Genomic DNA, 115343 nt, shown 5'->3' with positions numbered 1-115343 from the left:
AGCCGGATCAAAAGCATTGCGCGCATGCAGCGTACGACGGTTGTCGAAGCACCACAGCTCGCCCGGGTTCAGGCGTTGCACTACCCGAAAACGCTCTTCGCGCGTCATCGCAATAAACCGCCGATAGGCCCGGTACAGCAACGGCATCTGCTCCACCGGCGCCTCGAAAGGCCCGCGCAGGAAGTTGGCCATGCGAATCTCCGCCACTTCGCCCAAGGCATCCAGCGCGATGATCGGCGCCAGCCGGCGATAGTCGCTGTGGCGGTCCTTGTTGCGAAACTCCACGGGGATTTCACACAGGGCGCGAAACGCTTGGGGATCTTCCGTGCGCAGGGCATGGGCGATGGCAAACCCATCGACAAAAATACTCTCGCCACCATTGGCATCATTCACCAGGCAATGCAGGAATTGCAGCCCTGGTTGCAGCTCGCGCGTGGGCAAATCACTGTGTAGCGGCAGGTTGAAAGCGGTGTAGGCATTGCTGTCGGCATCGGCCTTGGACTGCACGTTGAACAGCACGCCGAAGTTGCTCTCGCGGATAAACGAAATGCGCTTGGCGATCAGCGCCAAGGAGCCGGGCTCGGTGGGCACGCGATGGATCTGTGTGAGGCCGCAATCCCGTAACGCCAGCAACCATTGCAGCAGCGCCTTGGGGTCTTCCATGACGGCTGCGTAGTCGAATACCGGCACTTGGAAGCGGCTGTCCCACAGCTGGGATTTCGGCTTGGCCGCGCGGCGTTCGGCGCGGGACTCGTCGTCGTAGGCATGCGCCCGCAGCCAGCCCGGGTCGTACTGGCTGTGATGGCCGCCATGCCATTGCACACTGAGCAAACCCTGCTTAATGCGTGCGTCGAGGGCGCTGAGATCGTCCTCCACATCGACGATTTCCAGCACCTGCTCACGGGTCACGCTGTACACGCATTCCCCACACGGGCAGTTGTCGCGCAGCCACTGATGATGAAACGGGCTGATCCGGCCATCGGTCCAGTGCACGTCGACGCGATCCGCCAACAGCTGCACCTCGGCGAGGTCGCTGATCAACGTGTAGGTACGAAAATCGGCAACACTTTGCATGGCGGCTCCTTGTTATCTTTTGGCGGGCAATCCAATCACGCGGCCGAGCAGGGCAGGGCGGGGCAGCTCGGCCTGCTGCGCGCTGAGGGTGGTGAGTTTTTCCAGGATCGCCTCGGTGAACGGCGCCGAATGCGGGCCGGCGAGGTCGACATGCAGCAGCATCTGTTCGTTGCCGGCCAGTTCCTTCTGCTCGCCCACCAAGTGCAGACCGTGATAGAGGTGCAGGCGCTTGGCGTCGTGGGCGATCAGTTGGGTGTGCACCTCAACTTCGGCGCCCAGCTTCACTTCGTGCAGGTAATTGAGGTGCAACTCCAGGGTGAACAGCGAGTGACCGCTGGCTTCGCGGTTGTCGCTATCGAGGCCCAAGACGTCCATCAGCGCGTCGGTGGCGTAGCTGAAGATCAGCAGGTAGAACGCGTCGCGCAGGTGGCCGTTGTAGTCGACCCATTCAGGTTGGATTTTTGTGGTGTAGGTGGTCAATGCAGGCATGAGTCCGTACTCGGTCAAAGGTGGGAGGGAGCAAGCCCCCTCCCACAGGGTTATTCGGCGAAGCTCATACCGTGCTTGGCCTTGGTGGTTTTCACCGCTTCCAACACCGCCAGCAAGCAATCATCACGATAGCGTTCCAGCGCCGAAATGCTGCGGCTACCCAACTGGTCGCTGGTCCCCTCGACCACATCATCGATCAGTTTGTCGGTCAGTTCCGGCGCCGGCAAATAGGTCCACGGCAACTGCAACGCCGGGCCGAACTGCGCCATGAAGTGCCGCATGCCGGCATCGCCCCCCGCCAGGGTGTAGGTCAGGAAGGTGCCCATGAACGACCAGCGCAACCCGGCACCGAAGCGAATTGCGTCATCGATTTCGCCGGTGGTGGCTACGCCGTCATTGACCAGGTGCAGCGCCTCGCGCCACAGCGCTTCGAGCAGGCGGTCGGCGATAAATCCAGGGACTTCCTTGCGCACATGCAGCGGGCGCATGCCGAGGCTTTCGTACACCTTGATCGCCGCCTGGATCGCCTCCGGCGCGGTGTGCTTGCCGCCGACGACTTCCACCAACGGCAGCAGGTACACCGGGTTGAACGGGTGCCCGACCACACAGCGTTCCGGATGGGTTGAGCCCTCGTAGAACTCACTCGGCAACAGGCCCGACGTGCTTGAACCGATCAATGCATTCGGCTTGGCCGCTGCGCTGATCTTGCCGTGCAATTCCAGCTTCAATTCCAGGCGTTCCGGGGCGCTTTCCTGGATGAAGTCGGCGTCTTTCACGCAGGCTTCGATGGTGGTGACAAAGCGCAGGCGGTCCTGGGACGCGCCGGGCGCCAGACCTTGTTTCTCCAGGGCGCCCCAGGCATTGGCGACGCGTTTGCGCAACGCGGCTTCGGCGCCTGGCGCCGGGTCCCAGGCCACTACATCGAGGCCGTGGGCGAGGGCGCGGGATACCCAGCCGCTGCCGATGACACCGCTGCCGAGGGCGGCGAAGATTTTGATGTCAGTGATAAAGCTCATTGGCAAATTCCTAAGGCGTTCGGTGTTCCCTTGTGGGAGGGGCGGTGTTTAGCTGCGCTTTGTCAGGCCCATCTTGATTCGGCCCTCGGCCGGGCTCAGCACCCGCGCGCCCAGACGGGTAAGGATTTCACTGGCGCGTTCCACCAGTTGACCATTGGTTGCCAGCACGCCCTTGTCCAGCCACAGGTTGTCTTCCAGGCCGACCCGCACGTTGCCGCCCAGCAGCACGGCTTGCGCCGCCATCGGCATTTGCATGCGGCCGATGCCGAAGCCGGCCCACACTGCGTCGGCGGGCAGGTTGTCGACCATGGCTTTCATGGTGGTGGTGTCGGCCGGCGCGCCCCATGGAATGCCCAGGCACAACTGGAACAGCGGGTTATCCAGCAGGCCTTCCTTGATCATCTGCTTGGCGAACCACAGGTGGCCGGTGTCGAAAATCTCCAGTTCGGCCTTGACGCCCAATGCCTGGATGCGTTTGGCCCCGGCACGCAGTTGTGCCGGGGTGGACACATAAATGGTGTCGCCATCGCCGAAGTTGAGGGTGCCGCAATCCAGGGTGCAGATTTCCGGCAGCAGCTCCTCGACATGGGCCAGGCGGGTCAACGGGCCGACCAGATCGGTGTTGGGGCCGAACTCCATCGGGCTCTCGCCGCCGCCGATCTCCAGGTCGCCGCCCATGCCGGCGGTGAGGTTGACGATGATGTCGACGTCGGCCTCGCGGATGCGCTCCATCACTTCGCGGTACAGCGCCACGTCGCGGCTGAACTTGCCGGTCTCGGGGTCTCGCACATGGCAATGCACCACGGTGGCGCCGGCCTTGGCCGCTTCAACCGCCGCTGCGGCGATCTGTTTGGGGGTGATCGGCACGTGTGGACTTCTGGCGGTCGTGTCGCCAGCACCGGTGAGTGCGCAGGTGATGATGACGTCGTGGTTCATGAGGCGATTCCTTACAGGCGTGGTGGTGCCGTTCGCGGTCGGTAATGACCGCGAAACGGTGATTCGAAAAAGGTTATTTGCCGGTCAATTGCAGGTTGGCCGCGGCCGGTTTGCCGTCAAAGGTGGTCACGCCTTCCAGCCAGCGGGCCTGGTCCTGGGGGTGATCCTTGAGCCATTGCCTGGCGGACTCCAGAGCGTCCTTGTGATCCAGCAGCGGCTGCATCATCCGGCTCTCGTCGGCGGCGGTGAAGGTCAGGTTGGCCAGCAGTTTGTGCACGTTGGGGCATTGTTCGGCGTAGGTGGGCGTCGTCACGGTCCAGACGGTGGCCATGCCTTCGTTCGGACCCAGGGCGTCTTCGCTGCCGCTGAGGTAGGTCATGGCGATGTTGACGTTCATCGGGTGCGGCGCCCAGCCGAAGAACACCACGGCTTCCTTGCGGCGCACGGCGCGGTCCACGGCAGCAAGCATGCCGGCCTCGCTGGACTCCACCAGCTGGAACTTGCCCAGGCCGAACTGGTTCTTGGCGATCATCGCCTTGATCTGCGTGTTGGCGCCTGAGCCGGGCTCGATGCCGTAGATCTTACCCCCCAGTTCTTTCTCGAACCTGGCGATGTCGGCGAAGGTTTTCAGGCCCTTGTCCGCCAGATAAGTCGGTACCGCCAAGGTGGCACGGGCGTCTTCCAGGCTGGGTTTGTCGAGAACCTTGACCTGTTTGGCATCGACGAAAGGACTGATGGTCTGGGTCATCAGCGGGTTCCAGTAGCCCAGGAACAGGTCCAGACGCTGGTCGCGGATGCCGGCGAAGATGATTTGCTGGGAGGCGCTGGTCTGTTTGGTCTTGTAGCCGAGGCCGTCGAGCAACACCTGGGTCATGGCGCTGGTGGCGATCACGTCGGTCCAGTTCACCACGCCCATGCGCACGTTCCGGCAGGATTCGGCGTCGGCCGCGAATACGCTGGTGCTCAAGATGGCGCTGACGGTGAGTGCGAGCACGCAGCGGCGGATCAGTCGGTTCATGGTGGGTCCCTCGGCAGGTCGTTATTGTGGGGTCCGGCGTCTTTGTGCGCCGTGAGGCCAAGTTACGTACCTTCGCAACCGACAAAACGCACGGCGGCGACCGGCTCTTGCACTGTAGCGACCTGTCCCCTTGAATCCGCCGGTGAACGGGAGTATCACAGTGCCACGCTGCCCGTATGACGAGAGCGCCACCATGTCCCAGGATTTCTACTTTCTACTGATGCCGGGGTTTTCGGCCATTGGCTTTATTTCCGCGCTGGAACCGCTGCGGGTGGCCAACCGCTTTCGTGGCGAGCTGTACCGCTGGCATGTGTTGAGCGCCGACGGCGGCGCGGTATTGGCGAGCAATGGCATGTCGGTCAATGCCGACGCGGCGTTGGAGCCGCTGAAAAAAGGCGCGACCTTACTGGTGGTGGCGGGTTTCGAACCGCTGCAGTTCGCCACCCCTGCGCTGGAACATTGGCTGCGCCGCCTCGACCATGACGGTGTGACCCTCGGCGCCATCGACACCGGCGCCTGCGTGCTCGCCGAAGCGGGCCTGCTCGACGGCCATCGGCTGACCCTGCACTGGGAAGCCATCGATGCGTTCAAGGAATCTTATCCACAGCTGACGGTGACCCAGGAGCTGTTCGAGATCGACCGTCGTCGCATCACCTGCGCCGGCGGCACCGCGTCCATCGACCTGATGCTCGACCTGATCGCCCAGGCCCACGGTCCGGAGCTGGCCATTCAGGTGTCCGAGCAATTCGTGCTCGGCCGCATACGTCCGCGCAAAGACCACCAGCGCATGCAGATCGCCACGCGCTACGGCATCAACAACAAGAAACTGGTGCAGGTGATCGGCGAGATGGAACAACACACCGAGCCGCCCCTGAGCACCTTGGCGTTGGCCGACGCGATCAAAGTCACCCGGCGTCAGTTGGAGCGCCTGTTTCGTCTGCACCTGAACGACACACCCAGCAACTTCTACCTCGGCCTGCGCCTGGAAAAAGCCCGGCAATTGCTGCGTCAGAGCGACCTGAGTGTGCTGGAAGTGAGCATTGCCTGTGGGTTTGAATCGCCGTCGTATTTCACTCGCAGTTATCGGGCGAGGTTTACGAAGTGTCCGCGGGAGGATCGGCGACGGGAGGTGGTTTGACGGGCAATTATAGTTAATTATACTGCTCACTATAATTTATAGTCCGTTGCATAATTGAGTATAAAATCATGTCCAAGCACAGCGGCTTCGTGTTCCGCCGCCCCACGCTGGCAAGCAGCATTGCCGACGGCCTGGTGGGGGCTGGTATTCAGGATTTCACCTCTGGCCTGTTTCTCGCGGCACCGCGTCGCACCGGCAAAAGTACATTTTTGCGTGAAGATTTGATCCCGGAGTGTCAGCTTCGGGGTTGGCTTGCCGTGTATGTCGACCTGTGGGCTGACAAAGACAAAGATCCGGCGGAGTTGATCGCCAGTGCTATTGCCGCTGCTCTGGTTCCCTATGAAAAAGGCATTCGCAAGCTGGCCAAGAACATTGGAATCGAGAAACTGAGCTTTCTGCGTACCTTGTCCTGGGACTTCAGCAAGCCCCAATTGCCCGTTGGCGCGACGTTGACCCAGGCCTTGGAGTTGCTCCACAGCGCTGCCGAAAAACCCGTAGTGCTGGTGATTGACGAAGCGCAGCACGCATTAAGCAGCGATTCCGGTATCAACGCGATGTTCGCGCTGAAGGCCGCCCGGGATCAGCTCAACCAAGGCCGTGACGAGGACGGCAGTGGCTTGCACCTGGTGTTCACCGGTTCCAACCGCGACAAGCTGGCCCATCTGGTCCTGGGCAAGAGCCAGCCGTTCTTCGGCTCCAGCATCACGCCGTTTCCACTGCTGGGCAAAGAGTTCACCCAGGCCTACACGGCGCACCTGAATGCCCACCTGGCCAAGACCAACCAGTTCAAGGCGGCGGATATCGACGCCGCCTTCGAGCTGGTCGGCCGTCGCCCCGAGATGCTGCGCACCATCATCGGTGAAGTCGCATTGGAGCTGGGTGAGGCGAGCAATCTGGGCCAATTGCTGCACAGCCGTGCCGAATTGCTGCGCGCGGGAGTGTGGACCGAATTCGAAAGCGCCTGGAACGCCCTGACCATCCCGCAACGTGCGGTGCTGCAGGTGATGGTGGAACGCTTGCACAGCAATGAACCCTTTGCGCCGTTTACCGACAGCACAATCACCGCGGTCAGCAAAGCGCTGGAGGATATGGGCAGCGATGTGGTGCCGGGTACCCAGACCATTCAGGCCTGTATCGATGCCTTGCGTGACAAGGAGTTGGTATGGAAGTCGAGCCGGGGCGGGTATGCGCTGGAAGACAAGGCGTTTGGAGATTGGCTGCTGCACAAGCACCGCACTAAAAACAACCAGAATCCACTGTGAGCTGGGTCTGAATGTGGGGGGCTTATTTTTTTAGCAGAGCCGAACACGCCGCCTTGTAGGCTTCATGCTGATACTTGTTCAGCGTCGCCGGCAGTTCAAAATTGTGCTTCTTGTTCTGCGCATTAATGGTCTGCGGCGACAGCAAGGTCACCTCAACCCCGTCCAGCAGTTGGAACACCCCTTCAATCTTGAACGTGGTCGGGCCGCCGGCGAATTCGCCTTTCTTGCTGCGCTTCTTGATCGCGATGCGAGTGATGGCGTTGGCCTGCACAAAGGCCTTCACCTGGGCGGCAAAGGCTTTGACGTTGGCCGCTTCATCGTCATCTTCCAGCGCGATTTTCTTGGTGGCCAGGGCGACATGGGTCAGCGCCTGGTTGTCCAGCGAGGCGACGGCGATGATGGCTTCGCTGCCTTTGATTTCGATACCGCAGATGCTCATGAATGGCCTTGGTTCAGATTAAAAGTGGCAGGGATTGTCGCTTATTCCTGCCCAATCGACTCCAAAAACTCCGACCGCTCATCGCTCATGCGCGCCAGGCAATCATTTTGCGCAATCGCATACGCCTTGGTGCCGGTCACCGCCGGGAAGGTGTCCACGGCGCAATCGGCGTCACGCAGCTTTTCCCATTTCTGTTGGGCGTCCTTCAGACGAGCGGTAATGTCCGCCAGCTTGGTCTTGTCGTGGCCGTAGGTCGATCCCATGCGTTCCAGCAGGGCCTGGTAGTTGTCTTTCAACAATTGTTCAGCGGTGGTTTTGTTATAGGAGGCGCATTCCAGGGTTTGTTTGTCGTTTTCGATGCCGTCGCACGGTGTGCTGTCGGTGTCTTCGGCGGCGTGGACGCCGGTTGCGATGAGTGCCAAAGCCAGGAAAATCGATTTCATTGCGCCGTCTCATATCAGTTGATGCGGGAATTCTGGCTCAAGCGTAAGACAAATAACAGCCACCAGTCAGACACCTCTTAACGCCCTTTGTCGCGGATTGACGCTTTCGGCAATTCCCCTGTCGTTTTTGCACCCGGCTCTGTCGGCCCCTGGGCATATGCTGGCCCCAAAGCGCCGGCAGACGATTCGGCGCATGAATCGCCAAAAAGGGGACAGCCTGATGAGCCCAGCCGAACTTCACGCCGACAGCATCGTTATCGACGGGCTGATTATTGCCAAGTGGAATCGCGACCTGTTCGAGGACATGCGCAAAGGTGGCCTCACCGCCGCCAACTGCACCGTGTCGGTGTGGGAAGGCTTCCAGGCCACGATCAACAACATCGTGGCCAGCCAGACCTTGATCCGTGAGAACAGCGACCTGGTGATCCCGGTGAAAACCACCGCCGACATCCGTCGCGCCAAGGAACTGGGCAAGACCGGCATCATCTTCGGTTTCCAGAATGCCCACGCGTTTGAAGACCAGCTCGGCTATGTCGAGATCTTCAAGCAGCTCGGCGTGGGTGTGGTGCAGATGTGCTACAACACCCAGAACCTGGTCGGCACCGGTTGCTACGAGCGCGATGGCGGCCTGTCGGGCTTCGGACGTGAGATCGTCGGCGAGATGAACCGCGTCGGCATCATGTGCGACCTGTCCCACGTCGGCTCCAAGACCAGCGAAGAAGTCATCCTCGAATCGAAAAAACCGGTGTGCTACTCCCACTGCCTGCCGTCGGGCCTTAAAGAGCACCCGCGCAACAAGTCCGATGAAGAACTAAAGTTCATCGCTGACCACGGCGGGTTTGTCGGCGTGACCATGTTCGCGCCGTTCCTGGCCAAGGGCATCGATTCGACCATCGACGACTACGCCGAAGCCATCGAGTACACCATGAACATCGTCGGTGAAGACGCCATCGGCATCGGCACCGATTTCACCCAGGGCCATGGCCAGGATTTCTTTGAAATGCTGACCCATGACAAGGGCTACGCCCGCCGCCTGACCAGCTTCGGCAAGATCATCAACCCGCTGGGCATCCGCACCGTGGGCGAGTTCCCCAACCTCACCGAGACCCTGCTCAAACGCGGCCATTCCGAGCGTGTGGTACGCAAAATCATGGGCGAGAACTGGGTCAATGTATTGAAAGACGTCTGGGGCGAATAAGCCACCGCTCGCTTAATCCTTCACCCGCCGCCATTCGCGCGGCGGGCATTAAAACGAATTTTCTGGAGTTAAGTTTCCATGGCCAAGATCGCCCCGCAATTGCCAATCGAAGTCGACAGCGAAACCGGTGTCTGGACCTCCGACGCCCTGCCGATGCTGTACGTGCCGCGCCATTTCTTCGTCAACAACCACATGGGCATCGAAGAAGTGCTGGGCGCCGACGCCTACGCCGAGATCCTCTACAAGGCCGGCTACAAATCCGCCTGGCACTGGTGTGAAAAAGAAGCCGAGTGCCACGGCCTGGAAGGCGTCGCGGTGTTCGAACACTACATGAAGCGCCTGTCGCAACGCGGCTGGGGCCTGTTCAAGATCCAGGACATCGACCTCGACAAAGGCACTGCCAGCGTCAAGCTCGAACACTCGGCATTCGTCTACGTGTACGGCAAGGTCGGGCGCAAGGTGGACTACATGTTCACCGGCTGGTTTGCCGGTGCCATGGACCAGATCCTGCAAGCGCGTGGCAGCAACATCCGCACCGTCGCCGAACAAGTCTACGGAGGCTCCGAAGAGGGCTTTGATTCTGGTTTGTTCACCGTCAAGCCGCTGTAAGCCGAGGACCGTGCCATGGCTTTCGAAGCAATGTTCCAGCCGATCCAGATCGGCAAACTGACCATCCGCAACCGCGTGCTCAGTACCGCGCACGCCGAGGTGTATGCCACCGACGGCGGCATGACGACCGACCGCTACGTGAAGTATTACGAAGAGAAAGCCAAGGGCGGTATCGGCCTGGCGATCTGCGGCGGCTCCTCGGTGGTGGCCATCGACAGCCCCCAGGAATGGTGGAGTTCGGTGAACCTGTCCACCGACCGCATCATCCCGCACTTCCAGAACCTGGCCGACGCCATGCACAAGCATGGCGCCAAGATCATGATCCAGATTACCCACATGGGCCGTCGCTCGCGTTGGGACGGCTTCAACTGGCCGACCCTGATGTCGCCGTCCGGCGTGCGTGAGCCGGTGCACCGTGCCACTTGCAAGACCATCGAGCCGGAAGAGATCTGGCGCGTGATCGGCAACTATGCCAGCGCCGCCAAGCGCGCCAAGGCCGGTGGCCTGGACGGTGTGGAACTGTCCGCCGTGCACCAGCACATGATCGACCAGTTCTGGAGCCCACGGGTCAACAAGCGTACCGACGAATGGGGCGGCACCTTCGAAGGTCGCATGAAATTCGGCCTGGAAGTGCTCAAGGCCGTGCGCGCCGAAGTGGGTGATGACTTCTGCGTGGGCATGCGTCTGTGCGGCGACGAGTTCCACCCGGACGGCCTGTCCCACGAGGACATGAAGCAGATCGCCAAGTACTACGACGACACCGGCATGCTCGATTTCATCGGCGTGGTGGGCTCGGGTTGCGACACCCACAACACCCTGGCCAACGTGATCCCGAACATGAGCTACCCGCCGGAGCCGTTCCTGCACCTGGCGGCCGGCATCAAGGAAGTGGTCAAGGTCCCGGTGCTGCACGCGCAGAACATCAAGGACCCGAACCAGGCCACGCGGATTCTGGAAGGCGGCTATGTGGACATGGTCGGCATGACCCGTGCGCACATCGCCGACCCGCACCTGATCGCCAAGATCAAGATGGGTCAGATCGACCAGATCAAGCAGTGCGTCGGCGCCAACTACTGCATCGACCGTCAGTACCAGGGCCTGGATGTGCTGTGTATCCAGAACGCCGCCACCTCCCGTGAATACATGGGCGTGCCGCACATCATCGAGAAATCCACCGGGCCCAAGCGCAAAGTCGTGGTGGTTGGTGCCGGCCCGGCCGGGATGGAAGCGGCGCGCGTAGCGGCCGAACGTGGGCACGATGTGACCCTGCTGGAGAAAAAAGAATTTATCGGCGGGCAAATCACCACCGCCTCCAAGGCCCCGCAACGCGACCAGATCGCCGGCATCACCCGCTGGTTCCAACTGGAGCTGGCACGCTTGAAAGTCGACCTGCGCCTGGGCGTGGCGGCGGATGCCGAAACCATCCTGGACCTGCGTCCGGACGTGGTGGTACTGGCGGTGGGCGGGCATCCGTTTATCGAGCAGAACGAACACTGGGGCGCGGCCGAAGGTTTGGTCGTCAGCAGCTGGGATGTACTCGACGGCAAGGTGGCACCGGGCAAGAACGTGCTGGTGTACGACACCATTTGTGAGTTCACCGGCATGTCGGTGGCTGACTTTTTGGCGGACAAGGGCAGCCAGGTGGAGATCGTCACCGATGACATCAAGCCGGGCGTTGCGATTGGCGGTACGTCGTTCCCGACTTACTACCGCAGCATGTACCCCAAGGAAGTGATCATGACCGGCGACATGATGCTGGAAAAGGTCTACCGCGAGGGCGACAAGCTGGTGGCGGTGCTGGAGAACGAATACACCGGCGCCAAGGAAGAACGGGTGGTCGACCAGGTGGTGGTGGAGAACGGCGTGCGTCCGGACGAAGCGATTTACTACGGACTCAAGGAAGGGTCGCGCAACAAGGGCCAGATCGACGTCGAAGCCCTGTTCGCGATCAAGCCGCAGCCGTGCCTGAGCGAAGCGGGCGAGGGGTACTTGCTGTTTCGCATCGGTGACTGTGTGGCGCAGCGTAATACCCATGCCGCCATCTATGACGCCCTGCGCCTGTGCAAGGATTTCTAAGCCGACTGGGTTCAAATGTGGGAGGGGCTTGCCCCCGATGGCGGAGTGTCAGTTGATACAGCTGTAGCTGACCCACCGCTATCGGGGGCAAGCCCCCTCCCACATTAGTTTTGTGTGGTCTGTGGGAGCTTCACCATGTTGAACACCTTGCTGCCTATTCTCCTGTTTGCCGCCCTGGGCCTCGCCGTCCTCGGCGCCCTGCGCCGCGTGAACATGTGGCGCCGTGGCCGAGCCTCCAAGGTCGACCTGCTGGGCGGCCTGCTGGCCATGCCCAAGCGCTACATGGTCGACCTGCACCACGTGGTCGCCCGCGACAAATACATCGCCAATACCCACGTCGCCACGGCGCTGGGTTTTGTGCTGTCGGCTTTGCTGGCGATTCTGGTACACGGCTTTGGCCTGCAGAACCGTATCCTCGGGTATGCCTTGCTGCTGGCCTCGGTGTTGATGTTTGTCGGCGCCATCTTCATGTACCTGCGCCGCCGCAACCCACCCGCGCGCCTGTCCAAGGGCCCATGGATGCGCCTGCCGAAGAGCCTGATGGCGTTCTCGGTGAGCTTCTTCCTGGTGACCTTGCCGGTGGCCGGGATTCTGCCGGCGAACTTTGGCGGCTGGTTGCTGGCGGCGCTGCTGGGCGTCGGTGTGCTGTGGGGCGTGTCCGAGATGTTCTTCGGCATGACCTGGGGCGGGCCGATGAAGCACGCCTTCGCCGGTGCCCTGCACCTGGCCTGGCACCGCCGTGCCGAACGCTTCGGCGGCGGGCGCTCCACCGGTTTGAAACCGCTGGACCTGAGCGACAAAACCGCGCCCCTGGGAGTGGAAAAACCCAAAGACTTCACCTGGAACCAACTGCTCGGCTTCGACGCCTGCGTGCAGTGTGGCAAGTGCGAAGCGGCGTGCCCGGCATTCGCCGCCGGCCAGCCGCTGAACCCGAAAAAACTCATCCAGGACATGGTGGTCGGCCTGGCCGGTGGCACTGATGCCAAGTTCGCCGGCAGCCCGTATCCAGGCAAACCGATCGGCGAACACGGCGGCAACCCGCACCAGCCGATCGTCAACGGCCTGGTGGACGCCGAGACCTTGTGGTCGTGCACCACCTGCCGTGCCTGCGTGGAAGAGTGCCCGATGATGATCGAGCACGTGGACGCCATCATCGACATGCGCCGCCACCTCACCCTGGAAAAAGGCGCCACGCCGAACAAGGGTGCCGAAGTCCTGGAAAACCTGATCGCCACCGACAACCCCGGCGGGTTCGCGCCGGGCGGGCGCCTGAACTGGGCGGCGGATTTGAACTTGCCATTGCTCAGCGAAAAAGGCAGTGCCGACGTGTTGTTCTGGGTCGGCGACGGTGCCTTCGACATGCGCAACCAGCGCACCCTGCGTGCTTTCGTCAAGGTCCTGAAGGCGGCCAAGGTCGACTTCGCCGTACTCGGCCTGGAAGAACGCGACAGCGGCGACGTGGCGCGACGCCTGGGCGATGAAGCGACGTTCCAACTGCTGGCCTCGCGCAATATCCAGACCCTGGCCAAGTACAGTTTCAAGCGCATCGTCACCTGCGACCCGCACAGCTTCCATGTGCTGAAAAACGAGTACGGCGCCTTCAACGGCAACTACCTCGTGCAGCACCACAGCACCTTCATGGCCGAGCTGATCGGCGACGGCGCGCTGAACCTGGGCCAGCACAAAGGCAACAGCGTGACCTATCACGACCCATGCTACCTGGGCCGCTACAACGGTGAGTACGAGGCCCCGCGCCAAGTGCTGCGTGCGTTGGGCATCGAGGTCAAGGAGATGCAACGTTCGGGCTTCCGTTCGCGCTGCTGCGGCGGTGGCGGCGGGGCGCCGATCACCGACATCCCCGGCAAGCAACGGATCCCGGACATGCGCATGGAAGACATCCGCGAAACCGGCGCCGAACTGGTGGCCGTGGGTTGCCCGCAATGCACCGCGATGCTCGAAGGTGTGGTCGAACCACGCCCGTTGATCAAAGACATTGCCGAGCTGGTGGCCGACGCGTTGCTTGAAGACTCTGCGCCGGCGAAAGCGCCTAAACGTGAACCTGCGGAGGTGCACTGATGAGCGACATTATCCGCCGCGACCCACGGGCCGAATGGATTGCCCGTAACCGTCTGCACCCGCTGCACGCGGCGATGCAGCCTGTGCAACACAGCTGGATGGGGCCTCACGGCGTTATCCGCAAAAACGTGCATGGTGTCGGTTTTATCGGCCCCAACGGCATCAAGCGCATTGACCGCAGCGGCGCCCAGCAGGGCGGCGCGGCCAAACGCACCGCTGCGGTGGAGGTGCAATTGCCGCTGCATCAGGTGCCTGCGCCTGCGTTCTACATCAACGTAGTGCCGGACATGGTCGGCGGTCGCCTGAGCAGCCACGACCGCGACCTGCTTGGCCTGGCGCGGCAACTCGCCGGCAGCGATGGCGCGGTGTTGGCGGTGGTGTTTGGCGAACACAAGGAAAGCGCGTTTGCCACCGCCGGTGTCGACCGCCTGCTGGTGCTGGACGGCCACGAATTCGACGGTTATTCACCGGAGCAACGCGTGCAGGGTCTGCGCGCTGTGGATAACCAGTTCAACCCGCGCCACTGGCTGCTGCCCGACAGCCGCAGCGGTGGCGGCGAGTTGGGTCGGCGTTTTGCCGCCAGCCTCAAGGAACGCCCGGCCACGCGGGTGTGGCAGATCAAGGGCGAGGAGTGCATCGGCCGTGCCGGCGCGGGTCAGGAAGACCTGGTGCGGCCATTGCCGCGCTTGATCCTTGCCGCCGTGGAATGTGCCGATCCGGTCAGCGACACCCGCCACGAGGTATTGCCCGTGGAGTTATCCACAACCCTGGCGCGCAGCCTGCCGCGTATCGAAGACCTCGGTGCGGTGGCGGTGGACCCGGCGGCGATTCCGATGGCCGAAGCGGAATTCATTTTCTCCGGCGGCAACGGCGTGAAGGACTGGGACCTGTTCCACCAGACCGCCGCCGCCCTCGGCGCCACCGAAGGCGCCTCGCGGGTCGCGGTGGACGATGGCTTCATGGCGCGTGATCGTCAGGTCGGCGCCAGCGGCACCTGGGTCACGGCGCGGGTGTATGTGGCCGTGGGGATTTCCGGGGCGATCCAGCACCTGCAAGGCATCGGTGCCTGCGACAAGGTGGTGGCGATCAACCTCGACCCCGGTTGCGACATGATCAAGCGTGCCGACTTGTCGGTGATCGGCGAAAGCGCCGCAATACTGCAAGCCTTGATCGATGCGGTCGAGGCCTACCGCAACGGCGCCAAGCGCGATGCGGCTTAAGGATATGGCCATGACGACGAATGTAATCAGCCTGGTTTCTATCGGTGCCCACCCCACGTCGGGTCGCCCACGGCGTGCGGAGCAAGATGCCCGCGCCGTCGAACTGGGCCTGCAAATGGCTGGGGATAAGTTGCAGGTGCTGCACGCCGGCAACATTGCCGAGCCGACCTTGCGCAGCTACCTGGGCATGGGGCTGCCACAACTGCATGTACTCGAACAACCGGCCGACGCCGACGCGTTGCCGGTGCTCAGCGACTATTTGCGCGACGCTGGCGCGCAGGTGGTGCTCACCGGCAGCCAGGCGGAAACCGGTGAAGGTTCGGGCATGCTGCCGTTCCTGCTGGCCGAGCAATTGGGTTGGCCGTTGATTGTAGGGCTGGCTCAGGTCGAGTCGATTGAAGGCGGTGTGGCCCATGTGCTGCAGGCCTTGCCGCGCGGTCAGCGGCGTCGGCTGAAAGTGCGTCTGCCGTTTTTGGCGACGGTGGATAACGCCGCGCCCAAGCCTCGGCAAAGCGCGTACGGCCCGGCGCAGCGCGGTGAGCTGGCGGCCCATGAGGTGGAAGTCGAAGAAGACGAGCTGTTCACCGGCGCGGTGCTGCAACCGGCCAAGCCTCGGCCCAAGCGCCTCAAGGTGATCAAGGCCAAGAGCGGCGCCGACCGCATGAAAGCCGCCACGGCCAAGGCCAGTGGTGGCGGGGGGCAGGTGCTAAAAGGCGTGAGTGCCGAAGAAGGTGCGCAGGCGATTCTCAAGTTGTTGGTGGAAGAGGGCGTAGTCCGCTAAGCCCCAAGCACTGCAAAAACAAGTGTGGGAGGGGGCTTGCTCCCGATAGCGGTAGATCAGTCACCCAATGCAGTGACTGACAGTCAGCTATCGGGAGCAAGCCCCCTCCCACATTTTGATCTCCATCAGGTTCTGAAGTTAAGGCAACGGCGGCAATGCCTGCCAGTTCGAGTTTCCGGTCACGTTTACCCGTCAGCGGATAAGCAACTGTCGAAAGAGTGTGGATGAACTTTAAATCCGAGCGTTTTTGTACAGCAAACTGACAAACGGTGGGTTACCCACAATCGCTGTGCACGGGGCTGTGGATAAGGTGTTTGCGGTTGTCCACAAGGCGCGCAGATAAAGGGCTGCAGGCGGCTGTATGAAAAACAACCAGTCTAAGTGACGGTTTTTATGGAAGTTTTCGTGTGGATAAGGGGAGCGGCGATGTTCAACTTGCCCCCAAAGTCTGTTGGCGGATCTGTGGATAAGATGTTCGCTGTACCCTGCGGACCACGAAATACGTGGCTTACAAAGAATTGGTTAAAATCCAACCAAAACTGTCTCTTGAGCCTTGAAAACCGCCGGAAGCCCGCGTTAATCGTGGTTTGAAGCGGTTTTCCACAGCGTTCGCGAAGTTGCCCCCAAAGTCTGTTGGCGGTTCTGTGGATAAGGTGTTTGCGTACCGCTACAGGCCACGTATTACTTGGCTTACGCGGGTTTGGTCATAAATTGATCAATGCTGGGCAGGAAACGCCGAGTTGAATAAGTCACGGATTTTCTTCGATTAATTTCAGCAGAACCGGGCAGTTGCCCACAATTGCTGTGGGTGGCTCTGTGGATAAGTTGTTGGGCGAACGCTGAAGGGCAGGGCGATAAAGGGCTTCAAGAGAGTTGATCAATTCTTGAGCATTGGAGATTAAAAGTGGGGGAGCGGCTCACCACAGCAAGCCCGCTCCCACCGTCAGTTACTCGTGAGCCGCCACACCCTTGAGATAAGGCGCCGGCGCCGCGCCCAGGTTGCTCAGCATGCGCTCGCTGTACCAATCCACGAAATTCACCACGCCGAACTCGTAAGTCTTGGAGTACGGGCCAGGCTGGTAGGCGGTGGAGTTGATGCCACGCTGGTTCTCTTCGGCCAGGCGACGGTCCTGGTCGTTGGTGGCGTCCCACACCTGGCGCATGCGCTCCACGTCGTAGTCCACGCCCTCAACGGCGTCCTTGTGCACCAGCCACTTGGTGGTGACCATGGTTTCCTGGGCGCTGATCGGCCACACGGTGAACACGATGATGTGGTCGCCCATGCAGTGGTTCCACGAATGCGGCAGGTGCAGGATGCGCATCGAGCCCAGGTCCGGGTTCTTGATGCGGCCCATCAGTTTGGCGCAGCCCTGTTTGCCGTCCAGGGTCATCGACACGGTGCCCTTGAGCAGCGGCATGCGCACGATACGGTTGCGCAGGCCGAAGCTGGCGTGGGCGTAAGGGATCTTTTCGGCGTCCCAGGCGGCGGCAGAGGCGGCCACATGGTCCTTGAACGCCTGGTCGGCGCGCGGGTCGGTGACGTCATCCCATTCCAGCAGGGTTTTCAGCAGTTCCGGGTGCGACGCGTTGCAGTGGTAGCACTCGCGGTTGTTTTCCAGCACCAGTTTCCAGTTGGCTTTCTCGAACAAGGTGGTCTGGATCGCCACCTTGGTGTTCTCCATGTCGTAAGGTTCCATGTAATGGTTCAGTGTCGACAGGAAATCATCGATGGCCGGCGGGTTTTCGGCCAGGCTGATGAAGATGTAGCCGCCGGCGGTCTTCACGTTCACCGGTTTGAGGCCGTACTGCTTCATGTCGAAGTCGGCGCCCATCTCGGTGCCGGCGAACAACAGGCGGCCGTCGAGCTCGTAGGTCCACTGGTGGTAGTGGCAAACGAGCTTGGCGACCTTGCCCTTGTCGCTGGTGCACAAGCGCGAACCACGGTGGCGGCACACGTTGTGGAACGCATGCACCACGCCGTCGGCGCCACGGATCACGATGATCGGGTTCTTGCCCACTTGCAGGGTCAGGTAGTTGCCCTTGGTGGGGATCTCGCAGGTCATGCCGGCGATCAACCACTCTTTCTGGAAGATCTCCTGCATGTCGATATCAAACAGCCGCTCATCAGAGTAAAACGGCTGTGGCAGCGAAAAAGTGCGCTCGCGCTCTTGCAGCATCTGCGCGGTGGCCTTGCGTGCGGGTTCCAGCGGATCGCCCAAGCTTAAGGTTGCGGTGACGTCCATCATGTGTGTCCTCATGGCCATTCTGTGTGGCCGGCGAATAGTGGCTACGGTTGGTGCTATGCAAGGCGTAAAAAAAGCGTCTTCGTATGGAGTGAGTGTGGGGCCGGCGTTGCGACGAACCTTATCCATGGGCGACATGGCCCAATCTGATCCCGACGCGCAACCCCCTGTCGTTGGGGGCTGGTCGCGGTAAGTATGTGAATGTCGCAGATAGGTAAGTGGGCGGTTCGCGTGTTACGCAGAATCGCCACCATAAGGCCGAGCCTCGGCGGTGGAGAACAGTATGTCCAGTAACTTCCTGAATCCGGTAACGACCCAGACCTGGGCCAATGGTCGGCACATCGTCCGTTGCGTCAAAGTCATCCAGGAAACCTGGGACGTGCGCACCTTCTGCTTTATGGCCGACCAGCCGATCCTGTTTTTCTTCAAGCCGGGGCAATTCGTCACCCTGGAGCTGGAAATCGAAGGCCAGCCGATCATGCGCTCGTACACCATTTCCAGCTCGCCGTCGGTGCCTTACAGCTTCTCGGTGACCATCAAGCGCGTACCGGGCGGCAAGGTCTCCAATTGGCTGCACGACACGCTGCATGAAGGCCAGGAGCTGGCGGTGCACGGCCCGGTCGGGCTGTTCAATGCCATCGACTTCCCAAGCCCGAAGGTGCTGTACCTCAGCGGCGGCGTGGGCATCACCCCGGTGATGTCCATGGCGCGTTGGTTCTACGACACCAACGCCAACGTCGACATGACGTTCGTTCACAGCGCCCGTTCACCCAAAGACATCATCTACCACCGCGAGCTGGAGCATATGGCCTCGCGGATCGACAACTTCAGCCTGCACCTGATCTGCGAAAAACATGGTCTGGGCGAGCCCTGGGCCGGTTATCGCGGTTACCTGAACCACAAGATGCTCGAACTGATGGTGCCCGACTTCCTTGAGCGCGAAGTATTCTGCTGCGGCCCCACGCCGTACATGAGCGCGGTCAAGCGCTTGTTGGAAGCCGCTGGTTTCGACATGGCGCGTTACCACGAGGAGTCGTTTGGCGCGACCCCACCGGAAGCCCGTGCTGACGCGGTGGAGCAAGCCGAACAAGCGGCGGACGCGCCGGAAGTCGACCTGGCGGACCTGCACCAAGTGGAATTCATCGCATCGGGCAAGAGCATCCGCGTGGCGCCAGGCGAAACCGTGCATGCGGCGGCGGCCAAGCTTGGGTTGTTGATCCCGAAAGCCTGCGGCATGGGGATTTGCGGTACCTGCAAGGTGATGAAGCTCGGCGGCGAAGTGGAGATGGAGCACAACGGCGGGATCACCGAGGAAGACGAAGCCGAGGGTTATATCCTGTCGTGCTGCAGCGTGCCGAAGGGGGATGTGCGTATCGAGTTCTGACCACCGCTCGTTCCCACGCTCCGCGTGGGAATGCCTCTTGGGACGCTCCGCGTCCCGCCTCGGTGCAAGCGCTCTTCAGAACCAGCGCTGAATCTCTGGGCTCTGTGGTGGCGTAGCGGCTTCTGCCCATGGGTGGGGCCCTGAGTCGGGGGAGGCTTGGGCGCGGAGCGTCCGGGGAGGCATTCCCACGCAAAGCGTGGGAACGATCGGCGTCGGAGGTCATGAGTCTCCGACGCGAGTGTTAACGGTTACTGGGCGTAGATGTGGACCACAAAGTGCTGGCCTGATGCTGTCAATTCATAGGCTTTGTCGTAGATTCGCAGCGTCCTCGATGACTCGCGAATGGTATCCCCGACTTTGGCATGCTTGCGGAACTCATCCCAATCAATGACGGTGGTGCTGACAGTGTCGTCGCTTTGCAGGGTGGTGTTGTTGCTTTGATATTCCATGGGTTTGGCTCTCTTCTGGATTTCCGTTTCCAGCCGATTGTTCGGCGCGTGGTTAACCCCAAAAGGAGGCCGCTGCAGCTAATGCCAGTCAGTTAAGGCTTTGAAGGGGTAAAAAGTGACCTGTGGCGAGGGAGCTTGCTCCCGTTGGACTGCGCAGCAGTCCCATTCTGTGTAAACAAAGAGAGGGGCCGCTTCGCGGCCCAACGGGAGCAAGCTCCCTCGCCACAGATACAGTGTTGTCCCTTAACTGACTGGCATTAGCCGCTGCAGCGGCCTTTTCTTCTCGGGTTCCAAGAGGCTAGTCAATGAAAACGCAGCGCGCTGCTGTCAGAAATATCAAATGACAGACTCGGCAATCCGCCAGTATTCGTCAGGTTCAAGCGCCCATCACTTCCCGAATATCAGCCGCCAATTCCCTTACACGTTCTTCCTCGGTATCCCACGCACACATAAAGCGCGCGCCGCCTTTGCCGATGAAGGTGTAGAACCGCCAGCCCTTGGCGGTCAGCGCTGCAATAGCCGGTTCCGAGAGTTGCAGGAACACGCCGTTGGCCTGCACCGGGAACATCAGTTCCACGCCGGGAATATCCGCCACCAGGCTGCTCAGCAACTGTGCGCAGTGGTTGGCGTGGCGGGCGTGTTTGAGCCAGGCGTCGTTTTCCAGCAGGCCCACCCAGGGGGCCGACAAGAAGCGCATTTTCGACGCGAGCTGACCCGCCTGTTTGCAGCGGTAGTCGAAGTCTTCGGCCAGTTTATGGTTGAAGAACAGGATCGCTTCACCCACGGCCATGCCGTTCTTGGTGCCGCCAAAACACAGCACGTCCACGCCCGCTTTCCAGGTCAGGTCGGCCGGTGAGCAGCCGAGGAACGCGCAGGCGTTGGAGAAGCGCGCGCCGTCCATGTGCAGGTTCAGGCCCAATTCCTTGCAGGTGGCGCTGATGGCGCGGATTTCTTCCGGGGTGTAGACGCTGCCGACTTCGGTGGCCTGGGTCAGCGTCACGACGCGCGGCTTGGGGTAGTGGATGTCCTGGCGCTTGAGGGCGATCTCGCGGATCGACTCCGGGGTCAGCTTGCCGTTTTCGGTACGCGCGGTGAGCAGCTTGGAGCCGTTGGAGAAAAATTCCGGCGCGCCGCATTCGTCGGTTTCGACGTGGGCGGTTTCCGAGCAAATCACGCTATGGTAGCTCTGGCACAGCGACGACAGTGCCAGGGAGTTGGCGGCGGTGCCGTTGAAGGCGAAGAACACTTCGCAGTCGGTTTCGAACAGGTTGCGGAAACCGTCAGCGGCGCGGTGGGTCCATTCATCATCGCCATAGGCGCGCTGATGGCCGTGGTTGGCTTGTTCCATGGCGGCCCAGGCTTCCGGGCAGATGCCGGAATAGTTGTCGCTGGCGAATTGTTGGCTCTTGTCGGTCATGGCCCATTCCTGTGGTCGATGTTGGTGCGCACTTTAACCAAGATAGGCAGGGGTGCGCACGCGCTGTAAATGCAAAGTCGTTGGGGAATTATGCACGGTACTGCAATGATGCCTGTCGGACGTGTCCGCGATGGAGCGCTGGATTTACTCAAGTGGCTGGCGCTGCTGAGCATGGTGCTCGATCACCTGCGCTATGTGGGGTTGAGTCTGGATGGGCTGTATGTGCCTGGGCGCCTGGCGTTCCCGTGGTTTTGCCTGGCGATTGCGGCCAATTTACACAGGGCCCGCAACGCACCGGTGACCGGCCATTGGCGCTATTTGGGTTGGTTGTTGCTGTTCAGCGTGATCAGCGAAGTGCCGTATCGAATGTTCATCGAAGATGCCGATACCTTAAACGTGTTACCGACCCTGGCGCTGGGCTTGCTCATTGCCCGAGGTTGGCAGAAGAAGACGTTGTTTGATCGAGGATTGGCGCTGATCGCCGTCTCAATAGCGGCGATTTTTTCAGCCCAGTTGATGTTCGGTTTCTTTGGTATATTGCTGCCGCTGGCAATGCTGCTGGTATTTCGTCGGCCTTGGTATTTCAGCATATTGCCGGGATTGGTCTGTGTGGCGGCTAATCAGTGGCAGGTTTTGCTCAATAGCGGCACGGTTGTGGCGTTGTTGGGCTTGGCGACATGCCTGATTGCGCCAGTGGTGGGTTTGGTCTTATTACGACACGCCAAAAATGTCTCGCCACCGCCTATGCGCCGCTGGGCGTATGCGCTCTACCCCATGCATTTCCTGCTGCTGCTACTGGTCCGCCAGATCATCGCCTAACCCCCTGTGGGAGGGGCGGTGCGACGATTCGACTTGCTCCCGATAGCGGCGGGTCATCTATAGATAAGCTGACTGACAAACCGCCATCGGGAGCAAGCCCCGTCTCACATTTATTTCGCGTCGCTCCTCTAATGTCGTAAACGCACCTTTGCGTGGCGTGCGCAGGCATTTGGCCTGCCTGCGCCAGTCCTACCATCGCATCAAAGGGCCCTGCACGGGCCTCAACAATACGAAAGGCTGGGAGAGACGCGATGTTCAGCAAGAAAGACCAGATCCAGGGTTATGACGATGCACTGCTGGCGGCGATGAATGCCGAGGAGCAGCGTCAGGAAGATCATATCGAGCTGATCGCGTCAGAGAACTACACCAGCAAACGTGTGATGGAAGCGCAAGGCAGCGGCCTCACCAACAAATACGCCGAAGGCTACCCAGGCAAGCGCTACTACGGCGGCTGCGAGCACGTGGACAAGGTCGAGGCCCTGGCTATCGAGCGCGCCAAGCAGCTGTTCGGCGCCGATTACGCCAACGTGCAACCGCACTCCGGTTCGTCCGCCAACAGCGCCGTGTACCTGGCGCTGATCAACGCGGGCGACACTATCCTGGGCATGAGCCTGGCCCACGGCGGTCACTTGACCCACGGCGCCAAAGTGTCGTCCTCGGGCAAGCTGTACAACGCGGTGCAATACGGCATCAACACTGACACCGGCCTGATCGACTACGACGAAGTCGAGCGTCTGGCCGTCGAGTGCCAGCCGAAAATGATCGTGGCCGGTTTCTCCGCCTACTCCAAGACCCTGGACTTCCCACGCTTTCGCGCCATCGCCGACAAGGTAGGCGCGCTGCTGTTCGTCGACATGGCCCACGTCGCCGGCCTGGTCGCCGCTGGCCTGTACCCGAACCCGCTGCCGTACGCCGACGTGGTCACCACCACCACCCACAAGACCCTGCGCGGTCCACGGGGTGGCCTGATTTTGGCCAAGGCCAACGAAGCGATTGAAAAGAAACTCAACGCTGCCGTGTTCCCCGGAGCCCAGGGCGGCCCGTTGATGCACGTCATCGCCGGCAAGGCCGTGTGCTTCAAGGAAGCGCTGGAGCCAGGTTTCAAGGCCTACCAGCAACAAGTGATCGACAACGCCCAGGCGATGGCGAGCGTATTCATCAAACGCGGCTACGATGTAGTGTCCGGCGGCACCGATAACCACCTGTTCCTGGTCAGCCTGATCCGTCAGGGCCTCACCGGTAAGGACGCGGATGCAGCCCTCGGTCGCGCTCACATCACCGTCAACAAGAACGCGGTGCCGAATGACCCGCAGTCGCCGTTCGTGACTTCTGGCCTGCGCATCGGCACCCCGGCGGTGACTACGCGTGGTTTCAAAGTGCCGCAGTGCATCGAACTGGCCGGCTGGATCTGCGACATCCTCGACAACCTCGGCGACGCCGATGTCGAGGCCAACGTGGCCAAGCACGTGTCTGCCCTGTGCGCTGATTTCCCGGTTTATCGCTGAGCGCGGTTTTGGAGTAATGACTATGCAACGCTACTCGGGCTTCGGCCTCTTCAAGCACTCCCTCAGCCATCACGAAAACTGGCAGAAGATGTGGCGCACGCCGACCCCGAAAAAGGTCTACGACGTGGTCATCGTCGGCGGTGGCGGGCATGGTCTGGCGACCGCTTACTACCTGGCCAAAGAACACGGCATCACCAACGTCGCGGTGGTCGAGAAAGGCTGGTTGGGCGGCGGTAACACCGCGCGCAACACCACCATCGTGCGTTCCAACTACCTGTGGGACGAGTCGGCGCACCTGTACGAACACGCGATGAAACTGTGGGAAGGCCTGTCCCAGGACCTGAACTACAACGTGATGTTCTCCCAGCGTGGCGTGTACAACCTGTGCCACACCCTGCAGGACATCCGTGATTCCGAGCGCCGCGTGAGCGCCAACCGCCTCAACGGCGTGGACGGCGAACTGCTCAACGCCCAGCAAGTGGCCGATGAGATTCCGTACCTGGACTGCTCGAAGAACACCCGCTACCCGGTGCTCGGCGCCACTGTGCAACGGCGCGGCGGCGTGGCCCGTCACGATGCCGTGGCCTGGGGCTTTGCCCGCGCCGCTGACGCACTCGGCGTGGACTTGATCCAGCAGACCGAAGTGATCGGCTTCCGTAAGGAAAACGGCGTGTGCATCGGTGTGGAAACCAACAAGGGCTTTATCGGCGCCAAGCGCGTCGGTGTGGTGACCGCCGGTAACTCCGGGCACATGGCTTCGCTGGCGGGCTTTCGCCTGCCGATCGAATCCCACCCGCTGCAAGCGTTGGTGTCGGAGCCGATCAAGCCGATCATCGACAGCGTGATCATGTCCAACGCCGTGCACGGCTACATCAGCCAGTCCGACAAGGGCGACCTGGTGATCGGTGCCGGTATCGACGGCTACAACGGCTACGGCCAGCGTGGCTCGTATCCGGTGATCGAACACACCATCCAGGCCATCGTCGAGATGTTCCCGGTGTTGTCGCGGGTGCGCATGAACCGCCAGTGGGGCGGCATCGTCGACACCACGCCGGACGCCTGCCCGATCATCTCCAAGACGCCGGTACCGAACATGTTCTTTAACTGCGGTTGGGGCACCGGTGGCTTCAAGGCCACCCCAGGCTCAGGCAACGTGTTTGCCGCCAGCCTCGCCAAGGGTGAAATGCACCCATTGGCCGCACCTTTCTCCATCGACCGTTTCCACAACGGTGCGTTGATCGATGAACATGGCGCTGCGGCTGTCGCCCACTAACAGGAGAAATACCTCATGTTGCATATCTTCTGTCCTCACTGTGGCGAACTGCGCTCCGAAGAGGAATTCCACGCGTCCGGCCAAGCGCATATCCCGCGCCCGATGGACCCGAATGCCTGCACCGACGAGCAGTGGGGCGACTACATGTTTTTTCGCGATAACCCGCGCGGCCTGCACCACGAGCTGTGGATTCACGCCGCCGGTTGCCGCCAGTACTTCAACGCGACACGCGACACCGTGACCTACGAAATTCTTGAAACCTACAAGATCGGTGAGAAGCCTCAGTTCACCGCCAAGGCCTCTGGAGACAAGGTATGAGCCAGATCAATCGCCTGTCCAACGGTGGCCGGATCGACCGTAATAAAGTGCTGACTTTCAGCTTCAACGGCCAGAGCTACAAAGGCTTTGAAGGCGATACCCTGGCCGCAGCCCTGCTGGCCAACGGCGTCGACATCATCGGTCGCAGCTTCAAATACTCGCGCCCACGTGGCATCTTCGCCGCCGGCGCCGAAGAGCCGAACGCCGTGCTGCAGATCGGCGCTACCGAAGCCACGCAAATCCCTAACGTGCGCGCCACCCAACAGGCGCTGTACCAAGGCCTGGTCGCCACCAGCACCAACGGCTGGCCGAGCGTCAACAACGACATGATGGGGATTCTCGGCAAGGTTGGCGGCAAGCTGATGCCGCCCGGTTTCTACTACAAAACCTTCATGTACCCGCAATCGTTCTGGATGACCTACGAGAAGTACATCCGCAAGGCGGCGGGCCTTGGCCGTTCGCCGACCGAGAATGACCCGGACACCTACGACAACTTCAACCGTCACTGCGACGTGCTCATTGTCGGCGCAGGCCCTGCCGGCCTGGCCGCTGCACTGGCCGCTGCGCGCAGCGGTGCCCGCGTGATCCTGGCCGATGAGCAGGAAGAATTCGGCGGTTCCTTGCTCGATTCGCGCGAAAGCCTCGACGGCAAACCGGCCACCGAATGGGTTGCCGGCGTTATCGCCGAGCTCAAAGCCCTGCCGGACGTGGTGCTGCTGCCCCGCGCCACCGTCAACGGCTACCACGACCATAACTTCCTGACCATTCACGAGCGCCTCACCGATCACCTCGGTGACCGTGCGCCGATCGGCGTGGTGCGTCAGCGCATCCACCGTGTGCGCGCCAAACGCGTGGTGCTGGCCACCGGTGCGTGCGAACGTCCGCTGGTGTACGGCAACAACGACGTGCCGGGCAACATGCTGGCCGGTGCGGTCTCGACTTACGTGCGTCGCTACGGCGTGGCGCCGGGTAAAAAACTGGTGCTGTCGACCAACAACGACCACGCCTACCGCGTTGCGCTGGACTGGCTGGATGCCGGCCTGCAAGTGGTGGCCGTGGCCGATGTGCGCCACAACCCACGCGGCGCGCTGGTGGAAGAAGCCCGTGCCAAAGGTATTCGCATCCTCACCGGCAGCGCTGTGGTCGAGGCCCGTGGCACCAAGCGTGTGACCGCTGCGCGTATCGCCGCGATTGACGTCAAAGCGCATAAAGTCACCAGCCCCGGCGAGTGGCTGGACTGCGACCTGGTCGCCAGCTCCGGCGGCTACAGCCCGGTGGTCCACTTGGCCTCGCACCTGGGCGGCAAGCCGACCTGGCGTGAAGACATCCTCGGTTTCGTACCGGGTGAAGCGCCGCAGAAACGCGTGTGCGTCGGTGGTATCAATGGCGTCTACGGCCTTGGCGATTCCCTGGCCGATGGTTTTGAAGGCGGCGTGCGCGCGGCCAGCGAAGCCGGTTTTACCCCGGTGGAAGGCACCCTGCCAAAGGCCTTGAGCCGTCTGGAAGAGCCGACACTGGCCATTTACCAAGTGCCGCACGACAAGCCGACTGCGCGGGCGCCGAAGCAATTCGTCGACCTGCAGAACGACGTCACCGCTGCCGCCATCGAACTGGCGACCCGCGAAGGTTTCGAGTCGGTCGAGCACGTCAAACGCTACACCGCGCTGGGCTTCGGTACCGACCAGGGCAAGCTGGGCAACGTCAACGGCCTGGCGATTGCCGCCCGTTCGCTGAACGTGACCATCCCGCAGATGGGCACCACCATGTTCCGTCCCAACTACACGCCGGTGACCTTCGGCGCGGTAGCGGGCCGTCACTGTGGGCACATCTTCGAACCGGTACGCTACACCGCGCTGCAAGCCTGGCACGTGAAGAACGGCGCCGAGTTTGAAGACGTCGGCCAGTGGAAACGCCCGTGGTACTTCCCACGCAACGGTGAAGACCTGCACGCCGCGGTCAAACGCGAATGCCTGGCGGTGCGCGACAGCGTCGGCCTGCTGGATGCGTCGACCCTCGGCAAGATCGACATTCAGGGCCCGGATGCCCGTGAGTTCCTAAACCGCATCTACACCAACGCCTGGACCAAGCTCGATGTGGGCAAGGCGCGCTACGGCCTGATGTGCAAGGAAGACGGCATGGTCTTCGACGACGGCGTCACCGCCTGCCTCGCCGACAACCACTTCCTGATGACCACCACCACCGGCGGCGCCGCCCGTGTGCTGCAGTGGCTGGAAATCTACCAACAGACCGAATGGCCGGACCTCAAGGTGTACTTCACCTCGGTCACCGACCACTGGGCGACCATGACCCTGTCCGGCCCCAACAGCCGCAAGCTGCTGAGTGAGGTCACCGACATCGACCTGGACAAGGACGGCTTCCCGTTCATGACCTGGAAAGAAGGCTTGGTGGGCGGTGTTCCGGCGCGGGTGTTCCGTATCTCGTTTACCGGTGAGCTGTCGTATGAGGTCAACGTGCAGGCCGACTACGCCATGGGCGTGCTGGAAAAAATCGTCGAGGCCGGCAAGAAATACAACCTGACCCCGTACGGCACCGAAACCATGCACGTACTGCGGGCCGAGAAGGGCTTCATCATCGTCGGCCAGGACACCGACGGCTCGATGACCCCGGACGACCTGAACATGGGGTGGTGCGTTGGCCGTACCAAACCGTTCTCGTGGATCGGCTGGCGCGGGATGAACCGTGAAGACTGCGTGCGTGAAGAGCGTAAGCAACTGGTGGGCTTGAAGCCGATCGATCCAACCGTGTGGCTGCCGGAAGGCGCGCAGCTGGTGTTCGATCCGAAGCAGAGCATTCCGATGAAGATGGTCGGCCACGTCACTTCCAGCTATGCGCACAACTCCCTGGGCTATTCGTTTGCCATGGGCGTGGTGAAGGGCGGCTTGAAGCGTATCGGCGAGCGGGTGTTCTCGCCCCAGGCGGATGGCAGCGTGATCGAGGCGGAGATTGTGTCTTCGGTGTTCTTTGACCCGAAAGGTGATCGGCAGAACATCTGATAGACCGAGTTGCCTGCATCGGGGGCAAGCCCCCTCCCACATTTTGAAATGCATTCCCCTGTGGGAGGGGGCTTGCCCCCGATGAGGCCATCAGCCTCAAAACAGAATTCAAAACAGGTGCTTTATGACAGCAGCCAATGTTTACCAACAACGCCCCACCACCGGCGCCAAGGCCGAGTCGTCGCTGCACCATGCCGACCTCGCCAGCCTGGTCGGCAAGGGCCGCAAGAACGCCGGCGTGACCGTGCGGGAAAAGAAACTCCTCGGCCACCTGACCATTCGTGGCGATGGCCACGATGCCGCGTTCGCCGCCGGTGTGCACAAGGCCCTGGGCATCGAACTGCCTGGCGCCCTGAGCGTGATCGTCAAAGGTGAAACCAGCCTGCAATGGCTCGGCCCGGACGAGTGGCTGCTCATCGTCCCAAGCGGTGAAGAATTCGCCGCCGAGCAGAACCTGCGTGCCGCGCTGGGCGATTTGCATATCCAGATCGTCAATGTCAGCGGCGGCCAGCAGATCCTCGAACTGAGCGGCCCGAACGTGCGCGACGTGCTGATGAAGTCCACCAGCTACGACGTGCACCCCAACAACTTCCCGGTGGGCAAGGCGGTGGGCACGGTGTTCGCCAAGTCGCAACTGGTGATCCGCCACACCGCCGAAGACACCTGGGAACTGCTGATCCGTCGCAGCTTCTCGGATTACTGGTGGTTGTGGTTGCAAGACGCCTCGGCCGAGTTCGGCCTGAGCGTTCAAGCCTGAGGAATCGCCGATGAGCCGCGCACCCGATACATGGATTTTGACCGCCGACTGCCCCAGCGTGCTCGGCACGGTGGACGCGGTTACCCGCTACCTGTTCGAGCAGGGTTGCTACGTCACCGAACACCACTCGTTCGATGACCGCCTCTCGGGCCGGTTTTTCATTCGCGTGGAGTTTCGTCAGCCCGACGGCTTCGACGAGCAGGCATTCCGCGCTGGCCTGGCCGCGCGCGGTGAAGCCTTTGGCATGATCTTCGAGCTGACGGCGCCGAACTACCGGCCAAAAGTGGTGATCATGGTCTCCAAGGCTGATCACTGCCTCAACGACCTGCTGTACCGCCAGCGCATCGGCCAGCTGTCGATGGACGTGGTCGCGGTGGTGTCCAACCACCCCGATCTGAAGCCGTTGGCCGACTGGCACCAGATTCCCTACTACCATTTCCCGCTGGACCCCAACGACAAGCCGTCCCAGGAGCGTCAAGTGTGGCAAGTGGTGGAAGACACCGGCGCTGAACTGGTGATCCTTGCGCGCTACATGCAAGTGCTGTCGCCTGAGTTGTGCCGCAAGCTCGACGGCAAGGCCATCAACATCCATCACTCGTTGCTGCCGGGGTTCAAGGGCGCCAAGCCGTATCACCAGGCGTACAACAAGGGCGTGAAACTGGTGGGCGCCACGGCGCATTACATCAACAACGATCTGGACGAAGGCCCGATCATCGCCCAGGGCGTGGAAGTGGTGGATCACAGCCACTATCCCGAGGATCTGATTGCCAAGGGGCGCGATATTGAAGGGCTGACCTTGGCGCGGGCGGTGGGGTATCACATTGAGCGGCGGGTGTTTTTGAATGCCAACAGGACGGTGGTGCTCTGACTGACGCCATCGGGAGCAAGTCCCCTCCCACAGTTGATTGGGTTCACACAGTCAAAATGTGGGAGGGGGCTTGCTCCCGATGAGGCCCTCACAATCAACACAGAAAACAGCATCTGTACCCGAGCACTTAAATGCGCTGCCCACCCAAAGGGGGCAACGCAGTTCCATAAAAACAACAGCGAGGTGAAAGCATGTCTGGTAATCGTGGTGTCGTGTATCTCGGCAACGGCAAGGTCGAAGTACAGAAAATCGACTATCCCAAAATGCAGGACCCCCGTGGCAGGAAGATCGAGCACGGCGTCATCCTGCGCGTGGTCTCCACCAACATCTGCGGCTCCGACCAACACATGGTGCGCGGCCGTACCACTGCCCAGACCGGCCTGGTGCTCGGTCACGAGATCACCGGTGAAGTGATCGAGAAGGGCAGCGACGTCGAAAACCTGAAAATCGGCGACCTGGTTTCGGTACCGTTCAACGTGGCGTGCGGCCGCTGCCGTTCGTGCAAAGAGCAACACACCGGCGTATGCCTCACCGTCAACCCGGCCCGTGCCGGTGGTGCCTACGGCTATGTCGACATGGGCGACTGGACCGGCGGCCAGGCCGAATACGTGCTGGTGCCGTATGCCGACTTCAACCTGCTCAAGCTGCCGGACCGCGACAAGGCCATGGAAAAAATCCGTGACCTGACCTGCCTCTCCGACATTCTCCCCACCGGCTACCACGGCGCCGTGACGGCCGGCGTCGGTCCAGGCAGCACCGTGTACATCGCCGGCGCCGGCCCGGTCGGCCTGGCCGCTGCCGCATCCGCGCGCCTGCTCGGCGCGGCGGTGGTGATCATCGGCGACGTCAACCCGATCCGCCTGGCCCACGCCAAGGCCCAGGGTTTCGAAATTGCCGACCTGTCCACCGACACCCCGCTGCACGAACAGATCGCCGCATTGCTCGGCGAGCCGGAAGTGGACTGCGCCGTCGACTGCGTAGGCTTTGAAGCACGCGGCCACGGTCACGACGGCGTCAAGGCCGAAGCCCCGGCCACCGTGCTCAACTCGCTGATGGGCGTGGTGCGCGTGGCGGGCAAGATCGGTATCCCCGGCCTGTACGTCACCGAAGATCCAGGTGCCGTCGACGCCGCCGCCAAAATGGGCAGCCTGAGCATCCGCTTTGGCTTGGGTTGGGCTAAATCCCACAGCTTCCACACCGGGCAGACGCCAGTGATGAAGTACAACCGCCAACTGATGCAGGCGATCATGTGGGACCGTATCAACATTGCCGAAATCGTCGGTGTGCAGGTGATCAGCCTGGATGACGCGCCGCGTGGGTATGGCGAGTTCGATGCGGGTGTGCCGAAGAAGTTTGTGATTGATCCGCACAAACTGTTCAGCGCGGCGTAACGCGCTGGGTGTCAATGAAAGGGGCGGCCTGCGGGTCGCCCTTTTTGCGTCGGGTGTTTAAGCCTGCAAGCACGATAGCTGCATCTGTCCGCCCTGAGCAAACCCCCTCCCACATAGGTTTTGTAGTGTTTGGAGAGGCCCGGAACAATGTGCCGGCTATCCAGTCCAACGCCTGCTTTCGCCCTATACCCAGAGGTTGTCCCCATGAAGATTTCTCGCGGTTTCGCCCTTTCCTGCCTGATGAGCCTGGCTGCCACTCCGGTGTTTGCCGCAGGGTTCAGCCTTGGCGATGCGGCCAATGCCATTTCCGGCATGCAAGGGGGTAATAACAAGGCCGCTGCCGCCGCACCGTCGTCCGAGACGGCCGACCTGCTGACCGCACTGACCTCGCAACTGAATGTCACGCCCGAACAAGCCATCGGCGGTACCGGTGCCATGCTGGGGCTGGCCAAGAACCAACTGGGCGGTAACGACTATTCGCAGCTGGCCAAGAGCGTGCCGGGGTTGGACAAGCTGTCCGGCGACAACGCCCTGGGCAGCCTCGGCGCCTTGAGTGGCTTACTTGGCCAGACCGGCGGCAGCAAGACCAGCGGTCTGGATGGCTTGCTGGGTAACGTGAAGAACACCAACGATCTGAACACCGCATTCAGCGCCCTGGGCATGGACAGCGGCATGATCAGCCAGTTTGCCCCGGTGATTCTCAAGTACCTGGGCGAGCAGGGCGTGGGGGGATCGCTGTTGCAGAGTCTGGGCGGTATTTGGGGCGCCTGATTTTTTAAATGCCCGGCTCCGGCTATGAGGCCGAACTGGTTGGGTCGTAAACAGCGGTAGCATCTTTGCGGGAATCATCTGTTCGCGTTCGCCACAAAGTGGAAGGCCCTGACCGACAGCGTCGGGGGTATTCCTTACTTAATAAACGGAAGCGCTTATATGAACATTCTCGGTAATTCTGGTTTCTCCATTTATGCGAACCCGCACGGTCCGGCTACCTTGGGAAAGGAAATTGCATTGGAGTCCAAGAATTGGCTTCCAGAGCTTGCTCTTCCTATGCGTCCGGAAGATCAGTCACCGAAACAGATGCACTCTGAGGACTTTGCCCGGATGCGTCGCGTTCTAACACCGCTATCGCAAGATCAGTCACTGAATCAGATGCGCTCCAAGCACTTCACACCGATGCTGGGTGCTCCAATTCGGCCGGATAACGGCTCGCACACAGCGCTGCGCAACGAGCATCGTCTGCTGGCACCGACCGCTCCTGTTCGGCTTAATAGCCTGTTGGCCTAAGTTACTCATCAAATAGCCTCGTCATCCCCGGCAATCTTCTGCCGGGGAATCGAGGTCAAGCAGTTGCTCGATGCGCGCATCTTTCTCCTTCCAGAGCTGGTTCACCCAGTTCTGGACGGTCTGGCGAAACGCCGGATCATTTTCGTAATCCCCTTGCCATAACGCCGGGTCCAGCTCGCGGGTGCGGATATCGATGATCACCTTCGGCACCGCGCCGCTGATCAAGTCCCAGAACCCCGGAATTTTCTGCTGCGGATAAACCACGGTGACGTCGAGGATCGCGTCCAGCTGTTCACCCATTGCCGCCAGCACGAACGCTACGCCGCCAGCCTTGGGCTTGAGCAATCGTGTGAACGGTGAATCCTGCTGTTTGCGCTTGGCCTCGCTGAACCGTGTGCCTTCCAGGTAATTGACCACCGTGGCCGGCTGGCGCTTGAACAGCTCGCAGGCTTGTTGGGTGATCTTCAAATCCTGGCCCGCCAGCTCCGGGTGCTTGGCCAGGAACGCCTTGGTGTAGCGCTTCATGAACGGGTAATCCAGCGCCCACCAGGCCAGCCCCAGGAAGGGCACCCAGATCAGCTCTTTTTTCAGGAAGAATTTGAAGAAGGGCGTGCGTCGGTTCAGCGCCTGGATCAGCGCCGGGATATCCACCCACGACTGGTGATTGCTGATCACCAGGTAACTCGTGTCGCCGCGCAGGTCTTCGCCGCCGCGAATATCCCACCGGGTGGGGATGCACAGGGCGAAGATCAGTTTGTCGATCTCGGCCCAGGTTTCGGCGATCCACATCACCGCCCATGACATGTAGTCGCGAGAACGACCCGGCGCCACCAGCTTGAGCAGGGCGAACACCATCAGGGGGCCGATCAGGACCAGCGTATTGAGCAACAGCAGCAGGGTAACCAGACAGCCGGTGAGCAGGCGGCGCATAAGGAACTCTTGGAAGGGTGTGGGCGGGTCATGATAAGAGAGCGGAGTCCAGAGGCCAAATCGCAAAACGCCGAACGATCTAACTAAGTGCTGCCTTTGCGGTCTAGAATCCGCCTACTTCTTTCCGAGGAAATCACTTCGTGAAACTGCTATTTGCCTCGCTCGCCCTTGCCGCCTTGCCCGTCATGGCCGCCGAACCGACCCTCTACGGTCGCTACGAATACATCCAACTGCCGGAAATCGGCGAAACCTTCAAGGCCAAGATGGACACCGGCGCGCTGACCGCTTCGCTGTCGGCCCGCGACATCGAGACCTTCACCCGTGACGGCGACGACTGGGTGCGCTTCCGCCTCGGCGGCAAGGACGCTTCCAACAAGGTCTACGAACACAAGGTGTCGCGCATCAGCAAGATCAAGAGCCGCGCCGACGAAGACGACGAAAAAGACGAAGCCTCTGTGACCAAGCGCCCGGTGATCGACCTGGAAATGTGCCTGGGCGACGTCAAGCGCACCGTCGAGGTCAACCTCACCGACCGCAGCAGCTTCAACTACCCGCTGCTGATCGGCGCCAAGGCCCTGCGTGAATTTGGCGCAGCGGTGAACCCGGCGCGTCGCTACACTGCCGACAAACCGGACTGCTGACGGACCCCCATGCCCCACATCCTGATTGTCGAAGACGAAGCGGCGATAGCCGACACGCTGCTGTTCGCCCTGCAAGGCGAGGGTTTCACCACCACCTGGCTGACGCTCGGCCAGGCGGCGCTGGAACATCAGCGCCAGACCCCGGCCGACCTGGTCATCCTCGACATCGGCCTGCCGGACATCAGCGGCTTTGAAACCTGCAAGCAATTGCGCCGCTTCAGTGATGTGCCGGTGATGTTCCTCAGTGCGCGGGACGCTGAGATCGACCGCGTGGTGGGGCTGGAGATCGGCGCCGACGACTATGTGATCAAGCCGTTCAGCCCGCGGGAAGTGGCGGCGCGGGTGCGGGCGATCCTCAAGCGGGTTGGCCCTGGTATGGCGCCGGCGCTGTTCCAGGTGGACCTGGAGCGCATGCAGATCAGCTATCGCGGCCAGCCCTTGAGCCTCACGCGCCATGAATTCCGCCTGCTGCAAAGCCTGCTGGAACAACCCGAGCGTGTGTTCAGCCGCGAACAACTGCTGGACGCGGTGGGCGTGCCGGCCGATGCCGGCTACGAGCGCAATATCGACAGCCATATCAAAAGCCTGCGCAGCAAGTTACGTAGCGTGGCGGCGCAGGCCGAACCGATCCAGACCCATCGCGGCCTGGGCTACAGCTACAGCCCGAGCAACAGCTGATGCGCCTGGGGCTGCGAATTTTCCTGGTGTATGCGCTGTTTATCGGCCTGACCGGTTACTTTGTGCTCAGCACGGTGATGAAGGAAATCCGCCCCGGCGTGCGCCAGTCCACCGAAGAAACCCTGGTGGACACCGCCAACCTGCTGGCCGAAATCCTGCGCGATGACGTAAAAAACCGCACCCTCGGCCAAAGCCACTGGCCGCAGTTGCTCAAGGCCTACGGCAATCGCCAGCCGGGCGCGACCATCTGGGGCCTGCCGAAAAACCAGGTCAACCACCGTATCTACGTGACCGACGCCAAGGGCACGGTGCTGCTCGATTCCAGCGGCGAAGCGGTGGGCCAGGACTACTCCAAATGGAACGACGTGTACCTGACCCTGCGCGGCGAATACGGTGCGCGCTCGACCCGCAGCAACGCGGAGGATGCCACCTCGTCGGTGATGCACGTGGGCGCGCCGATTCGCGACAACGGCCAGATCATCGGCGTGGTCACCGTGGCCAAGCCGAACAGCTCGTTGCAGCCTTACGTCGACCGCACCGAGCGGCGCCTGCTGTGGTACGGCGCCGGGTTGGTGATCCTCGGCTTGCTGCTGGGCGCGTTGCTGTCGTGGTGGTTGAGCGTGGCCTTGAGACGCCTGACAGCCTACGCCGAAGCGGTCAGCGAAGGCCGGCGTGCCGAGTTGCCGCATTACCGTGGCGGTGAGTTGAAGCAGTTATCCACAGCGGTGGAGCACATGCGCACGCAGCTGGAGGGCAAGGCCTACGTCGAACATTACGTGCACACCCTGACCCACGAATTGAAAAGCCCATTGGCGGCGATCCGTGGCGCGGCGGAGCTGTTGCAGGGCGATATGACCCGCGAACAGCAGCAGCGCTTTGTCGGCAATATCGACAGTGAGAGTGCGCGCCTGCAGCAGTTGATCGAGCGCCTGTTGAACCTGGCGCAGGTGGAACAACGCCAGGGGCTGGAAGAACAGACGAGTCTCGCGCTGGGCGCATTGGTCGATGAAGTGCTCAACGCCCAATGCGCACGCATCGAAGGCGCCGGCCTGCGTGTGGAGCAGGCGATTGCTGCGGATGTGAAGGTGTTCGGCGAACCCTTCCTGCTGCGTCAGGCCTTGGGTAATCTGCTGGACAACGCCTTGGACTTCACACCCCCCGGCGGGCTGTTGAAGTTCAGTGCACAGACGCTGCACAACGATGTGCAGGTGAGCCTGTTCAACCAGGCGGCGCCGATTCCCGACTACGCCTTGCCGCGTCTGAGTGAACGCTTTTATTCGTTGCCACGCCCGGCCAGCGGGCGCAAAAGCACGGGCCTGGGCCTCAACTTTGTCGAGGAAGTGATGAAGCTGCACGGTGGCGCGTTGCAGATCGGCAACGTGCCGGGTGGCGTGCAGGTGGTGCTGCATCTCCACACAGTCTCCACATTGCCCACATAAAACGCCCACATGCCCGCCTCACTCTCTGTCCATCAAAACAGGGAGAGACCCATGAACCGCAGCCTGCTTTTCAAACTTGGCGCGATTGCGCTGCTGATTTTGCTGTTGCTGATTCCGTTGCTGATGATCAACGGCATCATCAGCGACCGTCAGCAACTGCGCGACGGCGTACTGATGGACATCGCCCGCAGCGCAAGTTTCGCCCAGCGCCTGACCGGGCCGGTGATGGTGGTGCCGTATCGCAAGACCGTGCGTGAGTGGAAGCTCAATGAAAAGCTCAACAAGCGCTACGAGGTCACGCGTGAAGAACGCGGTCGCCTGTACTTCCTGCCGGACCGTTTTGAACTCGACGGCAAGGTGCAGACCGAACTGCGTGCACGGGGCATTTACCAGGCGCGGTTGTTTCATGCCGATAACCGCATCACGGGGCGTTTCGAACTGCCGGCGCAGTTGGGGATCACCGAAGACTTTGCCGACTACCGTTTTGAGCCGGCCTTTCTGGCGGTGGGCATCAGCGATATTCGCGGCATTGAAAACTCACTGAAACTCGAGCTGGGCAGCCAGCGGCTGGAGTTCTCGCCGGGCTCTCAAGTGGATTGGCTGGGCGAGGGCGTGCACGTGGCGCTGCCCGAGCAGGACAGCAAAAAACCGGCCGTGGTGGACTTCGCCTTCGACCTGCGCCTGCAAGGGACCGAGCAACTGCAAGTGGTGCCGGTGGGCAAGACCAGCCAGGTGTCACTGGCCTCCAACTGGCCGCACCCCAGCTTTATCGGCAACTTCCTGCCGACGCAACGTGAGATCACCGACAAGGGGTTTACGGCCAGCTGGCAGACCTCGTTCTTCTCCACCAACCTCGAACAAGCCCTGCAGACCTGCCTGGACGCGCAAGGCTGTGATGACTTCAACAACCGCAGCTTTGGCGTGAACTTCATCGACCCGGTGGACCAGTACCTCAAGAGCGACCGCGCGATCAAATACGCGCTGCTGTTTATCGCCCTGACCTTTGCCGGTTTCTTCCTGTTCGAGGTGCTCAAGAGCCTGGCGGTGCACCCGATTCAATATGCACTGGTGGGGGTGGCCCTGGCGTTTTTCTACCTGTTGCTGTTGTCGTTGTCCGAGCACCTGGGGTTTGCCTTGGCATACCTGATCTCGGCGAGTGCCTGTGTGTTGCTGATTGGTTTCTACGTGTGCCATGTGCTGCGCAGCGTGGCCCACGGCCTGGGTTTCTCGGCGGGGTTGGCGGCGTTGTATGGCTTGTTGTACGGGCTATTGAGCGCCGAGGACTACGCGTTGCTGATGGGCTCGCTGCTGCTGTTCGGCCTGCTGGGCACGGTGATGGTGCTGACGCGCAAACTGGACTGGTATGGCGTGGGCAAGCGCAAGGTAGCTGAGCCGTTGGTGTTCGATCTGGAGGCGGTGCAATGATTGGGTTGCGTGAGGATCAGCAGATGAAGGCGAGGATGGTCAATTTTCTCAATCACACCGCGTTCTACGGTGGGAGGGGGCTTGCCCGCGATAGCGGTGGGTCAGACACAGCTGTGGTGAATGATACGCCGCAATCGCGGGCAAGCCCCCTCCCACAGGGGAGTCGGGTGAATGTCAGATCGGCGGCTGGGTCTGCTGCATCGAAGGCCGCTGGCTGACCTCGGCGTACCAGGCGGCAAGCTGTGGGTTGGCCAACCGCCAGTGCATCTCCGGATGACGGAAGTCCAGGTAGCCCAAGGCACACGCCACGCTGATGGCGGCGATGTCGAAGTGGCTGGTCAGTTCGGCGATGGCGTCCTGTTCCAGCTCGGCGAGGGCGCGGTTGATCTTGTTGCGCTGCTCGTCGAGCCACTGACCCCAGTGTTTCTCCACCGGGCGCAGGGCGGTTTCGTAACGCACCAGCACGGCGGCGTCCATGATGCCGTCGGCCATCGAGGCCAGGGTCAGGCGCCGCCAGCGCGCCGAGCCGTCGCGGGGGATCAGCGGGTTGCCGACGTGCTGGTGGTCGAAGTAATCGAGGATCACCCGGCTGTCATGCAGCACCGTGCCGTCGGCCAGGCGCAGGGCGGGGATCTTGCCCACGGGGTTGCCTTGCACCACCTGGGCGTCCGGCGTCACCGGGGTCGGCATGCAGGCGTGCAGGGCCACGCGGTCCTGCTGGCCGGTTTCGAGCAGCAGCACGCGGACTTTGCGAACGAACGGTGACGCGGGGTTGTGGAGCAGGGTCATGCTGGGCGCGGACATGGGCATTTCTCAAAAGTGGGCTGTGGCTAGCCTAGAGGGTTGCCGGGTGGCTGGCGAGGGGGTATTGAGGTTGTTTTTGAGGGCCTCATCGGGAGCAAGCCCCCTCCCACACTGACCGCGTGTTACCTGACTGAATGCGGTCAACTGTGGGAGGGGGCTTGCTCCCGATAGCGCCCTCAAGCGCGCCGCTTGAACAACGCCCACGTACCAATGGCAGCAGGCACGCCCAACCCCATCCAGCTCAACGAATCCCACAGCCCATCCCCCAGCAACGCCGCAAACAACCCGGCGGCACTCAGCACGCCAATCCCCAGCGGGATGCCAAACACCCTCCAGAAACTCGACTGGCGCGGCTTCATGCCTTGCCCGCCTTGCGCCGCACGATCCACAGGTAAACGCCACTGCCGAGCACGATGATGGTCAGCACATCCAGCACCGCCCAGAGGATCTTCATCGGCATGCCGCCGTAATCGCCAAAGTGCAGCGGCTGGGACAGGCCCATGGCGTCCATGTACCACGGCCGTTCGGCGATGGCGGTGACGGCCAGGGTGCTGGCGTCGATCAGCACCGGGGTGAGCAAGTGCGACGTCAGGTGGGTGCTGCCTTTCATGAACACCGCATAGTGATGCTCGCTGGAAAAGCGCGTGCCGGGGAAGGCAATGAAGTCCGGCTGCATGCCGGGCGCGGCCTTGGCAGCGATGCTCAGCAAGTCGCTGGCCGGTGCGCGTTGGGTCAGCGGCGGGGCGTGTGCGTAGGGCTCGATCATGGCGCTGAGGCTGTCCTGGCGCCAGGCGGCGATGATCAGGTCGGCGCAGGCGCTGATCACGCCGGTCACGCCGACCACCAACGCCCAGGTCAGCGTGACCACGCCGATCAGGTTATGCAGGTCGAGCCAGCGCAGGCGGGTGGACTTGTCCTGGCGCACAGTGGCGAACTTCAACCGGCGCATGAACGGCAGGTACAGCACCGTGCCGGAGATGATCGCGACCACGAACAGAATGCCCATGAACGCCAACAGCAACTTGCCCGGCAGCCCGGCAAACATGTCCACGTGCAGGCGCAGCAGGAAAAGGGTGAAGCCGCCGTTGGCCGACGGCATTTCCACCGACTCACCGGTGCGTGCATCGAGCATGAAGGTGTGGGACGCATTCGGCTCGGTACCGGCGGTGGCGGCCATGATCGCGATCACGCCGTGCTTGTCGTCCTCATCCCAGGCCAGGTACTGCAAGGCTTCGCCGGGGCGATGGGCCTGGGCCTTGTCAACCAGTTGCTCAAGGTTGAGCGTCGGCGTGTCGTTGGGCATCTGCGCCAGTTTCGGCTCGTTGCCCAGCAGGTGGTCGATCTCGTGGTGAAACACCAGCGGTAGGCCGGTGAGGGCGAGCAACAGCAGGAACACCGTGCAGACCAGGCTGGTCCAGGTATGGACAAAGGACCAGCGGCGGATGGTTTTGCTTTTCATGTTCTAGCCTTGGCCATTTACCACTGGTAGGTGGCGCTGGCGACGACGCTGCGTTGGTCGCCGAAGTAGCAGTAGTTGCCATCGCAGGTGGACAGGTAGTCCTTGTTGAACAGGTTGGTGGCGTTCACTTTCACCGACGCGCCCTTCAGGCTGTTGTCGAGGCGGCCGAGGTCGTAATGCACTGCGCCATCGAACACCGTGTAGGCATTGGCCTTGCCCAGCCAGGTGTTGGCCTGGTCGCCGTAGGTATTGCCGGTGTAGCGGGCGCCGAAGCCGATGCCGAAGCCGTCGAGGATGCCGCTGTGCCAGGTGTAGTCGGTCCACAGCGAGGCTTGTTGGTTGGGCATCAGTTGCAGGCGGTTGCCTTGGTTGATGCCTTTTTGCACCTCGGACTTGGCCAGGGTGTACGCGGCGATGACCTTGAGGTTGTCGGTCACGTCGGACACCGCTTCCAGTTCCAGGCCTTTGACTTTCACTTCGCCGGTCTGGCTGTTGATTTGCTGGCCCCCTGGGCCGATGGTGGTCACCTGCACGTTCTTCTGGGTCAGGTCGTAGACCGCCGCGCTCAGCAGCGTATTGGAGCCGGGCGGCTGGTACTTGACGCCCATTTCCCATTGCTTGCCTTCGGTCGGTTTAAACGTGGTGAGCGCGTTTGTATCGGCATTGCTCGCCGGTTGGAACGACTCGGCATAGGACAAGTAGGGCACGAAGCCCGAGTCGAACACATAGCTGAGCGCCGCGTTGCCACTGAAGTGTTTGATGCGGTCAGTGTTGGTCGCATCGCTGTCGTTGAAGTAGGTAGTGCCCTGATGCACCCAGTCTTCCCGGCCGCCCAACGTCAAACGCCAGTTATCCAGGGCCATCTGGTCCTGTACGTAGAGGCCGGTCTGCACGGTTTTCTGGTTGTAGTCATAAAAAGGCCGGACATTGCTCGGGCGCAGGGTCGGCTGGGTGTTGATCGGGTTGAAGATATTGATGCCCGATGCAGTACCGAATATCGCCCGATAGGACGTGTCGGTACGCTGGTGATCCAGGCCCAGCAGCAGCGTGTGCAGGATGTCGCCGGTCGCGAAGTCAGCCTGGAAGTGGTTATCCACCGCAAACTGGCCGATGTCTTCGTCAACGTTGGTGGTCGAGCGGCTGATATTGCCCGCCGCGTCCGCCGGGGAGAACGCGTAGGAACCCACGGTCAACTGTTGGAACGACAGGTCCGACTTGGTATAGCGCAGGTTCTGCTTGAACTGCCACGTCTCGTTGAAGCGATGCTCGAAGGCATAGCCCAGCGCGTAGTAGGTGCGGTCGTAATATTCGTAGTCCGGGTCGCCCAGGTTCTTGTGATGGGAGATATCTCCCAATGGCGATTTGATCTTGGTGCCCTGGATCGGCAGGAACTGGCTGGTGGTGCCGGTATCGTCGCGGGTGAACTGCGACAGGAAGGTCAGCTGGGTATCAGGGTCGATATTCCAGGTCAGGCTGGGCGCGATGTTGTAGCGCTTGTTGTCGATGTGATCGACCTGGGTGCCGGCATCACGCACCACGCCGCTGAGGCCATAGAGGAACCGGCCCTCATCGTCGAGCTTGCCGGTGCTGGCAAAGTTGATCTGGCGATAGTTGTCGCTGCCGTATTGCACCTGGATGGCACTGCTCTGCTCGGCGCTGGGACGGCGGCTGACCATGTCCAGCAGGCCGCCCGGCGGGGTCTGGCCGTACACCGACGAGGCCGGGCCACGCAGCAGGGCGAGGCGGTCGAGGTTCCAGGTTTCGGCTTTCGGGTTGGCGTACACACCGCGCGGCAGTGGCAGGCCGTCGAGGAACTGAGTGGGTTCGAAGCCGCGTACGCGCATCCAGTCATAACGGGTATCGCTGCCGTAGCTGGCGGAGACGATGCCGGGCATGTATTTCACCGCGTCATCCAGGTTCTGCACGTTGCGGTCCTGCATCTGCTCGCGGGTGGCGATGGAGATCGAGCGCGGCGCTTCGACCAGCGCGGTGTCGGTCTTGGTGCCGGCGGCGGTGCGTTTGGCCAGGTAGCCCTCGACCGGGCCCCAGGCACTTTCATCGCTGCCCTGGCTGGTGATGTTGGTGGTGGGCAACGCCAGCGCACCTTCCGGCACCGCCACCAGGGTAAACGTCCCGGCGCTGCTCTGTTCCAGCTGCAACCCGGTGCCACGCAGTGCCTCGCGCAGCGCGCCCTGTGCATCGAACTGGCCCTGGACCGGTGCCGACGTCTTGCCCGACGCCAGCGCCGGGTTGAGGGTCAGTGCCAGGCCGGCCTGGCTGGCGATCTGGTTCAGCGTGGACGCCAGGGGCGCCGCCGGCAGGTTGTAGGCGCGCACGGTCGAGGCTTGTTCGGCGGCGAACAGCGCGGGGCTTGCCAGCGGGGCGCTGAGGGCGATGGCCACGGCTAACAGGCTGGGGCGCAACAAGGTATCTAGCGTGCGGGACATGGGCGGCTCCTGAATGGAAATATTTCTCAATTGCTTAGGTGCCGAACGAGAATTGGAAAGTGATAGGGCGGGGGGGAACTATTTTTTTTGTGGTGTGTTTGAGGGCCTCATCGGGAGCAAGCGCCCTCCCACAGTTGACCGAGTTGTCATGACGACCGCGGAACACATGTGGGAGGGGGCTTGCTCCCGATAGCGATAGCCCAGGCACCGCAAAACCTAAGGCTTACCTTTAACCACCACCCACCACGGCGTGTGCTGCTCGATCCGCACCGGTAGGGTCGGCAGCAGGGCGTTGAGGGCCAGGGTGGTGTCGTGCAGCGGGAAGCTGCCGGTGATGCGCAGGTCGGCCACGCTTTTATCCACCCCCAGGTAACCGCTGCGGTAACGGCTGAGTTCCTCGACCACATCGCCTAGGCGGGCGTTGTCGACCACCAGCATGCCGCGGGTCCAGGCGTCGGTGGCGGGGGGGACCGCAAGCGCAGGGCCGAGGCCGTCGCTGCGCATCAGTACCTGTTGGCCTTCCTTGAACACCTGTTCCTGATGCAGCGCTTGCGGCTGCGCCGCCACCGCCGATTGCAGCACGCTCAAGCGCGTGGCGTCGTCTTCGCGCTTGACGATAAACCGCGTGCCCAGCGGCCGCAGGCTGCCATCGCGGGTCTGCACGTAAAACGGGCGCGCATCGTTGTGGCCGGTTTGGACGAGGATCTCGCCTTCCTGCAACACGATCAGCCGGCGTTTCTCATCGAAGCGCACGTCGATGGCGCTGTGGGTATTGAGGTTGATCTGCGTGCCATCAGCCAGGTTCAGCGTGCGCTGCTCGCCGGTGGCGGTGCGCTGGTCGGCCAGCCAATAGTGGATCGGCACGTAGCGTTCGCCGGCAAACAAGGCCAGACCGCACACCAACGCGATACTCGCCAGCCCGCTGCCGAGCTTGCGCACGCGTTGGCGAAGGCCTTCACCCGATTGCAACAACGCCGCCCGCGCCGGGCCCGAGGCGGCACTGAAACGCTGGTCGAGCATGCCCAGCTGGCGCCAGGCACGGGCGTGTTCTTCGTCGCTGGCCAGCCATTTGCTGAACTCTTCGCGCTCCACCGCGCTGCCGTCCCCCGAGTCGAGGGACAGCTGCCAGGCAATCGCGGCATCCAGCACGCGGGCCGACACGGGTTTGGCGCTGATGGCGCTCACGCCGGTTGGCCATACAGCGCGATATAGCACTGGCGAATGCCCTGGGCCAGGTACTGGCGCACACGGGGCACCGATACACCCAGTCGTTGGGCGATTTCGGCGTGGCCCAGGCCGTCGAGACGGCTATACAGGAAGGCGGCGCGGGCCTTGCTCGACAGCTTGCCGAGCAGGCGGTCGATGGCCTTGAGGTCTTCGAGGATCAGGTGCTGTGCTTCCGGCGAGGGATGTTCGCTTTCCGGGATCAGCATCAACTCGGTGAGGTAGGCCTGCTCCAGCGCCGCGCGACGGAAATAGTCGAACAGCAGGCCTTTGGCGATTGCCACCAGGAACGCCCTTGGCTCGCGGGGTGCGCGCAGCTCGTCACGGCCGAGCAGGCGCATGAACGTGTCCTGGCTCAGGTCCTCGGCGCGGCTTGGGCAGGCCACATTGCGCCGCAGCCAGGCCAGCAGCCAGCCACGATGGTCGCGATACAACGCGCCAACAAGCTCACTGTGTGGGGTCTGGACCGACGACAAGGCATCACCGAATAAACAAGAGGTTTAAACTAACGAGAATTATTCGCGATTGTGTCAGAGGCGTGGGGAGGGCGCAATTGGCGTCTGTCGGGAGATGAGATTAAAACGATGGCGCTTGTTTACGCCGTTTCCATTGGCTCAAACGTGTTTGCAGCGCGTGCGGTGTGTCGATGTGCTGCTGGCGCGCGCGGCTGAACAGGATGAGCATCAGCTCGGCCGTGGCCAGGGCATCGGCGCTGGCGTGATGGCGTTCGCCCACCTGCAGCTTGAAGTGATTGATCCAATCGTCCAGCCCGGCTTCGCGGATATGCGCCTCGGGGCATAGCAGCGGGGCGATGTCGGCCACATCCAGGAACGGATGAGCCAGGCGATAACCCAGGCTGTCCTTGAGTGCGCGACCGAGCATGTGCTGATCGAACGGTGCATGGAAGGCCAGCAGTGGGCTGTCGCCGACGAACTCCATAAAGTCCAGCAAGGCCTCGACCGGATCACTGCCGGCGGCGATGGCGCTGGGGCCCAGGCCGTGGATCAGCACGCTGGGGCTGAGTTTTGTGTCGGTGCGTTGCAAGGTGCGTTCGAACAACTGGGAAAAATCCACCGCACCGTCCTCGATCACCACCGCGCCGATGGACAGCACCTGGTCGCGGTTGAGGTTCAGACCGCTGGTTTCCAGGTCCACCACCACCCAGCGTTGGGTGCGCAGCGAGCTGTCGCCCAGTGCCGCAGGGTTGGGCAGTTGTTCCAGGCGCCGTTGTTGCGCCGCGTCCAGGCGCGGTTTGGCGGCGCGCCACCAACCGAACAGGCTCACAGTTGATACCGCAGGGTCAGGCTGCTTTGCAGGCGCTGGGCCTGGCGCAGGGATTCGCGCAGGATGCGTCGGTCCAGATGATTAAGGCTGTCGGGGTCGACGCGGTTGGAATACGGCTGGTTCTCGCGGGTTTGCAACTGGTGCTGCTGCATGCGGGTTTGCTGGATAAAGTGATACGCCTCTTCATAGGCGGCGCCGTCCAGCGGTTCGATGACTTCCTTGACTACCAACTGGCGTAAGCGCTCCAGGGTGTTGTTGGCATGGATGCCATTGGCCAGGGCCAGCAGGCGCGCGCCATCCACGAACGGAGTGAGGCCCTGAACCTTGAGGTCCAGCGTGGCTTTTTCGCTGCCTTTGCGAGTCAGCACGAATTCGCGAAAACGCCCCACCGGTGGGCGTTGGCGCAAGGCGTTCTCAGCGAGCATGCGCTGGAACAACCGGTTGTCCGCGACCTGGTCCAAGATACCTTGGCGCAATTGCTCGCAACCCTGCTCGTCGCCCCATACCACGCGCAGGTCAAAATAAATGCTCGAGCCGAGCAGGTTCTCCGGCGTCGCTTCGCGGATAAACGCCGCGAAGCGCCGCGCCCATTCAGCCCGCGACAGGCATAGTTCCGGGTTGCCGGCCATGATGTTGCCCTTGCACAGGCTGAACCCGCACAGCGCCAGGCTCTGGTTGATCTGCTGCGCCAGGGGCAGCAGGCGCCCGCGAATCTCGGCGGCTTCCACCGCGTCCTTGGCTTCGAACAGAATGCCGTTGTCCTGGTCGGTGTACAGCGTTTGCTCGCGACGGCCTTCGCTGCCGAAACACAACCAACTGAACGGCACCCCTGGGTCGCCTTTTTCGGCAATGCTCAGCTCGATCACTCGGCACACGGTGTGGTCGTTGAGCAGGGTAATGATGTGGGTAATCTGGGTGGACGATGCTCCGTGGGCCAGCATTCGCTCCACCAACTGGCCGATCTCGCCACGCAGCGCCACCAGGTTGTCCACCCGCGGCGCGTTGCGGATAGTGCGGGCCAGGTGCACCAGGTCGACGCGTTGCAGGGAAAACAAGTCGCGCTCGGACACCACGCCACACAGGCGCTGGTCCCTGACCAGGCACACATGGGCGATATGCCGCTCGGTCATGGCGATGGCGGCATCGAACGCGCTGTGATCGGGGGTCAAAAAGAACGGTGCCTGGGTCATATGCGCGTCGATGGGCTGGCTGAAATCGCTGGTGCCGTCGGCCACCACCTGGCGAAGGTCGCGCAAGGTGAAAATCCCCAGGGGCGCCTTGTGCTCATCGACGATCACGATGCTGCCCACCTGCTGTTCGTGCATCAGCGTCACCGCTTCACGCAGCGGTGTGTCCGGGTTGCACGTGACCGGATGGCGCATGGCCAATTCGCCCAGGCGGGTGTTCAAGGAATACTGCGTGCCGAGGGTTTCCACGGCTTTTTGCTGCACCTGCTGGTTGACCTGATCCAGCAGGCTGCTGACGCCCCGCAGGGCAAAGTCGCGAAATGGGCTGGAGAGGGCGAACAGCTTGATGAAAGCCGGTTTGTTCAGTTGCAGGCAAAAGGTGTCTTCGGCGGCCTTGTGCTCGGTGCGCGTGGCCCGCTCACCGAGCAGCGCCGCGAGGGGAAAGCACTCGCCCGTGGTGATCTCGAAGGTGGCGTGTTCCGAATCCGGTCGCTCGCCCACCACCCGACCCTGTTTGACCACATAGAAGTGCTCCACCGGTCCGCCCGACGGTTTGAGAATGCTCTCGCCGGGGCCATAGAAGCGCAACTGGCATTGCTCCACCAGGAACGCCAGGTGTGCCTGTTCCATCTGGTTGAACGGTGGGAAGCGTTGCAGGAATTGCAGGGTGCCGTGAATGTTCTGCAACACGGCGGTTTTACCCGCCTGCGTGAAAGCATCAGCTTTACTCATAACAGTGACCGCAGTTTTTTTGTCGTTATCGTCCTGCATGGTCGACTCCCGGGCGCTGGGTGCCCATTGGACGTAAGTCTAGGTCGATGAAAAAACGCTAAAACTAGGGAAAAACCTTACAAGGCTATCGTCCAAACCCCGTAGAACGCCCACTAGGCAAACTTTCCGACGAAGTGCACATTGAACACCCTTCCGCAGATGTCTGACGAGTGCTGGGAGTGATAAGAACTGTTGAGAACCGTATGTCCGACCACGATATTTTGAGTGATGCCGAGCGCGAGGCGCTGAGCGCCGTGATGCTGGAGCCTGATTTACCGCCCCAACGTGTGTTGATTGTCGATGACGACAAGGACGCACGTGAGCTGCTGGCGGAGATCCTGGGGCTGGACGGTATTCGCTGCATGACCGCTGACAGTGGGGAGAAGGCGTGGGAATTGTTGCAGTCCAGCAGCTCCATCGGTTTGCTGATCACCGACTTGCGCATGCGGCCGAGCAATGGCCTTGAGTTGATCCGCCAGGTCCGCGAATCCACCCGCGCAGCGTTGCCGATCATCATTATGTCCGGGGACGCGGAAGCGCCGGATGTGATCGATGCGATGCACCTGAGCGTGGTGGATTTTTTGCTCAAGCCGATTGATAGCGTGAAGTTGGCGAAGCTGGTGAAGCGGGAGTTGGGGATGGTGTCCTGATTTTTGCGGTGAATGTAAGGGCCTCATCGGGGGCAAGCCCCCTCCCACACTTGGACTGTGCCGTGGTCAAATGTGGGAGGGGGCTTGCTCCCGATAGGGCCAGACCAGCCACCACAGCCCCCCAAAGAAAAAGCCCTGATCTCACGATCAGGGCTTTTTTCATTTACAGGCCGTTTTTAGCCTTGAACTCCCGACGCCTGCGGTGCAACACCGGCTCGGTATAGCCATTGGGCTGTTTGGTCCCTTCAATCACCAGCTCCACCGCGGCCTGGAAGGCGATGTTGCTGTCGAAATCCGGTGCCAGTGGGCGGTACAGCGCGTCGCCGGCGTTCTGACGGTCCACCACCGGCGCCATGCGCTTGAGGCTTTCCATCACCTGGGCTTCGTTGACGATGCCGTGGCGCAACCAGTTGGCGATGTGCTGGCTGGAAATGCGCAGGGTGGCGCGGTCTTCCATCAGGCCGACATCGTTGATGTCCGGCACTTTCGAGCAACCCACACCCTGGTCGATCCAGCGCACCACATAACCGAGGATGCCCTGGGCGTTGTTGTCCAGCTCGTTGCGGATCTCTTCCTCGGACCAATCGGTGTTGCTGGCCAGGGGGATAGTGAGGATGTCATCCACCGAGGCGCGTTCGCGCTTGGCCAGTTCGGCCTGGCGCGCGAACACGTCGACCTTGTGGTAGTGCAGCGCGTGCAGCGCGGCAGCAGTCGGTGACGGTACCCAGGCGGTGTTGGCGCCGGCCAGCGGGTGGGCGATTTTCTGTTCGAGCATCGCCGCCATCAGGTCGGGCATCGCCCACATGCCTTTACCAATCTGTGCACGGCCTTGCAGACCGGTGCTCAAGCCGATATCGACGTTCCAGTTTTCGTAGGCGCCGATCCACTTCTCAGACTTCATGGCGGCCTTGCGCACCATCGCGCCGGCTTCCATGGAGGTGTGGATTTCGTCGCCGGTGCGGTCGAGGAAACCGGTGTTGATGAACACCACGCGCTCGCTGGCCGCCTTGATGCAGGCTTTGAGGTTGACCGTGGTGCGGCGCTCCTCGTCCATGATCCCGACCTTGAGCGTGTTGCGCGGCAGGTTCAGCACGTCTTCGATGCGCCCGAACAGCTCGTTGGTGAACGCGGCTTCTTCGGGGCCGTGCATCTTCGGCTTGACGATGTACACCGAACCGGTGCGGCTGTTCTTGCGGCTGCTGTTGCCATTGAGGCTGTGGATCGCCGCGAGGCTGGTAAGCAGGCCGTCGAGAATACCTTCCGGGACTTCGTTGCCGTCTTTATCGAGGATCGCGTCGATGGTCATCAAATGGCCGACGTTACGCACGAACAACAGCGAGCGGCCGTGCAGCGTCACGTCCTGGCCATCCAGACCGGTGTAGACACGGTCGGGGTTCATGGTGCGGGTGAACGTCTTGCCGCCCTTGGCCACTTCTTCGGCCAGGTCGCCCTTCATCAGGCCGAGCCAGTTGCGGTAGATCACCACTTTGTCGTCGGCGTCCACGGCGGCCACGGAGTCTTCGCAGTCCATGATGGTGGTGAGCGCGGCTTCCATCAATATGTCTTTGACGCCGGCGGCGTCGGTCTGGCCGACCGGGGTGCTGGCGTCGATCTGGAGTTCGAAGTGCAGGCCGTTGTGTTTGAACAGGATCGCAATTGGCTCGGCAGCAGGGCCCTGGAAGCCGATCAACTGAGCGTCGTCACGCAGGCCGCTGTTGCTGCCGCCCTTGAGGCTGACGATCAGCGTGCCGTCGACGATCTTGTAGCCGGTGGAGTCGACATGGCTGCCGGCGCTGAGCGGTGCGGCTTCGTCGAGGAAGGCGCGCGCGAAGGCGATAACCTTGTCGCCACGCACCTTGTTATAACCTTTGCCCTTCTCGGCGCCGTCGGCTTCGCTGATGGCGTCGGTGCCATACAGCGCGTCATACAGCGAGCCCCACCGCGCATTGGAGGCGTTGAGGGCGAAGCGGGCGTTCATCACCGGTACCACCAGCTGCGGGCCGGCCATGCGCGCGATTTCGTCGTCGACGTTTTGGGTCGAGGCCTGGAAATCCGCAGCTTCTGGCAGCAGGTATCCGATGTCTTGCAGGAAGGCCTTGTAGGCCACCGGGTCATGGGCCTGGCCCGCGTGGGTCTGGTGCCAGGTATCGATCCGCGCCTGGAAATCGTCGCGTTTGGCGAGCAGGGCTTTGTTCTTTGGGGCCAGGTCATGGATGACCTTGTCGGCGCCGGCCCAGAATTGGTCGGCAGTGATGCCGCTACCGGGAATGGCTTCGTTGTTCACGAAGTCGAACAGGACTTTGGCGACCTGCAGGCCACCGACTTGAACGTGTTCAGTCATCTCTTGCCTCACTCTGCGGAGCTTATGCGCTGTTTCAGGTTTTCATTATGTAGTGCTCGGTTGGGCATACTACATGATGGCTTGCGGTTGTGAAAATTAGACTAAATACGTCGTTTAGCGACCCACTTTGGTCGTACGGTCACAGCGGAGAACCAGATGTTCTCAAAAAACTATTCGATTGTTCCAGATAAATATAAAAATGGTACACGATTTGTGTTCGTGGGCCCTCGGGTCCACCTTGTAGATTGAATTCCAGAGGGCTTCGCCATGGACCATCTTGTACTCACAATTATCGCCGCCGACAAACCCGGCCTGGTTGAACGTATCGCGCAGAACATTGCCGCCCACGGTGGCAACTGGCTGGAAAGCCGCATGGCCCATATGGCCGGGCAGTTCGCCGGGATCCTGCGGGTCAGCGTACCTGCGGAGCACCGCCAGGCGTTGGTGGGGGCGTTGGAGGACTTATCCACACACGGCATTCGCGTGCTGGTGGGTGAGGGGAGTACCGGTCAGGCCCTGGCGTCCAAGCCGATTGTGATGACCTTGGTGGGCAATGACCGCTCGGGCATCGTGCGTGAAATCACGGCGTTGTTGAGCAAGCAGGGGGTGAACCTGGAGCGTTTGAGCACCGATGTGCGGCCGGCACCGATGAGCGGTGATCCGCTGTTCACCGCCGAGGCGCTGCTGCAGGTACCGTCGACGTTGTCCCTGGATAAGTTGCAGGAATGCCTGGAAACCTTGGCCGATGACTTGATGGTAGAGCTGCACAGCGAGGAATAGTCGGCCCGCAAGGTTATGCATGGAAAACTTGCATGGGCCTGTGGATAACCTTGGGGTTGATCTCTGCAAGCCAAGCCGGCTGTGGTTTGCAGAGGTCTGTACGTTATTTGATCAGCGTTTGCGCACGGTCAGCCAGGCATCCACGCTGTAGACCACCAGGCCGGCCCAGATAAAGGCGAAGGCGAGCAGCGTGCTTGGGGCCAGGTGTTCACCGAACAACAAGACGGCCTCCAGCAACACCAGGGTCGGCGCCACGTACTGCAAGAAGCCCAGGGCCGTGTATGGCAAATGCCGCGCGGCGGCGTTGAAGCACACCAGCGGGATCAGCGTCACCGGGCCAGCGGCCACCAGCCACCAGGCTTCGGACGTACTCCAGAACTCAAGCTGCGCACTGTGGGCCGTCGGATTGAACAGCAACCACGCAACGGCAATCGGCACCAGCATCCAGGTTTCTACTACCAGGCCCGGCAGGGCCTTGACCGGGGCCTGTTTGCGGATCAGGCCATAGAAGCCAAAGGTCAGCGCCAGCGCCAGCGACACCCACGGCAAGCTGCCGACCTGCCACACCTGCTGCGCCACACCCACAGCGGCCAGCCCCACCGCTACCCATTGCAAACGACGCAGGCGTTCGCCGAGGAGCAGCATGCCGAGCAGCACATTCACTAGCGGGTTGATGTAATAACCCAGGCTCGCTTCAAGCATGCGCCCGGTGTTCACCGACCACACGTAGGTCAGCCAATTGGCCGCAATCAACGATCCGCTCAAGGCCAGAATCGCCAGGCGCCTGGGGTTGTCGCGCAGCTCGCGGAACCAGCCGGGGTGCTTCCACACCATCAACAGCAAACCGCCGAACAGCGCCGACCACAGCACGCGGTGCACGATGATCTCGGCGGCGGGTACGCTGGCGATGGCTTTGAAGTAGAGCGGGAACAAGCCCCAGATGACATAGGCGCTCAGGCCCAGGATGTACCCCTTGCGGGGGTTGGCGGCGTGCATTGCAGAATCCTTGCTCGGGCAGCTGACAAAGGCGTGATTGTAAGGATATTTGTCAGTCCGTGGGACCTGCTTTGTTTCATGTGGGAGGGGGCAAGCCGCCTCCCACGCTAAAAGCCAAAGCGGTCAGAAGAGTTTCAGGGGTTCTTCGTTGAGCGCCGACAGCTGCTCGCGCAACGCCAGCACCTGATCCCCCCAATACCGCTCGCTGCCGAACCACGGAAAGCTGTGCGGAAACGCCGGGTCGTCCCAACGCCGCGCCAGCCAGGCGCTGTAGTGCATCAGGCGCAACGCGCGCAGCGGTTCGATCAGTGCCAGCTCGCGCGGGTCGAAGTCATGGAACTCCTGGTAGCCGTCCATCAGTTCCGACAATTGCCCCAGGCATTCCTGACGATCGCCGGCGAGCATCATCCACAAGTCCTGCACCGCCGGGCCCATGCGGCAGTCGTCCAGGTCGACGATATGGAACATCTCATCACGGCACATCATGTTGCCGGGGTGGCAATCGCCGTGCATGCGGATGTTCTTGTGCGGCGTGGCCTTGTACACCTCTTCCACGCGCTTGAGCAGGTCGCGGGCCACGGACTCGTAGGCCGGCAGCAGGCTCTTGGGAATGAAATTGCCTTCGAGCAGGGTGGTGAGGGAATCGTGGCCGAAGTTTTTTACGCCCAACGCTTCGCGGTGTTCGAACGGGCGGGTGGAGCCCACCGCGTGCAGGCGCCCGAGCAATTGCCCGAGGCGATAGAGCTGATCGAGATTGCCCGGCTCCGGCGCACGGCCGCCCCGCCGGGGAAACAGGGTGAAGCGGAAACCCTGGTGTTCGAACAGGCTTGCGCCGTTGTGGATAAGGGGCGCCACCACCGGCACGTCGCATTCGGCCAGTTCGAAGGTGAAGCGGTGTTCTTCGAGGATCGCCTCGTTGGTCCAGCGCTGGGGACGATAGAACTTGGCGATCAGCGGTTCGGAGTCTTCGATACCCACTTGGTAGACGCGGTTTTCGTAGCTGTTGAGCGCCAGGATGCGAGCATCACTGAGAAAACCGATGCTTTCGACGGCGTCGAGGACCAGGTCGGGGGTAAGTGTTTCAAACGGGTGGGCCATGCGAACTCCTGCGCGCAGCAGGTCGCCGCGTCCGGCCCGGTATGGTAACGCACCGGGCCAGAGATAGGTGGTGGCTGTGCTATTGCCATCGGGAGCAAGCCCCCTCCCACACTTTGATTTGTGAATACATTTCAAATGTGGGGAGGGGGCTTGCCTCCGATGAGGCCCTGTCAGGCGCCGACGACCCCGCCGTCATCCCGCCGAATCGCCATCACCGACGAACGCGGCTTGCCATTGGGCAAATGCTCCGGCCAGGTCGAACCACCGGTTTCGCCCGGATGCTGAATCCCCACGAACAGCGTCTTCTGATCCGGCGAGAAGCTGATTCCCGTGACCTCACACGCCACCGGCCCGACCATGAAGCGGCGGATTTCACCGGTGCTCGGGTCAGCGCAAAGCATCTGGTTGTTGCCCATCCCCGCAAAGTCACCCGCGTTGCTGTAGTCGCCATCGGTGAGGATCCACAGGCGCCCGGCCTTGTCGAAACCCAGGCCGTCGGGGCTGTTGAACATGTTCTGCGGGTTGATGTTGGACGAGCCGCCCTTGGGCTTGCCCGCGTGCACGCCTGGGTTGCCGGCCACCACAAACAGGTCCCAGCTGAAGTCCGCTGCGCCGTGGTCATCGGCATTGGCTTTCCAGCGCAGGATCTGGCCGTAGACGTTCTTCTCCCGTGGGTTGGGGCCGCCCACCGGCTGGCCGTCTTCGCCGCGCTTGGCATTGTTGGTCAGGGTGCAATAGACCTGGCCGTCGGTGGGGCTGACCACTATCCATTCCGGGCGGTCCATGCGCGTGGCTTTGACCACGCTGGCGGCCAGGCGCGCGTGGATCAACACTTCGGCCTGGCTGGCGAAGCCTGTGCTTGCGTCGATGCCGTTTTTGCCATGGGTCAGCTCGACCCACTGGCCTTTGCCCTTTGGATGATCGGCATCGCCGTCGCCCGCGTCGAAGATCGCCACATACAAAGTGCCGTGGTCGAGCAGGTCTTTGTTGGCCTTGGGGTTCTTGTGGTTGATCGTGTCGCGGCTGACGAACTTGTAGATGAACTCACCGCGTTCATCGTCGCCCATGTACACCACGGCGCGGCCGTCGCGGGTTTCGGCCAGCGCCGCGTTCTCGTGCTTGAAGCGGCCCAGGGCAGTGCGCTTGACCGGGGTGGATTGCGGGTCGAACGGGTCGATTTCCACCACCCAGCCATGGCGATTGAGTTCGTTGGGGTTCTTGGCCATGTCGAAGCGCGGGTCGTGCAGGTGCCAGTTGATGTCTTTGCTGGCGGCGACCACGCCGTAGCGTTTCTGCCCGGCATCGAACGCTTGTTGTGGGTTGCTGCTGCCGAAGCAGTCGGTGAAGTTCTCTTCACAGGTCAGGTAAGTGCCCCACGGCGTCTTGCCGTTGGCGCAGTTCTGGAAGGTGCCGAGGACTTTTTTGCCGGTTTTGTCGGCGCTGGTTTTCAGCCAGTCGTGGCCGGCTGCGGGGCCGCTGAGGCGGATCGGCGAGTTGCCATGAATACGCCGGTTGTAGCGCGATTCCTGGACGAACTGCCAGGTGTCGCCCTTGCGCCGTACTTCGATCACCGACACGCCTTCGCTGGCCTGGGCCTTGTGCACGTCTTCGGCCGATTGCGGCGCGCCGCCGTGGGCGTAGAGGTAACGGTAGTTGGTGTATTCGTTGTTGATCGCCATCAGTGCGCGGTTGTCGTCGCCGGGGAAGGCGAACAGGCTCATGCCATCGTTGTTGTCGCCGAACTGCTGCTCCTGGGCCTTGGCCGTGCCGTTGCCGGACGGGTCGAACGCCGGGGCGTTCTTGTGCAGCGGCTGGCCCCAACTGATCAGCACCGAAGCGCTGTAGCCCGGCGGCAAGGTGAGGGTGTCGCTGGTGGCGGCGGCGATGCTGGTGAAACCCAACAGCGGGCTGGCGGACGCGGCGTTCACGGCCAGGGCGCTGCGGCTGAGCAGGTTGCCGCCCAGGAACATCGCGGCACCGCACAGGGCGCCGGCGCCGATAAAGCGGCGGCGGGTGAGGCCGACCATCTGTTCGAGGTCGGTGGCTTGGTTTTCTTCTAACAGGCTCATCACGGTTCCTTGCGTGCTTTTTGCGAACACCTTAAGCAGCCGCTGTGACGAAATTGTTGCGGTTTGAAGACGGGCGAGGTTTAAACCGGTGTGCCGAGCAGTACATGGCCGGGAGCGAATTGCACTCGGACCGCCACGCCATCGGCGACGCCCATGGCCTTGAGTGCGTCAGGCTGGGCCAATGCGCACAAAACCTGGCCATTGGGCAGGGCGATGCGCACTTCGCTGGGGCCGTCCTCGGCATCGAGAAGGGTGTCGACGGTGCCTCTCATGCAATTGTGTCCAGGTGTTGCAGTGTCATGAGGCGCGAGCAACTCCAGCCAACCGGCCTTGATCAACGCGACCACTTCAACGCCCGACTCCAGCTCCAGCCGCTGGGTGCTGTCGTGGGTGATGTGGGCATCCAGCTTCAGCCCGCCCGCCAGTTGCAGGCGGATCAGGTCGTTGCGGCCATGGCGTTCAATCGCAATGACCTGGCCGTGTAACTGGTTGCGCGCGCTGGTGCGCAACATCAGGCGACCGAGCAGGTTGAAGTCGCTGGCCGCCTCGTCCGAGCCCAGCACCTGGGCCTGCAGCACTTGCAGGCGCTGGTAGAGACGCAGTACCCGTTCACCTTCGGCCGTGAGCCTGGCACCGCCGCCGCCTTTGCCGCCGACGCTGCGTTCCACCAGGGGTTTTTGCGCCAGATTGTTCAACTCGTCGATGGCATCCCAGGCCGCCTTGTAGCTCAACCCGGCACTCTTGGCGGCGCGGGTGATGGAGCCCTGTTCGGCGATATGCGCGAGCAGGGCGATGCGCTGGGGGCGGCGAACGATATGTTGGCTGAGAGAGGGGGGTAGAGACATGGGCGCACACTGCTGTGGAATAAGTGGACGTTGCGGCTGGCGGGCATGAGAGTCAAGTGCCTGGCTTGGGCGTGCGGGCCAGGCAGTACACGTCGACTTGCCTGGCGCCGGCGTTTATCAACAGGCGCGCCAGGCTGTGGGCGGTGGCGCCAGTGGTGAGCACGTCGTCCACCAACGCGAAGTGACGGTCTTGCACCTGGGCGTCGGCCGCCAGGGCAAACGCGCCGAGCAGGTTGCGTTTGCGGGTCTTGGCGTCGAGCGCTTGCTGCGCCACGGTTTCATGGGGGCGTAATAACAGGTGTTCATCGCAGGCGATGTTCAGGTCGGCGCTGAGCCAGCGCGCCAGCATCAATGCCTGGTTATAGCCGCGTTCGCGCAGGCGTTTGCGCGCCATGGGCACCGGCAGTAATGCGTGCGGGCGGGGCAGTGACGTGTTGTCGAAGCGGTGTTGCAGGTGTTGTCCCAATAAACGCCCCAGCAGATGCCCGAGAGGCCAGCGCGCCTGATGCTTGAAGCGGCTGATGAGGCTGTCGACGGGAAAGCTGTAGGTCCAAGGGGCGACCACCTGTTTAAAGGCCGGTGGTTGCTGCTGGCATTGGCCGCAGACCAGGCCGTCCATCGGCAAGGGCAGCGCACAGACCTCGCAGTGCTCCATCAGCCAGGGCAGCTCGGTTTCGCAGGCGTTGCACACCGAATCGGCCGTTTCGGTGGGCTCATCGCAGATTAAACATGTCTGTATGTTTTTTAACCAGATGTAAACTTGGTGTTTGTACTTCGGTTGACAGTGCATGAATCTTCCTTAAATATGCCGAGCATCCGTGTCGTGCCTGTGGGTATTGCCCTTCCCGCAGCGCCAGCCCAAGCATAACCAAGGAATTGCCCATGAGCGCCAGCACCACTGCCACCCTGCGTCACGATTGGTCCCTGGCCGAAGTCAAAGCACTGTTCGTGCAACCGTTCAATGACCTGTTGTTCCAGGCGCAGACTGTGCACCGCGCGCATTTCGACGCCAACCGGGTGCAGGTGTCGACCCTGCTGTCGATCAAGACCGGCGCCTGCCCGGAAGATTGCAAATATTGTCCGCAGTCGGGCCACTACAACACCGGCCTGGAAAAAGAAAAGTTGATGGAGGTGCAGAAGGTCCTCGAAGAGGCCGCCCGCGCCAAAGCCATCGGCTCGACGCGTTTCTGCATGGGCGCGGCCTGGAAGCACCCGTCGGCCAAGGACATGCCCTACGTGCTGCAGATGGTCAAAGGGGTGAAGGCCATGGGCCTGGAAACCTGCATGACCCTCGGTCGTCTCGACCAGGACCAGACCGAAGCGCTGGCCCAAGCCGGCCTCGACTACTACAACCACAACCTCGACACCTCGCCGGAGTTCTACGGCAGCATCATCACTACCCGCACCTACGGCGAGCGCCTGCAAACCCTGGCCTACGTGCGTGAGTCGGGGATGAAGATCTGTTCGGGCGGTATCCTCGGCATGGGCGAGTCCCTCGACGATCGCGCCAACCTGCTGATCCAACTGGCCAACCTGCCGGAGCACCCGGAATCGGTGCCGATCAACATGCTGGTGAAGGTTGCGGGTACGCCGTTGGAAAACGCCGAGGACATCGACCCGTTCGACTTCATCCGCATGCTGGCGGTGGCGCGCATCCTGATGCCGCAATCCCATGTGCGGCTGTCGGCCGGCCGTGAAGCGATGAACGAGCAGATGCAGGCCCTGGCTTTTTTTGCCGGCGCCAACTCAATCTTCTACGGCGACAAACTGTTGACCACGGCCAACCCGCAGGCCGACAAGGACATGCAACTGTTCGCGCGCCTGGGCATCCTGCCGGAAGCCCGTGAAGAGCACGCCGATGAAGTGCACCAGGCGGCGATCGAGCAGGCGTTGGTGGAGCAGAAGAGCAGCGAGCAGTTCTACAACGCCGCCGTTTGATTGAAGTGCGCCTCCCACATTGTTGACCGAGTTAATCCTGTTAGTCCGAGGCCTGCATGTCTTTCGATCTCGCCGCGCGCCTCGCTGCCCGCCGTGCCGAACACCTTTACCGTCATCGTCCCCTGCTCCAGAGCCCCCAGGGCCCTGAAGTGGTGGTGGACGGCCAGCCGCTGTTGGCATTTTGCAGCAATGACTACCTGGGCCTGGCCAATCATCCGCAGGTGATCGAAGCCTGGCGCGCCGGTGCATCCCGTTGGGGCGTGGGCGGTGGGGCTTCGCACTTGGTGGTCGGGCACGCCACGCCGCACCATGAACTTGAAGAAGCCCTGGCCGACCTGACCGGTCGCCCGCGTGCGTTGCTGTTTACCACGGGCTACATGGCCAATTTGGGCGCGGTCACGGCATTGGTGGGGCAGGGCGATACGGTGCTGGAAGACCGCCTCAACCATGCCTCGCTGCTGGATGCCGGCTTGCTGTCGGGCGCGCGGTTCAATCGCTATCTGCATAATGACGCGGCCAGCCTGGCCAAGCGCCTGGAGAAAGCCACCGGCAACACCCTGGTGGTCACCGACGGCGTGTTCAGCATGGACGGCGATCTGGCCGACCTGCCCGTGTTGGCCCGAGAAACCAAGGCCAAAGGCGCCTGGTTGATGGTGGACGACGCCCATGGTTTCGGCCCGCTGGGGGCCAACGGCGGTGGGATCGTCGAGCATTTCGGCTTGAGCCAGAAGGACGTGCCGGTATTGGTCGGCACGCTTGGCAAGGCCTTCGGTACCGCCGGCGCGTTCGTGGCCGGCAGTGAAGAGCTGATCGAAAGCCTGATCCAGTTCGCCCGTCCCTACATTTACACCACCAGCCAACCGCCGGCGCTGGCTTGCGCCACGCTGAAAAGCCTGACGCTGTTGCGCACCGAACATTGGCGGCGCGAGCACCTCAATGGGCTGATCCGCCAATTCCGCCAGGGCGCCGAGCAGCTTGGGCTGGAACTGATGGACAGCTTCACACCGATCCAACCGATCCTGGTCGGTGACAGCGCCAGGGCCGTTCGTTTATCCCAGCGGCTACGCGAGCGCGGCCTGATGGTCACCGCGATCCGCCCACCGACCGTGCCTGCCGGCAGTGCCCGCCTGCGCGTGACCTTGACCGCGGCCCATAGCGCAGCGCAGGTGCAGTTATTGTTGAACGCATTGGAAGGGTGTTTGCAGTTGGAGCCCGCCCATGCGTGATCAACTGATACTGCTGCCCGGCTGGGGCCTTGGCATTTCGCCGCTGGAACCGTTGGTCGCCGCCTTGCAAGGCCTGGATGAACACCTGCGGGTGTGCGTGGAGCCGTTGCCCACACTGGATTCCAGCGACCTGGAGGCATGGCTCGACGAACTCGATGCCACATTGCCGGATAACGCCTGGCTGGGCGGCTGGTCCCTTGGCGGCATGCTGGCTGGCGAGCTGGCGGCACGGCGCGGCGAGCGTTGCCGGGGCCTGCTGACCCTGGCGAGCAACCCGTGTTTTGTCGCCCGTGACGGTTGGCCGAGTGCAATGCCCGGCGAGACCTTCGAGGCGTTCCTCGCCGGTTGCCACGCCGACCCTCGGGTCACCCTCAAGCGCTTCGGACTGTTGTGTGCCAAAGGCGCCGAAGACTCGCGCGGGCTGGGGCGATTGTTGGTCAGTGGTGCGCCAGATACGTCGCCCAACCGGCTGATGGCCGGCCTTGAGCTGCTTGCGCAACTGGATACCCGCGAGGCCTTGCAGGCTTATGGGGGCCCCCAACTGCACCTGTTTGCCGGAATGGACGAGTTGGTGCCCGCCGAAGCGGCCGGCGCGCTGTTGGCTTTGCTGCCCGATGTAGAAGTCGGCCTGATTGAACAGGCCGGTCACGCTTTTCTTCTGGAGGACCCCCACGGTGTGGCGGGTGCCATACAGGCTTTTTTGCATGAGTGTGTTGATGACTGATTTATCCCTCCCCCCATTGCCAGGGGCCTTGCCGGACAAGCGCCTGGTGGCGGCGTCGTTTTCCCGTGCGGCCGCCAGTTATGACAGCGTGGCCCAGTTGCAGCGGGCAGTGGGGCATGAGTTGCTCAATCGCCTGCCAGAAGCCATTTCGCCACATCGCTGGCTGGATCTGGGGTGCGGCACGGGTTATTTCAGCCGTGTACTGGGCGGTTTTTTTCCTGTCGGCCAAGGCGTTGCGCTGGACATTGCCGAGGGTATGCTGGAGCACGCACGGCCGTTGGGTGGTGCCGAACACTTTATCGCCGGCGATGCGGAGCGCTTGCCGCTGAAGGCTGACAGCTTCGAGCTGCTCTTCTCCAGCCTGGCGGTGCAATGGTGTGCGAATTTCGACGCCGTGCTCAGCGAGGCCTTGCGCGTGTTGCAACCGGGCGGGGTATTGGCCTTTGCCAGTTTGTGCGTGGGCACCCTGAATGAGCTGCGCGAGAGCTGGCGCGCCGTCGATGGCCTGGTGCACGTCAACCGCTTCCGTACCTTCGAGGCCTACCAGCACTTGTGCGCCGCCAGTGGCTTGCGCGTGGTCAGTCTGGAGCGTCAGGCCCATGTGCTGCATTTCCCGGATGTGCGCAGCCTGACCCACGAATTGAAGGCCCTCGGCGCGCATAATCTGAACCCGGGCCGCCCCGGCGGCTTGACGGGTCGCGCGCGGATTAGCGCACTGGTGCAAGCGTATGAACAGTTGCGCCAGGTCCAGGGCCTGCCGGCGACTTACCAAGTGGTGTATGCCGTATTGGAGAAACCTTTATGAGCGCCGCTTATTTCATCACCGGCACCGACACCGATGTGGGCAAGACCACCATCGCCGCCGGCCTCTTGCATGCCGCGCGTCAAGCCGGCAAAAGCACGGCGGCCGGCAAACCGGTGGCGTCCGGCTGCACGCTCACGCCCAATGGCCTGCGCAACGCCGATGCGCTGGCACTGCTGGCGCAGTGTTCGTTGCCGTTGAGTTATGCCGAGGTCAATCCAGTGGCGTTCGAGCCGGCCATCGCACCGCATTTGGCGGCGCGCGAGGCGGGGGTTGCGCTGACGGTGCAAGCGTTGCTCAAACCCATGCAGCAAATTCTGGCGCACCAGGCGGATTTCACCTTGATCGAAGGCGCCGGCGGCTGGCGCGTGCCCTTGGCCGACCAGGCCAACCTCTCGGACCTGGCCATGGCGCTCAAACTGCCGGTGATCCTGGTGGTGGGGGTGCGCCTGGGCTGCATCAGCCATGCCTTGCTCACCGCCGAAGCCATTGCGCGGGACGGTTTGCCGTTGGCGGGGTGGGTGGCCAATATCATCGACCCCAAGACCTCCCGTCTGGAAGAAAACCTCGCCACCCTCGCTGAGCGGTTGCCCGCGCCATGCCTGGGACGTGTGCCCAAACTCAAGCACGCCGGGGCTGAAGCCGTGGCGCACTACCTGCACCTGGACCTGCTTGACTGATTTTGGCTATCGCTAAGGCATAGTGCCATTAGTGTTTTTGACGGGCATTTGGCCACGTTCTCTGCTTCAATCACCGTTCACGGTTCTCTAAAGGCAGGCTTAGCCATGGACATCTCTGGAAGCAGCGCGTTTTATTCGGGCCTGAATACCATTCAGTCCGGGCAGAACCGTGTCGACCAGGCCGCCGGCAAGATCGCCAGTGCCGCTACCAGCCAACCTTCGGATGCGCAGAATGACCGCTTGCAGGCGGTCAATCGCGGGCAGCCGACCAACTCCGCCAGCAATATGGTGGAACTGGCCGAAGGCAAGTTTCAGGTCGAGCTGGGCGTCAAAGTCGCCAAGGCTTCGGATGAAATGCTCGGTACTCTGATCGACACCTACGCCTGATCTGCTGGCGCTAATTAATATGTGGGAGGGGGCTTGCTCCCGATAGCATCGTTTCAGTCGACACTATCTGACTGATCCACCGCTATCGGGAGCAAGCCCCCTCCCACATGTGCCCTGTTTTAATCCGATCCCTTTCTATACACCTCTTTGATGTGGCATCCAGCCTCAGGCCTTGTTGCGCCTGGGTTGACGTGTGTCATGACAAACGGCATCTGAGCGACGCTTGACATCCCAAGGTCGTAAACGTATGTTTCAAACACCTGTTTGACCGCCACAATAAATTCCACGCGGTTGTTCATTCCAGCTACATCAGCAGAGGTTTATCGCTATGCCTGACTACAAGGCCCCCTTGCGTGATATTCGCTTCGTTCGTGACGAACTGCTCGGTTATGAAGCGCACTATCAGAGCCTGCCGGCTTGCCAGGACGCTACCCCGGACATGGTCGACGCCATCCTTGAAGAAGGCGCCAAGTTCTGTGAGCAAGTGCTGGCACCGTTGAACCGCGTGGGTGACATCGAAGGATGTACCTGGAGTGAGTCAGGCGTTAAAACCCCTGCAGGCTTCAAAGAAGCCTACAAACAATTCGTCGAAGGCGGCTGGCCGAGCCTGGCCCACGACGTGGAGCACGGTGGTCAAGGCCTGCCGGAATCCCTGGGCCTGGCCGTGAGCGAAATGGTCGGCGAAGCCAACTGGTCGTGGGGTATGTACCCAGGCCTGTCCCACGGTGCGATGAATACCATCTCCGAGCACGGCACTCCCGAGCAGCAAGAGGCCTACCTGACCAAACTGGTGTCGGGCGAATGGACCGGCACCATGTGCCTGACCGAGCCGCACTGCGGCACCGACCTGGGCATGTTGCGCACCAAGGCTGAACCTCAGGCCGATGGTTCCTACAAAGTCTCCGGCACCAAGATCTTCATCTCGGCCGGCGAACACGACATGGCCGACAACATCGTCCACATCGTACTGGCCCGCCTGCCCGATGCACCGGCCGGTACCAAAGGCATCTCGCTGTTTATCGTGCCCAAGTTCCTGCCGAATGCAGACGGTTCGATCGGCGAGCGCAACGCGGTGAGCTGTGGCTCTCTTGAACACAAGATGGGCATCCACGGCAACGCCACTTGCGTGATGAACTTCGACGCGGCCACCGGTTACCTGATCGGCCCGGCGAACAAAGGCCTGAACTGCATGTTCACCTTTATGAACACCGCTCGCCTGGGCACCGCGCTGCAAGGCCTGGCTCACGCCGAGATCGGCTTCCAGGGCGGCCTGAAATACGCTCGCGACCGCCTGCAGATGCGCTCGCTGACCGGCCCGAAAGCGCCGGACAAGGCCGCTGACCCGATCATCGTGCACCCTGACGTGCGCCGCATGCTGTTGACCATGAAAGCCTTCGCCGAAGGCAACCGTGCGATGGTGTACTTCACCGCCAAGCAAGTGGACATCGTTAAATACGGCACCGACGACGAAGCCAAGAAACAGGCCGATGGCCTGCTGGCGTTCATGACCCCGATTGCCAAGGCGTTCATGACCGAAGTCGGTTTTGAGTCGGCCAACCATGGTGTGCAGATCTACGGCGGCCACGGCTTCATCGCCGAGTGGGGCATGGAGCAGAACGTTCGCGACAGCCGCATCTCAATGTTGTACGAAGGCACCACCGGCATCCAGGCGCTCGACCTGCTCGGCCGTAAAGTGCTGATGACCCAGGGCGAAGCGCTCAAGGGTTTCACCAAGATCGTGCACAAGTTCTGCCAGGCCAACGAAGGCAACGACGCTGTCAAAGAGTTCGTCGCACCGCTGGCTGCACTGAACAAAGAATGGGGCGAGTTGACCATGAAGGTCGGCATGGCGGCCATGAAAGACCGTGAAGAAGTCGGTGCCGCTTCGGTGGATTACCTGATGTATTCCGGTTACGCCTGCCTGGCTTACTTCTGGGCCGACATGGCACGCCTGGCGGCCGAAAAACTGGCTGCCGGCACCAGCGAAGAAGCGTTCTACACCGCCAAGCTGCAGACCGCGCGCTTCTACTTCCAGCGTATCCTGCCACGTACCCGTACCCACGTGGCCACCATGCTGTCGGGCGCCGGCAACCTGATGGACATGAAAGAAGAAGACTTCGGCCTGGCTTACTAAGCCTTACCGGATAAGCTTCGAAAACCGCCGCTTCCCTTGGGGAGCGGCGTTTTTTATGGGCGATAAAAAACCGCAGTGAAGCGCTCAGGGATTGTCGGCCGCTGCCGTTACAGTAGTGGCAATGTGATACATGGCGGACAAGGTGTGCTTAACTGTCCGGGTCAAGGCACAGTGCCATCATCTTTGCGCTTCGGAGCTTTACCCTTGTCACGCGTGTCCGCCGTACGGTTCAGTCATTTTTTCCCCTCGCTGCTGCTCTTGCTGGCAGGGCTCTCGGCTGCGTACGTCAAGGATCTCAACGTTTTCTTCACCTCGCTGTTCAACGTGTTGCCGACGTTGGTGCTGTTGCTCGGCGGTTCGTATTGCGCGGTCTATCGACGCCAGCGTGAGCTGTTCTTGATGATGACGGTGTACGTCGTTTACTTCCTGCTCGATACCCAGACTGATTTCTACCGCGACAACGGCCGTGTACGCGAAGACGCGGCGGTGGTGTTCCATCTGTGTTGCCTGTTGTTGCCGGTGCTGTTCAGCATCTATGCGTTGTGGCAGGAGAAGACTCATCTGTTTCGCGACTTTGTTGCACGCGGCGCGGTGTTGCTGGCGATAGGCAGCGTGGCGCTGGCCCTTGAACAGAGTTACCCCGAAGCGGTGCTGGGCTGGCTGGCGGAGATTCGCTGGCCGGCGCTGCATGGCAGCTGGATGAACCTGATCCAACTGTCGTACCCAATGTTCCTGATCGGCTTTTTGATCCTCGCGGCACAGTACTGGTACCAGCCGCGTCCGCTGCATGCGGCGCAATTGGTGGGCTTGCTGGGGCTGTTCTGGATGTTGCCGAAAACTTTCATCCTGCCGTTCACCCTCAATATCATGTGCAGCCAGGTGATGTTGATGATCGCCGCGGGCGTGGCCCACGAGGCTTATCAAATGGCGTTTCGCGACGAACTGACCGGGTTGCCGGGGCGTCGCGCGCTCAACGAACGCATGCAACGGCTGGGGCGCAATTACGTGCTGGCGATGACCGACGTCGATCACTTCAAGCGCTTCAACGACACCCATGGTCACGATGTGGGCGACCAGGTGCTGCGCCTGGTGGCGAGCAAACTGTCCAAGGTCAGCGGTGGCGGGCGTGCCTATCGCTACGGCGGCGAGGAGTTCGCCGTGGTGTATGCCGGCAAGACCCTGGATGAGTGCATGCCGCACCTTGAGGAACTGCGCCAGATCATCGCCGATTACGCGATCAAACTGCGCAACCCGGACAATCGCCCCCAGGACGATTTCCAGGGCCGGCAGCGTCGGGCCGCCGGCGGTGCATCGAGTGTGTCGGTGACGATCAGCATCGGCGTGGCCGAACGCCAGGTGGAGCAACGCACGCCCGAAGAAGTGCTCAAGTCCGCCGACGAGGCGCTTTACGCCGCCAAGGGGGCGGGGCGTAACTGCGTGGTAGCGGCCGGGCAGACGCGGCGTGGCGCGGTGCGCATGCAGAGCGCTGCCGGTTGAGTGATGGCGCTGTATTCAGCGGTTCTACAATGATTGTTTGAGGCGCGGGCCGGCAGTAGGTTGCAAGGATCTGCTGCCGGAGACATGACCATGCCTGAGTACAAAGCTCCCCTGCGCGACATGCGCTTTCTGATCGACAACGTGTTTGATTTCCACGGCCACTACGCCGCGTTGGGTGCAACCGACGCCAGCCCGGACATGGTCAGCGCGATCCTCGAAGAAGGCGCGAAATTCTGCGAGAACGTGCTATCGCCGCTCAACCGCAGCGGCGATGAAGAAGGCTGCCATTTCGACAACGGCGTGGTCACCACGCCCAAGGGCTTCAAGGAAGCATTCGCCCAGTACGTGGAAGGCGGCTGGCATGGTGTGGCGGCAGACCCGGCCTACGGTGGCCAGGGCTTGCCGCAGTCCCTGGGCCTGGTGCTCAGCGAGATGATCGGCTCCAGCAACACCTCTTGGGGCATGTATCCGGGCCTGACCCACGGCGCGATGTCGGCGATCCACGCCCACGGCACCGTCGAGCAGAAAGACACCTACCTGAACAAGCTCACCGCCGGCGAATGGACCGGCACCATGTGCCTTACCGAAGCCCATTGCGGTACCGACCTGGGCCTGATCAAGACCCGCGCCGTGCCCCAGGCCGATGGCAGCTATGCGGTGACCGGCAGCAAGATCTTCATCTCGGCCGGCGAACACGACATGAGCGCCAACATCATCCATCTGGTGCTGGCCAAATTGCCGGACGCACCGGCGGGCACCAAGGGCATTTCCCTGTTTATCGTGCCCAAGTTCCACGCCGACTCGGGTGAGCGCAACGCGGTGCACTGTGGCGCCATCGAGCACAAGATGGGCATCAAGGCCTCAGCCACCTGTGTGCTGAACTTCGACGGCGCCAAGGGTTTTTTGATTGGCGAGGCCAACAAGGGCCTCAACTGCATGTTCACCATGATGAACCACGCCCGCCTGGGCACCGGCATGCAAGGCCTGTGCAACGGCGAGGCGAGCTTTCAGGGTGCGATCAAATACGCCAACGACCGCCTGCAAATGCGCTCGCTGACCGGCGCCAAGGCCCCGGACAAGGCTGCCGACCCGATCATCGTCCATGCGGACGTGCGCCGCATGCTGCTGACGATGAAGGCCTTCAACGAGGGCAATCGCGCACTCACGTATTTGACCGCGCAGCTGCTTGATACCGCGCACCTGAGCAGCGACGCCGGCCAACGCCAGGAGGCTGAAGACTTGTTGGCGTTCCTCACGCCGATCTGCAAAGCCTTTATGACCGAGACCGGGCTGGAGGTGACCAACCACGGCATGCAGGTCTTCGGCGGCCACGGCTACATCCGCGAGTGGGGCATGGAGCAACTGGCGCGTGATGCGCGTATCGCGCCGATCTATGAAGGCACCAATGGCATCCAGGCCCTCGACCTGCTGGGGCGCAAGGTGCTGGGCAGTCAGGGCAAGTTGTTGCGCGGGTTTACCAAAATCGTGCATAAGTTTTGCGCCGCGAATGCCGAACATGTACAGCTCAAGTCCTATGTGGCGCAGCTCAATCAACTGAACCAGCAGTGGGGCGAACTGACCACCCAGGTCGGCATGGCTGCGATGAAGAATCCGGATGAAGTCGGCGCCGCCGCGGTGGATTACTTGATGTACAGCGGTTACATCATCCTCGCCTACCTGTGGTTGCGCATGGCAATCGCCGCGCAGGACCACGACGATGCCGAATTTGCCAGGGCCAAGCTGGCCACTTGTGAGTTCTATTTCAAACGCCTGCTGCCACGTACCGCCACCCACCGCGCCGCTGTCGAAGCGGGCAGCGAGTGCCTGATGAGTCTGCCTGCGGAGGCGTTTGCGTTGTAGTGACTTAAAAATACCAGCCAGTCACAAGTGGACCCTATGTGTCTGAAAAGTTGTTCGGGTACACTCGGAGCCTGTAAAACAGATCCTATCGAATCACTTTTCACGTTCTCACGAGGTTTGCCATGGCTGATTACAAAGCGCCGCTGCGTGATATGCGCTTCGTCCTCAACGAAGTGTTTGAGGTTGCCAATACGTGGGCCCAATTGCCGGCGTTGGCAGACACCGTTGACGCCGAAACTGTCGAGGCGATCCTCGAAGAAGCCGGCAAGGTCACCGCCAAATCCATCGCCCCGCTCAGCCGCGGCGGCGATGAGCAAGGTTGCCGTTGGGAAGACACGGTCGTGTTTACACCGGACGGTTTTCCACAGGCCTACACAACCTACGCTGAGGGCGGCTGGGTAGGAGTGGGCGGTGACCCGGCCTTCGGTGGCATGGGCATGCCCAAGGCTGTGTCGGCCCAGGTTGAAGAGATGATCAACTCGTCGAGCCTGGCGTTCGGCCTGTACCCGATGCTGACGTCCGGCGCCTGTGTGTCGATCGCAACGCACGCCAGCGAGGAACTCAAGGCCGCCTACCTGCCGAAGATGTACTCCGGTGAGTGGGCCGGCTCCATGTGCCTGACCGAAGCCCATGCCGGCACCGACCTGGGGATGATCCGTACCAAGGCCGAGCCGCAGGCGGACGGTTCCTACACCGTCAGCGGGACCAAGATTTTTATCACCGGTGGCGAACACGACCTCACCGAAAACATCATCCACTTGGTGTTGGCCAAACTGCCGGACGCACCGGCCGGTCCCAAGGGCATCTCGTTGTTCCTGGTGCCCAAATTCATGGTCAACGCCGACGGCAGCCTCGGTGCGCGTAACCCGGTGAGCTGTGGTTCGATCGAACACAAGATGGGCATCCAGGCGTCCGCTACCTGCGTGATGAACTTCGACGAAGCCGTGGGCTACCTGGTGGGCGAGCCGAACCGTGGGTTGGCGGCGATGTTCACCATGATGAACTACGAGCGCCTGGGGGTGGGTATCCAGGGCCTGGCGTCCGGCGAGCGTTCTTACCAGAACGCCATCGAATATGCGCGTGATCGTCTGCAAAGCCGCTCGCCAACGGGCGCTCAGGCGAAAGACAAAGCTGCCGACCCGATCATTGTGCATCCGGACGTGCGTCGCATGCTGTTGACCATGAAAGCCTCGAACGAAGGCGGCCGGGCGTTCTCCACCTACGTGGCGACGCAGCTGGACATCGCCAAGTTCAGCGACGACGCCGCCGCCCGCGAGCGTGCGGACAACCTGGTGGCGTTACTGACCCCGGTGGCCAAGGCGTTCCTGACCGACCTGGGCCTGGAAACCACCGTGCTCGGCCAGCAAGTGTTCGGCGGTCACGGCTACATTCGTGAGTGGGGCCAGGAGCAACTGGTGCGTGATGTGCGCATCACCCAGATCTACGAAGGCACCAACGGCATTCAGGCCCTGGACTTGATGGGACGCAAGATCGTCGGCAGCGGCGGTGCGTTCTATCGCTTGTTTGCCGACGAGATCCGCCAGTTCATCGCCGGCGCGGGCGCCGAGTTGGTCGAGTTCACCAAGCCGCTGAGCGCGGCGGTGGACAACCTGGACGAACTGACCGCCTGGGTGCTGGACCGCGCCAAGGCCAATCCGAATGAAATCGGCGCGGCTTCGGTCGAGTATTTGCATGCGTTTGGTTACATGGCCTATGCCTACATGTGGGCACGCATGGCCAAGGCTGCTTTGGGCAAAGAAGCCGAAGACGACTTCTACGCCAGCAAGCTGGGCACGGCGCGATTCTACTTCGCCCGTCTGTTACCGCGTATTCACTCATTGAATGCGTCGGTAAAAGCCGGTAGCGAATCGCTGTTTTTGCTGGATGAGGCGCTGTTTTAAAGGCTTGGAGGGCGTGTAAGCATTCTCTTACATGACGTACTGCTATTCGTCCTCTATCGCCACATTGGATCCATCGATAATCTACTTCACATGGACGTCGCGCAGGAAGCGCAAAGCAACAACACGGACACGTAGGATTCTGCCAGGACGGCGGAGTGAAATGGATGTCAAGGGAAACAGTCTGCAAAGCCCCGCTTCGGCGGGGTTTTCTTTTGGGCGGCGAAAAAGTCAGGCGGGCGCCGGCGGGGCATTCATCATGTCTTCGAGCAGGGTGCGCAGCAGCGCCATCGTCGCGTGCTGGCGCTGTACGTCACGGCATACCAGCCCCACTTTGAGCGGCACCCGCGGTTCACTCAAGGGTTTCCACAATAGTGACTGGCTGTTGTGCTCATCCTGAGAGCGTCCCGGCAGCACCGTGGCCAGTTTGGTGTGGGGCAGGCTGTCGAGAATCCCCACCATGGTGTTCAGTTCTGCCTGCACTTGCGGTCGTCGCCCAAGGTTGGCGAGTTGGCCTTGCCAGATCTGGCGCACTTGAAACTCTTCTCCCAGCAACAACATCGGCAGCTCGGCCGCCTGTTTCAGCGAAACTTTCTTGAATTCGCGCAGGGGATGGTCTTCGGGGATGACCACCTTCAACTCATCTTCATACAACAACACCCCATGCAGCCCTGGCTGACGTGGCGGCAGATAGCTGATGCCGATGTCCAGCGAACCGTTGAGCAACCGCCGCTCAATCTCAATACCGGTCAATTCGTAGATCTGCACCACCAGGTGCGGCTGAGCCTTGCGCACGCGCTCAAGCATTTGCGGCACCAGGCTGGTGTGCACGGTTTGCAGCACGCCGATGGCCAGGGTGCGCAACGCCTGGCCCCTGAAGTTACGCAGCGCCTCGACGGCCTGTTGCATGCCATCAATCAAGGGCAACGCGTGGTTGTACAAGGTATGGGCCGCAAGAGTCGGCAATAGTCGCTTGCTGCTGCGTTCGAACAGGCTCACATCCAGGTTCTGCTCCAACTGGCGGATCTGTTGCGACAAGGCCGGTTGGGAGATCGACAGACGTTCAGCGGCACGGCCCACATGGCCTTCTTCATACACCGCGACGAAATAACGCAGTTGCTTGAAATCCATAAGTTTTTCTTATCGAAAAAGCTGCAAAATCGAAATGGCCGTCGGCCCACCAGACGCCTAGTCTAGCGCCTATTCGCAGGGCTTACAGGGCCGGATCGGGCAATGAACAGTGTTTGGGTTGATAGCATTTACATAGGCAAGGCAAACAATCCACAGGTGGTGTTCGCACCAGGCTTGGTTGCTATCGGGGTTGATCCGTGAGCCTGTTCAGCCGGCTTCGCCCCACGCCAAGCCTGGATGATCTGGTGATGGACGCAACGGATGATGCGTCCAGTGAACCGCTGATGCCCACCGTGGCCAGGCCGCCTCAAGTCTTTTCGCGTGGCCAGGGTTCCTGGCTGTGGGACAGTGACGACCGTGCTTATCTGGACTTCAGTCAGGGTAATGGCGCGAACAGTCTCGGTCATAGCCCACAGGTATTGATCAGTGCCCTGAACCAGCAGGCACAAGCGCTGATCAACCCCGGCATGGGCCTGCATAACCGCCCCCAACTCAATCTCGTCGAGCGGTTGTGCCACCGTACCGGCAGTGACCAGGCCTATCTGCTTAACAGCGGCGCGGAAGCCTGTGAAGCGGCGATCAAGCTGGCGCGCAAATGGGGCCAACTGCATCGTGGTGGCGCATACCGCATTATCAGCGCCAGCAACGGTTGCCATGGCCGCAGCTTTGCGACGCTGGCGGCGTCGGCGCAAGCCTTGGAAAACCGCTTCGAGCCGCAATTGCCCGGTTTCAGCCACGTGCCGTTCAATGACCTGCCGGCGCTGCACGCAGCCGTCGATGCGCAAACGGTGGCCATCCTGCTCGAACCGCTTCAGGGTGTCGGCGTAATGCCCGCCACCGAGCATTACTTGAAGGGCGTCGAGCGGCTGTGCCGTGAACTGGGCATCCTGCTGATCCTTGACGAAGTGCAAACCGGTCTTGGCCGTTGCGGTACGTTGCTTGCCGAACAGCAATACGGCGTGCGCGCCGACATCATCACCCTCGGTAAAGGCCTGGGCGGCGGCGTGCCCCTGGCGGCACTGTTGGCACGCGGCAACGCATGCTGTTTTGAAGTGGGTGAGTTGGACGGCACCCATCATGGCAACGCGCTGATGGCGTCGGCCGGCGCGGCGGTACTCGACGCGGTGCTGGAACACGGCTTTCTTGAGCATGTGCGCGAGTCCGGTCTGTATCTGGGCGAAGGGCTGGCGCGCCTGGCTCATCGCTACGATCACGGCCAACTGCGTGGCCAGGGCCTGATGTGGGGCCTGACCTTGTCGGATGATTGCGCAGATGCCGTGGTAAAAGCCGCCCTGCACGAAGGCCTGATCCTCACTGCGCCGCAACCCGACTGCCTGCGCTTCACCCCGGCGCTCACCGTGAGCAAAAGCAACATCGACGAAATGCTCCTGCGCCTGGCCCGCGCGTTTTCCCGCGTGCGCACCGCGCAACTGCAATGCCGCAAGGGCATCGCCGTTTAATCTCTTATTCCTGAACCGTCTCGCGGCATACGCGGCGCCTCCAGCCTGATTATTTTGGCTGGGGGCGTTTTTTTGTCTGCTTATTACAGGATGGCGCAATGCCAGAATTCACTGAACCCTCACGAACCCCCAAGGTCGATTAGCTACACGGCTCACACGAGCCGATTTTCTGGAGCTGACCCATGGATTTCATTCGTATCATCATCGCCATTTTGCTGCCGCCACTGGGTGTGTTCCTGCAAGTAGGCTTCGGCGGCGCGTTCTGGCTGAACATTCTGCTGACCTTGTGCGGTTACTTCCCAGGCATCATCCACGCGGTGTACATCATCGCCAAGCGTTGAGGCCCTTAGCCTTTTGCGATGAGCCGTGAGTTGCGCTCATTGCGAAAGGCCAGTTGCTCGATGGTCTGGGTGGCGTGTTCGGCTTCTTCCCGCGCGTTAAGGATGATGCCGTGATGCTCGGACTTGCTGCACACCGGGTCTGCATTGCTCGCATCCCCCGTGAGCATGAAGGCCTGGCATCGGCAGCCGCCGAAGTCCTTTTCCTTTTCATCGCATGAACGGCACGGCTCGGGCATCCAGTCGTAGCCGCGAAAGCGGTTGAAGCCAAACGAGTCGTACCAGATGTGTTGCATGCTGTGGTCGCGCACGTTGGGAAATTGCACCGGCATCTGTCGGGCGCCGTGACAGGGCAGGGCGGTGCCGTCCGGTGTGACTGTCAGAAAAATACTGCCCCAGCCGTTCATGCAGGCTTTAGGGCGCTCCTCGTAATAATCCGGCGTCACGAAGATCAGCTTGCACGGGTGGCCTTCGGCTTCAAGCTTGGCGCGGTATTCGTTGGTGATGCGTTCGGCGCGTACCAGTTGCTCCTGAGTGGGCAATAACCCCACACGGTTGAGCTGCGCCCAGCCGTAGAACTGGCAGGTGGCAAGTTCGACGAAGTCCGCTTCCAGCGCGATGCACAGCTCGATGATGCGGTCGATCTTGTCGATATTGTGCCGATGGGTGACGAAGTTCAGCACCATCGGGTAGCCGTGGGCTTTCACCGCACGGGCCATTTCCAGCTTTTGCGCGAAGGCTTTTTTCGAGCCGGCCAGCAGGTTGTTCACCTGTTCATCGCTGGCCTGGAAGCTGATCTGGATATGGTCCAGACCGGCCTTCTTGAAATCGCTGATTTTCTGCTCGGTCAGGCCGATGCCGGAGGTGATCAGGTTGGTGTAGAACCCCAGCTTGCGCGCCTCGGCGATCAATTCCGCGAGGTCTTGGCGCACCAGCGGCTCACCACCGGAAAAACCCAACTGCGCGGCGCCCATCTCGCGGGCTTCGCGAAAGACCTTGATCCACTGTTCGGTGCTCAGTTCCTTACCCTGCTCGGCGAAGTCCAGCGGGTTGGAACAGTACGGGCACTGCAACGGGCAGCGGTAGGTCAGCTCGGCCAGCAGCCACAGCGGCAGACCAATGGCTGGCTTTTCAGGCAAGGGTGATCCAGTGCTCAGCACGGGCGACCTCCATGAATTGCTCGATGTCGTCACCGAGCTCAGGCACACCAGGAAATTGTTTATCCAGCTCGGCGATGATCGCGGCCACGTCGCGCTCGCCATCGATCAAACCGCCGATCAACGCCGCGCTATCGTTGAGCTTGATCATGCCCTCGGGATAGAGCAGCACATGGCCTTTTTGCGCCGGCTCGTATTGATAGCGGTAGCCCGGGCGCCAGGTCGGTATTTTGCTGCGATCAAAGGTCATAGGGCGATCCCTTTATGCCAGACCCGCTGCTCGGTCACGCTGTGATAGGGCGGGCGTTTGAGTTCATAGGCCATGCTCATGGCGTCGAGCATGCTCCACAGGATGTCCAGCTTGAACTGGAGAATTTCCAGCATGCGCTCCTGGCCTTCACGGGTGGTGTAGTGCTGCAGGGTGATCGCCAGGCCGTGCTCGACATCGCGACGTGCCTGGCCCAGGCGGGTACGGAAATATTCGTAGCCGGTCGGGTCGATCCACGGATAGTGCTGCGGCCAGCTGTCGAGGCGCGACTGATGGATCTGCGGCGCGAACAGTTCGGTCAACGAGCTGCTGGCAGCCTCCTGCCAACTGGCGCGACGGGCGAAGTTGACGTAGGCATCCACCGCAAACCGCACGCCGGGCAGCACCAATTCCTGGGAACGCAGTTGGTCGGGGTCGAGGCCGACCGCCTGGCCCAGGCGCAGCCAGGCTTCGATGCCGCCGTCTTCGCCGGGCGCGCCGTCATGGTCGAGCAGGCGTTGAATCCACTCACGACGAATCTCGCGGTCCGGGCAGTTGGCCAGGATCGCGGCGTCCTTCAGGGGAATGTTCACCTGGTAGTAGAAGCGGTTGGCGACCCAGCCCTGGATCTGTTCGCGGCTGGCGCGGCCTTCATACATCGCCACATGGTAGGGGTGATGGATATGGTAGAAGGCGCCCTTGGCCCGCAAGGCCGCTTCAAACTCGGCGGGCGTCAGCGGTGTGTCAGTCATTTGCGTTGCTCCTACAATTGGATGCTCATGCCGTCGTAAGCCACTTCGACATTGCGCCGTACCAGCTCCGCGCGCTCGGGGGAGTCTTCATCGAGGATAGGGTTGGTGTTGTTGATGTGGATAAGCACCTTGCGCTGCTTGGGTAGCTGCTCAAGCACTTCAAGCATGCCGCCGGGGCCGTTCTGCGCCAGGTGGCCCATTTCGCGCCCGGTGCGGGTGCCTACGCCGCGGCGCTGCATTTCATCGTCGTCCCACATTGTGCCGTCCACCAGCAGGCAATCGCTGCCGGCCATGATCTCCAGCAACGGCGCGTCGACCTTGCCCAACCCCGGTGCATAGAACAATTTGCCGCCGGTGCGCAGGTCTTCGACGATCAGGCCGATGTTGTCGCCCGGGTGAGGATCGAAGCGATGCGGCGAGTAGGGCGGTGCGGCGCTGCGCAGCGGCAGCGGGGTAAAGCGCAGGTTCGGGCAGGCCGGGATGCTGAAGCTGGCATCCAGCTCGATACGGTTCCAGGCCAGGCCGCCGTTCCAGTGGGTGAGCATGGTAAACAGCGGGAAGCCGGTGCTCAGGTCTTCATGGACCATGTCGGTGCACCACACCGGGTGCGGGCAGCCTTCGCGCAGGCTCAACAGGCCGGTGGTGTGGTCGATCTGGCTGTCCATCAGGATGATCGCGCCGATACCGGTATCGCGCAGGGCGCGGCCAGGTTGCATCGGCGCAAACCCTTGCAGTTGCGCGCGAATATCCGGGGAGGCGTTGCACAGCACCCAATTGACGCCATCATCGGAGATCGCGATAGACGACTGGGTCCGCGACTGCGCCCGCAGGCTGCCGTTACGAAAACCTGCGCAGTTCACGCAGTTGCAATTCCACTGTGGGAAACCACCGCCGGCGGCAGAACCTAGAATCTGGACAAACATGATTGCTCCATCACGCAAAGCTCAAAACAAAAACGCCCCGGGCGAACCGAGGCGTTGTATTACCCAGCGGATTAACGGCTGGCGAAGTACATGGTGACTTCGAAGCCGATGCGCAGATCAGTGTAAGCAGGTTTGGACCAAGTCATATTCTTACTCCTACGAAGGGATGGGACGTTTACTACCAAGTAATACATATAGTCCACCTCCAGACGGAGATGTTCAGATGTGTGCGTGGGAATGTTACGCAATTCTGATCAAGTTAGCGCTGTCTTGATGGAAAAAGCCTGTTGCAGGGTTGGCAATGATCAGCCCACCGCCTTCCAGGCCTCGCCGATGGAAGGGCCATTGGCAACGCAGTGCCAGCCGCCTGCCGCGTCGTTCAATTGCCGCGCCGCGTAGTGCAGATCGTCGCGTGTACGGTTCTGGACAAGGTGTTGGAGCTGCTCCAGGTAACCCGACGGATGGCCGGCCAGGTGCGCGTGCCACAACAGTTCGGCGGCTTGGGAGGTGGGAAGCGTCTGGGCTGAAAACTGCTGCGCCAGGGCCAGGTTGCCCGTGTCGTCGCTGTCTTCAATCAGCGTCGGCAAGTCGGCGAGGAACGCTCGCAGGTGATCTACGATCCCCTCCAGCGACACGGTAGGCGATTGCACACCCAACAGCAGGCCGGTTTGTCCGTTGATCTGCCGGATGCCGCTGAACACCGCATAGCCGATTTGCAGCTCTACCCGCAGGCGCTGGTAGAACGGCCCCTGCAGCCGATGAGCGAGCAGGCGCCATGAGGCTTCATCGGCCAGGGTCTGGCTTGGTGTCGGGCAAAACAGCAGCAGGGCCGCTTCGGTGGTGTCGGTTTTGACTTCATGCCACACGCGTTGGGCGCTGGCGGTTGGGGGCACGGTTTGAAGGCGTGTGGGTTGCCCCGGCAGCCGGGCGGCAGCGGTTTTTATCAGTGCTTCACAGGCGGCGGGTAGACCCAGGCCGAGCCCGTGCCAGCGTGCAGAGCTCCATGACGCGGGCGTTGCACGGGGTTCGCAAGGGGCGCCGGTGCAGCATGCCGGTAGCGCCTTGAGCAACTCGCGGATGGCGATCATCGGGGTTGGGGGCGCAGGTGTCTCGCAGGGTTGAGCGAGGCTGTGCGCCAATGCGTCGAGCACGGCAGGCATGGGGGCGTGCAGGCCGACCATCTTGACCCACCCTTCATTACCGGCGGTATCGAATGACAATTCGACGCCAGCCTGGCGAGCGTTTTCACGCAAGGTCTGATGGGCACTTTCCAGCCCGACTGGCGCCAGCGCATCAAATCGCCAGTGTACGTACAGCGCGCCTTCGTCGCTGTCGTCCGCCAGGGCCTGGCTGAAGGTCAGCGCCGACGCTTCACGCCGGCCGCGTGTGCGGTCCTGAGCAAAGGTGCGCAAGCCACGGTGGGCGCTGGTTTGGCCGCGTATCAGGCCGGCGCGCTCCTCCTCTATCGGTGGGCGCAGGAACGGGTTGTTCGGCGGCAGTTGCCATTGGTGTTCGGCGGGCGGCAGGTGCAGCGAATCGAGCACGGCCTTGAGCGCGGCCACGCCCGCTTCCGAAAGGTCTTCGCTGTCGTTTCGGGCTAATGCCAGGGCGCCCTGGACCTGTTGTTGACGAGCGTTGAGCAGGGCGAATTCTTCGCGCAGTGGCGCCCAGTCGCTGTGTGCGAAAAAGCTCAGCCAGTCGTGCAGCAGCGCCTCGATCTGTGTCGTCGATACGTCGTCGATGTTGAGCGTAACGTCGATATCCAGCAGCGCTTGCCCGGCGAAGTGGTACAGCACCGACGCCTGCACGGCCGTGGCCAGCCCGCGTGCTTTCAGCTCGGCGAGCAGGCCGCCGGATGCCGGGGCATTGAGCCAGGTACACAGAAAATCCAATGCGTCACGCGGCGCGTCGCAGGCGATGACGTGATGCAGATACTGATCGGCGCAGTGTTGATAGCGGTGCACCTGGCCCTGCATCAATGCAGGTGGAGCAGCCTGAGGATGCAAAGGCCCGGCGGTCAGTTGCTCGCTGAACCGCCGCGCCAGGGCTTCGAGCTCTACCCGTGATTGCGGGCCGGCAAGGCTCAAGGTCATTTGCCCGCTCTGATAGAAGTGCGCGTGGAATTCCTGCAGCGCTTGCTGAAAGGCCTCACGCTCCACCGGCAGACTGTCGCGGTTGCCCGCATGAAAGCCGCGCAGCGGATGATCCGCCGCCAAGCCTTCCAGCAGCGCCACCTGCTGCTGCGCCTTGGCATCCTGGGACCAGGCGACAAATTCCGCGTGCAGCACCTCACGCTCGCGCAGTTGATCGTCCATCGCCAAACGCGGATGAGTCAGCATGTCCGCCAATCGATCCAGGCCATCGGCGAAAGTCGGCACGGGCAGTTCAAAAAAGAAGTCCGTAGTGCGCTCGCGGGTACTGGCGTTCACCTGGCCGCCATGGCGCTGCACGTAAGCCATCAACCCTTCGGCCGTAGGAAAACGCTTTGTGCCGAGAAATAATAGATGCTCAAGAAAATGCGCCAGCCCAGGCCAGGCCAATGGCACGTCGTGGCTACCGGCCGCCACCCTTAACGCTGCCGCGCAACGCTTCAAGCGCGGCGCGTGACGCAGGGAAACCCGCAGACCATTGGGCAGGGTCAGATGCAAGGAGTGAGGGTAGACCGGCGCAGACATGGGCACTTCCAAAACGTAGGAAGTGGCTATGCTAACAAACCGCTGGTAAACCCGCTGGCTCAGGGCTTGTTCAGCGCTCCGTACAGCTCGGGACGGCGGTCTTGCAGGTAGTCGTTGGCGGTGCGGGCGTCGAGGATTGCTTGGCGCTCCAGCGTGCCGACAATCAAGGCTTCATCCAGGCCGGCCAAGGCGATTTGCTGGCCATTCGGCGCGGCGATACTGCTTTGCCCACAGTACTGAATCTCACCTTCGTGTCCGCAATAATTGGCGTAGGCCACGTAGCACTGGTTTTCAAAGGCCCGCGCCCGCACGGTGACGTCGGCGACAAAGTCGAACGGCACCATATTGGCGGTGGGCACCAGGATCAGTTCGGCGCCGGCCAGGGCCAGGCGCCGGGTGTTTTCCGGGAACTCCAGGTCGTAGCAGATCAGGAACCCCAGCTTCCAGCCATTGAGTGCCACCAGCGGGGCGTCATCGTCGCCGGCGCTGAACATCGTATGATCCAGGTCGCCGAACAGATGGGTCTTGCGGTAATTGCACAAGCGCTGGCCGTGGGCGTCGATCAACTGTATGGCGTTGTAGATCTGCCCATCGCCGGCGCGCTCCGGGTAGCCGTAGAGAATGGCCAGCCCGGCGTTTTGCGCGATTTCGGCAATGGCTTGCGCAGACTCCCCATCCTGCGCCTCGGCCAAGGCGCCGACCGCCTCGGCACCGATGTTGTAGCCGGTGAGGAACATTTCCGGCAGCACCAGGACATCGGCGTCGGTGGCCTCATGCGCCAATTGGTGCAGACGCTTGAGATTAGCGGCCACATCCAGCGGTAGCGGCGGGCATTGATACAGGGCGACACGCATGGCTTGGCTCCTTACTCGGGCAGGCTGATCGGCCCGATTTCATCGAATACGTCACCTGGGCCTGGGTTCTCGGCGTGAGTGCTGCCGCCGAAGTGAGTCATGATGCCCCATACGGCGTTCAGCGAAGTCTGTACTGCGCCTTCGACCCAGGCGGGCGTCCATGAAACATCGTCCCCGGCGATAAAAATCCCACGTTGTTCGGCGGGCATGTCCTTCTGCATGAAGTGCGCATACATCCGCTGGTTGTAGCGATAGTGGCCGGGCAGGGCACCTTTGAACGCGCCGAGGAAGTGCGGGTCGGCCTCCCAGGACACGGTGATCGGGTCACCGATGATGCGCGCCTTGATATCGACTTTCGGATAGATCTTCTTCAAGGCGTCGAGCGCCAGTTTCACGCGTTTATCGATAGGCTGCGGCAGCATTTTCAGTGCGTCGCTCATCCACGAATACGACAGGCAGATCACCCCCGGCTTGTCGTCACCGTTGTCGAACAGGTAAGTGCCGCGGGTCAGGCGGTCGGTGAGCGTCATGCTCATCAGGTCGCGGCCGGTTTCCGGGTCTTTGTCTTTCCAGAACGGGCGGTCGACCATCACGAAGGTTTTCGACGATTGCATGTAGCGTGTACGGTCCAGGGCCATCCACATCTTTTGCGAGAACAGGCTTTCGTCGCACTCGATCTGGGTGGTCAGCAGCCAGCTCTGGCAGGTGGTCAGTACGGCTGCGTATTCGCGGGTGTCGCCATAGTTGTCGGTCACCGCGAAACGGCCATCCGCCGCGTGGGCAATACGCTTGACCCCCGCGCGAGGCGCGCCGCTGTGCAGCGAGCTGAGGCTGGTGCCGGCCGGCCAGTGGGCGCAGCGCTCCGGTACATGGCGCCAGATGCCCATGGGTACTTGCGCCACGCCGCCGACCACCAGGTGTTGGTGGTCGTCGCAGTTGGTCATCACCACGCGAAAGATTTCCAGCATCGAGTTGGGAAAGTCGGAGTCCCAGCCACCAGTGCCGAAACCGACCTGGCCGAACACTTCACGGTGATGGAACGACAACTTTGCAAAGGCCTTGGAGGTGGCGACGAAGTCGTAGAAGGTGCGGTCGTCCCACAGCGGCACCAGCTTGTTCCAGAGTGCTTTCAGGCGCGGCACATCGCGGTCGCGGATGGCTTGCTGGATATCGCCGAACTGCGAGCCGGCTTCCAGGGCATCGGCCCAGGCGTCAGCCACTTCCTGGAACAGTGCAGGCAAGTCGGAGAGCTTTTGTGCGTAATGGGTTTCGCCTTCGAGGTCGATCACGGTGCTGCCGGAGGCCGGAGTGAGCGGGTTGGGAAACGGTTTGGTTTCCAGGCCGAGCTTGTCGACGTAGTGGTAAAACGCGGTGGACGACACCGGGAAACGCATGCCACCCAACTCGGCGATGATGCCTTCGGCGCCTTCGAAGGCCTGGGAGCGCAGACGGCCGCCCATTTTCGAGGCTTCGTACACCACAGGTTTGAGTCCCAGTTTCATCAGCTCATAGGCGGCCACCAGCCCGGCGATCCCCGCGCCGACAATCGCCACTTCCGCGCCATGGTGCTCGGCGGGAATGCTGCCGAGGCCGGCGGGGTGCTCGATCCAGTCATCGAAGGCGAACGGAAAATCCGGGCCGAAGATGGTGATGGGTTTTTTACCGTCTGCAGGGTGGCGATGGGGCTTGCTGAGTGTACTGGACGGAATGCTCATGGCTGACCTTACTGGCGACTCGACGGGGCGACCCGTTGAGTATAGGAAAAGATGGCAGCCAGTTTAGGGAGCGTTGCGTCCGTTAATAAGACGCAAACTGTCGTCGTAATGAACTGTTTTTAGTCAAAGTGACGAGATTGGCGGTCAGATTGGTTGGCCACGATCCAATTTATTGCTGAGGATGATCGAGGTGGTGGTTTTCTCCACGCCGTCGACGCTGCCGATCTGGTCCAGCAACTGATCAAGCTGCTCCGGCGAATCGGTGCGCAGCCAGGCCACATAATCGAATTCGCCGCTCACCGCGCATAACTGCTGCACCTGGGCCATGGCGCTGAGCCTGCGCAGCACTTCCTTGCCCGAACGCGCCTGGACGGTAATCCCGACATACGCCTGTAGCCCGCCATCCACCACGCGTTGCCCGAGGCGCACGCCATAACCGGTGATCACCTGGGTTTTCTCCAGGCGCGCCAGACGCGACGTCACCGTGGTGCGCGCAATGCCCAACTGTCGGGCAAGCATGGCTACGCTTTCGCGGGCGTTGATCTGCAGCGCGGCGATCAACTGACGATCAATTTCATCCAGGACAGGCAAGGGAGGCTCCGTGACGGGCGGCAATGGGCGGGCATGTTACAGGCTTGTATCGGGCAGCAGGTAATGGCTGAAGAGTCATCGCACTCAGCCATAGTCTCAACGCAAACCTCTGTCCGAAAATAGATTCGCTTACACCGACAAACGAGCGGCGATCATGAGCTTGATACAGTCTGCACGGCTAGATGGTCATGAGTGGCAAACTGGTTTGCAGCGCGGGATTCAGCAAATCAATGGAGGGGGTAGCATGGTGGATAAAAAACAGATTGAAGTGGTCAGTCAGAACGTTGAAGCGTCAATTTGGCAGGCTGCTAAATGGCTGAATAAACCGAGACGTTGCCAACGCTTTGCTGACAACTCTTTAGAAGTGTTTACTGATTTCCAAACCGATTTTTGGCGTGAAACTCATTATGGGTTCACTCGAGACAGCGGACATTTCCTGGGGATTGCGACCACTGGAGGCTTTACCGCTCAAGTCAGAGTTAACGCTGATTTTCGCGAGCTCTATGACCAAGCGGGAGTTATGGTCAGGCTCAATGAAGAGACCTGGCTCAAAGCAGGGATAGAATATAACGATGGAATGCCAATGATCAGTAGCGTGCTGACACAAGGTACGTCGGATTGGGCGCCCAGTTGCTTTTCTGGCGACCCAACCGATTTTTGGCTTCGTGTGACCGTTTCCGATGGAGTGCTGCGCTTGCAATACTCCACAGACGGCATGACTTGGCCATTGCTCAGGCTTGCTGCATTTCCAGACGCACAACGCTATAGGGTTGGCCCTATGTGCTGCACACCGAACCGGCAAGGGTTGAGGGTAAAGTTTTCTGAGTGGTCTTTGAGCCAGCCTCTCGGGCGAGACCTGCATGATTTGAGCTAGCCAACATGCCGACCAGGTCAGTCACGCAGATGACTTGGTCGCACGGTTACGTCCGAGCGGTGTTAGGCAGTTAGTATTCTGTTGAGCCCCCACCGGGGTCCGGTGGGGGCACGAAATCACCAATGATGGATTACATTGGCAATGGTGAACAATCCGGCCAAGGTCGCTACGGACGTGCTGATGATCTGCATCAGAGGAATGTAGGGCTTAGCTTCGATGGCTAGGTAAAGAGCGAGGAATTGCAGGTATTCAAACATGTTCAGTTGTTCCAGTTTGTGTAGGAACAACTCATTTACAGTTTTAAAAAACTGGGTTTGGCGAGGCGTCCGACATGACGGCGCTTGCGGCCAGTTCCATTTCATTTCGCGATGAATCGCTAGCCCGACTTCTTGCTCACGTTGTTTTAGGACGTGTCGGCAACCCGCAATCAAAGTATTGCCGATCATGGGTGACTTTCCGCGCATTGGGCAGCAGAGAACGATCTCGTGACATTTTCGTGGAGCATTCCTGGCGTAAATCTAAGGGTCTTCCAAGATTTCAATCGACGTTGATCAAACCCTTTGCGTCGCATTGAGCACGCGTGCCGACAGGCGAGAACTGTTCGGCCAAACCGTAGCTCCGTTTATCTTGAATTTAAGTCCTGGGCACATAGCGGAGGTCGTTTCGTTGAATTACCTGGGTCGGATTTTTGAGAGAAGGAAGGAAGAGGATGAGTTAAAAAACAGGCTGTTCAAAAATGAAATTGGACGAATTGTGGACGGAAGGCGGTTTTTGGCAGTTTTGAGGGCGGTGAGTTTCCAAACCGCAGAAACGCGAAAGCCGCGCAATGCGCGGCTTTGGAGTTGGTGGGCCCACACGGACTTGAACCGTGGACCAAAGGATTATGAGTCCTCTGCTCTGACCAACTGAGCTATAGGCCCTTAACAGGTCGCGGATTATAGCGATGGTTTCTCTACTGTGCTATCCGAAAAATCCTCAATGCGTCTACGAAGAAAGGAAGCTGCAAAAAGCTCGGGTGGCAGGGGCAGGCTGACGATGTAGCCTTGCATTTGCTCGCACCCTTCTGCGGCCAGGAAAGCTTGTTGCGCGGTGTTTTCCACGCCTTCGGCGATGATGGTGAATTGCATGCTGTGGCCCAGGGCGATGATGGCGCGCACGATGGCGGCGTCGTGGGGGTCATCGGGCAGGCCGCGGACGAAGGATTGGTCGATCTTCAGGAAATCCAGCGGCAGGCGTTTGAGGTAGCTGAGGGACGAGTAGCCAGTACCGAAGTCATCGATTGCCAGTTGCACCCCCAGGTGTTTGAGCTGGTGCAGCACTTCCAGGGCTTCTTCGGCCTGGCTCATGATGAAGTTTTCGGTGATCTCCAGTTGCAGGCAGCCGGGGGCCAGGTGGTAGTCGCGCAACAGCTGCTCAATGCGAGTCAGCAGATTGGGATGGCGCAGTTGCGCCCCGGCAAGGTTGACCGATAGCGAGCCGAAGTCGTGGTACGTGCCTTGCCAGGCGTGCAGTTGTCGACAGGCCTGCTCCAGGACCCAGTCGCCAATCTGCAGGATCATGCCGTTCTCTTCGGCCAGGGCGATGAAGTGTTCAGGCGGTACGTCGCCAAAAGTCGGGTGATGCCAGCGGATCAAGGCTTCGGCGCCAATCAGTGCCTGGGTCTTGAGGCTTCGTTTGGGTTGGTAGTAGAGGCTCAACTCGTCACGCTCGATGGCGCGACGCAGTTCGTGCTCCAGGGCGACGCGCTCCTTGGCCTGGGCGGTGAGATCACGGGTGTAGTGTTCGACCCGGTTACGGCCCTTGGCCTTGGAACGGTACATCGCGGCATCGGCATTTTTGACCAGCGTGGCGACGTCGGTGCCGTCCTGCGGGTACAGGCTGGTGCCGATGCTGGCGCTGATAAAGAACTCGTGTTCACCGGCCTGGAACGGCAGGGTGAAGCAGGCCAGCAGTTTATTTGCCAGGTACGCGGCATCATTGGCGTGTTGCAGGCCGGGCAGCAGGATGATGAATTCGTCGCCGCCCAGGCGGGCGACGGTGTCGATGTCACGCAGTTGTTCCTTGAGGCGCACGGCGATGTCTTTGAGCAGCAGGTCGCCGACAGGGTGGCCGAGGCTGTCATTGATGTGCTTGAAGCGGTCCAGGTCAAGAAACAGCACCGCGCCCTGTTTACCGGTTTCCTGATGACCGTTGAGGGCGGCCTGCAGCCGGTTCTCAAACAGCGTGCGGTTGGGCAGGCCGGTCAGCGGATCGTGGTGTGCCTGATAGTCGAGGCGCGCCTGGGCCAACTTGAGGCTGGAGATGTCGGCAAACACGGCGACAAAGTGCGTGATCAATTGATCGGGGTTGCGCACGGCGCTGATGGTCAGCCAGCTGGGGTACAGCGCCCCGTTCTTGCGACGGTTGGATATCTCGCCCTGCCAATGACCCTGGGCTGTCAATTGGTGCCACATCGCTGCGTAGAACGCGCTGTCGTGCAGGCCGGAGGCGAGCAGGCGCGGGGTTTGGCCGAGGGCCTCGGCTTCGCTGTAACCGGTGATCTCGCTGAAGGCGCGGTTGACGGCGCTGATGTTTTGCCGGGTATCGGTGATCAACACGCCTTCGGCGGTGCTCTCGAAGACGGTGGCGGCCTGTTGCAGTTTTTCCTGCATCAGCTGACGTTCGGTGATATCGCGGGCAATGGTCAGCATGCAGTCGTCATCGCCGATGGGCAACGGTCGACTGGAGACTTCGCAGAGGCGGATCTGCCCGTCGGCGCGACGTATATGGCAAATGAAGTCGCGGACAAACCCGTCACGGTGCATCAGCTCCAGCATGTGTTTACGCTCGTTAAGGTCGACCCAGATACCCAGTTCCAGGGTCGATTGGTCAAGAGAGGTTGCAGCGGCGAAGCCGGTAATGCGGCTGAAACCCTCGTTGACTTCAATCAGCAGGCCATCGTGCTGACGGCTGAGCAGCAGGCCATCGGGTGATGCATGGAAGGCTTTGGCAAACTTCTCTTCGGAGGTCTGCAACTGTTGCTGGGTTTCCTTGAGCTGGGTGATATCGCGTACCACGACCACAATGGCTTCGACCGTATCGAGTTGGAACGGCGCTGCAGAGATGAGCCCGGTAAAGGCTTGACCGTTGCTGCGCAGGAAGGGCATTTCCAGGTTGTGGATACTGGTGTTCTGGACTCGCTTCAGCAATTCAGGGCCGATGCCCGGTATACCCCATATATCCAGCTCCGTGCCTTTGCGACCAATCACCTGGGCGGCCGTTAAGCCAATTTGATCTTCAAAGGCTTTATTGACCTCCAGCAGGCAGCCATCGGACAGCCGAGCAATGACCAGGATGTCCGGACACTGCTGGAACACTGAAGCAAACTTCTGCTCGGAAAGCTGCAAGGCCTCTTCGGTGCGCTTGGCTTCGCTGATATCAATCATGAGGCCGCGCAGTACCGGTTCATGACCGTGTTCGATCAGGCTGACGATGTCACGCACCCACAGGCAGCGGCCATCGGCGGTGATCACCCGGTAATCGACGCTGTGATCGCGGTTGGCGCGGGTTTCGCGATAACAATAGGTTTCGGCGCGGGTCAGGTCGGCGGGGTGAATGATGTTGCGCCAGAAGCCGGGAATCAGCCAGTGGGCGCGTGGATAGCCGAGAAGGTCCTCGGCGTGGGGCGATACGTAGCTGTAAGTGAAGTCGCTGATGCTGGCTTCCCAGGCAATGGCCGACAAGCTCTCCACCAGGCCGCGGTAGTGGTATTCACTGCTACGCAGTTCCTGTTCAAGGGCGACCCGGCGGGAAATTTCCGAGCTGAGCCGGCGATTGATCCGAATCACGATGGCCAATACGGTGCTCAACAACAGCACGGTGGGCAGGCCATACATCAACAGGTCGTTCCAGAAGGTACGGTTATCGGTGGCACTGCCTACCCAATGTTGCTGGATGGCGTCAGTTTCGGTTGGGCTCAGGTCGGCGAGGACTTTGTCCAGGATGCCCACCAGCATCTTGTCGTCCCGTGGGACACCCATCGCCAGCTGATAGCGGTAAGGCGTTTCGCCACTCACGTACAGGCCGTCGAGCTTGAGTTCACGCAGGCTCCAGACACTGGACGCCAGGTCGCTGACCACCGCGTCGACTTCACCGGTTGCCAGGGCTTGCAGCGTCGAGCTGACATTAGGCAGCGCCACCAGATTGAGATCGGGGTGATGGGTGCGCAGCAACTCGTGGGGCGCGTAGTTTTCCACCACGGCAACTTTCAGCCCGTAAAGGTCCTTGAGGTTGCGCGGCCGTGCACCGCCTTCGTGGGCAAGAATCACCATCGGGAAGTCGATATAAGGCCGGGTGAAGGCCAGGTAATGCTGGCGTTCCGGGGTCGACATGATGCTGGGGATAAGGTTGAGCTGATTGTTTCGAGCCATTTCCAGGACCGCGCTCCAACTCGGTGACTCGACCAGCTTTATCCGCACGCCCAGGCGGTCCTGGATCAGGCGCACGTAGTCCGCCGACAAGCCGTGGTAGCGGCCATCTTCATCGCGGTATTCAAAGGGGGGCCATGAGGCATCCACCCCAAGACTCAGCTCCTGATGGTCCGTCAGCCAGCTACGCTCATCATCAGTAAGAGTCAACGCGCCAGCCGTTGCGGTCCAGGTCAGCAGCGACAGCAGTATCACGGTCGGCAATCTGGGCATAACGGTCTCGTTATGGCACGGGGAATGGTTCGAGTGTAGACGGGCATTTCAGGGGAGGAGTATTGCGGGGAGTTTTTATCTAGTGGATAGCAAAACCCCCGGCCTGGGCCGGGGGTTCTGGGATCACTCGTCGAGGAAGGAGCGCAGATGCTCGCTTCGCGTCGGGTGGCGCAACTTGCGCAACGCCTTGGCTTCGATCTGACGGATCCGCTCGCGGGTCACGTCAAACTGCTTACCGACTTCCTCAAGGGTGTGGTCGGTATTCATGTCGATGCCGAAACGCATGCGCAGTACCTTGGCTTCACGGGCAGTGAGGCCGGACAGTACGTCGCGAGTCGCTTCCTTAAGGCTCTCAACAGTGGCGACATCGATTGGCGACTGCATGGTCGAGTCTTCGATGAAGTCACCCAGGTGGGAGTCTTCGTCATCACCGATCGGGGTTTCCATGGAGATCGGCTCTTTAGCGATCTTCAATACCTTGCGGATCTTATCCTCAGGCATTTCCATGCGTTCACCCAGCTCTTCCGGGGTCGGTTCACGACCCATTTCCTGCAGCATCTGCCGGGAAATACGGTTGAGCTTGTTGATGGTCTCGATCATGTGCACCGGAATACGGATGGTGCGGGCCTGGTCGGCAATCGAGCGAGTGATCGCCTGACGGATCCACCAGGTGGCATAAGTCGAGAACTTGTAGCCGCGACGGTATTCGAACTTGTCCACCGCCTTCATCAGGCCGATGTTGCCTTCCTGGATCAGGTCGAGGAACTGCAAGCCACGGTTGGTGTACTTCTTGGCGATGGAGATCACCAGACGCAAGTTCGCTTCAACCATCTCCTTCTTCGCGCGGCGGGCCTTGGCCTCACCGATCGACATGCGGCGGTTGATGTCCTTGATCTCGGCAATCGTCAGACCGGTTTCGTTCTCAAGCGCGGTCAGCTTCTGCTGGCAACGGATGATGTCCGGCTGCAGGCGACCAATGGCTTCGGCGTACTTCGACTTGCCCTTGGCCAGCGCATCGCTCCAGCTTTCGTCAACTTCGTTGCCCGGGAACTGGCGCAGGAAGTCGGTGCGCGGCATGCGTGCATCACGCACACATAGCTGCATGATCGCCCGCTCTTGTGCACGCAGGCGCTCAAGGGCACTGCGAACGCGCTCAACCAGGCCTTCGAATTGCTTCGGGACCAGCTTGATTGGCATGAACAGCTCAGCCAGGGCCAACAGTTCGGCGATTGCCTGCTTGTTGGAGCGGCCGTGCTTTTTCAGTGCCTTGCGGGTGATTTCCATTTGATCGGAAACCGCACCGAAACGCTGGGCAGCAATAATCGGGTCTGGACCGCTTTCGGCTTCCTCTTCGTCATCGGTGCTGGCTTCAGCCTCGTCGTCGTCGGAGTCGTCGTCCGCTTTCGCGGCTTTGGCATCGACAGGCGGCGGTACTTCGGCAGCAGGCGGCGCGATGCCGTCGTCCGGGTCGATATAACCGCTCAGGACGTCGGACAGGCGGCCACCTTCGGTGGTGACGCGAGTGTACTCGGAGAGAATGTGGTCAACCGTGCCAGGGAAGTGCGCGATGGCGCCCATCACTTCACGGATACCCTCTTCAATACGCTTGGCGATTTCGATCTCGCCTTCGCGCGTCAGCAACTCGACGGTACCCATTTCACGCATATACATGCGCACAGGGTCAGTCGTGCGACCGATGTCGGTCTCCACCGCGGCCAGCGCTGCAGCGGCTTCTTCAGCGGCTGCCTCGTCGGTATCGGCGTCGGCCAACATAAGGGCGTCCGCATCCGGAGCACTCTCGTGTACGGGGATCCCCATGTCATTAATCATGCGGATGATGTCTTCCACCTGCTCTGGATCTGAAATATCCTCAGGCAGGTGATCGTTGACCTCTGCGTAAGTCAGATACTTCTGCTCACGACCAAGGGTGATCAACTCTTTGATACGAGACTGCTGTTGCGCTTTTCCGGACATAACACCCTATCCACTGAAGGTCTTGGCGGGCAAAAAACAAGCCGAGGATTATACCCGAGCTATGACCTCACACGCCAGCTGAGGTCGGGTTTGATGTGCAAACGTTCTGTTTTAAGAGGTCGCGCATCTGTTTTGCTATCTGAATTTGCTCGTCAGCCGATAATCCCGGCTGCCGCGCTCTCTTGATCAGTTCATCGAGGGTCTGCGTATGCTGACCCGCGGATAACCTAGTAATGGTGTCTAAAAACTGTTGTTCAAGGTTGTCGCCGTCAATTAGCCACTCCTTTTCCGCGAGGACTTTCAACAAGCGGCCTTGCTCTGTGCCGTGCCAACGAGCCATCAGTTGAATAGAGTTTAGCTTAGGATTTTTCTGCACGGCCTCGATCAGGGCGATCAGCACTTGAGCATAACTGTTGCTTTCGTTCGCAAAATGATCGGCGCTCTCGACCTTGCCCGCCAGTTGCGGGTGATGAATAAGCGTGCGCAGCGCAATCAGCATGGGCGCTTCTACGGCAACCGGGGTGCGCGGGGCGTAGGCCTCGTCGCGATCACCACGCTTACCGTTCTTGCTCCAGGGTTTCTTATCCCACTTCTTGCCGCCGGCGCCGGGTTTCTTCGGTGTCCACTCCTGCTGAGGCGCATAGGCTTCGTGCGGTTGGTGGAAATCGGCATAGTCCGGCATGGCGTCGTAATCCATGCCGGGGTCGTAGGCTGGCGGCGCGTCCTGGGGGGCGCTGTGCACCAGCTGGCTGACCGCTTCGCCGCTTAAACCGGTAATTTCCAGCAGACGCTGGCGCATCAGGGTGCGCAGGTTGGCCCCTGGTACCTTGTCGATCAGCGGCGCGGCGAGGGTGGCCATATGGGCCTTGCCTTCGAGGGAGCGCGGGTCGGCCTCTTCGGTCAGTTGCTGGAAGAAGTAGTCTGCCAGCGGCTGCGCATGTTGGTTGATGCGCGCGCGGAATGCATCGGTGCCTTCGGCGCGCACCAGGGTATCCGGGTCTTCGCCTTCGGGCAGGAACAAAAAGCGCGCACGACGCCCGTCCTGCAGGCTCGACAGCGTCGCTTCGAGGGCGCGCCAGGCGGCGTTGCGGCCGGCCTGGTCGCCGTCGAAGCAGAACAGCACGCTGGGCACTACGCGGAACAGGCGCTTCATGTGTTCTTCGCTGGTCGCCGTGCCGAGAGTGGCGACCGCGTTACGCAGGCCTTGCTGGGCGAGGGCGATCACGTCCATATAGCCTTCGACCACGATGATTTCATCGAGGTTGCGGTTGTTTTTGCGTGCTTCGAACAGGCCGTAGAGTTCCTGGCCTTTGTGGAATACCGGGGTTTCCGGGGAGTTCAGGTACTTGGGCTTGTCGTCCCCCAATACCCTGCCGCCAAAGGCGATGATGCGCCCACGGCTGTCGCGGATCGGGAACATCACGCGGTCGCGGAAGCGGTCATAGCGCTTGCCGGTTTCAGCGTTTTCCACCAGCAGGCCGGCGTCGATCATGGCTTTTTGCTGGAGGGTGTCGCTGCTCAGGTGTTTGTACAGATTGTCCCAGCCCGGCGGGGCGAAACCCAGGCCGAAATCACGGGCGATTTCACCGGTCAGGCCGCGGCCTTTGAGGTAGTCGACGGCGGCTTTGCGCTGTGGATGGCTTTTGAGCGCCTGGCGGTAGAAGTCGGCGGCGGCAGTCAGCAGCGGGTACAACGGCGAGTCGGTGGGTTGCCGGGGTTTATGCGGGCGACCACTTTCTTCGCGAGGGATTTCCATGCCGGCGGCTTTGGCCAGTTCCTCGACTGCCTGGGGAAAGTCCAGGTTGTCGTGGTCCATGATGAAGCCGAGGGCATTGCCACCCGCGCCGCAGCCGAAACAGTAGTAGAACTGCTTGTCGGGGCTGACGCTGAACGACGGGGTCTTTTCCTTGTGGAACGGGCAGCAGGCGGTGTAGTTCTTGCCCGCTTTCTTCATTTGCACGCGTGAGCTGACAACATCGACGATGTCGGTGCGGTTCAGAAGGTCGTCAATAAAGCTCTGGGGAATTAGCCCGGCCATGGCGTTCTCGTCATCACTGCGTGTAAATGAGGGCCCGTGAAGTGCTCAGGCGCACGTATCAAGTGGCTTGACCATCAATTGTTCGCTTGAGCTGCCAGGAAGTGTATCTGCCGAATAATCGCTGACGTTAGTGCTCGTCAGCATTCGGCGAAGAAAATTTGCCCGGGAGTCCGGTCTTGGCCTATGGGCGGCCTCGGAAGCTCATCGATGGGCACAGTCGACCTGTTGATCGCCTGCTTACAGAATAAGTGTGCTCGTCAGTAGCCTTGTTAGGCTCGTCAGAAGAGACGCGCACCGCTGGCAGAAGAGCCAGTCCTGACGTGTGAAGCAGTTGTCTCGGTCGCGTGTGCGGCGTCGACGATGAAGCATCAAGCGATATCCGCAAATGCCAACAGCCCGGCTGAGGGCCGGGCTTGGCAGAAGCTTGCTACGAACGTCTGTGTATTAGTACAGACGAACGGCGCGGCGCTGTTCGCGCTGAACTTTCTTCGCGTGACGCTTAACAGCGGCTGCTGCTTTACGCTTACGCTCGGAAGTTGGCTTCTCATAAAATTCGCGGCTACGAACTTCAGCCAGAACACCGGCTTTTTCGCAGGAGCGCTTGAAACGACGCAGAGCTACGTCGAAGGGTTCGTTCTCTTTTACTTTGACGGCTGGCATCCAGAGCTACCTTCTTTCATTACCGGGATCAACGTTCTCGTCGCAAAAAATTCGCGGCTGAGGTCGTCGGTTTTTAAGGGTTGCGGATGTTAACCCCTCATTGCCCGGAATGCAAAGCCTCTGATCGAAAACCGCTGGTCGGGAGGGGGAGTGGCGACTATTATGCGCGCCTTCGAATTCAGCCTCTACAAGGCGCAAACCCATGCTAGTACTGGGACTTGAAACCTCTTGCGACGAAACCGGTGTCGCACTTTACGACAGTGAACGCGGGCTTTTGGCCGATGCACTGTTCAGTCAGATCGACCTGCACCGCGCCTATGGCGGCGTCGTGCCGGAGCTGGCCAGCCGTGATCACGTCAAGCGCATGCTGCCGTTGATTCGCCAGGTGCTGGACGATGCCGGTTGCGTTGCGACCGAGATCGACGCCATTGCCTACACTGCCGGCCCTGGACTGGTCGGAGCCCTTCTGGTTGGGGCCTCTTGCGCTCAGGCGCTGGCGTTTGCCTGGGGGATTCCGGCACTCGGCGTGCACCACATGGAGGGTCATTTACTGGCACCCATGCTGGAAAAAACACCGCCGCAGTTCCCGTTCGTCGCTTTGTTGGTTTCGGGCGGTCATACGCAGCTGGTTCAGGTCGATGGGATCGGCCAATACACGCTCCTGGGCGAATCCCTGGACGATGCTGCCGGTGAAGCCTTTGACAAGACCGCGAAGATGATGGGCCTCAATTATCCCGGTGGCCCGGAAATCGCGCGTCTCGCTGAAAGAGGCGTTGCCGGTCGTTACACCTTCCCGCGTCCGATGTGCGATCGCCCTGGCCTGATGTTCAGTTTCAGCGGCCTGAAAACCTCTGCACTCAATACCTGGCAGCACAGCGTCAGCGCCGGGGACGACAGCGAGCAAGCCCGTTGCGACATCGCACTGGCGTTCCAGCAGGCCGTGGTGGAGACTTTGACCATCAAGTGCAAGCGTGCGCTGAAACAGGCGGGCATGAAGCGCCTGGTGATTGCCGGCGGCGTCAGCGCCAACAAGGCACTGCGTGCTTCATTGGAAAAGATGCTCGGCGACATGAAGGGCGATGTGTTCTATGCGCGCCCGGAGTTCTGCACCGACAATGGCGCGATGATCGCCTATGCCGGATGCCAGCGCTTGCAGGCCGGGCAGCACGAAAGCCTGGCGATCAGCGTGCAGGCACGCTGGCCGATGGAGCAGTTGCCGCCGTTGTAAGGCGTTAGCCTGAGCCGGGCTCATCGGGGGTATTTAAAAATGCCGTTCGCGCCCGGCAAACAGGTCGCGTAGATTGCCGCGGTGGCGCCAGACGATCAGCAGTGTCAGCACGCTCATCGGCAACAGCGCCGCCGGTTCTTGCCAGGCCAGCAATGGCAGGGTAAGCGGCGTGGCGATCAGCGCCGCCAGCGAGCTGGTGCGGGTCAGGTAGAACGTCAGCAGCCAGGCGAGCACGGCCAGCAATGCCGCCGGTGGGTAGATCCCCAGGAGCATGCCGGCCGCCGTGGCGACGCCTTTGCCACCGCGGAAGCGAAAGTACAGGGGAAACAGATGGCCCAGGACGGCGCATACGCCCACCCAGGCCTGCTGTTGCAGGGTGAGGCCGGCGAGGCTGGCGATCAGCACGGGCAGCAGGCCTTTGCACAGGTCGCCCAGCAGCGTCAGCACGGCGAGCTTCTTGCCGGCCAGGCGCAACATGTTGGTGGCGCCGGCATTGCCGGAGCCACTCATTCGCGGGTCGGGGTTTCCCGTCAGGCGGCTGAGCAAAATGGCGAAGGACAGCGAGCCGAGCAGGTAGGCGAAAATCGCCAGTGACCAAAACATGCTAACTATTCCGGGCGAGGACGCCCTGATTCTAACGGGGCATTGCGCCCTTGTCGTGCTGCGGAGAAGAGCTTGGACAGAGTGTTTATCGAAGGCCTGGAAGTCGACACCGTGATCGGGGCCTACGACTGGGAGCGCGGGATTCGCCAATGCCTGCGCCTGGACCTGAGCTTCGCCTGGGACAATCGCCCGGCCGCGGCCGGTGACGACCTGACCCTGGCGCTGGATTACGCCAGCGTATCTGCGCGTATCCAGGCCTTTGCCGAGCAGTCCCAGTACCAATTGGTGGAAACCTTCGCCGAGCGCCTGGCCGAGGCCCTGATGAGTGAGTTCCAGATTCCCTGGCTGCACCTCAAGCTGACCAAGCCCGGCGCCGTGCCGGCCGCCAAGGGTGTGGGTGTGGAGATCGAGCGCGGATGTCGCTGACTCAGGTTTACCTTGGTCTCGGTAGCAATATCGAGCGCGAGCCCCATCTGCGTGCCGGCCTTGATGCGTTGGCGACCTTCTTGACGGATATGCACTGTTCGGCGGTGTTCGAAAGTCAGCCGGTGGGCATCAAGAGCGGGCCGTTCTTCAACCTGGTGGTGTCGGCCTACACTGACCTGCCGTTGATGGAGCTGGATCGTCGTCTCAAGTTCATCGAGGCCGACAATGGCCGCTATGCGCCAGATCGCAAGGGCTTGCCGCTGGATATCGACGTGCTGCTGTACGGCGAGCTGGTGGGTAATTTCGACGGCTTGATCCTGCCCAGGGCGGAGATCCTGAAGAACGCTTTTGTGCTGTGGCCGCTGTCGATGATGGTGCCTGATCGCGTGCATCCCGAGGCAGGCAAGACCATGGCTGAGCTGTGGCGTGACGCGCAGATCGATCAAGTGCTGGCGCCTGTCGCGTTTGAGTGGCAGGGCCGACAGCTGACGCCAAGCTCCCTTCTGTAGACGCGAGCTTGTTGCTCCCTCGCCACGAAGACGGTCTTCTACGGTGAGGATTGTTCCTTGTAGGCTTTCAGCGCTTTGAGCCGTTCTCGCTTGAGGGCTTCACCCAGTTGCGGGCCTTTGAAACCTTTCTCCAGCAACGGCGCCACAGCGACCTCGCGTGCCGCCCGCGCCGCGCCGCGCAAATAATCCGCCTGTGGATAACTACGCTGCTCAAAGCCCTTGCGGCCGCGGGCGTCCATTTCGCAGGCGACCACAAACTCTTCAAAACGCTGCGGCCGGCGGTACACGTCAAAGCTCTGCAGCAACTCCAGCAATGTCGAGGCCTTGAGCTCCAGGGCGCGATGACCATGGGTGTGATATTGGCCAACCAGCAAGGCCAACTCCTGACAATCCCTCGGCACCTTGAAGCGTTCATTGATCGCTTTGATCAGTTTCAACCCCGTGTGCTCGTGGGCAATGTGCTGCGGTAACTTATCCACAGGTGTCAGGCCTTTACCCACATCGTGCAGCAGGCAGGCCCAGCGAACGGTCAGCGGCTGGTTGTGCAAGGCGGCCTGCTCCAGCACGCTCAAGGTGTGTACGCCGGTATCGATTTCGGGGTGATGAGCTTCGGGTTGTGGCACGCCGAACAGTGCATCCACTTCGGGCATCAAGGTTTTCAGCGCATGGCAATCGCGCAGGACCTGGATAAATACCTGGGGTTGATTCTCCATCAATGCCCGGGAGATTTCCTTCCAGCTACGCTCCGGCGTCAGGGCTTCCAGTTCGCCGGACTCGCTGAGTTGGCGCATCAGTTCCAGGGTTTCGGGGGCTACCGTAAAACCCAGGTGTGCATAGCGTGCGCAAAAGCGCGCAACACGCAGTACTCGTAAGGGATCTTCGGCGAACGCGGGGGAGACGTGCCGCAGTATGCGGGCTTCAAGATCGCGCTGGCCGTGGTAGGGGTCGGTCAGGGTGCCGTCATCGTCCTGCGCCATGGCGTTGATGGTCAGGTCGCGACGAATCAGGTCTTCTTCCAGGGTGACTTCGGGGCTGGCATGAAACACAAAGCCGCCATAACCCCGGCCACTCTTGCGTTCGGTGCGGGCCAAGGCGTATTCGTCACCGTTTTTCGGGTCCAGGAACACCGGGAAGTCCGCACCGACCGGCTTAAAGCCCTTGGCCAGCATTTCTTCGGTGGTGGCGCCGACGACCACGCGATCGATGTCAGTGACCGTGATGCCCAGCAAGCGGTCACGCACGGCACCGCCGACTTTATAGATTTTCATGAAAAAAGCCTCCATTAGCGCCACAGGATAACGCCTGTGCCCGGTCAATGGAGGCTTTGCCGCTTCAGAGGTGAACGACGGCCAGGTCCAGGCGGCCGTAGTCGTTGTCGTTATGATCGCTGCGTGGCGGTACGTGGTGTGTCTTCATCACTTGGTCGCCTTGCAGGGTTTCCAGGTGAATGTCGAAACCCCACAGTCGGTGCAAGTGCTTGAGTACTTCCTCGGTGGATTCGCCCAGGGGTTTGCGGTCATGTTGCTGGTGACGCAGGGTCAGCGAACGGTCGCCGCGTACATCGATGCTGTAGATCTGCACGTTGGGCTCGCGGTTGCCCAGGTTGTACTGCGCCGCCAGGGTTTCGCGGATGGTGCGGTAGCCGGGCTCGTCGTGGATGGCCGGCACCACCAGGTCATCCTTGAGGTCATCGTCCAAGATGCTGAACAGCTTGAGGTCGCGGATCACCTGGGGCGACAGGTACTGCAGGATAAAACTCTCATCCTTGAAACTGCTCATGGCGAACTTGATGGTGGACAACCAGTCGCTGCCGGCGATTTCCGGGAACCAGCGGCGGTCTTCCTCGGTGGGGTGTTCGCACATGCGCCGGATATCCCGGTACATGGCAAAGCCCAGGGCGTAGGGGTTGATACCGTTGTAATACGGGCTGTCGAAGCCGGGCTGGAACACCACGCTGGTGTGAGAGGTGAGGAATTCCATCATGAAGCCGTCGGTGACCAGGCCCTCGTCATACAAATCGTTCATCAGGGTGTAGTGCCAGAACGTCGCCCAGCCTTCGTTCATCACCTGGGTCTGGCGTTGCGGGTAGAAGTATTGCGCGATCTTGCGCACGATACGCACGATTTCCCGCTGCCACGGCTCCAGCAGCGGTGCGTGTTTTTCCAGAAAATACAGGATGTTTTCCTGAGGTTCGGCGGGGAAGCGTGCATTGTCCTTGTCGCTGTTCTTGCCGGCGCGCTTGGGAATGGTGCGCCACAGGTCGTTGATCTGCTTCTGCAGGTGCTCTTCGCGTTCTTTCTGACGCAGGCGTTCTTCCTCGGCTGAGATCGGATATGGACGCTTGTAGCGGTCGACACCGTAGTTCATCAGGGCATGGCAGGAATCGAGCAGGTCTTCCACCGCATCAATGCCGTGGCGCTCTTCGCACTGCATGATGTACTGCTTGGCGAATACCAGGTAATCGATGATCGAACTGGCATCGGTCCAGGTGCGGAACAGGTAGTTGCCCTTGAAAAAGCTGTTGTGCCCATAGCAAGCGTGCGCCACCACCAGTGCCTGCATGCAGATCGTGTTTTCTTCCATCAGGTACGCGATGCACGGGTCGGAATTGATCACGATCTCGTAGGCCAGGCCCATCTGGCCGCGACTGTAGGACTTCTCGGTGCTGAGGAAGTGTTTGCCGTAGGACCAGTGGTGGTAGCCCAGGGGCATGCCCACCGAGGCGTATGCATCCATCATCTGTTCGGCGGTAATCACTTCGATCTGGTTGGGATAAGTATCCAGTGCATAACCCGCCGCGATGCGGCTGATTTCCCGGTCATAGGCCTGGATCAGTTCAAAGGTCCACTCGGACCCGGTGGAAATGGGTTGGCGCTTAGTCTCTTTTTTGGCGGTCATGTCACTAACCTGCGCTGGAAGAGTTCACGGAAGACCGGATAGATATCGCCGGCCGAGACCAGTTGCTGCTGGGCGAACGTATCGGCAAAAGCTTCGCCGATGCGCTCGTATTCGAACCACAGGGCCTGGTGCTCACGGGGGGTAATTTCGACGTAGGTGTAATACTGCACGAACGGCATGATCTGGTTGATCAGAATGTCGCGGCAGATCGGCGAGTCGTCGTTCCAGTTGTCGCCGTCGGAGGCCTGGGCGGCGTAAATGTTCCACTCGTTGGCCGGATAACGCTCGGCCATGATCTCTTGCATGAGCTTCAGCGCGCTGGACACGATGGTGCCACCGGTCTCGCGCGAGTAGAAGAATTCCTCTTCGTCCACTTCTCGCGCGCTGGTGTGATGGCGAATGAACACGACGTCGATCTTGTCGTAGTTGCGCTTGAGGAACAGGTACAACAGGATAAAGAAGCGCTTGGCAATATCCTTGGTGGCCTGGGTCATGGAGCCGGACACGTCCATCAGGCAAAACATCACGGCCTTCGAGCTGGGGTTGGGCTGTTTAACCAGCAGGTTGTACTTAAGGTCGAAGGTGTCGAGGAACGGTACGCGGTGAATGCGCGCGCTGAGTTTCTCGATTTCCGCCTCTATTTCCTGGATATCGCCGAAGTTGTCCGGTTCTTCACGTTTCAGGCGCGCCAACTCTTCCTTGGCATCCTTCAATTTGGCGCGACTGCTGCCCGACAGAGCGATACGTCGCGCATGGGCCGAACGCAGGGTACGGATGATGTTGATGCGCGAGGGGTTGCCCTCGTTGCTGATACCGGCGCGCACGGTCTTGAAGGTGTCGGTGCCGGTCAGGTTGCGTTTGACCAGATTGGGCAGTTCCAGGTCCTCGAACATGAATTCGAGAAATTCTTCCTGGGTGATCTGGAACACGAACTCATCCATGCCTTCGCCGGAGTTACCGGCTTTGCCTGGGCCTTTACCGCCGCCACCGCCCTGGGGGCGCTGGATATGTTCGCCGGTGGTGAACTCTTTGTTGCCTGGGTGCACGACGGTCTGTTTCCCGCCTCGGCCGTGGTGCAGCACCGGTTCGTCGATGTCTCTTCCGGGAATACTGATTTGTTCGCCATGCTCCATATCGGTGATGGAGCGACGGCTGACGGCCTCTTCAACCGCCTTTTTGATGTGGTCACGGTAACGCCGCAGGAAACGCTGGCGGTTTACCGTGCTCTTGTTCTTGCCATTGAGGCGTCGGTCGATCACATAGCTCATAGGCCCCTCCGGGGAGCTTCAAGTCGTAAGCTTCAAGCTGCAAGAGAGAGCCCGCTGATGTTCGAATCAGTGGCTTTTCTCTTGCAGCTTGTCGCTGGAAGCTTGCAGCTGTTTCTCTCACTGCGATTTCCGGACCCGTAGGTACCATTCCGACAGAAGCCGTACCTGTTTGTCGGTGTAGCCACGCTCGACCATTCGTGTGACGAAGTCGTTGTGTTTTTGCTGATCCTCCTTGCTGGCCTTGGCGTTGAAGCTGATGACCGGCAGCAGATCCTCGGTGTTGGAGAACATTTTCTTCTCGATGACCACCCGCAGCTTCTCGTAGCTGAGCCAGGTAGGGTTTTTGCCGTTGTTGTTGGCACGGGCGCGCAGCACGAAGTTGACGATCTCGTTGCGGAAATCCTTAGGATTGCTGATGCCGGCCGGTTTTTCGATTTTTTCCAGCTCCTCGTTGAGGGCCACGCGATTGAGGATTTCGCCGGTTTCCGGGTCGCGGTATTCCTGGTCCTGGATCCAGAAGTCCGCATACAGCACGTAGCGGTCGAAGATGTTCTGGCCGTATTCGCTGTAGGACTCCAGGTATGCGGTCTGGATTTCCTTGCCAATGAACTCGATGTAGCGCGGCGCCAGGTATTCCTTGAGGAAGCGCAGGTAGCGCTCGCGGGTTTCGGCCTGGAATTGCTCCTGTTCGATCTGCTGTTCCAGCACATAGAGCAGGTGCACCGGGTTGGCGGCGATTTCGTGGGGATCGAAGTTGAAGACTTTGGACAGAATCTTGAACGCAAAGCGCGTCGACAGACCGTTCATGCCTTCATCAACGCCTGCCGTGTCGCGGTATTCCTGTATCGACTTGGCCTTGGGGTCGGTGTCCTTGAGGTTTTCGCCGTCGTATACGCGCATCTTCGAATAGATATTCGAGTTTTCCGGCTCTTTGAGGCGCGACAGTACGGTGAACTGCGCGAGCATCTTCAGGGTGTCGGGTGCGCAATGGGCCTTGGCCAGGGAGCTGTTGAACAGCAGTTTGTCGTAGATCTTGATCTCATCGCTGACCCGCAGGCAGTACGGCACCTTGACGATATAGATCCGGTCGATGAAGGCTTCGTTGTTCTTGTTGTTGCGGAAGGTGTGCCATTCCGATTCGTTGGAGTGAGCCAGCAGGATCCCGGTGAACGGGATCGCGCCCAGCCCTTCGGTGCTGTTGTAGTTGCCTTCCTGCGTCGCGGTGAGCAATGGGTGCAGCACCTTGATCGGTGCCTTGAACATTTCCACGAACTCCATCAGGCCCTGGTTGGCCCGGCACAGTGCGCCCGAGTAGCTGTAGGCGTCGGCGTCGTTCTGTGGGAATTCTTCGAGTTTGCGGATATCGACCTTGCCCACCAGCGCCGAAATATCCTGGTTGTTCTCATCCCCCGGCTCGGTCTTGGCCACACCGATCTGGTTGAGGATCGATGGGTACAGTTTCACCACGCGGAACTGGCTGATATCACCGCCGAACTCGGCCAGGCGTTTGGTGGCCCAAGGCGACATGATGGTGTTGAGATAGCGCCGTGGGATGCCGAAGTCTTCTTCGAGGATCGCGCCATCTTCCGTGGCGTTGAACAGGCCCAGGGGCGACTCGAACACCGGCGAGCCCTTGATCGCATAGAACGGCACTTTCTCGATCAGTTGTTTGAGTTTTTCGGCCAGGGACGATTTGCCGCCGCCGACGGGGCCGAGCAGGTAGAGGATCTGTTTCTTCTCTTCCAGGCCTTGGGCGGCGTGGCGGAAGTAGGAGACGATCTGGTCGATGCATTCTTCCATTCCGTGGAAGTCTTCAAAGGCCGGGTAGCGGCGGATCACCTTGTTGGAAAAGATTCGCGACAGGCGCGAATTGTTCGAGGTGTCTATCAGCTGCGGCTCGCCTATCGCCAGCAGCAGGCGTTCGGCGGCGGATGCGTAGGTGCTGCGGTCCTGTTTGCACAGTTCGAGATACTCTTGAAGCGTGAGTTCCTCCTGCTGTGTGGACGCGAAGCGTTGCTGGAAGTGGCTAAAAATACTCATGACGTCGTCACCTCGCTCGATACGTGGAGCCGACGCCGGATCAATCAGTCGATGCTGGCAGTCATTGACGATCGCCAATGACTGTTTTCCCCCCAGAACACCCTAAACGCTACCGATGACCCGCACGCCGGTGTACCGGCTCTCCCCTGATTTGGATGGCCTGCGCTTAAGGATAGTCGGAATCGGAGAGGGCAAGGGACGATGAGCAATTAGTTTGGCCGCGCCGTTCGTCAGAAACGGCGCGAGCCCAAGCGTCACGCGGGGTAGCGGGGTGTGAAAAAAATTATTGCGAATCGCCGGAAGAAATTTCCGCGGGATAGGTCGTACGCCACAACTCAAAACCGCCGTCCAGGCTATAGACATCAGAGAAGCCCTGGCTGATCAGGTAGGCGGCGGCGCTCTGGCTGGAGTTGCCGTGGTAGCAGGCCACGATCACCGGTGCGTCGAGGTCGGCGGCGCGGATGAAATCGGCGATGTTGACGTTGTCCAAGTGCTGGGCACCAGTGATGTGAGCGGCCGCGTAGGTCGGCTGGTCACGAATGTCGACGACTACCGCACCTCGCTCGCGCAAGGCCTGGGCTTGTTCGGGAGGGATACGTTTGAATTCGCTCATGGCGGGCTCCTATGGCTGTATGGCGGCCGGCTGTGTAGTGGGAGGGGAGGACTGGCATTGGCACCTGTGGCGCTCGCCCGTGTCGATGTTCATCAGGGTCATGGCGCCACCCCACACGCAGCCGGTGTCGAGGGCGAACACGCCGGGTTCGTCGCATTTGCCTTCCAGGGCCGCCCAGTGGCCGAAGATGATCTTCGTGTCACGGGTCTTGCGCTCCTTGTGGGCGAACCAGGGCTTGTAGCCGGGCAGGGCGGTGTCGGCACCTTCCTTGCTTTTGAGGTCCAGCTTGCCTTCGGCCGTGCAGAAGCGCATGCGCGTGAAGTAATTGGTGATGACCCGCAGGCGGGCAACGCCAGTCAGGTCGTTGTCCCATTTGACTGGCTCGTTGCCGTACATGCCGTCGAGATAGGCGGTGTACAGGCTGTCTTCGGCAAGCGCATGTTCGACTTCGGCGGCGCACTTGAGGGCTTTCTTCAACGTCCACTGCGGTGGGATGCCGGCATGGACCAGGGCCATGTTGCGGGCGTCGTCGTAATGCATGATCTTTTGTCGGCGCAGCCAGTCGAGCAAGTCGGCGTGATCGGGTGCTTCGAGGATTTCGCGCAGGGTGTCGCCCTTTTTCAGGCGCTCGATGTTATTACCGGCCGCCAGCAGGTGCAGGTCGTGGTTGCCCAGCACGCACACCAATGAATCACGCAGGTTATACAGGTAACGCAGGGTCTGCAGGGACTCGGGGCCGCGATTGACCAGGTCACCCACCAACCACAGGCGATCATGCGCCGGGTCGAAGGCCACGCGTTCAAGCAGGCACTTGAGCGGCTCCAGGCAGCCTTGCAGGTCGCCGACTGCGTACGTCGCCATCAGTGCAGGGCCCCCGGCACGGCGAGGCGGAAAGGCTTGATGATGGCGTCGAACACTTTGCCATCAGTGGCTTTCATCTGATACGAACCTTCCATGGTGCCAACCTTGGAGGTCATGACCGTGCCGCTGCTGTAGGTATGGCTGGCGCCAACGTCGATCAGCGGTTGCTGGCCGACAACACCCGCGCCGCGCACTTCCTCTTTTTGGCCATCACCGTCGGTGATCACCCAATGGCGTGACAGCAGCTTGGCCGGCACCTGCCCGTTGTTCTTCACCGTGATGGTGTAGGCAAAGGCGAAACGGTTGTGTTCAGGTTGCGATTGGTCCGCCAGAAAGCGGGTGACGACGCTGACGTCGATCTGGTAGCGAGGATCGGACATGCAAGAGGCCTTAAAAGCAAAAGCGGAGGACAGCAGATGCGGATCAGTCTAGGCCAAGAGGTGGGCACTAAGCCAGACGTGCTGTCTGGTATGACGCAGTTCAAATGTGGGAGGGAGCAAGTCGAATCGTCGCAGCGCCCCTCCCACATCTGGATCGCGTTGTCCTTCTGCCTTATTCCGCTGCGGGCGCAGGCTGGATGGCCAACTGGTCAGCCAGGCGCACGAACGCGGCCAGGTCCAGTTGCTCGGGGCGCAGGCTGCCGTCGACGCCGGCGGCTTCGATTTCAGCGTTGCTGAGCAGGGCCTTGAGCGTGTTGCGCAGGGTCTTGCGGCGTTGGTTGAACGCCTCGCGCACCACGCGTTCCAGCAGCTTGTGATCCTTGGCCGGGTGCGGCAGTACGGCGTGGGGCACCAGGCGGACAATGGCCGAGTCGACCTTCGGCGGCGGGTTGAACGCGCCCGGGCCGACGTTGAACAGGTGTTCGACGCGGCAGTGGTACTGGACCATGATCGACAAACGGCCCCAATCACCACCGCCAGGGCCGGCGGCCAGGCGTTCCACCACTTCCTTTTGCAGCATGAAGTGCATGTCGCGGATGATCCCGGCGTTGTTCAGCAGGTGGAAAATCAGCGGCGTCGAGATGTTGTACGGCAGGTTGCCCACCACGCGCAGGCTGTTGGGCGCGGCGTTGAGGGTATTGAAGTCGAACTTCAGTGCGTCGCCCTGGTGCAGGTTGAAGTTGGATTTGCCGGCGAACTGCTGGTTGAGGATCGGGATCAGGTCCTTGTCCAGTTCAACCACGTCCAACTGACCACCGCTGGCCAGCAGACCTTGGGTCAGTGCACCCTGGCCCGGGCCGATTTCCAGCAGGCGATCTTCAGGCTTGGCATGGATAGAGCGCAGGATACGGTCGATCACGCCAGCGTCGTGCAGGAAGTTTTGCCCGAAACGCTTGCGCGCCCGGTGTTGGTAATGCTCGGTCATATACGGGTCTCGGCCATCTGATAGGCGGTTTCCAGTGCCACAAGCAGGCTGCCAGTGTCGATCTTGCCGCTGCCCGCCAGGTCCAGGGCGGTGCCATGGTCGACGGAGGTGCGGATGATCGGCAGGCCCAGTGTCACGTTGACGGCGGCGCCGAAGCCTTTGTATTTCAGCACCGGCAGCCCCTGGTCGTGGTACATCGCCAGCACTGCGTCGCAGTGCTCCAGATATTTGGGGGTAAACAGAGTGTCCGCAGGCAGTGGGCCACGCAGGTCCATGCCTTCTTGGCGCAGACGCTCCAGGGTGGGTTCGATAATGTCGATTTCTTCATGGCCCAAGTGGCCACCTTCACCGGCGTGGGGGTTAAGCCCACAGACCAGGATGCGCGGTTGGGCGATGCCGAATTTGTGTTGCAGGTCGGCATGCAGGATGCGTGTCACACGCTCCAGCCGCTCGACGGTAATGGCGTCCGCAATCTCGCGCAGTGGCAGGTGCGTGGTCACCAGGGCGACGCGCAGGCCGCGCGTGGCCAGCATCATGACCACTTGAGCGGTGTGGGTCAGTTCGGCAAGGAATTCGGTATGGCCGGAAAAGGCGATCCCGGATTCGTTGATCACGCCCTTGTGGACCGGGGCGGTGATCATGCCGGCGAAGTCGCCGTCGAGGCAGCCTTGCCCGGCGCGGGTCAGGGTTTCCAGCACAAACGCGGCATTGGCTTTGTCCAACTGCCCGGCAACCACCTTGGCCTGCAGCGGGGTATCCCATATATACAGGCTGCCCGCCGGTGCCGGCAGGTCGGGCCAGTTGCCTGGCGCGGCGTCCAGCAGGTTGACAGCCACGCCCAGCTGCGCGGCCCGCTCAAGGAGCAGGTCGCGGCTGGTAATGGCGATCAGGGGGTGTGGCTGGGGTTGCGAAGCGAGCAGCAGGCACAGGTCTGGACCAATGCCGGCCGGCTCGCCGGGTGTTACCGCGAAACGCTGGGGTTTCACTGTACTGCCTGGTCGGTGCCTGTTTGCTCGGCGCCTGGCAGCTTGTTCTCGACGTAGGCTTCGTCACGGATCTGACGCAACCAGGTCTGCAACTCTTCGTCGTATTTGCGGTTGCGCAGTACGCTCAGTGCTTGTTGCTCGCGGGCCTGACTGGTGTTGTCAGTGGCGCGACGGCCAAGGACTTCCAGGACATGCCAGCCGTATTGAGTCTTGAACGGTTTGGACAGTACGCCTTGCGGAGTGTCAGCCATCACTTGCTGGAATTCCGGCACCAGGGCTTTCGGGTCGATCCAGTTCAGGTCGCCGCCGTTGAGGGCCGAGCCTGGGTCTTCCGAGAAGCTCTTGGCCAGGGTGGCGAAGTCTTCACCGCTTTGGATGCGGTCATAGATCTTCTGGGCCAGTTCCTTGGTTTGCGCTTCGCTGCGGATTTCGCTTGGTTTGACCAGGATATGACGTACATGCACTTCGTCTTTGAGCGAGGTCTCGCCACCACGACGTTCCAGCAGCTTCAGGATGATGAAACCACCTGGGGTGCGGGCCGGCTGGGTGATGCCACCGACTTCCATGGCGCTCAGTTCGCGGTCGAACGGAGGGGGCAGTTGAGCGGCTTTACGCCAGCCCATGTCACCGCCTTCAAGGGCGTTATCGCTGCCGGATTGGGCGATTGCCATCTGGGCGAAATCAGCACCGGCCTTCAAGCGCTCATAGATAGCCTGGGTCTTGGCGGCGGCGGCATTGAGCTGCTCGGAGTTGGCGCTGTCCGGGGTTGGAATCAGGATATTGGCCAGGTGCAGTTCTTCGGAAAGCTGCATCTTGCCCAGGTCCGATGCCAGGAAGTTCTTCACTTCCTGCTCGGACACCTGGACCCGCTCGGCCACACGGCGCTGGCGCACACGGCTGATGATCATCTCGCGGCGGATCTGGTCACGGGCGTCTTCATAGGAAAGACCGTCGTGGGCCAGGGCGGCGCGGAATTGATCGATGCTCATGTTGTTGCGCTGGGCAATGGTGCCGACAGCCTGGTTCAGTTCTTCGTCCGAGATACGGATACCGGAACGCTCACCGATCTGCAGTTGCAGGTTTTCGACGATCAGGCGTTCGAGCACCTGTTGGTCCAGCACGCTGGTAGGCGGCACACCACCGCCACGCTTGGCGATGGTTTGCTGAACTTCCTTGACCCGCTGGTCCAGTTGGCTCTGCATGATCACGTCGTTATCGACGATGGCCACCACTTTATCCAGCGGTTGAACCGCAGCGTGTGCCGATGCGGCCCCCAGGAACAGCGCGCCCAGCACGAGCGGGCGCAGACAATCAGAAAGCTTGGTTTTCACGTTCACGATAACCTTCAATGCCTTTGTCGAGGAAGCTCTCTACCTTGGCGCCGGTCAGGCCGCCGAGTCCTTTGAGGACGATTTGGAAGAAGAGCCCGTGGTCACCCTTTTCGTTAAGCGGGGCGAGCTGGCTGTATTCGTCGTTGGCAACCCAGTAACGGTTGATGACGCGCAGTTTCCAGCAGCAGTTGTCGTACTCGAAACCACCGAAGGCTTCCAGGGTACGGTTGCGGGCGTAGTCATACTGCCAGCGTGTGATCAGGTTCCACTGTGGAATGATCGGCCACATCATCGAGAAGTCGTGTTGCTGGATTTTGTAGTAATCCTTCACGAAGTTCGGATCACCCGGCTGACCATAGTCACCACCGAACTGCCATTTACCGGTCAACTGGTTGTAGACCACCTGGTCGTTGCGATAGCGGTAACCCAGGTTGACGACCTTGTTCGGGTTGTCTTCCGGCTGGTAGTGGAACATGGCGCTGCCGGAGCGGGCGCGGTGCTCCTCGGTGTCCCAGTTGTAGTCGGCGGTCGCACGCCAGTCACGGTTGAAACGGAACTCGTATTCGAGTGCGACTGGCGATACATCTGACTGCGCATCGGCACGGTCAGCCGCCAGGATACCCGGCAGTTGCACCTCGCGGTCTTTGAAGTACACGGCCTGGCCGACGCTTACGCGCTGGCGCTCAAAGCCGTTTTCTTCGATCCAGCGACTGGTGACACCCAGGGACAGTTTGTTCTCGTCACCGATCCGGTCGGAACCGCTGAAGCGGTTGTCGCGGAACAGCGAGCTGTAGCTGAAGGTGTACTCGCTGGTATCGAAGATCGGGATATCGCTCTGGTCTTTATTCGGAACATAAAGGTAGAACGCACGCGGTTCGAGGGTCTGGCGGTAGTCTTTGCCGAACCAGTTGGTGTTGCGATCGAAATACAGGCCGCTATCGATGCTGGCAACTGGAACTGCGCGGTCCTGAGAGCTTTTGAATTCGTCTCCCGCGGCCAGCGAATTCTTGCCGATGGTATCGAGGTCGAGGTCGTACTTGGTGTAAACGTATTTCAGTTTCGGTGTGATGAAACCGTACGTTGTTTCAAGCGGAAGCGACATGCTCGGCGCCAGGTTCAGACGCGTGCCGTTTGCACGGGTCAGGCCTCTGACATTGGTATCCAGGCGAGCGGTGGTTACACCGTCTTTATCAGTGAAGTTGCCGTTCTGAAGATCCCGATCAAATCTTACCGCTTCGGTCTCATAGGCGAACTTCAGCCCGCCCGGACTGTACGGCAGCGCACCATTGAAGGTGATCTGCGGCAGCCGGTCATACGGCGTGATCTGGGAAATGGTCGCCAACTGGTACGCCTGGACGTTCAGCCGTGCCTGATAGGAATCGCCACGATACGTGACAGCGCCTTGCTGGTTCAGGAAATCCCGGGATTCCACACCGATCTGGTTGGTCTTCAGATCCTGGAAGTAATAAGGATCGCTGATCTCGGTATAGTCGACCAGGGTCGATACACGCGAATCCAGCCCACCCTTATGCTGCCAATTGAGCATGTACCGAGTTTTTTCATAATCGGTCTGCTTCTTGCGCTCGTCGCTGTCGTCGTTCAGGTACGCGCCGCCGAACTGGCCTTCGCTTGACTTGGTGAGGTAGCGGAATTCGCCTTCCATCAACAGGCCGCGCTTGGTCATGTATTGCGGGTACAACGTGGCGTCGTAGTTCGGCGCCAGGTTGAAGTAGTACGGCGTGGTCAGCGTGAAGCCGGTTTCGCTGCCGGTGCTGAAGCTCGGCGGCAGGAAGCCGGACTGACGACGGTCGTCGATCGGGAAATAGATGTAAGGGGTGTACAGGATCGGGATGTTCTTGATCCGCAACGTCGCGTTGGTGGCCGTACCGAAACCGGTGGCCGGGTTCAACGTGATGTTGTTGCCCTTGAGCTGCCAGGCGTTGCTGTCTGGCTCGCAGGTGGTGTACGTACCGTCCTTGAGACGGATGATCGCGTTTTCGGCGCGCTTGGCGTACAGCGCGTTACCGCGGATACGCGACTTGTGCAGCACGTATTCGGCGTTGTCGATCTGCGCCGCACCGGTGTCCAGCTGAACCTCGGCGTGGTCGCCGACGATCAGGGCACCGTTGTCGCGCAGGCGCACGTTGCCATTGAGCTCGCCGCGGCTCTCGGCCTGGTACAGGCTCGCCTCTTCGGCTTCAAGCTGCATGCTGCCCTGGCGCATGACAACGTCACCGGCCAGGGTTGCGACTTGCTGTTCCTGCTCGTAACGAGAGGCTTTGGCACCGATGAAGGTGGGCGCATCGCTCTTGTTCGTCTTGTCGTTCATGCCAGGACGCGTCGGCTCGATGTACGCACCGGCGCAATAAGGACCGGTTTCGGCCAGCTGGGCCGCGGTCAACTTTTCGCGAGGTACCCAGTCAAGGTGACTGTAGTCGGCGCTGCGCGAACGCAGGCCACGGCCCTTGGCGTCGGTGACCAGTGCGGTCTTGGGCTCGGCCGCGGCACTGCCACCAGCCTCGGCCTGCGCCGTGCTGTTGGCCGAGCTGACGGCAGCGCCGTCATGCACCGGGCGCGGTGGCAATGGGGCTGCGGCGGTTTTTGGCGCGCAATCCCAGGCACCCGAAGCAGAGACTGAGCAGTCATACTGTTCCGCGGCGACCACGAATGAGGTGGCGAAGGGTTGCAAGGCCAGCAGACTGCCGGTTACCAGCAACGGAAATTTTCTACGAAACGCGGGGGATTTCAATGCCATCTTATTAGTCCGGGCTTCCTGCGTGCCATCTGCCCGCGGTTTGGGCCGCACGCCTCTCGATGGTCTGAAAGTTGGGTAGGAACAGACCATTTCTGGTCTGCTCCCCCCTAAAAACCGTACGTGCGCCTTTCAGCGCATACGGCTCAAGTCTTTACGAAGCCCCCCCTTGGGGGAGCCGGTTTGTACACTGTTAGTCCACGAGCGTGAAGCTGCTGGTGGCAAATGGGATGCAATAGTACCCGGTTGTCCAGCGAGTCACCACCGCCTTGTGAGCGATAAATGATGTGGTGGTCGTGCCACCCAGTCTCCCTAGATATTGGGCTTTTGCATAGTACGCACAGTCCTTTTTGGGATTGAAATAGATGAAGAATTTGTTTGCGGTACTTCAATTTCCCGAGCATCCGGGACATCCGCAATGCCTCTCCCATTTCTTCCATAGAGGGATCAAACGGATTGAAATCCCCGCTGATCTTCCTGTGCCTCTCAATCGGCGTGGCCTCTAGGGCGTATAACCGAATTGCCTCTTTGCCTCCTGACTCCGTTATGACCGTGGTGGCAAACACCCAGCTTCGATTTTCGTAGGTTTGGAAATACTTCTCCCTTACCCAATCGAGACTTTTGTTTGGGTGCCGCCTTTTCGCCCAACGCCAAAGCGCTTGGAATATTTGGTGTTCCATGCGGCTGTACGCCTTCTTGGCGACCACAGGCTGGTGATACAGCGCCCAGCCTCGCAGTATCGGATTAAGCAGGCGGATCAACTCCTCCTGTTTCACCGCTTTGTTAGTGCTGATGACCTCTTTTACCTTCCTATAGAACGCTTTCACGTTCTTTTTGGCAGGTTTGATCAGGAGTTTTCCGCCGTATTTGCGGAAATTCCAACCAAGGAAGTCGAAGCCTTCATCTATGTGGACGACGTGGGTTTTCTCAAGCGACAGCTGCAATCCTCGCACCGCGAGAAACTGCTCAACCCAAGGTTTGATCTCATTTTCGAGCATCTCTTTCGAGCTACCGGTAATCACAAAATCATCCGCATATCTCACCACGTTAATTTTCAGCTTCTTCGCCTTCGTCACGCCCAGATGTTGCTTGAGCTGTGATTCCAGTCCATCCAGCACCAAATTAGCCAAGGTGGGCGAGATAATCCCGCCCTGTGGTGTACCGGCATTCGTTGCCTGTAGCTGGCCTTTGTGAATCACTCCAGCTTTCAACCATTTTCGGAGGATTTCTTTGTCCGTTGGGACATTTTCGATCAGCCAGTCATGGTTGATGTGATCAAAGCAGCCTTTGATGTCCGCTTCCAGTACCCATTGGGCCGAAGCCTTCTTGGATAGACAAACGAACAACTGTCCCATCGCATCCGCCGTGGAGCGTTCGATCCGAAAGCCGTAGCTGTTTGGATCGCCGGTGGTCTCAGCGATAGGTGCCAGGGCTAGCAGGTATAGCGCCTGCATAGCTCTGTCAGTCATGGTTGGAATGCCCAGAGGGCGTTCTTTTCCATTCGATTTCGGGATAAACACACGCCGTAGTGGCCGTGGCTTATACCCGTGGCGCTTCAACCCATTTGCCGCTTTCCATTTGGCATCGGGTGTATCCCAGAGCACGCGGTCGACTCCCGCCGTGCGCTTGCCCTGGTTTTCAGTGACTCGCCGTATGGCCAAGTATCTGGCCGAACGAGAGCGGGTTAACATCCGTTGCAGGGCTTTCACCCGGCGCCAGTTGCCTTCCCGACAAGCCTTCGCAATCCGTATCTGCATCGCCCGTACGTTCTGCTGCACACGACACCAATCGATGTCATGCCAATGCTGCGGAACGCCGGAAGGCGCAGACCCGGCCAGTTGGCTAGGTACTAACATGCTGCCTTCCTCTCAAGTTTCCCGAGCAGAAGACGTACGCATCCCCTGACGGGAATGGACGCTCCCGTCAGGAGTGGATGAATAAGAAGCCCATTACTGCCGGACTTCGAAGATGATTGAGACAGGTTTACTCAGCGTTCATGCGATAAAAGACCACGCAGAAGTCTGCCCGGTTTCCCGTGGGGTAATGTTCCAACCCCTATCCGCGCCATTACAGCTCGGCGTTCGCTTTTTCTGCGATCCCATACCCGCACAGCCAACAGATCCCCTTGCGGTTCACCTGCCCGAAGGCGGCCATACGGGCTTACCACGTTCCCTACCTGTCACACGATTGGTTTAGGGTCTGCCTTTTCACCGGAGGCCTTGTAGCGACGTATTCCCACATCCCACAGGAATAACTGGCCCCATACCTTTTGGTCCATGCCTGACAGCAGTTTTGGCATGTTTATCATTACGGCGTTTATCAGCAGTTCACTTACGTTACCCATGCCAACCAGCCTAGCGTCTCGACCCGGTACTGCTCCGAGCGTCTGTACTTTGCCTCACGGCAAAAGCACACCCTGATGGGGACTACATTGTCGGAAAAGCTTCACACCCCACCGTTACCAGTGACGCATGTTTTCCTAGGCTATCGTTGGTCGCACAACGAGTCCGCTGCTATCTCAAAATAAGATAGTTGGACAATGACAGACAGAGTTTCCGCTCGTGTCTCCGGTTTGATGTGAGCGGAGGACTGCAAGGCAGCACGCTCAAAGAGTATTTCCTCCTGTTTTAAGGCAGGAGGAATCCCTGCGGGGATTCATCCCGCAAGGGTAGGCCTAGGGCCTGAGTGGATTCGCTATCTGATGTAGAAGACGGCGCAAATAATGACGACCGTAAAGGCCGATATCATTCCCGCAAATTTCCAAGTCAGTCGATACAAGACGTCATCGAGAGCTTTGGAGATATCTGTCTGACTTGCCGATACATCAGCTTTAAGGGCTAGACGTTTCCGCATAGAGACCTCATCAGTAGTGAAGTAGGCACTCCCAGTCCGAAATTCAGACCATAGCCGCGCTTCTGAGTGCTAAGCGGCTTTGGGGTTCGCTATTGTCGCCGCAGCGACAACGAGTCCTTCTAAGCAGTGGGACCCCTGGGCTGTTTTGTTTCCCGGATTGGCTACCGGGCTATCGGTTTTCTTGGGGAAAACCATTGACGGTGACGTCTCACCGCCAACCTGGAGACACGCTACGCGTGTCGCACAAGATGCGTGATAATAAAGCATGCCCCGCTTGACGGCTAGCGCCGTCGGAGACCCTTGTAATGCCCGAGCAAGATCTACGTTTACAACAGCTGGAAGTCTGGCTGGATGAGCAGTTGCCGATCCTTTTCAACGCTCAGGACTGGGGCCCCGTACCCCCGGCCACATTGACCGCGGCCAGCAGCGACGCGAGTTTCAGGCGTTACTTCCGTTGGGAAGGGGGAGGCCGCACCTTCGTGGTGATGGACGCCCCACCCCCCCAGGAAAACTGCAAACCTTTCGTCGATATCGCATATTTACTGGCGACGTCGGGCATAAATGTTCCAAAAATTTATGCGCAAGATCTGCCGCGCGGCTTTCTTTTGCTCAATGACTTGGGCAAAAAAACCTATCTGGACGTGATCGACGAGCAAAACGCCGATCAATTGTTTGCCGACGCCATCGATGCGTTGCTCGCCTTTCAGCAACTGGCGATGGAGGCGCCGTTGCCAAGCTACGACGTGGCGCTGCTGCGCCGCGAACTGGAGCTGTTCCCCGAGTGGTACGTGCGCCGGCACCTGGGTATCGAGTTGGATACACAGCAGCAGTCCCTGTGGCAGCGCGCCAGCGAGCGGCTGATCGACAGCGCCCTGGCGCAGCCGAAGGTGCTGGTACACCGCGACTTCATGCCGCGCAACCTGATGATCAGCGAACCGAACCCCGGTGTGCTGGATTTCCAGGATGCGGTCTACGGCCCGGTCACTTATGACATCACCTGCCTGTTCAAGGACGCCTTCCTCAGTTGGCCCCAGGCCCGCGTGCGTGAGTGGCAGCGCGGTTATTGGGAGCGTGCGGCGAAACTGGGCATCCCGGTGCAGCCAGACTTCGAAGACTTCCTGCGCGCCAGCGACCTGATGGGCGTGCAGCGGCACCTCAAGGTTATCGGCATCTTCGCGCGCATTTGCCATCGCGATGGCAAGCCCCGCTACCTGGCCGATGTGCCGCGCTTCTTTGCTTATATAGAAGCGGTGTTGGCCGATCGCCCGGAGTTGAGTGAATTGGCTGAGCTGCTGAGCAGTCTGCGTCAGCCTGCAGAGGCCGTTGTATGAAGGCCATGATCCTGGCCGCCGGCAAAGGTGAGCGGATGCGTCCGCTGACCTTGCACACGCCCAAACCGCTGGTACAGGCCGGTGGCAAGCGCCTGATCGAGTATCACCTGGAGGCGCTGGCCAAGGCTGGCTTCACCGATATCGTGATCAACCACGCCTGGCTCGGCCAGCAGATCGAAAGCTACCTGGGGGATGGCGCGCAGTTTGGCGTGCGCATCCGTTATTCCCCGGAGGGCGAGCCACTGGAAACCGGCGGCGGGATCTTCCAGGCCTTGCCGTTACTGGGGGATGCGCCGTTCCTGGTGGTCAATGGCGATATCTGGACCGACTACGACTTCACCCAACTCCAGCAACCGCTGCAGGGCCTGGCTCACCTGGTGATGGTCGACAACCCGGCGCATCACCCCTCGGGCGGGGATTTCTACCTCGATCAGGGTTTGCTTCATGATGCCGCGCCCGGTGCCGATAACCTGACCTTCAGCGGCATTTCCGTGCTGGACCCCAAGTTGTTCGCGGGGTGCGGCGCGGGTGCCTTCAAGCTGGCGCCGCTCTTGCGCGATGCCATGGCGAAAGGTTTGGTAACGGGGGAACACATGGCGGGACGCTGGATTGATGTCGGCACGCTGGAGCGCCTGGCGCAAGTCGAAACCCTGCTCGCAGCGGGGCAGTAGCATGTTGTGGCCAGGGACGCTGATCGGCGCGGGGGCTGGCTTTGCCATTGCCAGTATCCCGGGGGCTTTGTTGGGTGCGCTGTTGGGGCAGGCGCTGGATCGCCGCCTGCAATTGCACAGTTGCGCGCAGTTGCGCGAGCGCCTGGGCGGGCGTGCGGCGCTGCGCAATGACGAATTGTTGTTTGTGTTGCTCGGGCGCTTGGCCAAAAGCAACGGACGGGTGGTGGATGGCCATATCCAGCAGGCGCGCCAGGAGATGCGCTCGCTGGACATGACCGAGTCGGCCCAGCGTCGTGCGATCGCAGCGTTCAACCGTGGCAAGGCCGGCTCCGACCGCATACGCAGTTACCTGCGTGTGCTCAAGGCCCAGCCCCATGCAGCGGAAGGGGTGTTACGCGCGTGCTGGCGGATGGTCTGGGCGGACGGCAGGGCGGATGACGCTGAGCGCGACCTGATCAACCTGTGGGGCAAGTGGTTGGGCTGGACGCCACAACAGCTCAAGGCGCTGGCCGCTGACTACACGCCGGAGCGCAAGCCGCTGGTCAACCGCACCGGTACTTATCAGGACGCCTTGCGCCTGCTTGGCGTGACGGCCACGACGGAGCCTTCGGCGATCAAGCGTGCCTATCGCCGCCTGCTCAGTCGTCACCACCCGGACAAGGTGGCCGGCAGTGGCGCCAGCCCCGCGCAGGTGCGTGAAGCCACCGAGCGTACCCGCGAGTTGCACAATGCCTATGCGTTGATTCGCGAACGGCGGGATTTTCGATAGCCCCACTATTTCAGGGATAACCACAATCCCGCATTGGTTGTGTGGTGTATTCGAAGCGTGCGATCAGTCTACCGTTTTCTGGGGACTCAACCACCCGCGCACCCTTCGATACAACTGCTCTTGCTCGGCAGCGCTGTCGCCGGGCAGGGTCTTCAAGGTCACCTGCTTATACCCGTCATTGTTCAAGCGCTTGGCCGCCTGGGCGCGCTCGCGCGCGTTTTTGCGTGATTGAGCGGTGTCCTGGTAGAACACGTCGGCGGTCGGCAGCTTCAGGCCGGGGGCCAGTTGTTGCACATCCGGATGCCGGCCGGTGGGTGTCTGTGCCGCGACCATGACGAACTTCTGTACCTGGGACGGTTGTTTCTCGCTCAGATAGCGCGCCGCCCACCAGGCGCCAGTGCCATGGCCGAGCAGCACCACGCTGCGTGCGCCCTGGGTCTGTGCGAACGCCACGGCGGCATCGATACGGTCGAAGATGCGCGAGGCGTCGGTCTTGTCCTGCTCCTCGGCGCCCGGCACCACGGCCGGGTCGGTGCCTTCGGCTTCAGCGCCGGCGGCCTGTTCGATCGGCTTGTCGGCGGTGCTCGCGTCCTTGCTGCTGGTATCGACGGCGGCTTTCGGCGCGTCCATGACGCGTGGCGGCAGGGTATCGACGCTGACATCCGGCAGCGACAGGCTGAGGGTGCTCCAGTTGGCGTCCGGCAATTTGTGCCGCAAAGGGCCGATTGCTTGCGGCCAGTCAGCATTTTCGCCGGCGCCCGGTACGATAATCACCACACCTTCGGGTTCGGCGCTGTTCGCCGGTTTCCACAGCGCGAGGAATGAATCGCTGCCCGCCTGCAACTGCTGTTGTTGCTGTTGCGGGATGGTGCGCTCCAGAGCGCTGGCCTCTTCCTGGCTGCGCTGGGGCAGCGGCTGGCGTTCGACGGGTTTTTCGGCGACCGGCTCAGGGGTATCGGCGGCCTGTACAGAAAAGGCGCTGGTAAATAGCAGCGACAGGCACAATGCTGGCAGTGCCGAACGGTGAAAAAAGGGCATCGTTAATTCCCGGCCAGAAATGATTCCAGCAGCCTAATGGGTTGCTCAGTATTTGTCAGTGATGTGAGACGTGGATCATGGGTTTTCGCTGTCTGCTGGTTATCGGCTGTTTGTGCGTTGCCTTGATGGCCAACGCCGCCCCTACGTCTGCGGCACCGCAGGCGCAGCTCAATGCGCAGCAGCGTGACTGGCTGGGCCGGCACCCGGAACTGCGGGTGGGCGTGGTGTTGCAGGCGCCTTATGCGCAATACGATCGCCGGCTGCAGCGCTTGTCCGGGGCGAATGTGGAGTTGATGCAATGGCTGGCCAAAGCGCTGAATATCGAGTTGACCTGGCGTAATTTTCCCAGCCAGGAGCAGTTGGAAGCCGCGGTGCGCGACGATGAAGTCGACATTGCCCCAGGTCTGCAACAAACCCCGGCCGGTCTGCGCCTGTGGTTGTTCAGCGACCCGTATATGCGTGTGCCCCAGCATATCGTCGGCATCCGCGAAGGCGCCGCCGCCGTGGAGCTGGAAAAGCTCGATGACCAATCCCGCGTCGCCGTGCGCATGCCCAGCGCGGTAGCCGATTACTTGCGCAGCACTTACCCCAGCCTCAACCTGCAAGGCGTGCCCATGGAGCGCCAGGCCCTGCAGTTGCTGGTCAGCGAGCAGGCGCGCTATGCCATCGTCGATGAAGCGCAACTGAGCCGCTTGTCCGGCGAAGCGGAGTTTGCCGGCTTGGCGGTGGTGGGGGATATCGGCCTGCCGCAATTGCTGCGGGTGGCCACGCGGCGGGATTGGCCGGAACTGGCCGGCATTATGGAAAGCGCGCTGCGCGCCATCCCTGCCCGCGACCTCGACCAACTGCACAGTCGCTGGCTGCAGCCAAAATACTCACGCTTATCCGAATCCAAAGGCTTTTGGCAAAACCTCAGCCTGCTGCTGGGGCTGTTGTTGCTCGCCAGCCTGGCAACGGTGTTCTGGCAGCGCCGCCAGCAACGCGTGCTGGAACACGACCTGTTGGCCGCCCGCGAAGAAAGT

The 115343-nt window shown here is 61.0% G+C and carries 99 protein-coding genes and 1 tRNA gene (2 of these 100 cut by a window edge); 45 read left to right on the top strand and 55 right to left on the bottom strand.

All coding sequences use genetic code 11. The features are described from left to right. The 5 genes from PSH66_RS27625 to PSH66_RS27605 all read right to left on the bottom strand — a co-directional run. Positions 1–1074 carry the 5' portion of a gamma-butyrobetaine dioxygenase gene (locus PSH66_RS27625; protein ID WP_305428008.1) on the bottom strand. Its footprint begins 78 nt before the window's first position, so only the first 1074 of its 1152 coding nucleotides appear in the window; the start codon lies at positions 1072–1074; its stop codon lies off the left edge, out of view. 12 nt (positions 1075–1086) lie between these two features. After that, complete coding sequence (locus PSH66_RS27620; RefSeq protein WP_003176582.1) at positions 1087–1563, bottom strand: thioesterase family protein; 477 nt, start codon at positions 1561–1563, stop codon at positions 1087–1089. A 50-nt stretch (positions 1564–1613) separates the two neighbouring features. Further along, the gene (locus PSH66_RS27615) at positions 1614–2579 is read right to left on the bottom strand and encodes an L-carnitine dehydrogenase (protein ID WP_003176581.1); all 966 of its coding nucleotides are present in this window, start codon (positions 2577–2579) and stop codon (positions 1614–1616) included. A gap of 48 nt (positions 2580–2627) precedes the next feature. Further along, entirely contained in the window at positions 2628–3515 is an 888-nt protein-coding gene (locus PSH66_RS27610; protein WP_003176580.1) for a 3-keto-5-aminohexanoate cleavage protein, read from the bottom strand. A gap of 73 nt (positions 3516–3588) precedes the next feature. Beyond that, a complete protein-coding gene (locus tag PSH66_RS27605) occupies positions 3589–4533 on the bottom strand; it encodes a choline ABC transporter substrate-binding protein (RefSeq protein WP_305428007.1) in 945 nt (314 codons plus the stop codon). A 193-nt stretch (positions 4534–4726) separates the two neighbouring features. On the opposite strand from PSH66_RS27605, the gene PSH66_RS27600 reads away from it, so the two are divergent. Together PSH66_RS27600 and PSH66_RS27595 are read left to right on the top strand one after the other, a co-directional pair. Beyond that, the gene (locus tag PSH66_RS27600) at positions 4727–5671 is read left to right on the top strand and encodes a GlxA family transcriptional regulator (RefSeq protein ID WP_078734988.1); all 945 of its coding nucleotides are present in this window, start codon (positions 4727–4729) and stop codon (positions 5669–5671) included. Between the two features lie 68 nt (positions 5672–5739). Continuing rightward, a complete protein-coding gene (locus tag PSH66_RS27595) occupies positions 5740–6933 on the top strand; it encodes an AAA family ATPase (RefSeq protein ID WP_141062929.1) in 1194 nt (397 codons plus the stop codon). A 22-nt stretch (positions 6934–6955) separates the two neighbouring features. Here the strand turns inward: PSH66_RS27595 and PSH66_RS27590 are convergent, their stop codons facing one another. Together PSH66_RS27590 and PSH66_RS27585 are read right to left on the bottom strand one after the other, a co-directional pair. Continuing rightward, a complete protein-coding gene (locus PSH66_RS27590) occupies positions 6956–7372 on the bottom strand; it encodes a DUF3010 family protein (RefSeq protein WP_003176576.1) in 417 nt (138 codons plus the stop codon). Positions 7373–7413: 41 nt separating this feature from the next. Beyond that, positions 7414–7815 (bottom strand): lysozyme inhibitor LprI family protein, encoded by a 402-nt coding sequence (locus PSH66_RS27585; protein WP_003176575.1) that lies wholly within the window; start codon positions 7813–7815, stop codon positions 7414–7416. Positions 7816–8035: 220 nt separating this feature from the next. Here PSH66_RS27585 and PSH66_RS27580 point away from each other — a divergent pair, with 220 nt between their 5' ends. The 6 genes from PSH66_RS27580 (at position 8036) to PSH66_RS27555 (ending at position 15775) form a co-directional block, all read left to right on the top strand. Further along, positions 8036–9013, top strand: coding sequence for a dipeptidase (locus PSH66_RS27580; RefSeq protein WP_003176573.1), 978 nt, complete (start codon positions 8036–8038; stop codon positions 9011–9013). 78 nt (positions 9014–9091) lie between these two features. Beyond that, positions 9092–9622 carry a DUF5943 domain-containing protein gene (locus PSH66_RS27575; protein WP_003176572.1) on the top strand — a complete coding sequence of 177 codons (531 nt, stop codon included), beginning with the start codon at positions 9092–9094 and terminating at the stop codon, positions 9620–9622. 15 nt (positions 9623–9637) lie between these two features. Next, positions 9638–11698, top strand: a complete 2061-nt coding sequence (gene dgcA, locus PSH66_RS27570) for a dimethylglycine demethylation protein DgcA (protein WP_003176571.1) — start codon at positions 9638–9640, stop codon at positions 11696–11698. Positions 11699–11833: 135 nt separating this feature from the next. Next, entirely contained in the window at positions 11834–13774 is a 1941-nt protein-coding gene (gene dgcB / locus PSH66_RS27565) for a dimethylglycine demethylation protein DgcB (protein ID WP_305428006.1), read from the top strand. Then, positions 13774–14994, top strand: a complete 1221-nt coding sequence (locus PSH66_RS27560; protein WP_305428005.1) for an electron transfer flavoprotein subunit alpha/FixB family protein — start codon at positions 13774–13776, stop codon at positions 14992–14994. Before dgcB ends, PSH66_RS27560 begins: the two co-directional genes overlap by 1 nt. Positions 14995–15004: 10 nt before the next feature. Continuing rightward, a complete protein-coding gene (locus tag PSH66_RS27555; RefSeq protein WP_305428004.1) occupies positions 15005–15775 on the top strand; it encodes an electron transfer flavoprotein subunit beta in 771 nt (256 codons plus the stop codon). 947 nt (positions 15776–16722) lie between these two features. Here the strand turns inward: PSH66_RS27555 and gbcA are convergent. After that, positions 16723–18018: a glycine-betaine demethylase subunit GbcA gene (gene gbcA, locus PSH66_RS27550; RefSeq protein WP_042945964.1), complete on the bottom strand. Its 1296-nt coding sequence runs from the start codon at positions 18016–18018 to the stop codon at positions 16723–16725. Positions 18019–18301: 283 nt separating this feature from the next. Here gbcA and gbcB point away from each other — a divergent pair, with 283 nt between their 5' ends. Beyond that, positions 18302–19402, top strand: coding sequence for a glycine-betaine demethylase subunit GbcB (gene gbcB, locus PSH66_RS27545; RefSeq protein WP_003176551.1), 1101 nt, complete (start codon positions 18302–18304; stop codon positions 19400–19402). Between the two features lie 248 nt (positions 19403–19650). Here gbcB and PSH66_RS27540 read toward each other — a convergent pair whose 3' ends face one another. Together PSH66_RS27540 and PSH66_RS27535 are read right to left on the bottom strand one after the other, a co-directional pair. Then, on the bottom strand, positions 19651–19851 hold the full coding sequence (locus PSH66_RS27540; protein ID WP_305428003.1) for a hypothetical protein: 201 nt from the start codon (positions 19849–19851) through the stop codon (positions 19651–19653). 376 nt (positions 19852–20227) lie between these two features. Beyond that, positions 20228–21268 carry a low specificity L-threonine aldolase gene (locus PSH66_RS27535; protein WP_003176549.1) on the bottom strand — a complete coding sequence of 347 codons (1041 nt, stop codon included), beginning with the start codon at positions 21266–21268 and terminating at the stop codon, positions 20228–20230. Between the two features lie 90 nt (positions 21269–21358). Between PSH66_RS27535 and PSH66_RS27530 the strand changes: the two genes are divergently transcribed. The 10 genes from PSH66_RS27530 (at position 21359) to PSH66_RS27485 (ending at position 32497) form a co-directional block, all read left to right on the top strand. Next, positions 21359–22087, top strand: a complete 729-nt coding sequence (locus tag PSH66_RS27530) for a TraX family protein (RefSeq protein WP_305429657.1) — start codon at positions 21359–21361, stop codon at positions 22085–22087. A 251-nt stretch (positions 22088–22338) separates the two neighbouring features. Continuing rightward, complete coding sequence (glyA, locus tag PSH66_RS27525; RefSeq protein WP_003176547.1) at positions 22339–23592, top strand: serine hydroxymethyltransferase; 1254 nt, start codon at positions 22339–22341, stop codon at positions 23590–23592. 22 nt (positions 23593–23614) lie between these two features. Beyond that, entirely contained in the window at positions 23615–24865 is a 1251-nt protein-coding gene (locus tag PSH66_RS27520) for a sarcosine oxidase subunit beta (protein ID WP_003176546.1), read from the top strand. Between the two features lie 15 nt (positions 24866–24880). Continuing rightward, positions 24881–25183 (top strand): sarcosine oxidase subunit delta, encoded by a 303-nt coding sequence (locus PSH66_RS27515; protein ID WP_141062941.1) that lies wholly within the window; start codon positions 24881–24883, stop codon positions 25181–25183. Continuing rightward, positions 25180–28197, top strand: coding sequence for a sarcosine oxidase subunit alpha (locus tag PSH66_RS27510; protein ID WP_305428002.1), 3018 nt, complete (start codon positions 25180–25182; stop codon positions 28195–28197). Before PSH66_RS27515 ends, PSH66_RS27510 begins: the two co-directional genes overlap by 4 nt. A gap of 124 nt (positions 28198–28321) precedes the next feature. Then, positions 28322–28954, top strand: coding sequence for a sarcosine oxidase subunit gamma (locus PSH66_RS27505; protein ID WP_003176543.1), 633 nt, complete (start codon positions 28322–28324; stop codon positions 28952–28954). 10 nt (positions 28955–28964) lie between these two features. Beyond that, positions 28965–29822: a formyltetrahydrofolate deformylase gene (purU, locus tag PSH66_RS27500; protein WP_003176542.1), complete on the top strand. Its 858-nt coding sequence runs from the start codon at positions 28965–28967 to the stop codon at positions 29820–29822. A 191-nt stretch (positions 29823–30013) separates the two neighbouring features. After that, complete coding sequence (gene fdhA, locus PSH66_RS27495; protein WP_003176541.1) at positions 30014–31213, top strand: formaldehyde dehydrogenase, glutathione-independent; 1200 nt, start codon at positions 30014–30016, stop codon at positions 31211–31213. Positions 31214–31417: 204 nt separating this feature from the next. Beyond that, complete coding sequence (locus PSH66_RS27490; protein WP_042945377.1) at positions 31418–31984, top strand: DUF2780 domain-containing protein; 567 nt, start codon at positions 31418–31420, stop codon at positions 31982–31984. 159 nt (positions 31985–32143) lie between these two features. Next, entirely contained in the window at positions 32144–32497 is a 354-nt protein-coding gene (locus PSH66_RS27485; RefSeq protein ID WP_141062942.1) for a hypothetical protein, read from the top strand. Positions 32498–32518: 21 nt separating this feature from the next. On the opposite strand, the gene PSH66_RS27480 is transcribed toward PSH66_RS27485, so the two are convergent. Next, positions 32519–33427, bottom strand: a complete 909-nt coding sequence (locus tag PSH66_RS27480) for an acyltransferase (RefSeq protein WP_305428001.1) — start codon at positions 33425–33427, stop codon at positions 32519–32521. A 140-nt stretch (positions 33428–33567) separates the two neighbouring features. Here PSH66_RS27480 and PSH66_RS27475 point away from each other — a divergent pair, with 140 nt between their 5' ends. From PSH66_RS27475 to creD, 4 genes are read left to right on the top strand one after another with little or no spacing between them, the layout of a single operon-like run. Next, the gene (locus tag PSH66_RS27475; protein ID WP_305428000.1) at positions 33568–34068 is read left to right on the top strand and encodes an ATP-dependent zinc protease; all 501 of its coding nucleotides are present in this window, start codon (positions 33568–33570) and stop codon (positions 34066–34068) included. A gap of 9 nt (positions 34069–34077) precedes the next feature. Beyond that, positions 34078–34746, top strand: a complete 669-nt coding sequence (creB, locus tag PSH66_RS27470) for a two-component system response regulator CreB (protein WP_305427999.1) — start codon at positions 34078–34080, stop codon at positions 34744–34746. Next, positions 34746–36185, top strand: a complete 1440-nt coding sequence (creC, locus tag PSH66_RS27465) for a two-component system sensor histidine kinase CreC (protein WP_141062945.1) — start codon at positions 34746–34748, stop codon at positions 36183–36185. Before creB ends, creC begins: the two co-directional genes overlap by 1 nt. Positions 36186–36236: 51 nt before the next feature. Continuing rightward, positions 36237–37610 carry a cell envelope integrity protein CreD gene (creD, locus tag PSH66_RS27460; protein ID WP_305427998.1) on the top strand — a complete coding sequence of 458 codons (1374 nt, stop codon included), beginning with the start codon at positions 36237–36239 and terminating at the stop codon, positions 37608–37610. Between the two features lie 174 nt (positions 37611–37784). Here the strand turns inward: creD and PSH66_RS27455 are convergent, their stop codons facing one another. The 8 genes from PSH66_RS27455 to PSH66_RS27420 form a co-directional block, all read right to left on the bottom strand. Further along, positions 37785–38414: a glutathione S-transferase N-terminal domain-containing protein gene (locus PSH66_RS27455; RefSeq protein ID WP_305427997.1), complete on the bottom strand. Its 630-nt coding sequence runs from the start codon at positions 38412–38414 to the stop codon at positions 37785–37787. 176 nt (positions 38415–38590) lie between these two features. Beyond that, positions 38591–38773 (bottom strand): hypothetical protein, encoded by a 183-nt coding sequence (locus tag PSH66_RS27450; protein WP_305427996.1) that lies wholly within the window; start codon positions 38771–38773, stop codon positions 38591–38593. Then, positions 38770–39873: a PepSY domain-containing protein gene (locus PSH66_RS27445; RefSeq protein WP_305427995.1), complete on the bottom strand. Its 1104-nt coding sequence runs from the start codon at positions 39871–39873 to the stop codon at positions 38770–38772. Before PSH66_RS27445 ends, PSH66_RS27450 begins: the two co-directional genes overlap by 4 nt. Positions 39874–39890: 17 nt before the next feature. Further along, positions 39891–42320, bottom strand: coding sequence for a TonB-dependent siderophore receptor (locus PSH66_RS27440; RefSeq protein ID WP_003176529.1), 2430 nt, complete (start codon positions 42318–42320; stop codon positions 39891–39893). Positions 42321–42536: 216 nt separating this feature from the next. Then, a complete protein-coding gene (locus PSH66_RS27435; RefSeq protein WP_305427994.1) occupies positions 42537–43505 on the bottom strand; it encodes a FecR family protein in 969 nt (322 codons plus the stop codon). After that, on the bottom strand, positions 43502–44020 hold the full coding sequence (locus tag PSH66_RS27430; protein WP_003176527.1) for an RNA polymerase sigma factor: 519 nt from the start codon (positions 44018–44020) through the stop codon (positions 43502–43504). Before PSH66_RS27430 ends, PSH66_RS27435 begins: the two co-directional genes overlap by 4 nt. A gap of 100 nt (positions 44021–44120) precedes the next feature. Continuing rightward, complete coding sequence (locus tag PSH66_RS27425; protein ID WP_003176526.1) at positions 44121–44828, bottom strand: PolC-type DNA polymerase III; 708 nt, start codon at positions 44826–44828, stop codon at positions 44121–44123. Next, complete coding sequence (locus tag PSH66_RS27420; RefSeq protein WP_042945962.1) at positions 44825–46747, bottom strand: putative nucleotidyltransferase substrate binding domain-containing protein; 1923 nt, start codon at positions 46745–46747, stop codon at positions 44825–44827. Before PSH66_RS27420 ends, PSH66_RS27425 begins: the two co-directional genes overlap by 4 nt. A gap of 242 nt (positions 46748–46989) precedes the next feature. On the opposite strand from PSH66_RS27420, the gene PSH66_RS27415 reads away from it, so the two are divergent. Next, on the top strand, positions 46990–47436 hold the full coding sequence (locus tag PSH66_RS27415; RefSeq protein ID WP_078826344.1) for a response regulator: 447 nt from the start codon (positions 46990–46992) through the stop codon (positions 47434–47436). Positions 47437–47599: 163 nt separating this feature from the next. Here the strand turns inward: PSH66_RS27415 and PSH66_RS27410 are convergent, their stop codons facing one another. Continuing rightward, complete coding sequence (locus PSH66_RS27410; RefSeq protein WP_305427993.1) at positions 47600–49777, bottom strand: malate synthase G; 2178 nt, start codon at positions 49775–49777, stop codon at positions 47600–47602. Positions 49778–50044: 267 nt separating this feature from the next. Between PSH66_RS27410 and PSH66_RS27405 the strand changes: the two genes are divergently transcribed. Beyond that, positions 50045–50557 carry a glycine cleavage system protein R gene (locus tag PSH66_RS27405; RefSeq protein ID WP_141062952.1) on the top strand — a complete coding sequence of 171 codons (513 nt, stop codon included), beginning with the start codon at positions 50045–50047 and terminating at the stop codon, positions 50555–50557. 111 nt (positions 50558–50668) lie between these two features. On the opposite strand, the gene rarD is transcribed toward PSH66_RS27405, so the two are convergent. The 5 genes from rarD to PSH66_RS27380 form a co-directional block, all read right to left on the bottom strand. Next, positions 50669–51553 carry an EamA family transporter RarD gene (gene rarD / locus PSH66_RS27400; RefSeq protein ID WP_003176520.1) on the bottom strand — a complete coding sequence of 295 codons (885 nt, stop codon included), beginning with the start codon at positions 51551–51553 and terminating at the stop codon, positions 50669–50671. A 123-nt stretch (positions 51554–51676) separates the two neighbouring features. Continuing rightward, positions 51677–52651, bottom strand: coding sequence for a serine/threonine protein kinase (locus tag PSH66_RS27395; RefSeq protein ID WP_003176519.1), 975 nt, complete (start codon positions 52649–52651; stop codon positions 51677–51679). A 170-nt stretch (positions 52652–52821) separates the two neighbouring features. Further along, the gene (locus tag PSH66_RS27390; RefSeq protein WP_305427992.1) at positions 52822–54720 is read right to left on the bottom strand and encodes a PhoX family phosphatase; all 1899 of its coding nucleotides are present in this window, start codon (positions 54718–54720) and stop codon (positions 52822–52824) included. Positions 54721–54800: 80 nt separating this feature from the next. After that, on the bottom strand, positions 54801–55565 hold the full coding sequence (locus PSH66_RS27385) for a TOBE domain-containing protein (protein WP_305427991.1): 765 nt from the start codon (positions 55563–55565) through the stop codon (positions 54801–54803). 52 nt (positions 55566–55617) lie between these two features. Next, positions 55618–56355: a ComF family protein gene (locus PSH66_RS27380; RefSeq protein WP_003176516.1), complete on the bottom strand. Its 738-nt coding sequence runs from the start codon at positions 56353–56355 to the stop codon at positions 55618–55620. A 92-nt stretch (positions 56356–56447) separates the two neighbouring features. Here PSH66_RS27380 and bioB point away from each other — a divergent pair, with 92 nt between their 5' ends. The 10 genes from bioB to PSH66_RS27330 all read left to right on the top strand — a co-directional run bounded on the left by bioB (position 56448) and on the right by PSH66_RS27330 (position 68714). Then, complete coding sequence (gene bioB / locus PSH66_RS27375) at positions 56448–57503, top strand: biotin synthase BioB (protein ID WP_003176515.1); 1056 nt, start codon at positions 56448–56450, stop codon at positions 57501–57503. Between the two features lie 56 nt (positions 57504–57559). Beyond that, positions 57560–58729, top strand: a complete 1170-nt coding sequence (gene bioF, locus PSH66_RS27370; protein ID WP_003176514.1) for an 8-amino-7-oxononanoate synthase — start codon at positions 57560–57562, stop codon at positions 58727–58729. Beyond that, positions 58722–59453 (top strand): alpha/beta fold hydrolase, encoded by a 732-nt coding sequence (locus PSH66_RS27365; protein WP_003176513.1) that lies wholly within the window; start codon positions 58722–58724, stop codon positions 59451–59453. Before bioF ends, PSH66_RS27365 begins: the two co-directional genes overlap by 8 nt. Next, the gene (gene bioC / locus PSH66_RS27360; RefSeq protein WP_003176512.1) at positions 59446–60258 is read left to right on the top strand and encodes a malonyl-ACP O-methyltransferase BioC; all 813 of its coding nucleotides are present in this window, start codon (positions 59446–59448) and stop codon (positions 60256–60258) included. Before PSH66_RS27365 ends, bioC begins: the two co-directional genes overlap by 8 nt. Beyond that, positions 60255–60935, top strand: coding sequence for a dethiobiotin synthase (gene bioD, locus PSH66_RS27355; protein WP_003176511.1), 681 nt, complete (start codon positions 60255–60257; stop codon positions 60933–60935). The genes bioC and bioD overlap by 4 nt, the downstream gene beginning before the upstream one ends. Before the next feature lie 105 nt (positions 60936–61040). Beyond that, entirely contained in the window at positions 61041–61322 is a 282-nt protein-coding gene (locus PSH66_RS27350; RefSeq protein WP_003176510.1) for a hypothetical protein, read from the top strand. A 328-nt stretch (positions 61323–61650) separates the two neighbouring features. Beyond that, on the top strand, positions 61651–63456 hold the full coding sequence (locus tag PSH66_RS27345) for a phenylacyl-CoA dehydrogenase (protein WP_003176509.1): 1806 nt from the start codon (positions 61651–61653) through the stop codon (positions 63454–63456). 204 nt (positions 63457–63660) lie between these two features. After that, positions 63661–64953 carry a diguanylate cyclase gene (locus PSH66_RS27340; RefSeq protein ID WP_042945372.1) on the top strand — a complete coding sequence of 431 codons (1293 nt, stop codon included), beginning with the start codon at positions 63661–63663 and terminating at the stop codon, positions 64951–64953. A 90-nt stretch (positions 64954–65043) separates the two neighbouring features. Beyond that, positions 65044–66813, top strand: coding sequence for an acyl-CoA dehydrogenase C-terminal domain-containing protein (locus PSH66_RS27335; RefSeq protein WP_003176507.1), 1770 nt, complete (start codon positions 65044–65046; stop codon positions 66811–66813). Positions 66814–66935: 122 nt separating this feature from the next. Continuing rightward, positions 66936–68714, top strand: a complete 1779-nt coding sequence (locus tag PSH66_RS27330) for an acyl-CoA dehydrogenase C-terminal domain-containing protein (RefSeq protein WP_003176506.1) — start codon at positions 66936–66938, stop codon at positions 68712–68714. Between the two features lie 228 nt (positions 68715–68942). On the opposite strand, the gene PSH66_RS27325 is transcribed toward PSH66_RS27330, so the two are convergent. Beyond that, positions 68943–69842, bottom strand: coding sequence for a LysR family transcriptional regulator (locus tag PSH66_RS27325; protein WP_305427990.1), 900 nt, complete (start codon positions 69840–69842; stop codon positions 68943–68945). 248 nt (positions 69843–70090) lie between these two features. Here PSH66_RS27325 and PSH66_RS27320 point away from each other — a divergent pair, with 248 nt between their 5' ends. Together PSH66_RS27320 and PSH66_RS27315 are read left to right on the top strand one after the other, a co-directional pair. Next, positions 70091–71302 carry an aspartate aminotransferase family protein gene (locus PSH66_RS27320; protein WP_370694865.1) on the top strand — a complete coding sequence of 404 codons (1212 nt, stop codon included), beginning with the start codon at positions 70091–70093 and terminating at the stop codon, positions 71300–71302. Between the two features lie 182 nt (positions 71303–71484). Next, positions 71485–71643 (top strand): YqaE/Pmp3 family membrane protein, encoded by a 159-nt coding sequence (locus tag PSH66_RS27315; protein ID WP_003176503.1) that lies wholly within the window; start codon positions 71485–71487, stop codon positions 71641–71643. Between the two features lie 5 nt (positions 71644–71648). On the opposite strand, the gene pqqE is transcribed toward PSH66_RS27315, so the two are convergent. The 9 genes from pqqE to PSH66_RS27270 all read right to left on the bottom strand — a co-directional run bounded on the left by pqqE (position 71649) and on the right by PSH66_RS27270 (position 80554). Then, a complete protein-coding gene (gene pqqE / locus PSH66_RS27310) occupies positions 71649–72779 on the bottom strand; it encodes a pyrroloquinoline quinone biosynthesis protein PqqE (protein ID WP_050784894.1) in 1131 nt (376 codons plus the stop codon). Next, complete coding sequence (gene pqqD, locus PSH66_RS27305) at positions 72772–73047, bottom strand: pyrroloquinoline quinone biosynthesis peptide chaperone PqqD (RefSeq protein ID WP_003176501.1); 276 nt, start codon at positions 73045–73047, stop codon at positions 72772–72774. The genes pqqE and pqqD overlap by 8 nt, the downstream gene beginning before the upstream one ends. Then, positions 73044–73796, bottom strand: coding sequence for a pyrroloquinoline-quinone synthase PqqC (gene pqqC / locus PSH66_RS27300; protein WP_003176500.1), 753 nt, complete (start codon positions 73794–73796; stop codon positions 73044–73046). Before pqqC ends, pqqD begins: the two co-directional genes overlap by 4 nt. Before the next feature lie 11 nt (positions 73797–73807). Next, positions 73808–74719, bottom strand: a complete 912-nt coding sequence (gene pqqB / locus PSH66_RS27295; RefSeq protein WP_305427989.1) for a pyrroloquinoline quinone biosynthesis protein PqqB — start codon at positions 74717–74719, stop codon at positions 73808–73810. 71 nt (positions 74720–74790) lie between these two features. Further along, on the bottom strand, positions 74791–74865 hold the full coding sequence (pqqA, locus tag PSH66_RS27290) for a pyrroloquinoline quinone precursor peptide PqqA (RefSeq protein WP_003194766.1): 75 nt from the start codon (positions 74863–74865) through the stop codon (positions 74791–74793). Positions 74866–75024: 159 nt separating this feature from the next. Then, positions 75025–77394 carry a pyrroloquinoline quinone biosynthesis protein PqqF gene (gene pqqF / locus PSH66_RS27285; RefSeq protein ID WP_305427988.1) on the bottom strand — a complete coding sequence of 790 codons (2370 nt, stop codon included), beginning with the start codon at positions 77392–77394 and terminating at the stop codon, positions 75025–75027. Positions 77395–77453: 59 nt separating this feature from the next. Beyond that, positions 77454–78248 carry a carbon-nitrogen hydrolase family protein gene (locus tag PSH66_RS27280; RefSeq protein WP_003176496.1) on the bottom strand — a complete coding sequence of 265 codons (795 nt, stop codon included), beginning with the start codon at positions 78246–78248 and terminating at the stop codon, positions 77454–77456. 11 nt (positions 78249–78259) lie between these two features. After that, positions 78260–79963, bottom strand: a complete 1704-nt coding sequence (locus PSH66_RS27275) for an NAD(P)/FAD-dependent oxidoreductase (RefSeq protein WP_141062959.1) — start codon at positions 79961–79963, stop codon at positions 78260–78262. 144 nt (positions 79964–80107) lie between these two features. Next, entirely contained in the window at positions 80108–80554 is a 447-nt protein-coding gene (locus tag PSH66_RS27270) for an Lrp/AsnC family transcriptional regulator (RefSeq protein WP_078734923.1), read from the bottom strand. A gap of 295 nt (positions 80555–80849) precedes the next feature. Between PSH66_RS27270 and PSH66_RS27265 the strand changes: the two genes are divergently transcribed. Beyond that, complete coding sequence (locus PSH66_RS27265) at positions 80850–81428, top strand: DUF1349 domain-containing protein (RefSeq protein ID WP_370694864.1); 579 nt, start codon at positions 80850–80852, stop codon at positions 81426–81428. A gap of 116 nt (positions 81429–81544) precedes the next feature. On the opposite strand, the gene PSH66_RS27260 is transcribed toward PSH66_RS27265, so the two are convergent. The 6 genes from PSH66_RS27260 to rpsU form a co-directional block, all read right to left on the bottom strand. Then, positions 81545–81874 (bottom strand): hypothetical protein, encoded by a 330-nt coding sequence (locus PSH66_RS27260; protein ID WP_305427987.1) that lies wholly within the window; start codon positions 81872–81874, stop codon positions 81545–81547. 397 nt (positions 81875–82271) lie between these two features. Continuing rightward, positions 82272–82348, bottom strand: a tRNA-Ile gene (locus PSH66_RS27255). A 15-nt stretch (positions 82349–82363) separates the two neighbouring features. After that, positions 82364–86107 carry an EAL domain-containing protein gene (locus tag PSH66_RS27250; RefSeq protein WP_003176493.1) on the bottom strand — a complete coding sequence of 1248 codons (3744 nt, stop codon included), beginning with the start codon at positions 86105–86107 and terminating at the stop codon, positions 82364–82366. Between the two features lie 123 nt (positions 86108–86230). After that, positions 86231–88081 (bottom strand): RNA polymerase sigma factor RpoD, encoded by a 1851-nt coding sequence (rpoD, locus tag PSH66_RS27245; RefSeq protein ID WP_003176492.1) that lies wholly within the window; start codon positions 88079–88081, stop codon positions 86231–86233. A 67-nt stretch (positions 88082–88148) separates the two neighbouring features. Beyond that, entirely contained in the window at positions 88149–90119 is a 1971-nt protein-coding gene (gene dnaG / locus PSH66_RS27240) for a DNA primase (RefSeq protein WP_003176491.1), read from the bottom strand. Positions 90120–90563: 444 nt separating this feature from the next. Next, complete coding sequence (rpsU, locus tag PSH66_RS27235) at positions 90564–90779, bottom strand: 30S ribosomal protein S21 (protein ID WP_002551877.1); 216 nt, start codon at positions 90777–90779, stop codon at positions 90564–90566. 202 nt (positions 90780–90981) lie between these two features. Here rpsU and tsaD point away from each other — a divergent pair, with 202 nt between their 5' ends. Continuing rightward, the gene (gene tsaD / locus PSH66_RS27230) at positions 90982–92007 is read left to right on the top strand and encodes a tRNA (adenosine(37)-N6)-threonylcarbamoyltransferase complex transferase subunit TsaD (RefSeq protein WP_003176487.1); all 1026 of its coding nucleotides are present in this window, start codon (positions 90982–90984) and stop codon (positions 92005–92007) included. A gap of 33 nt (positions 92008–92040) precedes the next feature. Here tsaD and plsY read toward each other — a convergent pair whose 3' ends face one another. Beyond that, positions 92041–92610 carry a glycerol-3-phosphate 1-O-acyltransferase PlsY gene (gene plsY, locus PSH66_RS27225; RefSeq protein ID WP_003176486.1) on the bottom strand — a complete coding sequence of 190 codons (570 nt, stop codon included), beginning with the start codon at positions 92608–92610 and terminating at the stop codon, positions 92041–92043. Between the two features lie 72 nt (positions 92611–92682). On the opposite strand from plsY, the gene folB reads away from it, so the two are divergent. Together folB and folK are read left to right on the top strand one after the other, a co-directional pair. Beyond that, positions 92683–93036, top strand: a complete 354-nt coding sequence (folB, locus tag PSH66_RS27220; RefSeq protein ID WP_003176485.1) for a dihydroneopterin aldolase — start codon at positions 92683–92685, stop codon at positions 93034–93036. Further along, complete coding sequence (gene folK, locus PSH66_RS27215) at positions 93027–93545, top strand: 2-amino-4-hydroxy-6-hydroxymethyldihydropteridine diphosphokinase (RefSeq protein ID WP_003176484.1); 519 nt, start codon at positions 93027–93029, stop codon at positions 93543–93545. Before folB ends, folK begins: the two co-directional genes overlap by 10 nt. Positions 93546–93583: 38 nt before the next feature. Here the strand turns inward: folK and PSH66_RS27210 are convergent, their stop codons facing one another. From PSH66_RS27210 to ltrA, 12 genes are all read right to left on the bottom strand, one after another. Further along, positions 93584–94813: a multifunctional CCA addition/repair protein gene (locus PSH66_RS27210; protein WP_141062965.1), complete on the bottom strand. Its 1230-nt coding sequence runs from the start codon at positions 94811–94813 to the stop codon at positions 93584–93586. A 64-nt stretch (positions 94814–94877) separates the two neighbouring features. Then, positions 94878–96443 carry a SpoVR family protein gene (locus PSH66_RS27205; protein ID WP_078734916.1) on the bottom strand — a complete coding sequence of 522 codons (1566 nt, stop codon included), beginning with the start codon at positions 96441–96443 and terminating at the stop codon, positions 94878–94880. Then, the gene (locus PSH66_RS27200) at positions 96440–97711 is read right to left on the bottom strand and encodes a YeaH/YhbH family protein (protein ID WP_078826310.1); all 1272 of its coding nucleotides are present in this window, start codon (positions 97709–97711) and stop codon (positions 96440–96442) included. Before PSH66_RS27200 ends, PSH66_RS27205 begins: the two co-directional genes overlap by 4 nt. 117 nt (positions 97712–97828) lie before the next feature. Then, positions 97829–99751: a PrkA family serine protein kinase gene (locus PSH66_RS27195; RefSeq protein WP_003176479.1), complete on the bottom strand. Its 1923-nt coding sequence runs from the start codon at positions 99749–99751 to the stop codon at positions 97829–97831. 283 nt (positions 99752–100034) lie between these two features. Continuing rightward, on the bottom strand, positions 100035–100364 hold the full coding sequence (gene glpE, locus PSH66_RS27190; RefSeq protein ID WP_003176478.1) for a thiosulfate sulfurtransferase GlpE: 330 nt from the start codon (positions 100362–100364) through the stop codon (positions 100035–100037). 9 nt (positions 100365–100373) lie between these two features. Next, on the bottom strand, positions 100374–101225 hold the full coding sequence (locus PSH66_RS27185; protein ID WP_003176477.1) for a symmetrical bis(5'-nucleosyl)-tetraphosphatase: 852 nt from the start codon (positions 101223–101225) through the stop codon (positions 100374–100376). After that, positions 101225–101605, bottom strand: a complete 381-nt coding sequence (gene apaG / locus PSH66_RS27180; RefSeq protein ID WP_078826307.1) for a Co2+/Mg2+ efflux protein ApaG — start codon at positions 101603–101605, stop codon at positions 101225–101227. Before apaG ends, PSH66_RS27185 begins: the two co-directional genes overlap by 1 nt. Before the next feature lie 172 nt (positions 101606–101777). Continuing rightward, a complete protein-coding gene (rsmA, locus tag PSH66_RS27175) occupies positions 101778–102590 on the bottom strand; it encodes a 16S rRNA (adenine(1518)-N(6)/adenine(1519)-N(6))-dimethyltransferase RsmA (protein ID WP_003176475.1) in 813 nt (270 codons plus the stop codon). Next, positions 102587–103576 (bottom strand): 4-hydroxythreonine-4-phosphate dehydrogenase PdxA, encoded by a 990-nt coding sequence (pdxA, locus tag PSH66_RS27170; RefSeq protein ID WP_305427986.1) that lies wholly within the window; start codon positions 103574–103576, stop codon positions 102587–102589. The genes rsmA and pdxA overlap by 4 nt, the downstream gene beginning before the upstream one ends. Continuing rightward, the gene (locus tag PSH66_RS27165) at positions 103573–104913 is read right to left on the bottom strand and encodes a peptidylprolyl isomerase (RefSeq protein WP_305427985.1); all 1341 of its coding nucleotides are present in this window, start codon (positions 104911–104913) and stop codon (positions 103573–103575) included. The genes pdxA and PSH66_RS27165 overlap by 4 nt, the downstream gene beginning before the upstream one ends. Further along, positions 104888–107662 (bottom strand): LPS-assembly protein LptD, encoded by a 2775-nt coding sequence (locus PSH66_RS27160; RefSeq protein ID WP_305427984.1) that lies wholly within the window; start codon positions 107660–107662, stop codon positions 104888–104890. The genes PSH66_RS27165 and PSH66_RS27160 overlap by 26 nt, the downstream gene beginning before the upstream one ends. A 143-nt stretch (positions 107663–107805) precedes the next feature. After that, entirely contained in the window at positions 107806–109515 is a 1710-nt protein-coding gene (ltrA, locus tag PSH66_RS27155; RefSeq protein ID WP_305427983.1) for a group II intron reverse transcriptase/maturase, read from the bottom strand. A gap of 1302 nt (positions 109516–110817) precedes the next feature. Here ltrA and PSH66_RS27150 point away from each other — a divergent pair. The 3 genes from PSH66_RS27150 to PSH66_RS27140 are packed head-to-tail and all read left to right on the top strand — an operon-like array spanning position 110818 to position 113283. Next, positions 110818–111843, top strand: coding sequence for an aminoglycoside phosphotransferase family protein (locus tag PSH66_RS27150; protein ID WP_305427982.1), 1026 nt, complete (start codon positions 110818–110820; stop codon positions 111841–111843). Further along, a complete protein-coding gene (murU, locus tag PSH66_RS27145; protein WP_042945360.1) occupies positions 111840–112514 on the top strand; it encodes an N-acetylmuramate alpha-1-phosphate uridylyltransferase MurU in 675 nt (224 codons plus the stop codon). Before PSH66_RS27150 ends, murU begins: the two co-directional genes overlap by 4 nt. 1 nt (position 112515) lies before the next feature. Then, a complete protein-coding gene (locus PSH66_RS27140; protein ID WP_305427981.1) occupies positions 112516–113283 on the top strand; it encodes a TerB family tellurite resistance protein in 768 nt (255 codons plus the stop codon). A gap of 63 nt (positions 113284–113346) precedes the next feature. Here the strand turns inward: PSH66_RS27140 and PSH66_RS27135 are convergent, their stop codons facing one another. Further along, positions 113347–114321 (bottom strand): alpha/beta hydrolase family protein, encoded by a 975-nt coding sequence (locus PSH66_RS27135; RefSeq protein ID WP_305427980.1) that lies wholly within the window; start codon positions 114319–114321, stop codon positions 113347–113349. A 77-nt stretch (positions 114322–114398) separates the two neighbouring features. Here PSH66_RS27135 and PSH66_RS27130 point away from each other — a divergent pair, with 77 nt between their 5' ends. After that, on the top strand, positions 114399–115343 hold the beginning of the coding sequence (locus PSH66_RS27130) for a transporter substrate-binding domain-containing protein (RefSeq protein ID WP_003176467.1). The gene runs 1056 nt beyond the window's last position; 945 of the gene's 2001 nt are visible here — the first part of the coding sequence; the start codon lies at positions 114399–114401; its stop codon lies off the right edge, out of view.

The sequence above is a fragment of the Pseudomonas sp. FP597 genome, assembly GCF_030687435.1.
Classification (GTDB): Bacteria; Pseudomonadota; Gammaproteobacteria; order Pseudomonadales; family Pseudomonadaceae; genus Aquipseudomonas; species Aquipseudomonas lactucae.
Note: the sequence above shows the minus strand (reverse complement) of the source record. Positions and strands in the feature narration are given on the sequence as shown.

Bases quoted from the DNA above. Each gene is read 5' to 3' on its own strand.
- PSH66_RS27620 (WP_003176582.1), bottom strand. From the start codon at position 1,563: ATGCCTGCATTGACCACCTACACCACAAAAATCCAACCTGAATGGGTC.
- PSH66_RS27615 (WP_003176581.1), bottom strand. From the start codon at position 2,579: ATGAGCTTTATCACTGACATCAAAATCTTCGCCGCCCTCGGCAGCGGT.
- PSH66_RS27610 (WP_003176580.1), bottom strand. From the start codon at position 3,515: ATGAACCACGACGTCATCATCACCTGCGCACTCACCGGTGCTGGCGAC.
- PSH66_RS27605 (WP_305428007.1), bottom strand. From the start codon at position 4,533: ATGAACCGACTGATCCGCCGCTGCGTGCTCGCACTCACCGTCAGCGCC.
- PSH66_RS27600 (WP_078734988.1), top strand. From the start codon at position 4,727: ATGTCCCAGGATTTCTACTTTCTACTGATGCCGGGGTTTTCGGCCATT.
- PSH66_RS27595 (WP_141062929.1), top strand. From the start codon at position 5,740: ATGTCCAAGCACAGCGGCTTCGTGTTCCGCCGCCCCACGCTGGCAAGC.
- PSH66_RS27590 (WP_003176576.1), bottom strand. From the start codon at position 7,372: ATGAGCATCTGCGGTATCGAAATCAAAGGCAGCGAAGCCATCATCGCC.
- PSH66_RS27585 (WP_003176575.1), bottom strand. From the start codon at position 7,815: ATGAAATCGATTTTCCTGGCTTTGGCACTCATCGCAACCGGCGTCCAC.
- PSH66_RS27580 (WP_003176573.1), top strand. From the start codon at position 8,036: ATGAGCCCAGCCGAACTTCACGCCGACAGCATCGTTATCGACGGGCTG.
- PSH66_RS27575 (WP_003176572.1), top strand. From the start codon at position 9,092: ATGGCCAAGATCGCCCCGCAATTGCCAATCGAAGTCGACAGCGAAACC.
- dgcA (WP_003176571.1), top strand. From the start codon at position 9,638: ATGGCTTTCGAAGCAATGTTCCAGCCGATCCAGATCGGCAAACTGACC.
- dgcB (WP_305428006.1), top strand. From the start codon at position 11,834: ATGTTGAACACCTTGCTGCCTATTCTCCTGTTTGCCGCCCTGGGCCTC.
- PSH66_RS27560 (WP_305428005.1), top strand. From the start codon at position 13,774: ATGAGCGACATTATCCGCCGCGACCCACGGGCCGAATGGATTGCCCGT.
- PSH66_RS27555 (WP_305428004.1), top strand. From the start codon at position 15,005: ATGACGACGAATGTAATCAGCCTGGTTTCTATCGGTGCCCACCCCACG.
- gbcA (WP_042945964.1), bottom strand. From the start codon at position 18,018: ATGGACGTCACCGCAACCTTAAGCTTGGGCGATCCGCTGGAACCCGCA.
- gbcB (WP_003176551.1), top strand. From the start codon at position 18,302: ATGTCCAGTAACTTCCTGAATCCGGTAACGACCCAGACCTGGGCCAAT.
- PSH66_RS27540 (WP_305428003.1), bottom strand. From the start codon at position 19,851: ATGGAATATCAAAGCAACAACACCACCCTGCAAAGCGACGACACTGTC.
- PSH66_RS27535 (WP_003176549.1), bottom strand. From the start codon at position 21,268: ATGACCGACAAGAGCCAACAATTCGCCAGCGACAACTATTCCGGCATC.
- PSH66_RS27530 (WP_305429657.1), top strand. From the start codon at position 21,359: ATGCACGGTACTGCAATGATGCCTGTCGGACGTGTCCGCGATGGAGCG.
- glyA (WP_003176547.1), top strand. From the start codon at position 22,339: ATGTTCAGCAAGAAAGACCAGATCCAGGGTTATGACGATGCACTGCTG.
- PSH66_RS27520 (WP_003176546.1), top strand. From the start codon at position 23,615: ATGCAACGCTACTCGGGCTTCGGCCTCTTCAAGCACTCCCTCAGCCAT.
- PSH66_RS27515 (WP_141062941.1), top strand. From the start codon at position 24,881: ATGTTGCATATCTTCTGTCCTCACTGTGGCGAACTGCGCTCCGAAGAG.
- PSH66_RS27510 (WP_305428002.1), top strand. From the start codon at position 25,180: ATGAGCCAGATCAATCGCCTGTCCAACGGTGGCCGGATCGACCGTAAT.
- PSH66_RS27505 (WP_003176543.1), top strand. From the start codon at position 28,322: ATGACAGCAGCCAATGTTTACCAACAACGCCCCACCACCGGCGCCAAG.
- purU (WP_003176542.1), top strand. From the start codon at position 28,965: ATGAGCCGCGCACCCGATACATGGATTTTGACCGCCGACTGCCCCAGC.
- fdhA (WP_003176541.1), top strand. From the start codon at position 30,014: ATGTCTGGTAATCGTGGTGTCGTGTATCTCGGCAACGGCAAGGTCGAA.
- PSH66_RS27490 (WP_042945377.1), top strand. From the start codon at position 31,418: ATGAAGATTTCTCGCGGTTTCGCCCTTTCCTGCCTGATGAGCCTGGCT.
- PSH66_RS27485 (WP_141062942.1), top strand. From the start codon at position 32,144: ATGAACATTCTCGGTAATTCTGGTTTCTCCATTTATGCGAACCCGCAC.
- PSH66_RS27480 (WP_305428001.1), bottom strand. From the start codon at position 33,427: ATGCGCCGCCTGCTCACCGGCTGTCTGGTTACCCTGCTGCTGTTGCTC.
- creB (WP_305427999.1), top strand. From the start codon at position 34,078: ATGCCCCACATCCTGATTGTCGAAGACGAAGCGGCGATAGCCGACACG.
- creC (WP_141062945.1), top strand. From the start codon at position 34,746: ATGCGCCTGGGGCTGCGAATTTTCCTGGTGTATGCGCTGTTTATCGGC.
- creD (WP_305427998.1), top strand. From the start codon at position 36,237: ATGAACCGCAGCCTGCTTTTCAAACTTGGCGCGATTGCGCTGCTGATT.
- PSH66_RS27455 (WP_305427997.1), bottom strand. From the start codon at position 38,414: ATGTCCGCGCCCAGCATGACCCTGCTCCACAACCCCGCGTCACCGTTC.
- PSH66_RS27450 (WP_305427996.1), bottom strand. From the start codon at position 38,773: ATGAAGCCGCGCCAGTCGAGTTTCTGGAGGGTGTTTGGCATCCCGCTG.
- PSH66_RS27445 (WP_305427995.1), bottom strand. From the start codon at position 39,873: ATGAAAAGCAAAACCATCCGCCGCTGGTCCTTTGTCCATACCTGGACC.
- PSH66_RS27440 (WP_003176529.1), bottom strand. From the start codon at position 42,320: ATGTCCCGCACGCTAGATACCTTGTTGCGCCCCAGCCTGTTAGCCGTG.
- PSH66_RS27420 (WP_042945962.1), bottom strand. From the start codon at position 46,747: ATGAGTAAAGCTGATGCTTTCACGCAGGCGGGTAAAACCGCCGTGTTG.
- PSH66_RS27415 (WP_078826344.1), top strand. From the start codon at position 46,990: ATGTCCGACCACGATATTTTGAGTGATGCCGAGCGCGAGGCGCTGAGC.
- PSH66_RS27410 (WP_305427993.1), bottom strand. From the start codon at position 49,777: ATGACTGAACACGTTCAAGTCGGTGGCCTGCAGGTCGCCAAAGTCCTG.
- PSH66_RS27405 (WP_141062952.1), top strand. From the start codon at position 50,045: ATGGACCATCTTGTACTCACAATTATCGCCGCCGACAAACCCGGCCTG.
- rarD (WP_003176520.1), bottom strand. From the start codon at position 51,553: ATGCACGCCGCCAACCCCCGCAAGGGGTACATCCTGGGCCTGAGCGCC.
- PSH66_RS27395 (WP_003176519.1), bottom strand. From the start codon at position 52,651: ATGGCCCACCCGTTTGAAACACTTACCCCCGACCTGGTCCTCGACGCC.
- PSH66_RS27390 (WP_305427992.1), bottom strand. From the start codon at position 54,720: ATGAGCCTGTTAGAAGAAAACCAAGCCACCGACCTCGAACAGATGGTC.
- PSH66_RS27385 (WP_305427991.1), bottom strand. From the start codon at position 55,565: ATGTCTCTACCCCCCTCTCTCAGCCAACATATCGTTCGCCGCCCCCAG.
- PSH66_RS27380 (WP_003176516.1), bottom strand. From the start codon at position 56,355: ATGCACTGTCAACCGAAGTACAAACACCAAGTTTACATCTGGTTAAAA.
- bioB (WP_003176515.1), top strand. From the start codon at position 56,448: ATGAGCGCCAGCACCACTGCCACCCTGCGTCACGATTGGTCCCTGGCC.
- bioF (WP_003176514.1), top strand. From the start codon at position 57,560: ATGTCTTTCGATCTCGCCGCGCGCCTCGCTGCCCGCCGTGCCGAACAC.
- PSH66_RS27365 (WP_003176513.1), top strand. From the start codon at position 58,722: ATGCGTGATCAACTGATACTGCTGCCCGGCTGGGGCCTTGGCATTTCG.
- bioC (WP_003176512.1), top strand. From the start codon at position 59,446: ATGACTGATTTATCCCTCCCCCCATTGCCAGGGGCCTTGCCGGACAAG.
- bioD (WP_003176511.1), top strand. From the start codon at position 60,255: ATGAGCGCCGCTTATTTCATCACCGGCACCGACACCGATGTGGGCAAG.
- PSH66_RS27350 (WP_003176510.1), top strand. From the start codon at position 61,041: ATGGACATCTCTGGAAGCAGCGCGTTTTATTCGGGCCTGAATACCATT.
- PSH66_RS27345 (WP_003176509.1), top strand. From the start codon at position 61,651: ATGCCTGACTACAAGGCCCCCTTGCGTGATATTCGCTTCGTTCGTGAC.
- PSH66_RS27335 (WP_003176507.1), top strand. From the start codon at position 65,044: ATGCCTGAGTACAAAGCTCCCCTGCGCGACATGCGCTTTCTGATCGAC.
- PSH66_RS27330 (WP_003176506.1), top strand. From the start codon at position 66,936: ATGGCTGATTACAAAGCGCCGCTGCGTGATATGCGCTTCGTCCTCAAC.
- PSH66_RS27325 (WP_305427990.1), bottom strand. From the start codon at position 69,842: ATGGATTTCAAGCAACTGCGTTATTTCGTCGCGGTGTATGAAGAAGGC.
- PSH66_RS27320 (WP_370694865.1), top strand. From the start codon at position 70,091: ATGGACGCAACGGATGATGCGTCCAGTGAACCGCTGATGCCCACCGTG.
- PSH66_RS27315 (WP_003176503.1), top strand. From the start codon at position 71,485: ATGGATTTCATTCGTATCATCATCGCCATTTTGCTGCCGCCACTGGGT.
- pqqD (WP_003176501.1), bottom strand. From the start codon at position 73,047: ATGACCTTTGATCGCAGCAAAATACCGACCTGGCGCCCGGGCTACCGC.
- pqqC (WP_003176500.1), bottom strand. From the start codon at position 73,796: ATGACTGACACACCGCTGACGCCCGCCGAGTTTGAAGCGGCCTTGCGG.
- pqqB (WP_305427989.1), bottom strand. From the start codon at position 74,719: ATGTTTGTCCAGATTCTAGGTTCTGCCGCCGGCGGTGGTTTCCCACAG.
- pqqF (WP_305427988.1), bottom strand. From the start codon at position 77,394: ATGTCTGCGCCGGTCTACCCTCACTCCTTGCATCTGACCCTGCCCAAT.
- PSH66_RS27280 (WP_003176496.1), bottom strand. From the start codon at position 78,248: ATGCGTGTCGCCCTGTATCAATGCCCGCCGCTACCGCTGGATGTGGCC.
- PSH66_RS27275 (WP_141062959.1), bottom strand. From the start codon at position 79,963: ATGAGCATTCCGTCCAGTACACTCAGCAAGCCCCATCGCCACCCTGCA.
- PSH66_RS27260 (WP_305427987.1), bottom strand. From the start codon at position 81,874: ATGATCGGCAATACTTTGATTGCGGGTTGCCGACACGTCCTAAAACAA.
- PSH66_RS27250 (WP_003176493.1), bottom strand. From the start codon at position 86,107: ATGCCCAGATTGCCGACCGTGATACTGCTGTCGCTGCTGACCTGGACC.
- rpoD (WP_003176492.1), bottom strand. From the start codon at position 88,081: ATGTCCGGAAAAGCGCAACAGCAGTCTCGTATCAAAGAGTTGATCACC.
- dnaG (WP_003176491.1), bottom strand. From the start codon at position 90,119: ATGGCCGGGCTAATTCCCCAGAGCTTTATTGACGACCTTCTGAACCGC.
- rpsU (WP_002551877.1), bottom strand. From the start codon at position 90,779: ATGCCAGCCGTCAAAGTAAAAGAGAACGAACCCTTCGACGTAGCTCTG.
- tsaD (WP_003176487.1), top strand. From the start codon at position 90,982: ATGCTAGTACTGGGACTTGAAACCTCTTGCGACGAAACCGGTGTCGCA.
- plsY (WP_003176486.1), bottom strand. From the start codon at position 92,610: ATGTTTTGGTCACTGGCGATTTTCGCCTACCTGCTCGGCTCGCTGTCC.
- folK (WP_003176484.1), top strand. From the start codon at position 93,027: ATGTCGCTGACTCAGGTTTACCTTGGTCTCGGTAGCAATATCGAGCGC.
- PSH66_RS27210 (WP_141062965.1), bottom strand. From the start codon at position 94,813: ATGAAAATCTATAAAGTCGGCGGTGCCGTGCGTGACCGCTTGCTGGGC.
- PSH66_RS27205 (WP_078734916.1), bottom strand. From the start codon at position 96,443: ATGACCGCCAAAAAAGAGACTAAGCGCCAACCCATTTCCACCGGGTCC.
- PSH66_RS27200 (WP_078826310.1), bottom strand. From the start codon at position 97,711: ATGAGCTATGTGATCGACCGACGCCTCAATGGCAAGAACAAGAGCACG.
- PSH66_RS27195 (WP_003176479.1), bottom strand. From the start codon at position 99,751: ATGAGTATTTTTAGCCACTTCCAGCAACGCTTCGCGTCCACACAGCAG.
- glpE (WP_003176478.1), bottom strand. From the start codon at position 100,364: ATGAGCGAATTCAAACGTATCCCTCCCGAACAAGCCCAGGCCTTGCGC.
- PSH66_RS27185 (WP_003176477.1), bottom strand. From the start codon at position 101,225: ATGGCGACGTACGCAGTCGGCGACCTGCAAGGCTGCCTGGAGCCGCTC.
- apaG (WP_078826307.1), bottom strand. From the start codon at position 101,605: ATGTCCGATCCTCGCTACCAGATCGACGTCAGCGTCGTCACCCGCTTT.
- rsmA (WP_003176475.1), bottom strand. From the start codon at position 102,590: ATGACCGAGCATTACCAACACCGGGCGCGCAAGCGTTTCGGGCAAAAC.
- PSH66_RS27160 (WP_305427984.1), bottom strand. From the start codon at position 107,662: ATGGCATTGAAATCCCCCGCGTTTCGTAGAAAATTTCCGTTGCTGGTA.
- ltrA (WP_305427983.1), bottom strand. From the start codon at position 109,515: ATGTTAGTACCTAGCCAACTGGCCGGGTCTGCGCCTTCCGGCGTTCCG.
- PSH66_RS27150 (WP_305427982.1), top strand. From the start codon at position 110,818: ATGCCCGAGCAAGATCTACGTTTACAACAGCTGGAAGTCTGGCTGGAT.
- murU (WP_042945360.1), top strand. From the start codon at position 111,840: ATGAAGGCCATGATCCTGGCCGCCGGCAAAGGTGAGCGGATGCGTCCG.
- PSH66_RS27140 (WP_305427981.1), top strand. From the start codon at position 112,516: ATGTTGTGGCCAGGGACGCTGATCGGCGCGGGGGCTGGCTTTGCCATT.
- PSH66_RS27135 (WP_305427980.1), bottom strand. From the start codon at position 114,321: ATGCCCTTTTTTCACCGTTCGGCACTGCCAGCATTGTGCCTGTCGCTG.